The sequence below is a fragment of the Sporosarcina sp. FSL K6-5500 genome, assembly GCF_038005665.1.
Lineage (GTDB): Bacteria > Bacillota > Bacilli > Bacillales_A > Planococcaceae > Sporosarcina > Sporosarcina psychrophila.
The window spans coordinates 4181784-4297126 of sequence record NZ_JBBOTP010000001.1 but is presented as its reverse complement, the minus strand read 5'-3'; the positions used below and the strand labels follow the sequence as shown (position 1 = coordinate 4297126).

115 protein-coding genes and 4 pseudogenes (2 of these 119 cut by a window edge) are annotated in these 115343 nt (G+C 39.6%); 99 read left to right on the top strand and 20 right to left on the bottom strand.

Annotation, left to right across the window (positions count from 1 at the left end):
* Positions 1-56, top strand: partial view of an aminomethyl-transferring glycine dehydrogenase subunit GcvPA gene (gcvPA, locus tag MKX62_RS20545; protein ID WP_187045005.1) — the 3' portion only. The gene continues 1291 nt to the left of window position 1, outside the view; only the last 56 of its 1347 coding nucleotides appear in the window; the start codon falls outside the window, past its left edge; the stop codon is at positions 54-56.
* On the top strand, positions 49-1509 hold the full coding sequence (gcvPB, locus tag MKX62_RS20540) for an aminomethyl-transferring glycine dehydrogenase subunit GcvPB (protein WP_067209940.1): 1461 nt from the start codon (positions 49-51) through the stop codon (positions 1507-1509). Before gcvPA ends, gcvPB begins: the two co-directional genes overlap by 8 nt.
* Positions 1510-2447: 938 nt before the next feature.
* Here gcvPB and MKX62_RS20535 read toward each other — a convergent pair.
* Entirely contained in the window at positions 2448-2765 is a 318-nt protein-coding gene (locus tag MKX62_RS20535; RefSeq protein ID WP_187047903.1) for a rhodanese-like domain-containing protein, read from the bottom strand.
* A 290-nt stretch (positions 2766-3055) separates the two neighbouring features.
* Positions 3056-3502 carry a hypothetical protein gene (locus MKX62_RS20530; RefSeq protein WP_197485316.1) on the bottom strand — a complete coding sequence of 149 codons (447 nt, stop codon included), beginning with the start codon at positions 3500-3502 and terminating at the stop codon, positions 3056-3058.
* A 121-nt stretch (positions 3503-3623) separates the two neighbouring features.
* Between MKX62_RS20530 and MKX62_RS20525 the strand changes: the two genes are divergently transcribed.
* From MKX62_RS20525 to MKX62_RS20510, 4 genes are all read left to right on the top strand, one after another.
* Entirely contained in the window at positions 3624-4016 is a 393-nt protein-coding gene (locus MKX62_RS20525; RefSeq protein WP_340742611.1) for a pyridoxamine 5'-phosphate oxidase family protein, read from the top strand.
* Positions 4017-4477: 461 nt separating this feature from the next.
* Positions 4478-5545: an ABC transporter permease gene (locus MKX62_RS20520; RefSeq protein ID WP_340742179.1), complete on the top strand. Its 1068-nt coding sequence runs from the start codon at positions 4478-4480 to the stop codon at positions 5543-5545.
* A gap of 3 nt (positions 5546-5548) precedes the next feature.
* On the top strand, positions 5549-6229 hold the full coding sequence (locus tag MKX62_RS20515; protein ID WP_067209928.1) for an ABC transporter ATP-binding protein: 681 nt from the start codon (positions 5549-5551) through the stop codon (positions 6227-6229).
* Between the two features lie 54 nt (positions 6230-6283).
* On the top strand, positions 6284-7120 hold the full coding sequence (locus MKX62_RS20510; protein WP_067209926.1) for a lipoate--protein ligase family protein: 837 nt from the start codon (positions 6284-6286) through the stop codon (positions 7118-7120).
* 54 nt (positions 7121-7174) lie between these two features.
* On the opposite strand, the gene MKX62_RS20505 is transcribed toward MKX62_RS20510, so the two are convergent.
* Positions 7175-8155 (bottom strand): DUF1385 domain-containing protein, encoded by a 981-nt coding sequence (locus tag MKX62_RS20505; protein WP_340742178.1) that lies wholly within the window; start codon positions 8153-8155, stop codon positions 7175-7177.
* A 129-nt stretch (positions 8156-8284) separates the two neighbouring features.
* On the opposite strand from MKX62_RS20505, the gene MKX62_RS20500 reads away from it, so the two are divergent.
* The 26 genes from MKX62_RS20500 to MKX62_RS20375 all read left to right on the top strand — a co-directional run bounded on the left by MKX62_RS20500 (position 8285) and on the right by MKX62_RS20375 (position 31079).
* Entirely contained in the window at positions 8285-8713 is a 429-nt protein-coding gene (locus MKX62_RS20500; RefSeq protein WP_067209921.1) for a hypothetical protein, read from the top strand.
* A 62-nt stretch (positions 8714-8775) separates the two neighbouring features.
* Positions 8776-9216 (top strand): type II 3-dehydroquinate dehydratase, encoded by a 441-nt coding sequence (aroQ, locus tag MKX62_RS20495; RefSeq protein WP_067209918.1) that lies wholly within the window; start codon positions 8776-8778, stop codon positions 9214-9216.
* Positions 9170-10279, top strand: coding sequence for a M24 family metallopeptidase (locus MKX62_RS20490; RefSeq protein WP_304626826.1), 1110 nt, complete (start codon positions 9170-9172; stop codon positions 10277-10279). Before aroQ ends, MKX62_RS20490 begins: the two co-directional genes overlap by 47 nt.
* 25 nt (positions 10280-10304) lie before the next feature.
* Positions 10305-10862, top strand: a complete 558-nt coding sequence (efp, locus tag MKX62_RS20485) for an elongation factor P (protein WP_067209913.1) — start codon at positions 10305-10307, stop codon at positions 10860-10862.
* Between the two features lie 134 nt (positions 10863-10996).
* Positions 10997-11206: a SpoIIIAC/SpoIIIAD family protein gene (locus MKX62_RS20480; RefSeq protein WP_067209912.1), complete on the top strand. Its 210-nt coding sequence runs from the start codon at positions 10997-10999 to the stop codon at positions 11204-11206.
* Positions 11185-11583: a SpoIIIAC/SpoIIIAD family protein gene (locus MKX62_RS20475; RefSeq protein ID WP_156476044.1), complete on the top strand. Its 399-nt coding sequence runs from the start codon at positions 11185-11187 to the stop codon at positions 11581-11583. The genes MKX62_RS20480 and MKX62_RS20475 overlap by 22 nt, the downstream gene beginning before the upstream one ends.
* Positions 11584-11598: 15 nt before the next feature.
* Positions 11599-12498, top strand: coding sequence for a stage III sporulation protein AE (locus MKX62_RS20470; RefSeq protein ID WP_340742177.1), 900 nt, complete (start codon positions 11599-11601; stop codon positions 12496-12498).
* A gap of 8 nt (positions 12499-12506) precedes the next feature.
* Positions 12507-12674, top strand: coding sequence for a hypothetical protein (locus MKX62_RS20465; RefSeq protein ID WP_156476043.1), 168 nt, complete (start codon positions 12507-12509; stop codon positions 12672-12674).
* A 22-nt stretch (positions 12675-12696) separates the two neighbouring features.
* On the top strand, positions 12697-13167 hold the full coding sequence (locus MKX62_RS20460) for a hypothetical protein (protein WP_187044998.1): 471 nt from the start codon (positions 12697-12699) through the stop codon (positions 13165-13167).
* A complete protein-coding gene (locus MKX62_RS20455) occupies positions 13154-13699 on the top strand; it encodes a SpoIIIAH-like family protein (RefSeq protein ID WP_067209902.1) in 546 nt (181 codons plus the stop codon). The genes MKX62_RS20460 and MKX62_RS20455 overlap by 14 nt, the downstream gene beginning before the upstream one ends.
* Positions 13700-14088: 389 nt before the next feature.
* On the top strand, positions 14089-14598 hold the full coding sequence (gene accB, locus MKX62_RS20450; protein ID WP_340742176.1) for an acetyl-CoA carboxylase biotin carboxyl carrier protein: 510 nt from the start codon (positions 14089-14091) through the stop codon (positions 14596-14598).
* Positions 14599-14611: 13 nt separating this feature from the next.
* Positions 14612-15958 carry an acetyl-CoA carboxylase biotin carboxylase subunit gene (accC, locus tag MKX62_RS20445; RefSeq protein ID WP_340742175.1) on the top strand — a complete coding sequence of 449 codons (1347 nt, stop codon included), beginning with the start codon at positions 14612-14614 and terminating at the stop codon, positions 15956-15958.
* A gap of 17 nt (positions 15959-15975) precedes the next feature.
* Positions 15976-16377, top strand: a complete 402-nt coding sequence (locus tag MKX62_RS20440; protein ID WP_067209894.1) for an Asp23/Gls24 family envelope stress response protein — start codon at positions 15976-15978, stop codon at positions 16375-16377.
* A gap of 114 nt (positions 16378-16491) precedes the next feature.
* Complete coding sequence (gene nusB, locus MKX62_RS20435; protein ID WP_067209891.1) at positions 16492-16872, top strand: transcription antitermination factor NusB; 381 nt, start codon at positions 16492-16494, stop codon at positions 16870-16872.
* A 24-nt stretch (positions 16873-16896) separates the two neighbouring features.
* The gene (folD, locus tag MKX62_RS20430; RefSeq protein ID WP_067209889.1) at positions 16897-17772 is read left to right on the top strand and encodes a bifunctional methylenetetrahydrofolate dehydrogenase/methenyltetrahydrofolate cyclohydrolase FolD; all 876 of its coding nucleotides are present in this window, start codon (positions 16897-16899) and stop codon (positions 17770-17772) included.
* 72 nt (positions 17773-17844) lie between these two features.
* On the top strand, positions 17845-19200 hold the full coding sequence (xseA, locus tag MKX62_RS20425; protein WP_187044996.1) for an exodeoxyribonuclease VII large subunit: 1356 nt from the start codon (positions 17845-17847) through the stop codon (positions 19198-19200).
* Positions 19201-19443, top strand: coding sequence for an exodeoxyribonuclease VII small subunit (locus MKX62_RS20420; RefSeq protein ID WP_082786596.1), 243 nt, complete (start codon positions 19201-19203; stop codon positions 19441-19443).
* Positions 19436-20320: a polyprenyl synthetase family protein gene (locus tag MKX62_RS20415; RefSeq protein ID WP_187044995.1), complete on the top strand. Its 885-nt coding sequence runs from the start codon at positions 19436-19438 to the stop codon at positions 20318-20320. The genes MKX62_RS20420 and MKX62_RS20415 overlap by 8 nt, the downstream gene beginning before the upstream one ends.
* Positions 20321-20416: 96 nt before the next feature.
* Positions 20417-22318 (top strand): 1-deoxy-D-xylulose-5-phosphate synthase, encoded by a 1902-nt coding sequence (dxs, locus tag MKX62_RS20410; protein WP_067213960.1) that lies wholly within the window; start codon positions 20417-20419, stop codon positions 22316-22318.
* Positions 22315-23136 (top strand): TlyA family RNA methyltransferase, encoded by an 822-nt coding sequence (locus MKX62_RS20405; RefSeq protein ID WP_340742174.1) that lies wholly within the window; start codon positions 22315-22317, stop codon positions 23134-23136. Before dxs ends, MKX62_RS20405 begins: the two co-directional genes overlap by 4 nt.
* A 91-nt stretch (positions 23137-23227) precedes the next feature.
* Positions 23228-23677, top strand: coding sequence for a transcriptional regulator AhrC/ArgR (gene ahrC, locus MKX62_RS20400; protein ID WP_067209880.1), 450 nt, complete (start codon positions 23228-23230; stop codon positions 23675-23677).
* Positions 23678-23692: 15 nt separating this feature from the next.
* The gene (recN, locus tag MKX62_RS20395) at positions 23693-25390 is read left to right on the top strand and encodes a DNA repair protein RecN (RefSeq protein WP_067209878.1); all 1698 of its coding nucleotides are present in this window, start codon (positions 23693-23695) and stop codon (positions 25388-25390) included.
* A 163-nt stretch (positions 25391-25553) separates the two neighbouring features.
* Positions 25554-26522 (top strand): SpoIVB peptidase S55 domain-containing protein, encoded by a 969-nt coding sequence (locus tag MKX62_RS20390; RefSeq protein WP_067209875.1) that lies wholly within the window; start codon positions 25554-25556, stop codon positions 26520-26522.
* A gap of 253 nt (positions 26523-26775) precedes the next feature.
* A complete protein-coding gene (gene spo0A, locus MKX62_RS20385) occupies positions 26776-27567 on the top strand; it encodes a sporulation transcription factor Spo0A (protein WP_067209873.1) in 792 nt (263 codons plus the stop codon).
* A gap of 1249 nt (positions 27568-28816) precedes the next feature.
* Positions 28817-30379, top strand: coding sequence for a DUF342 domain-containing protein (locus MKX62_RS20380; RefSeq protein ID WP_187044994.1), 1563 nt, complete (start codon positions 28817-28819; stop codon positions 30377-30379).
* Positions 30372-31079 (top strand): glycerophosphodiester phosphodiesterase, encoded by a 708-nt coding sequence (locus MKX62_RS20375; RefSeq protein WP_187044993.1) that lies wholly within the window; start codon positions 30372-30374, stop codon positions 31077-31079. The genes MKX62_RS20380 and MKX62_RS20375 overlap by 8 nt, the downstream gene beginning before the upstream one ends.
* An 89-nt stretch (positions 31080-31168) precedes the next feature.
* On the opposite strand, the gene MKX62_RS20370 is transcribed toward MKX62_RS20375, so the two are convergent.
* Entirely contained in the window at positions 31169-31405 is a 237-nt protein-coding gene (locus tag MKX62_RS20370; protein ID WP_067209866.1) for a DUF2627 domain-containing protein, read from the bottom strand.
* A 127-nt stretch (positions 31406-31532) separates the two neighbouring features.
* On the opposite strand from MKX62_RS20370, the gene MKX62_RS20365 reads away from it, so the two are divergent.
* From MKX62_RS20365 to ltrA, 12 genes are all read left to right on the top strand, one after another.
* Positions 31533-33575 (top strand): sigma 54-interacting transcriptional regulator, encoded by a 2043-nt coding sequence (locus MKX62_RS20365; protein WP_338656477.1) that lies wholly within the window; start codon positions 31533-31535, stop codon positions 33573-33575.
* 28 nt (positions 33576-33603) lie between these two features.
* Positions 33604-34509 (top strand): phosphate butyryltransferase, encoded by a 906-nt coding sequence (gene yqiS / locus MKX62_RS20360; protein ID WP_338656478.1) that lies wholly within the window; start codon positions 33604-33606, stop codon positions 34507-34509.
* 212 nt (positions 34510-34721) lie between these two features.
* The gene (locus MKX62_RS20355; protein WP_067209859.1) at positions 34722-35816 is read left to right on the top strand and encodes a Leu/Phe/Val dehydrogenase; all 1095 of its coding nucleotides are present in this window, start codon (positions 34722-34724) and stop codon (positions 35814-35816) included.
* Positions 35817-35988: 172 nt separating this feature from the next.
* The gene (buk, locus tag MKX62_RS20350; protein WP_067209854.1) at positions 35989-37089 is read left to right on the top strand and encodes a butyrate kinase; all 1101 of its coding nucleotides are present in this window, start codon (positions 35989-35991) and stop codon (positions 37087-37089) included.
* Positions 37090-37117: 28 nt separating this feature from the next.
* On the top strand, positions 37118-38545 hold the full coding sequence (gene lpdA / locus MKX62_RS20345; RefSeq protein WP_187044989.1) for a dihydrolipoyl dehydrogenase: 1428 nt from the start codon (positions 37118-37120) through the stop codon (positions 38543-38545).
* Positions 38546-38605: 60 nt separating this feature from the next.
* On the top strand, positions 38606-39613 hold the full coding sequence (locus tag MKX62_RS20340) for a thiamine pyrophosphate-dependent dehydrogenase E1 component subunit alpha (protein WP_067209849.1): 1008 nt from the start codon (positions 38606-38608) through the stop codon (positions 39611-39613).
* Positions 39613-40596, top strand: coding sequence for an alpha-ketoacid dehydrogenase subunit beta (locus tag MKX62_RS20335; RefSeq protein WP_067209847.1), 984 nt, complete (start codon positions 39613-39615; stop codon positions 40594-40596). The genes MKX62_RS20340 and MKX62_RS20335 overlap by 1 nt, the downstream gene beginning before the upstream one ends.
* Positions 40597-40616: 20 nt before the next feature.
* Positions 40617-41933: a dihydrolipoamide acetyltransferase family protein gene (locus tag MKX62_RS20330; protein ID WP_187044988.1), complete on the top strand. Its 1317-nt coding sequence runs from the start codon at positions 40617-40619 to the stop codon at positions 41931-41933.
* A 121-nt stretch (positions 41934-42054) separates the two neighbouring features.
* Entirely contained in the window at positions 42055-43737 is a 1683-nt protein-coding gene (locus MKX62_RS20325) for a methylmalonyl-CoA mutase family protein (RefSeq protein ID WP_187044987.1), read from the top strand.
* Positions 43724-45883 carry a methylmalonyl-CoA mutase gene (gene scpA, locus MKX62_RS20320; RefSeq protein ID WP_340742173.1) on the top strand — a complete coding sequence of 720 codons (2160 nt, stop codon included), beginning with the start codon at positions 43724-43726 and terminating at the stop codon, positions 45881-45883. Before MKX62_RS20325 ends, scpA begins: the two co-directional genes overlap by 14 nt.
* Before the next feature lie 41 nt (positions 45884-45924).
* Positions 45925-46959, top strand: a complete 1035-nt coding sequence (gene meaB, locus MKX62_RS20315) for a methylmalonyl Co-A mutase-associated GTPase MeaB (RefSeq protein WP_187047902.1) — start codon at positions 45925-45927, stop codon at positions 46957-46959.
* 718 nt (positions 46960-47677) lie between these two features.
* Positions 47678-48940, top strand: a complete 1263-nt coding sequence (ltrA, locus tag MKX62_RS20310; RefSeq protein ID WP_340741359.1) for a group II intron reverse transcriptase/maturase — start codon at positions 47678-47680, stop codon at positions 48938-48940.
* 154 nt (positions 48941-49094) lie between these two features.
* On the opposite strand, the gene MKX62_RS20305 is transcribed toward ltrA, so the two are convergent.
* Positions 49095-50186 (bottom strand): PfkB family carbohydrate kinase, encoded by a 1092-nt coding sequence (locus tag MKX62_RS20305; protein ID WP_340742172.1) that lies wholly within the window; start codon positions 50184-50186, stop codon positions 49095-49097.
* Between the two features lie 284 nt (positions 50187-50470).
* Between MKX62_RS20305 and MKX62_RS20300 the strand changes: the two genes are divergently transcribed.
* The 4 genes from MKX62_RS20300 (at position 50471) to MKX62_RS20285 (ending at position 55159) form a co-directional block, all read left to right on the top strand.
* Positions 50471-51343 (top strand): EamA family transporter, encoded by an 873-nt coding sequence (locus tag MKX62_RS20300; protein WP_187047901.1) that lies wholly within the window; start codon positions 50471-50473, stop codon positions 51341-51343.
* Between the two features lie 506 nt (positions 51344-51849).
* Positions 51850-52914 carry a carbohydrate kinase family protein gene (locus MKX62_RS20295; RefSeq protein ID WP_340742171.1) on the top strand — a complete coding sequence of 355 codons (1065 nt, stop codon included), beginning with the start codon at positions 51850-51852 and terminating at the stop codon, positions 52912-52914.
* A gap of 1 nt (position 52915) precedes the next feature.
* Entirely contained in the window at positions 52916-53839 is a 924-nt protein-coding gene (locus MKX62_RS20290; RefSeq protein WP_340742170.1) for a pseudouridine-5'-phosphate glycosidase, read from the top strand.
* Between the two features lie 138 nt (positions 53840-53977).
* A complete protein-coding gene (locus MKX62_RS20285) occupies positions 53978-55159 on the top strand; it encodes a NupC/NupG family nucleoside CNT transporter (RefSeq protein WP_187044982.1) in 1182 nt (393 codons plus the stop codon).
* Between the two features lie 297 nt (positions 55160-55456).
* Here the strand turns inward: MKX62_RS20285 and MKX62_RS20280 are convergent, their stop codons facing one another.
* Entirely contained in the window at positions 55457-56287 is an 831-nt protein-coding gene (locus MKX62_RS20280) for a phytoene/squalene synthase family protein (RefSeq protein ID WP_338656491.1), read from the bottom strand.
* A 516-nt stretch (positions 56288-56803) separates the two neighbouring features.
* On the opposite strand from MKX62_RS20280, the gene MKX62_RS20275 reads away from it, so the two are divergent.
* From MKX62_RS20275 to MKX62_RS20265, 3 genes are read left to right on the top strand one after another with little or no spacing between them, the layout of a single operon-like run.
* Positions 56804-56992, top strand: coding sequence for a hypothetical protein (locus MKX62_RS20275; protein ID WP_338656961.1), 189 nt, complete (start codon positions 56804-56806; stop codon positions 56990-56992).
* Positions 56932-57114, top strand: a complete 183-nt coding sequence (locus MKX62_RS20270; protein WP_338656492.1) for a GNAT family N-acetyltransferase — start codon at positions 56932-56934, stop codon at positions 57112-57114. The genes MKX62_RS20275 and MKX62_RS20270 overlap by 61 nt, the downstream gene beginning before the upstream one ends.
* Positions 57115-57147: 33 nt before the next feature.
* Positions 57148-57288, top strand: coding sequence for a hypothetical protein (locus tag MKX62_RS20265; protein WP_338656493.1), 141 nt, complete (start codon positions 57148-57150; stop codon positions 57286-57288).
* Positions 57289-57751: 463 nt separating this feature from the next.
* On the opposite strand, the gene MKX62_RS20260 is transcribed toward MKX62_RS20265, so the two are convergent.
* Positions 57752-58915 (bottom strand): zf-HC2 domain-containing protein, encoded by a 1164-nt coding sequence (locus tag MKX62_RS20260; RefSeq protein ID WP_187044979.1) that lies wholly within the window; start codon positions 58913-58915, stop codon positions 57752-57754.
* The gene (locus tag MKX62_RS20255; RefSeq protein ID WP_187044978.1) at positions 58905-59447 is read right to left on the bottom strand and encodes an RNA polymerase sigma factor; all 543 of its coding nucleotides are present in this window, start codon (positions 59445-59447) and stop codon (positions 58905-58907) included. The genes MKX62_RS20260 and MKX62_RS20255 overlap by 11 nt, the downstream gene beginning before the upstream one ends.
* 483 nt (positions 59448-59930) lie before the next feature.
* Here MKX62_RS20255 and MKX62_RS20250 point away from each other — a divergent pair, with 483 nt between their 5' ends.
* The 3 genes from MKX62_RS20250 (at position 59931) to MKX62_RS20240 (ending at position 62484) form a co-directional block, all read left to right on the top strand.
* Positions 59931-60263 (top strand): hypothetical protein, encoded by a 333-nt coding sequence (locus MKX62_RS20250; protein WP_340742169.1) that lies wholly within the window; start codon positions 59931-59933, stop codon positions 60261-60263.
* Positions 60264-60642: 379 nt separating this feature from the next.
* Positions 60643-61416, top strand: coding sequence for an SDR family oxidoreductase (locus MKX62_RS20245; protein ID WP_187044976.1), 774 nt, complete (start codon positions 60643-60645; stop codon positions 61414-61416).
* Positions 61417-61710: 294 nt separating this feature from the next.
* On the top strand, positions 61711-62484 hold the full coding sequence (locus MKX62_RS20240) for a GNAT family N-acetyltransferase (RefSeq protein WP_338656496.1): 774 nt from the start codon (positions 61711-61713) through the stop codon (positions 62482-62484).
* Between the two features lie 418 nt (positions 62485-62902).
* Here MKX62_RS20240 and MKX62_RS20235 read toward each other — a convergent pair.
* A pseudogene (locus MKX62_RS20235) lies at positions 62903-63465 on the bottom strand (ATP-binding domain-containing protein); the annotation flags it as partial.
* Between the two features lie 166 nt (positions 63466-63631).
* On the opposite strand from MKX62_RS20235, the gene MKX62_RS20230 reads away from it, so the two are divergent.
* The 5 genes from MKX62_RS20230 (at position 63632) to MKX62_RS20210 (ending at position 70331) form a co-directional block, all read left to right on the top strand.
* Positions 63632-64189, top strand: coding sequence for a cysteine hydrolase family protein (locus tag MKX62_RS20230; protein ID WP_340742168.1), 558 nt, complete (start codon positions 63632-63634; stop codon positions 64187-64189).
* A gap of 388 nt (positions 64190-64577) precedes the next feature.
* Entirely contained in the window at positions 64578-64994 is a 417-nt protein-coding gene (locus tag MKX62_RS20225) for a VOC family protein (RefSeq protein WP_338656498.1), read from the top strand.
* Between the two features lie 1387 nt (positions 64995-66381).
* Positions 66382-68613 (top strand): YcdB/YcdC domain-containing protein, encoded by a 2232-nt coding sequence (locus MKX62_RS20220; protein ID WP_338656499.1) that lies wholly within the window; start codon positions 66382-66384, stop codon positions 68611-68613.
* Positions 68614-68893: 280 nt separating this feature from the next.
* Complete coding sequence (locus MKX62_RS20215; protein ID WP_067209777.1) at positions 68894-69835, top strand: thymidylate synthase; 942 nt, start codon at positions 68894-68896, stop codon at positions 69833-69835.
* Positions 69836-69851: 16 nt separating this feature from the next.
* A complete protein-coding gene (locus tag MKX62_RS20210) occupies positions 69852-70331 on the top strand; it encodes a dihydrofolate reductase (protein WP_187044971.1) in 480 nt (159 codons plus the stop codon).
* Between the two features lie 57 nt (positions 70332-70388).
* On the opposite strand, the gene trhA is transcribed toward MKX62_RS20210, so the two are convergent.
* A complete protein-coding gene (gene trhA, locus MKX62_RS20205; protein ID WP_338656500.1) occupies positions 70389-71024 on the bottom strand; it encodes a PAQR family membrane homeostasis protein TrhA in 636 nt (211 codons plus the stop codon).
* Between the two features lie 73 nt (positions 71025-71097).
* On the opposite strand from trhA, the gene MKX62_RS20200 reads away from it, so the two are divergent.
* The 13 genes from MKX62_RS20200 (at position 71098) to MKX62_RS20140 (ending at position 82900) form a co-directional block, all read left to right on the top strand.
* Positions 71098-71937 carry a DegV family protein gene (locus tag MKX62_RS20200; RefSeq protein WP_340742167.1) on the top strand — a complete coding sequence of 280 codons (840 nt, stop codon included), beginning with the start codon at positions 71098-71100 and terminating at the stop codon, positions 71935-71937.
* 38 nt (positions 71938-71975) lie between these two features.
* Positions 71976-72791 carry a GDSL-type esterase/lipase family protein gene (locus MKX62_RS20195; RefSeq protein ID WP_067209766.1) on the top strand — a complete coding sequence of 272 codons (816 nt, stop codon included), beginning with the start codon at positions 71976-71978 and terminating at the stop codon, positions 72789-72791.
* An 11-nt stretch (positions 72792-72802) separates the two neighbouring features.
* Complete coding sequence (locus tag MKX62_RS20190) at positions 72803-73378, top strand: YpmS family protein (protein WP_067209763.1); 576 nt, start codon at positions 72803-72805, stop codon at positions 73376-73378.
* Positions 73379-73390: 12 nt separating this feature from the next.
* The gene (msrA, locus tag MKX62_RS20185; RefSeq protein ID WP_067209761.1) at positions 73391-73921 is read left to right on the top strand and encodes a peptide-methionine (S)-S-oxide reductase MsrA; all 531 of its coding nucleotides are present in this window, start codon (positions 73391-73393) and stop codon (positions 73919-73921) included.
* On the top strand, positions 73918-74337 hold the full coding sequence (gene msrB, locus MKX62_RS20180; protein WP_067209758.1) for a peptide-methionine (R)-S-oxide reductase MsrB: 420 nt from the start codon (positions 73918-73920) through the stop codon (positions 74335-74337). Before msrA ends, msrB begins: the two co-directional genes overlap by 4 nt.
* Before the next feature lie 30 nt (positions 74338-74367).
* A complete protein-coding gene (locus MKX62_RS20175) occupies positions 74368-74589 on the top strand; it encodes a YozE family protein (RefSeq protein WP_067213957.1) in 222 nt (73 codons plus the stop codon).
* Positions 74590-74670: 81 nt separating this feature from the next.
* Positions 74671-75375: a purine-nucleoside phosphorylase gene (gene deoD, locus MKX62_RS20170; protein ID WP_067213956.1), complete on the top strand. Its 705-nt coding sequence runs from the start codon at positions 74671-74673 to the stop codon at positions 75373-75375.
* Positions 75376-75569: 194 nt separating this feature from the next.
* Positions 75570-77069 carry a lmo1851 family serine protease gene (locus tag MKX62_RS20165; RefSeq protein WP_067209755.1) on the top strand — a complete coding sequence of 500 codons (1500 nt, stop codon included), beginning with the start codon at positions 75570-75572 and terminating at the stop codon, positions 77067-77069.
* A 246-nt stretch (positions 77070-77315) separates the two neighbouring features.
* Positions 77316-78239 carry a CobW family GTP-binding protein gene (locus MKX62_RS20160; protein ID WP_067209754.1) on the top strand — a complete coding sequence of 308 codons (924 nt, stop codon included), beginning with the start codon at positions 77316-77318 and terminating at the stop codon, positions 78237-78239.
* Positions 78240-78385: 146 nt separating this feature from the next.
* On the top strand, positions 78386-79210 hold the full coding sequence (locus tag MKX62_RS20155) for a CAP domain-containing protein (protein WP_340742166.1): 825 nt from the start codon (positions 78386-78388) through the stop codon (positions 79208-79210).
* Between the two features lie 176 nt (positions 79211-79386).
* The gene (locus tag MKX62_RS20150; protein WP_340742165.1) at positions 79387-80817 is read left to right on the top strand and encodes a spore germination protein; all 1431 of its coding nucleotides are present in this window, start codon (positions 79387-79389) and stop codon (positions 80815-80817) included.
* Positions 80814-81833 carry a GerAB/ArcD/ProY family transporter gene (locus MKX62_RS20145; RefSeq protein WP_340742164.1) on the top strand — a complete coding sequence of 340 codons (1020 nt, stop codon included), beginning with the start codon at positions 80814-80816 and terminating at the stop codon, positions 81831-81833. Before MKX62_RS20150 ends, MKX62_RS20145 begins: the two co-directional genes overlap by 4 nt.
* Entirely contained in the window at positions 81830-82900 is a 1071-nt protein-coding gene (locus tag MKX62_RS20140; RefSeq protein WP_340742163.1) for a Ger(x)C family spore germination protein, read from the top strand. Before MKX62_RS20145 ends, MKX62_RS20140 begins: the two co-directional genes overlap by 4 nt.
* Before the next feature lie 40 nt (positions 82901-82940).
* Here MKX62_RS20140 and MKX62_RS20135 read toward each other — a convergent pair whose 3' ends face one another.
* On the bottom strand, positions 82941-84287 hold the full coding sequence (locus tag MKX62_RS20135; RefSeq protein WP_067209744.1) for an MATE family efflux transporter: 1347 nt from the start codon (positions 84285-84287) through the stop codon (positions 82941-82943).
* A 118-nt stretch (positions 84288-84405) separates the two neighbouring features.
* Here MKX62_RS20135 and MKX62_RS20130 point away from each other — a divergent pair, with 118 nt between their 5' ends.
* The 6 genes from MKX62_RS20130 to MKX62_RS20105 all read left to right on the top strand — a co-directional run bounded on the left by MKX62_RS20130 (position 84406) and on the right by MKX62_RS20105 (position 93205).
* Positions 84406-85482: an undecaprenyldiphospho-muramoylpentapeptide beta-N-acetylglucosaminyltransferase gene (locus tag MKX62_RS20130; protein WP_187044959.1), complete on the top strand. Its 1077-nt coding sequence runs from the start codon at positions 84406-84408 to the stop codon at positions 85480-85482.
* A gap of 201 nt (positions 85483-85683) precedes the next feature.
* Positions 85684-88494 carry a 2-oxoglutarate dehydrogenase E1 component gene (locus MKX62_RS20125; protein WP_187044958.1) on the top strand — a complete coding sequence of 937 codons (2811 nt, stop codon included), beginning with the start codon at positions 85684-85686 and terminating at the stop codon, positions 88492-88494.
* A gap of 83 nt (positions 88495-88577) precedes the next feature.
* Positions 88578-89798 carry a 2-oxoglutarate dehydrogenase complex dihydrolipoyllysine-residue succinyltransferase gene (gene odhB, locus MKX62_RS20120; protein ID WP_338656511.1) on the top strand — a complete coding sequence of 407 codons (1221 nt, stop codon included), beginning with the start codon at positions 88578-88580 and terminating at the stop codon, positions 89796-89798.
* A gap of 107 nt (positions 89799-89905) precedes the next feature.
* Positions 89906-90103, top strand: coding sequence for a DUF6501 family protein (locus MKX62_RS20115; RefSeq protein WP_338656512.1), 198 nt, complete (start codon positions 89906-89908; stop codon positions 90101-90103).
* 320 nt (positions 90104-90423) lie between these two features.
* Complete coding sequence (locus MKX62_RS20110; protein WP_338656513.1) at positions 90424-91287, top strand: ATP-binding protein; 864 nt, start codon at positions 90424-90426, stop codon at positions 91285-91287.
* Between the two features lie 10 nt (positions 91288-91297).
* Complete coding sequence (locus MKX62_RS20105) at positions 91298-93205, top strand: hypothetical protein (RefSeq protein WP_340742162.1); 1908 nt, start codon at positions 91298-91300, stop codon at positions 93203-93205.
* Between the two features lie 51 nt (positions 93206-93256).
* Here MKX62_RS20105 and MKX62_RS20100 read toward each other — a convergent pair whose 3' ends face one another.
* Entirely contained in the window at positions 93257-94441 is a 1185-nt protein-coding gene (locus tag MKX62_RS20100; protein ID WP_067209725.1) for a toxic anion resistance protein, read from the bottom strand.
* Positions 94428-95090, bottom strand: coding sequence for a 5-bromo-4-chloroindolyl phosphate hydrolysis family protein (locus MKX62_RS20095; RefSeq protein ID WP_340742161.1), 663 nt, complete (start codon positions 95088-95090; stop codon positions 94428-94430). Before MKX62_RS20095 ends, MKX62_RS20100 begins: the two co-directional genes overlap by 14 nt.
* 201 nt (positions 95091-95291) lie before the next feature.
* Here MKX62_RS20095 and MKX62_RS20090 point away from each other — a divergent pair, with 201 nt between their 5' ends.
* Positions 95292-95588 (top strand): DUF1033 family protein, encoded by a 297-nt coding sequence (locus MKX62_RS20090; protein ID WP_067209719.1) that lies wholly within the window; start codon positions 95292-95294, stop codon positions 95586-95588.
* 130 nt (positions 95589-95718) lie between these two features.
* On the opposite strand, the gene MKX62_RS20085 is transcribed toward MKX62_RS20090, so the two are convergent.
* The 3 genes from MKX62_RS20085 to MKX62_RS20075 all read right to left on the bottom strand — a co-directional run bounded on the left by MKX62_RS20085 (position 95719) and on the right by MKX62_RS20075 (position 99623).
* Positions 95719-96387, bottom strand: coding sequence for a hypothetical protein (locus MKX62_RS20085; RefSeq protein ID WP_338656517.1), 669 nt, complete (start codon positions 96385-96387; stop codon positions 95719-95721).
* Between the two features lie 132 nt (positions 96388-96519).
* Positions 96520-98136: an ABC-F family ATP-binding cassette domain-containing protein gene (locus MKX62_RS20080; RefSeq protein WP_187044951.1), complete on the bottom strand. Its 1617-nt coding sequence runs from the start codon at positions 98134-98136 to the stop codon at positions 96520-96522.
* A gap of 1316 nt (positions 98137-99452) precedes the next feature.
* Complete coding sequence (locus MKX62_RS20075) at positions 99453-99623, bottom strand: hypothetical protein (RefSeq protein WP_338656519.1); 171 nt, start codon at positions 99621-99623, stop codon at positions 99453-99455.
* A 553-nt stretch (positions 99624-100176) separates the two neighbouring features.
* On the opposite strand from MKX62_RS20075, the pseudogene MKX62_RS20070 reads away from it, so the two are divergent.
* The 8 genes and pseudogenes from MKX62_RS20070 to MKX62_RS20035 all read left to right on the top strand — a co-directional run.
* A pseudogene (locus MKX62_RS20070) lies at positions 100177-100659 on the top strand (DinB family protein).
* Between the two features lie 218 nt (positions 100660-100877).
* Positions 100878-101318, top strand: coding sequence for an NUDIX hydrolase (locus MKX62_RS20065; protein WP_187044901.1), 441 nt, complete (start codon positions 100878-100880; stop codon positions 101316-101318).
* A gap of 203 nt (positions 101319-101521) precedes the next feature.
* On the top strand, positions 101522-101743 hold the full coding sequence (locus MKX62_RS20060) for a transcriptional regulator (RefSeq protein WP_067209684.1): 222 nt from the start codon (positions 101522-101524) through the stop codon (positions 101741-101743).
* On the top strand, positions 101743-102117 hold the full coding sequence (locus MKX62_RS20055) for a hypothetical protein (protein ID WP_067209682.1): 375 nt from the start codon (positions 101743-101745) through the stop codon (positions 102115-102117). The genes MKX62_RS20060 and MKX62_RS20055 overlap by 1 nt, the downstream gene beginning before the upstream one ends.
* A gap of 5 nt (positions 102118-102122) precedes the next feature.
* Positions 102123-102386, top strand: coding sequence for a YolD-like family protein (locus tag MKX62_RS20050; RefSeq protein WP_067209680.1), 264 nt, complete (start codon positions 102123-102125; stop codon positions 102384-102386).
* A 1-nt stretch (position 102387) separates the two neighbouring features.
* Positions 102388-102534 carry a hypothetical protein gene (locus tag MKX62_RS20045; protein WP_340742160.1) on the top strand — a complete coding sequence of 49 codons (147 nt, stop codon included), beginning with the start codon at positions 102388-102390 and terminating at the stop codon, positions 102532-102534.
* A gap of 307 nt (positions 102535-102841) precedes the next feature.
* On the top strand, positions 102842-103198 hold the full coding sequence (locus MKX62_RS20040; RefSeq protein ID WP_338656527.1) for a hypothetical protein: 357 nt from the start codon (positions 102842-102844) through the stop codon (positions 103196-103198).
* 814 nt (positions 103199-104012) lie between these two features.
* A pseudogene (locus MKX62_RS20035) lies at positions 104013-104171 on the top strand (RusA family crossover junction endodeoxyribonuclease); the annotation flags it as partial.
* A gap of 291 nt (positions 104172-104462) precedes the next feature.
* Here MKX62_RS20035 and MKX62_RS20030 read toward each other — a convergent pair.
* The gene (locus tag MKX62_RS20030) at positions 104463-104951 is read right to left on the bottom strand and encodes a GNAT family N-acetyltransferase (protein ID WP_338656530.1); all 489 of its coding nucleotides are present in this window, start codon (positions 104949-104951) and stop codon (positions 104463-104465) included.
* Between the two features lie 100 nt (positions 104952-105051).
* Between MKX62_RS20030 and MKX62_RS20025 the strand changes: the two genes are divergently transcribed.
* From MKX62_RS20025 to MKX62_RS20015, 3 genes are all read left to right on the top strand, one after another.
* A complete protein-coding gene (locus MKX62_RS20025; RefSeq protein WP_338656532.1) occupies positions 105052-105411 on the top strand; it encodes a hypothetical protein in 360 nt (119 codons plus the stop codon).
* Positions 105412-106051: 640 nt separating this feature from the next.
* Positions 106052-106183 carry a DUF6877 family protein gene (locus tag MKX62_RS20020; protein WP_338656534.1) on the top strand — a complete coding sequence of 44 codons (132 nt, stop codon included), beginning with the start codon at positions 106052-106054 and terminating at the stop codon, positions 106181-106183.
* 37 nt (positions 106184-106220) lie between these two features.
* Positions 106221-106370 carry a hypothetical protein gene (locus tag MKX62_RS20015; protein WP_338656536.1) on the top strand — a complete coding sequence of 50 codons (150 nt, stop codon included), beginning with the start codon at positions 106221-106223 and terminating at the stop codon, positions 106368-106370.
* A gap of 144 nt (positions 106371-106514) precedes the next feature.
* On the opposite strand, the gene MKX62_RS20010 is transcribed toward MKX62_RS20015, so the two are convergent.
* Positions 106515-106691 (bottom strand): hypothetical protein, encoded by a 177-nt coding sequence (locus tag MKX62_RS20010; RefSeq protein WP_156476032.1) that lies wholly within the window; start codon positions 106689-106691, stop codon positions 106515-106517.
* 104 nt (positions 106692-106795) lie between these two features.
* On the opposite strand from MKX62_RS20010, the gene MKX62_RS20005 reads away from it, so the two are divergent.
* From MKX62_RS20005 to MKX62_RS19975, 7 genes and pseudogenes are all read left to right on the top strand, one after another.
* Complete coding sequence (locus MKX62_RS20005; RefSeq protein WP_338656538.1) at positions 106796-106990, top strand: hypothetical protein; 195 nt, start codon at positions 106796-106798, stop codon at positions 106988-106990.
* Between the two features lie 9 nt (positions 106991-106999).
* Positions 107000-107221, top strand: coding sequence for an IDEAL domain-containing protein (locus MKX62_RS20000; RefSeq protein WP_338656540.1), 222 nt, complete (start codon positions 107000-107002; stop codon positions 107219-107221).
* Between the two features lie 738 nt (positions 107222-107959).
* Entirely contained in the window at positions 107960-108826 is an 867-nt protein-coding gene (locus MKX62_RS19995; protein ID WP_067209672.1) for a GNAT family N-acetyltransferase, read from the top strand.
* 449 nt (positions 108827-109275) lie between these two features.
* A pseudogene (locus MKX62_RS19990) lies at positions 109276-109542 on the top strand (holin).
* An 89-nt stretch (positions 109543-109631) separates the two neighbouring features.
* Positions 109632-110120, top strand: coding sequence for a glycoside hydrolase family 73 protein (locus MKX62_RS19985; RefSeq protein WP_338656543.1), 489 nt, complete (start codon positions 109632-109634; stop codon positions 110118-110120).
* Between the two features lie 112 nt (positions 110121-110232).
* The gene (locus MKX62_RS19980; protein ID WP_067209666.1) at positions 110233-110568 is read left to right on the top strand and encodes an N-acetylmuramoyl-L-alanine amidase; all 336 of its coding nucleotides are present in this window, start codon (positions 110233-110235) and stop codon (positions 110566-110568) included.
* Between the two features lie 56 nt (positions 110569-110624).
* Positions 110625-110750 (top strand): hypothetical protein, encoded by a 126-nt coding sequence (locus MKX62_RS19975; RefSeq protein WP_257722477.1) that lies wholly within the window; start codon positions 110625-110627, stop codon positions 110748-110750.
* Positions 110751-111044: 294 nt separating this feature from the next.
* Here the strand turns inward: MKX62_RS19975 and MKX62_RS19970 are convergent, their stop codons facing one another.
* On the bottom strand, positions 111045-111803 hold the full coding sequence (locus MKX62_RS19970; RefSeq protein ID WP_067213955.1) for an NAD-dependent epimerase/dehydratase family protein: 759 nt from the start codon (positions 111801-111803) through the stop codon (positions 111045-111047).
* Between the two features lie 145 nt (positions 111804-111948).
* Between MKX62_RS19970 and MKX62_RS19965 the strand changes: the two genes are divergently transcribed.
* Complete coding sequence (locus tag MKX62_RS19965; RefSeq protein WP_340742159.1) at positions 111949-112824, top strand: LysR family transcriptional regulator; 876 nt, start codon at positions 111949-111951, stop codon at positions 112822-112824.
* A 615-nt stretch (positions 112825-113439) separates the two neighbouring features.
* Entirely contained in the window at positions 113440-114624 is a 1185-nt protein-coding gene (locus MKX62_RS19960) for an IS256 family transposase (protein WP_340741403.1), read from the top strand.
* Positions 114625-114746: 122 nt separating this feature from the next.
* Here the strand turns inward: MKX62_RS19960 and MKX62_RS19955 are convergent, their stop codons facing one another.
* Positions 114747-115343, bottom strand: partial view of a YczE/YyaS/YitT family protein gene (locus tag MKX62_RS19955; RefSeq protein ID WP_067209661.1) — the 3' portion only. The gene runs 33 nt beyond the window's last position; the window shows 597 of its 630 coding nt (coding positions 34-630); the start codon falls outside the window, past its right edge; the stop codon is at positions 114747-114749.

The window sequence follows — 115343 nt, the reverse complement described above, 5'->3', positions numbered from 1 at the left end:
GTACGAAAGAAGAAATCGATGCACTTGTGCAGGAAATGGAGGCCCTTCATGCATAAAGATAACCAGGCGTTAATTTTCGAACTTACTAGAGAAGGACGGATAGGTTATAGTCTTCCTGAACTTGATGTCCCTGAACTTGACCTTTCCAATCTATTACCAAAGGGATTTGTACGCGAGGAAGCTGCTGAACTTCCGGAAGTTTCTGAACTTGACATTATGCGTCATTACACTGCACTTTCCAATCGTAACCATGGTATCGATTCAGGATTTTATCCACTTGGATCATGTACGATGAAATATAATCCGAAAATCAACGAATCCGTTGCACGTTATCCTGGATTCGCGAATATTCATCCATTGCAAGAAGAGTCGACTGTTCAAGGTGCACTAGAGGTTTTATATGACCTGCAAGAGCATCTTGTAGAAATTACAGGAATGGATGAAGTGACACTTCAGCCGGCGGCAGGGGCGCACGGCGAGTGGACAGCATTGATGATGATTCGGGCTTTCCATGAAGCTAACGGCGACTTCAAACGTACAAAAGTACTTGTTCCCGATTCTGCACACGGTACAAACCCGGCATCAGCTACAGTTGCTGGTTTCGACACGATTACAGTCAAATCAGGTGAAGACGGACTTGTAGATCTTGAGGACCTGAAACGACATGTAGGGGATGACACGGCGGCGCTTATGCTGACGAATCCGAATACACTTGGTCTTTTTGAAGAAGAAATTCTTGAAATGGCTGAGATCGTTCATGCTGCTGGCGGAAAACTTTATTATGACGGCGCAAACTTGAATGCGGTTATGTCTAAAGCACGCCCTGGCGATATGGGCTTCGATGCTGTTCACTTAAACTTGCACAAAACATTCACAGGACCACATGGTGGCGGTGGACCAGGTTCAGGTCCGGTTGGCGTGAAGAAGGATCTTATTCCATTCCTGCCGAAACCAGTCCTTGTGAAAAAAGATGAAGTTTACACATTTGAATACAATTTACCACAATCGATTGGTCGTGTTAAACCGTTCTACGGTAACTTCGGTATCTATCTGCGTGCATACACGTATATTCGTTCAATGGGGCCAGATGGCCTGAAAGCTGTTACGGAATATGCCGTATTGAATGCGAACTACATGATGCGCAGATTGGAGCCACATTTCGATTTGCCATATAACCGTCATTGTAAACATGAATTTGTTCTGTCGGGTCGCCGTCAGAAGAAACTGGGCGTGCGTACGCTGGATATGGCGAAGCGACTGCTTGACTTTGGCTATCACCCGCCTACAATTTACTTCCCACTTAACGTTGAGGAAGGCATGATGATTGAGCCTACAGAAACAGAATCGAAAGAAACACTCGATGCATTCTGTGATGCACTTATTCAAATTGCGAAAGAAGTGGAAGAAAACCCGGAAATCGTACAAAACGCACCGCATACAACTGTTATCAATCGTCTTGATGAAACGAAAGCGGCACGTTTCCCTGTACTTCGTTATACAAAAGCATAAGTTTGTAATTAGTCGCTAGTGAAAAAGCAAAGCATGCAGAGAAAGTAATTTATTTCTCTGCATGCTTTTTTGTCATTTTTAGGAGTAACTTTGAATGGAGAAGGATATGATCACATTGGAACAATTTTTGTTTGAATTCTCTTTATATCCCGAGGGTAATGCTGAATTGGTACTGTAATAATTAGTGGAGGTTAGGAAACGTAGCTTGGTTCGTTAGGAAAAAGAGAAATCAATTATAAATCCATTGGTTTCTCTTTTTGTCCGATCATATTCAATTCGCATTATGGAAGTGATTTTACTTTTCTTTACTACATATAATTAAAGAAAAGGAGTGGGGAAGATAAAACAGTCAAAAAGGACTTTATTTGTACTGTGTATTGTAGGCGTTTTTCTAGTAGTTTACGGATCAGCCATCGTCTTACGACTTCTATTAGGGAATTTTTTATTAGATGGTGGACTAACCAATCTGAATTACTTATTACTTACTCTTTTATGTGTGGTACCATTTCTATTATATTTATTGATCAGCAAGAATTATTGTGAAAAAGTTACGGAAGTAATTTTGATAAGCGGGCTCTTCTTTTTGATTTTTTTTGTTTACTCTAACTTTATGCTTGTGTTTTCTATGACTGAACAATCACAGGCGATTGCAGTCAGATTATTGATGATTTATCCCGCGTTAGCATTAATATTAGTAGTTGTTTTACATTTTACTCAAGGTAGAAATGCAGGAAGTAAGAATTTATTTGAACGTTAATGTGATCTCTTTTTAACTTTGGGAATCTTGTTCACAATTATAGCTTTCTTCGAAATCAGAGCAAGAAACTCTAAACAAAAAGATGATATTTCGTTCGAATACGAACGGAATATCATCTTTTTAAATTCCAATAAACTTACACACTTACGAACGTTTTCCAATGAAGGAAGAAGTTTCTGTTTTATTTACTTTTCACTTTACCTGTCCATTGACGGAAACCGCCTTGCAGGTGAAACAGTTGTTGATAGTCTTTTTTCTTTAAGAATAATGCTCCACGTGCACTTTTTCCGCCATTTTGATCGTACAAATAAACGGGCTTGTCTGAACGGATCTCTTTAAACCGTTGACGGAACTGAGAATAAGGGATATTGCGCGCACCTAAAATATGACCGGCATCATAATCTTTTGCCTCACGTACATCAATCAGTTGTGCTTTCCGATACCCTTCGATAAATTGCTCCTGCGTCAAGTTTGTAACGGCTTTACGCAGACGTAGCATCGTCACAACGAAATAAATGATTACGATGAGAGCGACGGCTCCTAAAAATATATAATTCAAAACAACTTTCCCCTTTCTCTCTACCTTTTCATTATAAAGATTGAACAGCACTTGTTCAATGGGCAAGCTCTTTTTTGATGTCGGTTAAAAAGCCATTATGATCAAAAGTTTGAACTTTTACTGGTTAATCCCTCCTTTTATAATTCGGATTTCGGTCATGTGGTGTTATCGCAGGAAGTAAAAGTGGCAAGATACTTTTTCACTAGAAGAGAGCGGAGTGAGTAAGGTACTTAGTTGTCCTTCGACTTAGCTAGTAAATAACCTAATATATAACCATAAATAATATGCCCAGCCATCCAGTATGAAAAAGAAGGAAAACTCCTGAAGTCTGGTGTTTTGTCTGAAAAGGTTGTTGTAGGAAAAAGGGCGATACCGATAATGAGGCAGACAGTAGTAGCCGTAACTATGATTTGCTTTCGGGAAGATATTTTTAGGTGAACAAACAACAGATACAAACAAATTGCTAAAGCGATTGAGACGAGTAGGTGAAAACCTACTTCAATTAGTTCTGGAAAAGCGAACGTGTTGATATAAGGAATATAATCGACGTTTAATAACAGTGTGTAAACTGTTAAGTGAGTAATTAGTTCAACGCCTTTCAAAAATGTTGCTAAAACTAAACCGGAGAGTAATCCGTATAAAATAGCATTTTTCAATCCTGTCTTTGTTAAAATCATGCCATCATTCCTTTTAAATTTTTCCATGTACACAAACTGTGTTTAGCTTCTTAATTAGTGAGGCAAACTACAATAATGTTGAAAAAAGGGAGTAGATCATTATGAATGCAAAAAAACAGCGCTGAAAATCCTAAAAGAAAGCTTCGTGGGTACGATGGCGACTATTCAACAGAATAAGCCCCATACAAGATACATGACGTTTTTCAGTGATGAATTTATACTATACACCGCAACATCGAAAAAAACGCAGAAAGTGGATGAACTTGAAAATAATCCATATACGCACATATTAATCGGCTACGATGGTAAAGGTATTGGAGATGACTATCTAGAAATTGAAGGGACTGTCACTATTTCAGACGATGAAAGCTTTAAAGAGAAGGTTTGGAATAAGCATATGGCATCATGGTTTAGTGGTCCAGAAGATCCGAATCTCATCATTTTGAAAGTTTTACCCGATTCAATACGCTTAATGAATAACAATGGTGAAGAACCGCAAATGATTGAATTATGAATAGCGGGTGTCGGCTAAACAAGCCGGTGCCTTATTTTTGATCAATAGGATTGCCAAAAAAATTCTTAGTTGCATAGTCGATTGCACTCGTGCCGATAAGGTGAATATCGGTGCGCTCATTTTTTAGGGCTAATTTTTCGTGTATTTATAATAGATTGGAATCCTTTTTAAAGGAAATAGTTGTTTACGCTCTGACTATTCAAAGGGGAAAAGGTTACGGGATAGGGTTTAAATCTGCAATATGCATATAGAAACAGTATTATGGAAGAAGTGTTACTGTCCGAACAAGCTAAATTACGACTATCGATGCTGTCGGTTAATCCGTATACATATCCTAAATAGAGAAACAAGTTAGACTAGATTAGTCTTCCTCATAGGATATAGAACTTGTAAAATTGTATGAAACGAAGTGTAAGCCGATTTATGGTATATTACTATATAAAAAGAATGGATGTGAGTCAATGTTTTTAGCTTGGAATGAAATTAAAAAGAATAAATTGCGATTTACATTAATCATAGGAATATTAATGCTCGTTTCATATTTAGTATTCTTTCTATCAGGTCTCGCAAATGGCTTGGAAAATATGAATCGAGAATCCGTCGACAAATGGGAAGCGACATCAATCATTTTGACTGAGGAATCAGACAGAAGTATGAATCAATCATCTCTTAAACTGGCTGATGTGGATAATATCGATACAAAGGAAATTGCTGTAATTGGTCAAATAAATGCTATCGCAGGAAATGGAGATCAGAAGAGCAACGTCTCTATTTTTGGGATAAATAAAGATGAATTCATAATGCCAAAGGTTACGGAAGGAGAAGTATTTGCAGGCAGTAACGAAGTGGTCGCGAGTGATGCATTAAAGGAAGACGGATTTAAAGTAGGCGATGAATTGCAACTATCTTCCTCCGATGAAGTTTTAACAATTGTCGGATTCACAGACAAAGCGCGATTTAATGCAGCTCCAGTACTTTATAGTGACCTTACCACTTTCCAACGGGTCAAGTTTGGAGAAGCGGCTGAGGCGAATAAGGAAAGCATAAATGGAATTGTTGTCCGAACTGGGGATACTTCAGGTCTCATTCGGGATGATTCACTCGAAGCTATTGAGATTGAAACTTTCATACGGAGTTTACCTGGTTATACAGAACAGAATTTGACGTTGAATTTCATGATCTATTTCTTGTTTGTTATTTCGGCGGTCATCGTAGCAATTTTCTTGTACGTATTGACAGTCCAGAAGATAAGTATGTTTGGTGTTATGAAAGCACAAGGCATCTCGAATAGGTATCTGTCTCGCTCAGTCGTTGCACAGACATTCCTATTGTCGGCAATTGGTGTAGCCATAGGTTTTGGATTCGCGTTAATTACGGGAGCATTTTTACCAAGTGCGGTGCCTGTTGCATTTGACCTTGTAAGTATGCTCATCTATGGACTGATTCTGATTGCCGTTGCGATATTGGGCGCATTGTTCTCGGTCCTTACAATTGTGCGAATCGATCCATTGAAAGCGATAGGAGGATAAATGATGGCAGTTTTAGAATTAATTCAAGTGAAAAAAACATTTGGCAGCGGTCATAAACAAGTTGAAGCAATGAAGGCAACTGACTTCATTGCAGAAAGAGGAGAACTTATCGCAATTATCGGTCCTTCAGGTTCGGGCAAAAGCACATTCCTTACGATTGTGGGCGGGCTTCTTACGCCTACTTCAGGAGATGTAATAATTAACGATAAGAATCTTGCGGATTTAAATGAAAAGGAACGGTCAAAAATTCGGCTGAAGGAAATTGGATTCATTTTACAGGCGTCTAATCTTGTCCCATTCCTAACTGTCGCAAATCAATTAAAACTGTTGGATCAAGTGAAAAAAGACAATATGACAAAAAAACAACTCGAAGAACTCTATGAAGACTTGGGAATTGGTGACTTGCGTTCTAAATATCCAGCTGATTTGTCCGGTGGTGAACGTCAGCGAGTGGCAATTGCCAAAGCACTTTATAGTAATCCATCTATTATTTTAGCTGATGAACCAACGGCTTCCCTAGACTCAGATCGTGCCTATGAAGTGATGGAACTGTTGAAAAATGAAACTAAGAATAAGAACACTACGACTATTGTGGTCACGCATGATACACGTTTAGTTGGCTATTGTGACAAGGTATATAACATGACGGATGGTGTTTTGATCTTAGATGATGAAAATAGATAGCTTAAGTGTTGAAGGGAATGTTAAAATGATAGTCGTTGTGAAGGGGGAATTCGGATGGGGAAAAAGGTTTGGCACTTCATTAATTCAGGGAAATGCCGCGCTTCGTTCAACATGGCGCTCGACGAAGCATTGCTGGAATGGCATAGTAAAGGGGAAATTGGTCCAGTGCTTCGATTTTATGAATGGGAGCCGGCGACACTGTCGATTGGTTATTTTCAAAGTGTTGAAAAAGAAATAAATTTGGATGAAGTGAAAAAACATGGGCTTGGTTTCGTCAGGCGACCTACTGGAGGAAGAGGCGTTCTCCATGAACATGAACTTACATACAGCGTAATTGTCAGTGAAAGTTATCCGAATATGCCTGAAACGGTTACGGAAGCATACCGCGTTATTTCGGGTGGTGTGCTTGAAGGGTTCCGTAATCTTGGGCTGGATGCAACATTTTCAGTGCCCCAAACGGCGCAACAGAGCGATGATTTAAAAAAACCAAAAAGCGCCGTGTGTTTTGATGCGCCTAGTTGGTATGAACTTGTTGTTGAAGGAAAGAAAGTGGCTGGCAGTGCGCAGACGAGACAGAAAGGTGTCATTTTGCAGCACGGTGCGATACTTCTAAGTCTGGATGTTGATAAGCTCGTTTCCCTTTTTACATTCAAGTCAGAAGTGCAGCGTGAACAAATGCGTACAAGCTTGCCTGAGAAAGCGGTAGCGATCGATAGATTGGTTGACCGTCCAGTGACGGTTAGCGAATGTGCGGACGCGTTTTCAAAAGGATTTGAATTAGCGCTCGATATGGAACTGGAACCTATGGAATTAACAGAGCAACAGCTCCAATATGTCTTCGAAATTGAACGTACTAAATATGCAAATGACGACTGGACATTTAAGAAATAATACCTAATTAAATGAAAAAGCGGAAGTAGCCATAATTGGCAGCTTCCGCTTTTCTTAAGTTACAGGAACAGTTTCTGTTTCTGTTTCAGAATCGCTCTTCGTTACAACTTCCATAGCCACAGCGCCATGCTCTTCAATCTCTAACAATCTTTCGAATGAAGCAATTGCAACTTCTACTTGCTTGTCGTCCGGATCTTTTGTCGTCAATAACTGAAGCCACAATCCAGGATAACCTAAATATTTCAGTACTGGAACGTTACGAAGTGAGTTTGTTAATTGTAAAACCTCGAAAGAAATACCAAGCACAACCGGAATAAGAAGAATCCGGTTCACAATGCGTAACCAAAATGGGTCGGTCGGCACGAGGAAGTAGACAAACATCCCAACAATTACAGTGAATAGCATGAAACTACTGCCGCAACGGAAATGAAGTCTTGACTGTGCCTGAACATTTTCGACTGTCATGGGCAAATTGTTTTCATAAGCGTTGATTACTTTATGCTCAGCCCCGTGATATTGGAATACCCGTTTAATAAGGGGAGTCATCGAGATGAGGGAAACATACGTCAGTAACAAAATAAGTTTGAACAAACTTTCAAGTAAAATTTGGGCAGTTTTCCCTGGAGCAACAAACTGCAATGCTTGTGCAAGAAAAACTGGGATAAGTGTGAAAACAAATTTCCCGAAAAGCAGAGATAATACTCCGACCGCAGCGACACCAAGAACCATCGCTAATTTTGAAGTCTCTTCTTCCTTTTCTATTTCTTCTCCCGGCATTACATCGTACCGTTCGCTCGAAAATGTTAAATGCCGCGATCCGACGCCAGCGGATTCGATTAATGCAACTATCCCCCGAACAAATGGGATTTTTTTCAGTTTCATCCGGACACTATTCTTTTCTTTAGGCAGATGGAAGTAATCGATTGTATCGTCCTTCCGTCTAATTGCCGCCACAGTATGATTTTTACCGCCAAACATTACCCCTTCGACAAGTGCTTGTCCCCCGTAAGCGGGAGGTTGTTGTTCTTTTCCCATACATTTACCCACGCTTTCTTTTATATCAACTAAATCCTATAATTCATTATACTAAAAAACAGCCATACACTCCACAATGATGTTTAAAATGTTCTGAACCTCCCGACACTTTGTATAGGAGGGATTTTCATGATTAATAAAACATTAATATGGACCGCGCTAATTGGCGCCATTTTCACTACAATAGCACTAAAATTTTTGCAGTCATTTAATTTTATAAGCTGGTCGCCTGTTGGCTGGGCAAAAAAGTGGCAGTTGTTCGCTTCGGCACATTTCACAATCAAATGGGCTTTGCTTTTTGTAGCGCTAGTATTGTTATATATTATTGTTTATTTTGCGGTTTCATTCACAACGTCAATTCCTCCATCTATTACTGCCTTAATCATCGGAATTATCGTTGTTTTTGCAGTCGAATGGACGATTGGCTCACCGAAAACGCCTTTAGAAGCTATAAAATCCATATCACTCCCATATTTTGCCGTTATGGCTATAGTTTTCAGGTTTATTACTGGTACGGCCGTTTTTATGAAGAAACTTTCGGATGAAAGTGTAAAATGAGTTGCTACAAAAGAACGATATGATAAAATGGGATAGACAACGGTGAGGGGAATGGTGTGGCGATGAAGTTACTAATTCTGAACGGACCCAATCTTAACAGGCTCGGAAAGAGAGAGCCGGGTATTTATGGCGCAGAAACATTGGAAGACGTTGAACGTAAATTAGACAAAGTGGCTTTGTTACATGGTGTTGAACTATCATTCTTCCAATCTAACTGGGAGGGTGCTTTAATCGACCGAATCCATGAAGCAGAAGACGCTGGCTTGGATGGTATTGTCTTCAATCCAGGTGCGTTTACGCATTATAGTATCGCTCTGCGTGATGCTGTCGCGTCTGTTGATGTACCTGTCATCGAAATCCATATTTCGAACATACATAGCCGTGAACCGTTCAGAGAGACATCCGTTATTGCGCCAGTCTGTATCGGCCAGTTAGCTGGATTCGGCACGGACGGATATGAACTCGCCTTCCACGCTTTCCTTCTCCGGGGAAAAGGGGTATGAAACTGTGAAATTGACAAAACTACGTGAACTGTTAACAGAAAATGGCATTGATGCACTACTCGTTACGAACTCGTACAACCGTCGTTATATGACTGGCTTCACGGGGACAGCAGGACTTGCTCTTATCTCGTCTGACGATGCAGTGTTCATTACAGATTTCCGTTATACTGAACAGGCGGAACGAGAAATCAATGGCTTCCGCATCGTTCAGCATACGACTACCATCATTGAAGAAGTGGCCGAGCAAGCGAAAAACATGAAGCTTCGGACAATCGGTTTTGAAAAAGATGATATGTCATTTGGTCTTTACGAACTATATAATGGAAAAGTCGAAGCGGAGCTAAAACCTGTTTCGGGACTCGTCGAAAAACTGCGTATGGTGAAAACAGAAGATGAGCTAGCTATTTTGAAAAAAGCAGCTAAAATTGCAGATGATGCATTCACGCATATTTGTACATTTATCAAGCCGGGCGTGACGGAATTAGAAGTCTCAAATGAACTTGAGTTTGCGATGCGTAAACAAGGGGCAACTTCATCTTCCTTCTCAATTATCGTGGCATCTGGTTTACGCGGAGCACTTCCACACGGAGTTGCAACGGACAAAGTAATCGAATCAGGAGATCTTGTTACGCTCGATTTCGGCGCATTGTATGAAGGGTATATTTCTGACATTACGCGTACTGTCGCTGTCGGTGAACCTTCTGATAAACTGAAAGAGATTTACGCAGTGACTCTTGCAGCACAAGAACTTGCTTTAAAAGAGATTAAACCGGGTATGACAGGAATAGAAGCGGATGCAATTGCACGCGATTACATCAAATCTAAAGGCTACGGTGAAGCATTTGGTCATTCAACGGGACATGGTATCGGTCTTGAAGTACACGAAGGACCGGCATTATCTTTCCGTTCTGGAACGGTACTTGAGCCAAATATGGTTGTCACAGTTGAGCCAGGTATCTATCTGCCTGGAATCGGCGGTGTCCGTATCGAGGACGATATCATTATGACGCAAAATGGTAACGAACGTTTAACACATTCAACAAAAGAACTACTTATCTTATAATCTATTATCAATTGGAGGAATCATCTTGATTTCAGTAAACGACTTTAAAACAGGATTAACAATCGAATTTGACGGGGATATTTGGCGCGTAATGGATTTCCAACACGTTAAACCAGGTAAAGGCGCGGCGTTCGTTCGTTCGAAACTGCGCAACTTACGTTCAGGCAACGTCAATGAAAAAACGTTCCGTGCTGGAGAAAAAGTTGCGAAAGCACAAATTGATAACCGCCGCATGCAATATTTGTATGCAAATGGAGACGAGCATGTCTTTATGGATAACGAATCGTACGAACAAATTGAACTTCCAGAGAAGCAGATTGAAGACGAATTGAAGTTCCTAAAAGAAAATATGGAAGTTCATGTTATCTTGTTTAAAGATGAAGTACTTGGTGTTGAACTACCTGTAACAGTTGTTCTTGAAGTTGCAGAAACTGAGCCGGGTATTAAAGGCGATACAGCGAGCGGTGGTTCTAAACCAGCTAAAATGGAAACTGGCGTTGTTGTACAAGTGCCATTCTTCGTTAACATCGGAGATAAACTTATCATCAACACAGTGGAATCTGAATACGTTTCTCGCGCATAAGGAAGAATCGTTCTTTTTGCCAGTTTACTTTATGAAACTCAAAAAACACCTTGCATTCCAAATCGGATGCAAGGTGTTTTTTTGCATATGACAGTTCCCCTGCACATAGGATAGTGCAATGGGGGGAATACCGGATGGAACTAAATGATTTGCTACGCGTTGCCGGTATCGGATTAGTCATCGGTTTTCTGCATATCTTTTTCGAACAAACTGGCAGGAAAGAGTTTTCCTTTTTTCTTTTTTTCATCGCTTATATCTATATCACTGCTGAAATGCTCCGCTTCCTGAAGATTTTTTTCACTGAAATCACGGAGTTTTTCCAGTGGTTGTCGATGTCAGTCTGATGTTAACCTTAATTCAGTTAATTGTTGTCTTCCTTATTCTCCTCCTCATTTCATTTACTGTACCTAAATTGCAGCCAATTTTGTATGCATCTATTTTTTTCTATTTTCTCTTCCACCTGCTTAATACAATCGTCTTTCCGTTCGGGAAATATTTTGTCGCTTTGTTTGAACCATTACCAGATCCATTTGCGAAATTATTAATCGGCAGTGCCATTCTGTTTTATGTCTCTGAGCTCATCGCAAAACATATCGAAGAGGCAGGATACGGCTCACTTGCCGCAGTAGCTCATTTCGCTGTAAAAATTGTCATACTGACTTTGTGGATGCAGCAGACGTCCGCATTAATCGAAATCCTTTCAAAACTCATTACAAAATGAACAGGCGGGGCATCCATGATTTCTTTTATAGAATCGATACTCGGAACCGTATTGTCAAGCTTTGTCATTATCATCATTGCAACTTTTATGGCATTGTTGGTAGATTTTTTGTTCCCATCGTTTGCAAAATGGACGAGGATGATTTTGATATTTATTGTTGTAACGGTTGTATTGCAACCCGCATTTGAACATCTAACTCTCATTCGTGATATTGCAAACTCGATATCGATGATGTTCATTTCTATTTATCCGATATTGACTGCCAGCATGGTTGCTGCGGGTGGAGCATTCAGTATGCTGAACTTTCAGCCTGCAATGCTGTTATTTGCAAATGGTGCAATTGTCCTCACGGAGAAAGTACTAATACCACTTTTAACAGCTGCACTTATCTTAGATCTTGTATCTAGGATACTACCGGCCGTTCCGTTTACTAAAATGGCAGATTTAATTCGGACGACCCTTCTGGGAACGGTTTCGGCCGTCGTTGCAGCTTACTCCATTTTTATAACCGTGGGGGGCACGATGACTTGGGCGCTCACTGGGCTAGCGAGCGAACCTATTAAAGAGCTGATACGTCAAAACGTCCCCCTTATTGGTTCATTTATGACCGAAAGCTTGGGAACGATGGGTCGCTATTCGTCGGGGGCGAGTGTTTTCGCTGGAGGTTGGCTTATATCGGCAATTTGGACTGTTGCACTCATTCCATCGTTTAAAACACTCCTTACCGCGTTTTTCTACAGATGGACCGCAGCACTCATTGAACCATTTGCGAATGAAGATATCACTGGAATTTTGGACGATATTGGTAGAACGTTATTTGTGTTATGTGCTGTTTCTTTTTTAATAGCTTTTGCGTTTATCTATACTGCACTTTTTTCAATAATCCTTGTGAAGTTGATTACTACGATGAAATGAGGCGTGGAATGGAGTCTTTTTTAATAGGTGTTCTTCTTATCACCCTTTTGGCTTCAACAATTCTGTTGTTATTTCCAAATGAAACAGAAGAAAATTTCCTGCCAATTGTTAAACTCGCTATGGGCATTTGGATGATTCAATCATTCTTCAAGATTTTTGGTCATAGCCTTCTATGAAACTGCATAAAATGATTCATTGATGACAGGTCGTACAAGCGGCACAATGAGTGGAAATGGTGATAATATGCACAAACCAACAAGGAAAACCCATACGATCCTCCTCGGGACGATTGTTCTCCTGGTCATCATTTTCATCAATTCTAGTCTTGGGGTCATCGGGGGGGAGAAGGGAAAGAGGGAGGAGAGCGGGGAATTTGCAGCACTACAAGAGGCGCTGATGAAAATTGAAGGGATCGGGGAAATTTCGTTATATTTCCATTATGAAAATAGGGAGTCTACTAATCAGCTAACCGATTACTTTTCAACGTCCACTGCATCGGCTAAAAAGGGAAGTGAGCTACAAGGCGTTCTTGTCGTTGCGGAAGGTGCGGAAGACTTCAAAATTCAAAACGAACTATCGAAGATCCTGTCAACCGTCCTCCAGCTGCCCGAACATCGAATTGTCATCGCTAAAATGAATAATAGGGGGAACACTAATGAGAACGAATAAAAGAACAGTATGGTTTTTAACATTGCTCAGTCTAGTTGCAGTCATTTCCATCTATTACATCAAGGAAAAATCACCAATGCCGTTCGATGGGATCAACATTTTTAAAGACTCAGAAAGCGCTGTACAACTGGTCGAAAATTCGAATGATGCAGAAAAAACACAACCAGTCTTCGCAGAAGCAGTTGTGTTCGAAGAAATGCGAATGCAGATCCGTGATGAACGAAGCAAAATTGGGGAGCAATTGTTGTCTAAAATATTAACGTCTGATACAGCCGAAGAAAAAAACAAGGTGTACGAAGAGATGGGTCAGCTGACTAAACGCGAATCGGCTGAGGCGCTAATGGAATTACAAATTAAAGCAATGGGATATCCTGAAGCATTTGTCTACAATGAAGACGGTGCAGTAAAAATTACTGTCCTTTCCAACGAAGGCCATTCATCTAAAATGGCGGAAGAGATTACTCATTACGTCATGACGAGCTGGAAAGACGCAAAAGCAGTGAATATTACTTTTACTGGTGACATGGAATGAATATGGAAAATGAAGGCCCTAAATAGGGTCTTTTTTTTATTATATAGGAGATAATAAAATATCATACTGTCTAGAAGTTGTAACGTAGAGATTTTACGTCTAGACTCCAGCGCCTATCCCTTGGCCCACACGACGTGGGTCATGCAGCTATTGCAACAGGATGTCGCGGAATTAAACTGCCTTCCTCTGTCACTTTAGGCCATTGCCTACAGACCTTCCGGCTGAGACTGAACTTCATCCCTCCTACATATCTGGGCTAAACATACGCATATGCTTTTGTTCTTTAACAGCAAACTTTAATGTAAATAACCATTATCTATTTCAATATGGGACGAAAACAGCTAAAATAGTTAAAGAACATAATTATAATGGAGTCAGGAGAATCGATCATGCTAAAAATTCAAGAAATCCGTGAAATTATTAAACTAATTGATCAATCTTCAATTGAAAAATTCACTTATGAATCAGATGGTGCAAAACTCGTATTAAAAAAAGGTAGTGCGCCACAAGCTGCAGTAGCTACAACAGTTGTCGAACAAGAACAATCTGTTCAACAGGGAGTGTCTGCTGAGCAAGTTCAGAGAACAGAAGAAGTAATTGCTCCTCAACAGGTAACACCAGTTGTACCCGTTGTTGAAGTACAAGTGGAAGATCCATCGCTGCACAAAATTACATCACCGATGGTTGGAACATTCTATTCAGCATCGTCCCCTGATGTACCAGCTTATGTACAAAAAGGTGATAGCGTGAAATCGGAAGCTATCGTGTGCATCGTAGAAGCAATGAAGCTATTCAATGAAATTGAAGCGGAAGTTTCAGGGGAAATCGTTGAGATTCTCGTAAAAGACGGTCAGCTCGTTGAATACGGACAACCTCTCTTCCTTGTAAGAGCTAATTAAGGAGGAATGAAAAATGAAGAAGGTTTTAATAGCTAATCGCGGTGAAATTGCCGTACGTATTATCAGGGCTTGTAAAGAACTTGGTATGAAAACAGTCGCGGTTTATTCAGAAGCTGATCAGGAAGCTCTTCATGTCGAATTAGCAGATGAAGCTTATTGCGTCGGTCCAAAATTATCTAAAGACAGCTACCTAAATTTTTCAAATATCATCAGTGTTGCAAAACTAACTGGTTGCGATGGAATTCATCCGGGATATGGTTTCCTAGCGGAAAATGCGAGTTTCGCCGAACTATGTGAAGAGGTTAACATTGAATTTATTGGACCTACTGCGGACAATATTTCACGGATGGGTACGAAAGACGTAGCACGTGAAACAATGCGAGAAGCAGGTGTTCCAATTGTTCCAGGTTCTACTGGAATCGTTGCTGATGAACAAGATGGTCTCCGAATCGCTGAAGAAATCGGTTTCCCAGTTATCATCAAAGCTACAGCAGGCGGCGGCGGTAAAGGAATTCGTGTTGCAAGGGATGCTGAAGAGTTAATCAATGGGATCAAAATCACTCAAAAAGAGGCTGCTGCTGCATTCGGCAATCCTGGCGTCTACATTGAGAAGTTTATTGAAGTGTTCCGCCATATCGAAGTTCAAATACTTGCTGATAAATATGGTAATACAATTCATTTAGGAGAACGTGATTGTTCGATTCAGCGCAGAATGCAAAAGCTTGTTGAAGAAGGGCCATCTCCGGCTCTGACACCTGAACTGAGATTAGCAGTAGGCGACGCGGCGGTCAAAGCGGCAGAAGCTGTCAATTACGAGGGTGCTGGAACAGTTGAATTCATTTTCGATCATATCAATCAAAAATTCTACTTCATGGAAATGAATACGCGAATCCAAGTAGAACACACGATTACAGAGATGATTACAGGAATTGATTTGGTTCAACAGCAACTGAAAATTGCGTCAGGTGAAAAACTTGCCTATCGCCAAGAAGATATTAAAATCAATGGTTGGTCAATCGAATGCCGCATCAACGCAGAAAATCCGTCGAAAAACTTTATGCCTTCACCGGGGAAAGTAACTATGTACATGCCTCCAGGCGGCTTTGGTGTTCGGGTAGATTCTGCCATGTATACGGGCTATTCAATCCCGCCGTTTTACGATTCGATGGTTGCGAAACTAATTGTTCATGCAGATACAAGGGAAGAAGCGGTAGCTAAGATGAAACGTGCACTTGATGAATTTATCATTGAGGGTGTCGAAACAACTATCCCGTTCCACTTGAAGCTTATGGATAATGAAGTCTTCAAATCAGGAGATTTCGATACGAAATTTCTTGAAAGATACACGATTATGAACTGAAAGGGAGGGGACTTGGAATGACTGATAAAACAATTCCAACATTCGTCGGGATGGCTCCGGCGGGGGATGGTGAGCTCGGACGTGTCCAGCTTGCTCCCGAAGTTCTTGAAGTGATTATCGGAATTGCGACGACGGAAGTAAAAGGCGTCGCGAATACAAGAGGAAACTTTGCCACTGGAGTTGCGGAAAAGTTCGGTAAAGTGAACCATGGGAAAGGGGTCAAAACGGAATGGTCTGAAGAGGGTCTGACGATTGACGTATATTGCGTTGTCGAATACGGCTATTCTGTACCTGCCATTGCCGTGGATATCCAAAAGCAAATTCGTCATGCAATTTTCCACATGACTTCCCTTGAAACGAAAGAAGTCAATGTCCATATTACAGGGATCCAGTTTGAGGCTGGAGCGGAAACGGAATGATCTGAAAAGCATCGTCCAGCCGGATGATGCTTTTCAACTTGTCTTACTGTATCCGGCAACCTGTTTATGCTATGATAATGCCCTAGAGATATGGTAGTGGAGGAGAATAAGAAGATGAAACGAAGAGAAGCACGTGAAAAAGCAGTACAAACCCTTTTTCAACTTGATAATACAGAATTGAGTGTAGATGAAGCAATTAACTACATTGTTGAAGAACCAGCAAATCGTTTTTATGAACAGCTTGTACGGGGAACTGTGCAAAATAAAGAAGCAATAGATGAGGTCCTCACAGGAAAACTGGAACACTGGTCATTGGACCGACTTCCGAAAATTGAGCGGACTGTTTTGAGAATCGCAGTTTATGAATTGCTGTTCAATGAGGAAGTACCACATAGAGTAGTCTTGAATGAGGCAATCGAGCTATGTAAAATATTCGGCGATGAAAAATCAGGCCGTTTTGTGAACGGTGTACTATCCAAGTTTGAAGAAAAATAATTGAAACCATTTGGAGGTATCATGATGACTGGAAAACTGATTGATGGAAAAGTAATCGGGCAAGAGATCAGAGACGAAATCAAGGAAAGAGTAACTGCTTTGAAAGAGCACGGTTGTCAGCCGGGGCTTGCGGTCGTTCTGGTTGGTGAGAATCAGGCTTCCCGTACATATGTTAGGAACAAGCAGAAATCAAGTTCGGAAGTGGGCATGAAATCGGAACTGATTGAACTTCCAGTCACAGTATCCGAAAAGGAGTTACTCGATCATGTCACACGGCTGAATAATGATGATTCAATTCATGGTATTCTGGTTCAGCTTCCGTTACCCGACCATATTGACGAAAACCTAGTCATCAGTGCAATTGACCCGACAAAAGATGTAGATGGATTCCATCCTGAAAATGTTGGGAAAATGATTATTGGTCAAAAAGCATTTCTATCATGCACGCCATACGGTATCATCAAACTCCTCGAACGAACAGATACTGAAATCAGCGGTAAGCATGCTGTTATCGTTGGACGCAGTAACATTGTCGGAAAACCGATGGGTCAATTGCTTTTACAGCGCGATGCGACAGTCACATACTGTCATTCTAAAACCAAGGATTTAGCTTCATTTACGAAACAGGCTGATATTCTCATTGTCGCAATAGGCAAGACAAAGTTCATCACAGATGAGCACATTAAAGAAGGTGCTGTCGTTATAGATGTTGGTATGAACCGCGATGAAAATGGTAAATTATGCGGAGACGTCGATTTCGAATCGGCAAAAACGAAAGCTTCAGCTATTACACCGGTTCCAGGTGGGGTAGGTCCGATGACAATTACGATGTTACTGAAAAACACACTTCATAGTGCAGAACAGGCTTCTGCAGAGGGAAGATGTTCACAACAACTATAAAAAACCGGACGGACGCTGTTTTTCATTGAAAAGACAGCGTTTCTATACGTCAAGAAACGGGAGGCGGGACTGTTGGCCGGACACCCACACTTGTCTGTACAAGCATTAACGAAATACATTAAACGGAAGTTCGATGCAGATCCCCATTTACGTAATGTATTTGTTAAAGGGGAACTGTCGAACGTTAAAAGTCATCCGAGCGGACATATATACTTCACCTTGAAAGATGAAAAAAGTAGGATCCAGTCAGCGATGTTCCGTTCTAGCGCATCAAGTCTTAAATTCAAGCCTGAAAATGGCATGAACGTACTGATTACAGGCGATGTAACAGTTTTTGAAACGAGCGGAAACTATCAATTATATGTCCAATCAATGCAACCTGATGGTATCGGTGCGCTTTATCTCGCGTTTGAACAATTGAAAGAGAGTCTGGGGAAAGAAGGATTGTTCGATGCGCGTTGGAAAAGACCGCTACCTTTGTTTCCAACTAAAATCGGTGTAGTTACGGCGCAATCAGGTGCCGCAATTCAAGATATCTGTTCAACAATTGAAAGACGTTATCCACTTGCAGAAATCATTTTGTTTCCTGCGATTGTTCAGGGACCGCAAGCAGCACCTTCCATTGTCAAATCAATTGAACAGGCAGATACATATGGTTCCATCGATGTTCTCATCGTTGGACGCGGCGGGGGTTCTATAGAAGACCTGTGGGCGTTCAATGAAGAGTCGGTAGCACGAGCAATCTTTTCTTGCCGACTTCCGGTTATCAGCGCTGTCGGGCATGAAACCGACACGACAATTGCCGATTTTGTCTCGGACAGAAGGGCACCTACTCCGACAGCTGCAGCTGAAATGGCCGTTCCTGCACGTGACGAGTTGTTTGAAAGGCTATTGGACCGGAAACGTGCTATTTATAATTCACTTTCCAATCAGATAAAAAATGAACGCAAACATCTTATAAGCTTACAAACATCCTATCCACTTCAATTTCCCGAGCGTCTTTATCGTCCGTTCACTGATAGATTGATTGGACTTGAGGGCAGACTCTTACGAAGCGGACAAGATATTACAGGCCACCGGCTATCCCAATACCAAAGGTTAAATAGTATGCTGTCCACTTTCTCACCTGAACAGCGAATCAAAGAAGGTCACAAGAATATAGTGGCACTCACGGAACGTTTGACTAGGGGAGTTCATCAAGACGTTCGCATACAAAGTGATCGTTTCCATGCATCTGTTCGTATGCTAAAGGCACTTAACCCACTTACTATTATGGAGCGCGGCTATTCGATTGTTTATCAGAACAACGAAGTTGCTAATTCTACCAAATCGCTTGAGGTTGGTGGAAACATTCAAATACGCTTGCAAGATGGAACCGTAGAAGCGATGGTCCAAAAGATTACATTGCATGAAGGGGAGGAAATTTAATTGGGAAAAGAGCCAATCCGCTTTGAAGAAGCGATGCTTAACTTAGAGGAAGTTGTCCAAAAGCTTGAAACAGGCGACGTACCACTTGAGGATGCAATTACACTTTACAAAAAAGGGATGGAACTATCCGCTTATTGCCACGGGAAATTACAGGATGCTGAAAAACAGCTCATTTCCATTATCGACAAAGATGGCAATAAGGCAGAATTTGATCCGGCGAAAGGTTCTGAGTCGAATGCATAAGGAATTACAACAATTTATCACAAAAAAATTACCTATTATCGATGCCAAATTGAATAGCTTGCTTGCGGCTACGAATGTATCTGAAACATTGAAATCCTCGATGGCCTATTCAATCAATGCCGGTGGAAAAAGGATCCGACCTCTCCTCGTTCTAGCCACGCTCGAAGATCTTGGCGTGGAATCTAAAGATGCTTTGACGGTAGCTTGTGCTGCTGAATTGCTGCACACGTATTCCCTCATTCACGATGATTTGCCATGTATGGATGATGATAATTTTAGGCGCGGTAAACCGACGAACCATATCGTGTATGGGGAAGGGGTTGCTGTACTTGCAGGAGATGCTCTACAGACGCTGGCATTTGGAAGTTTAACTCACTTATCAGATACATCCGCACAAGACACTATTCGAATCATCCGTTTACTATCGGACGCTTCTGGAGCGACAGGAATGGTCGGCGGACAAATGCTTGATATTGAAGGCGAGACAAAAAGCGTGTCTTTATCGGAGCTTGAAACAATACATGTAAATAAAACAGGGGCTTTATTGTCATTTTGTATTGGTGCTGGTGCCATATTAGCCGGTTTAGATGAAGAAAAGTCTGCAAAGTTGAAAGACTTTGCTTACCATATTGGACTCGCATTTCAAATACAGGACGATATTTTAGATATCACGTCTACGACTGAAGAACTTGGAAAGACTGCAGGAAGCGATGCGTTAAGTGAGAAGTCCACGTACCCATCACTGCTTGGTCTAGAGGGTGCAATGGCACGTCTGGCAGAACATCACCAATCCGCAAGAGAATCTCTTGCTTTTTTGGAAGCGGAGCATCCGCTTCTAGGGTTATTCGCGGATTATATCGTCGAACGAGAGTCGTAAAGCGAACTAAATTGTTGTGCTGATCGTCCTTATTGATATAATGTATGCAGTTCAGAATTATCCGTGGCAATTAATATGTGAAGGTGTGTGATAATGATGGAACTCACAGAAATTACTAATCCATCTTTTATTAAAAAACTCAATAGGGATCAGATGGTGGAATTAGCAGAAGAAATTCGGAAATTTCTTATTGGAAAGTTATCAGTTACTGGTGGTCATATAGGGCCTAATCTTGGAGTAGTTGAATTGACAATTGCTTTGCATCGTCATTTTGATAGTCCTGATGATAAAATCATTTGGGATGTCGGCCACCAGGCATATGTCCATAAAATTTTAACAGGTCGTGCTGGTGATTTCGATACGCTTAGGCAATTCAAAGGCTTATGCGGATTCCCCAAAATGATTGAAAGCGATCATGACGTCTGGGAAACAGGTCACAGTTCTACCTCTCTTTCGGCGGCTATGGGAATGGCGGCTGCACGAGATGTCAAGGGAGATTCGAACTATGTAATACCGGTCATCGGAGACGGTGCGCTAACAGGTGGTATGGCACTTGAAGCACTTAATCATATCGGTCATGCAAAAACCAACATGATTGTCATTTTGAATGACAATGAGATGTCAATTGCTCCAAATGTCGGTGCGCTTCATGCAGTCCTTGGAAAGTTAAGAACTGCCGGTAAATATAATAGTGCAAAAGATGAACTTGAATATATATTGAAAAAAATTCCGGCGGTTGGCGGTAAACTTGCTGCTGCTGCGGAGCGTGTGAAAGATAGTTTGAAATATCTTCTCGTTTCGGGTGTCTTTTTCGAAGAACTTGGCTTCACATATCTTGGACCAATCGACGGGCATGATTTCAATGATCTTGAACGCAATATTCAATACGCCAAGAAAATGGATGGACCTGTCTTGCTTCATGTTATTACGAAAAAAGGCAAGGGATATAGCCCGGCCGAAGACGATAAAATCGGTACATGGCATGGCACAGGACCTTATAAAATCGAGACAGGTGATTTCGTCAAATCTTCTTCAGTGGCACCTTCATGGAGTGGACTTGTTGCAGGTACGGTTCAAAAACTTGCTCGAGTTGATAGACGTATCGTCGCAATAACGCCGGCAATGCCTGTCGGTTCGAAATTAGAATCATTTGCAGCGGAATTCCCGGATCGATTCTTTGATGTCGGTATTGCTGAACAGCATGCAACGACGATGGCAGCAGGTCTTGCGACGCAAGGGATGAAACCGTTCTTAGCAATTTATTCGACATTTATGCAACGAGCTTACGATCAGATGCTACATGATATCTCTAGACAAAACCTAAACGTCTTTATCGGTATTGACCGTGCTGGGCTGGTTGGCGCAGACGGTGAAACGCATCAGGGCGTCTTCGATATTGCATTCTTAAGGCATATGCCGAATCTGGTTATTATGATGCCGAAAGATGAAAACGAAGGTCAGCATATGGTGAAAACGGCTATAGATTATGATGAAGGACCTATAGTAATGCGTTATCCAAGAGGAAATGGACTCGGTGTAACTATGGATGAAACATTACGTCCAATCCCGATTGGCTCATGGGAAGTACTACGTGAAGGCCATGATGGCGTCATCTTGACATTTGGAACAACAATTCCGATGGCATTGGAAGCCGCCAACATATTATTTGCTAAAGGGATTCATGTAAAAGTCATAAATGCAAGATTCATCAAGCCACTTGATACGGCAATGTTAGATACAATTTTTGCAACAGGAATGCCGATTATAACAGTTGAAGAGGCGGTTCTCGCTGGCGGTTTCGGCAGTGCTGTACTTGAATATGCACATGACACACTTCAGAACGTTGCCCCAATTAGACGGATGGGCATTCCAGATCAGTTCATTGAACATGGGAATGTTGACGAACTACTTGCAGAAATCGGTATGACTGCAGGTCATCTAGTTGAGAATATGGAATCATTTATTAAAATGCAAGCAGTGGAAAGGGAACAAGTATGACAAATCGTATACCGAAAGAGCGGGTAGATGTCCTTCTGGTCGCGCGTGGTCTCTTTGAAACAAGGGAACAAGCAAAGCGCTCCATTATGGCGGGCATCATCTTTACCGCTGAAACAAGGCTCGATAAACCAGGCGAAAAAATTTTTGCGGATGCACCTCTTGTAGTCAAAGGTTCGAAACTGAAGTATGTCAGTCGGGGTGGCCTGAAGCTCGAAAAAGCGCTTGAGCAGTTTGATGCTGACGTTAACGGCAAAATTGTGTTGGATATCGGGTCGTCAACGGGCGGTTTCACAGATTGTGCCCTTCAAAATGGCGCGTCACATTGCTACGCGCTTGATGTTGGGTACAATCAGCTGGCATGGAAAATACGTCAGGATCCGCGCGTAACTGTAATGGAAAGAACAAACTTTAGACACGCTACACCAGAACTTTTCACCGAGGGCATACCTCAATTTGCAACAATAGACGTATCCTTCATCTCATTGACGCTTATCCTACCTGCTTTAAAACGCATTCTTGCAGACGGTGGCGACGTCATGGTCCTTGTAAAGCCTCAATTTGAGGCTGGAAAAGGAAAAGTAGGGAAAAAAGGTGTTGTCCGGGAAAAATCCATTCATCTTGAAGTTTTAAGAAAAATCGCTGATGCATCTATACAAGAAGGTTTCAGTCTTCGCGGAATTTCATATTCTCCTGTCACTGGCGGGGAAGGGAATATTGAGTTTCTATTCCACCTGACTTCGGAAGATCATGCTTTGACATCATTTGACGATGGTTCATTCGACAATCTTGTCGAAGAAGCGTACAAGGAACTGCAATAGCACGCATTAATTTGCGTGCTATTCTTGTTGGATGAAATAATGGGTGGTACAGTATGAAGTAAGATATTATTATGGTATGGGAGTGATTAGTATGAATAAAGGGCATAGGCAAATTCGTATTCGTGATATTATCTCGAATTTTGAAATAGAAACACAAGATCAGCTCGTAGATAGCCTAAAAGCAGCGGGAGTGGACGTAACACAAGCGACCGTTTCACGTGATATAAAAGAAATGCATCTTATTAAGGTCCCTTTGTCTGATGGTAGCTATAAATACAGTTTGCCACCCGTACATAAGTACAATACAGAACAAAAACTTCACCGAATGCTAACTGATGCATTTGTCAGTATTGATGCAGCAGGTCATTTTATTGTTTTGAAAACGCTTCCTGGCAATGCACAAGCTGTCGGTTCTTTAATGGATCATCTCGGATGGGATGAAATTCTTGGAACGATTTGTGGCGATGATACGAGTTTGATTATTTGTCGTGATGAATCACTGACAGGAGTAGTGAAAGAAAAACTGTTGGCGATGCTCTGAAAGAGGTGAAAGCAATTGTTACGTGAAATCTCCATAAAAAACTTTGCAATCATTGAAAACCTTGAAATAACATTTGATGAAGGCCTAACCGTATTAACTGGAGAAACAGGCGCGGGAAAATCTATTATTATCGATGCTGTCCAACTACTTGCGGGTGGAAGAGGATCACAGGAATTTATCCGTCATGGAGCAACAAAAGCCGAACTGGAAGGGCTTTTCACTATTGAAGAAGAATCGCATCCTATTATTGCACAATTAGCTGAATTTGGTATTGATGCACAGGATGGCGTCGTTATATTGCGGCGCGATTTGAATTCAAATGGGAAAACGGTTTGCCGTGTCAATGGAAAGCTTGTGACGATCGCAATTTTGAGAGAAATTGGTTCACAGTTGATTGACATACATGGTCAACACGAAAATCAGGAATTAATGCATGAAAGAAGTCATATTCATTTACTCGATCATTTTGCGGGTGAAAAACTAGAGCATGCCTATGAAAACTATTTCGAGCTGTATGAAAGCTATCGAAAACTGAAACGGAAGCTTGAGAAGGCAGACGATAATGAGCAACAAGTTGCACAACGTATCGATTTGTATTCATTCCAGCTAAAAGAGATTAATGCAGCTGGACTCGTTATTGGTGAAGAGGACCAACTCGAAGCAGAAAAACAAAAGCTTCAAAACTTCAATCGCTTATTTGAGCGATTGAATACCGCATATGTGTCAATCAGTGGAGATACACATGCGCTTGACTGGGTCGGTTCTGCGATGAGTGATATGGAGGATGCAGCGTCGGTCGATAAAAGCTTGAAACTGCATGCTGAAACGATTGCAACAAGTTTCTATGCCTTACAAGATACTGCACACGAGCTCAAAAGTATACTTGATGATATGGAATTTGATCCTGCAAGACTCGAAGTAGTTGAAGAGCGCCTAGCACTCCACATCTCCTTGAAAAGGAAGTATGGCAAAACGATTGAAGACATTCTTTTGTATCGTGATAAAATCACAGAGGAACTTGAAAACTTAGTAAGTAGGGATGAACGTCTTTTTGCCGAGCAGGAAAAACTTGCGCAACTTCTCCAAGATCTTGAAATCGAAGCAGAAGAGTTATCAATTATCCGCCAAAATTCGTCTATCCAATTAGAAAATGCAATTATGGAACAACTGGAGCAACTTCATATGGGAAAAGCTTCTTTTAAAGTGGAAATTACTCGAAAAGCAGCAGGTACTTTCGATTCAAATGGATATGACGATGTGAACTTCTTGATCTCGACAAACGTTGGGGAACCGTTGAAACCACTTGTAAAAGTAGCGTCGGGCGGTGAAATTTCCCGTATAATGTTAGCGATAAAGACAATATTCTCTAAACATCAAGGAGTTACTTCACTTATTTTTGACGAAGTGGATACGGGTGTAAGCGGAAGAGTTGCACAAGCAATTGCGGAAAAAATAGCAATAATTGCAACAGATTCTCAGGTGCTTTGTATTTCTCATTTACCGCAAGTCGCCGCAATGGCGGATCACCATTACCTCATTAAAAAAAATGTAATAAGTGATAGGACGATGACGGAAATTCATGATGTCATCGAATCAGACAGGACTGAAGAATTGTCCAGGATGTTGTCTGGAGCTGAAACTACGCCATTAACATTAAAGCATGCGGAAGAGTTGTTGAAATTGGCCGCAGAACGTAAGAAATCGTTTAGATAATCACTTAACGTGCATACTACATTATGCACGTTTTTTTATTTTTTTACTCATCGGTTACAAAATGCAATGAAATTAATGTACGTTCCACTTTTGCTTTATTTACCCTTTCATAACATTCCCCTGAACGGACATACCAACAGTATCTTATTAAGGGAGGTGAAATATGGGATGGAGTAGACAGTTTAAGTTGGCCGTTTCGTTTTCTGTGCTTTTACTTGTCATGCCATTCACTACAAATGCAGCATTTGCTAAAGATGGAACGCTGATACCGATGGGACAATCGATTGGTATTAAAATGGATTTGTCGGGAGTCTACATCACAAATGATGTCATGATCAGTAAAGATAACTGGTTGAAGGCAGGTGATCTAATCGGACAATTAGACGATGTAGCAGTCAGTACCCTTCATGAGTACGAAAAAGTATCATCCTCAATGCGAGACAAAAAAGAAATCGTATTGCACGTCATCAGAAACGAGGAAAGCAGTCAAATCCTAGCAGATGGCGAAGCGATGAAACGTCTCCTTCCATTCCTGAAAGATCGAACAGAAGGGACAGGTACCTTGACGTATGTCGATCCGGACAAAGGGACATACGGAGCGCTCGGTCATCAGATCATCGACAGTGCACTGAAATCACCACCTTCGTTTAAAACAGGAGCGATTTATCTTTCAGAAATCGATCAAATTAAAAAAAGCGTGCCCGGAATTCCAGGTTATAAAATTTCAACGATTGTCGATGATGATGATTTTTTAGGGACGATTCGAATAAACGGTCTTTATGGCATCTTCGGGTCGTGGAACAGCGACTATAAGGAAGTGTTAACCGAACCTTTAACGATTATGCAGCCAGCAGAAGTAAAAGAAGGCGCTGCTGAAATTTACACAACGATTAAAGGGACAAAAGTTGAATCCTTTTCAATTCGAATTATAGAAGTAGAACAAGACCAGTTCCATTTCGTTTTAACAGATCCCGAATTGCTCAAAGCAACCGGAGGAATTTTACAAGGGATGAGTGGAAGTCCCGTTATCCAAAACGGGCAATTTGCAGGCGCGGTAACGCATATGTTTGTCGATGATCCTAAAAAAGGTGCAGCCCTATTTTTGGAGAAAATGCGTAGCGGGGAAAACTAATAAAAGGGCCAACTCGTATAATGAGTTGGCCCTTTTGTCCTGTCGTGTTAAGCTTAGCGAGAACGATTCGACAAACGTTGAGAAAAGAATAGAATTAGTCGAAGTTTAGGGAAACCATATGTCAGAAGTTTCATTTTTGCTAAATAAAAGAGGGTTACTCCACTATTCGTCGAAATTTCCCTTGTGTAGTTAAGAGAATGTTGCTAATGTTTAGGGAAAGAAGTCGTCATAAACGTACAAGGGGGAAATGGGAATGGATAAACTGAAAGTCGCGATTGCTGACGATAACAAGGAACTAGTGAGGACTATGATGACATATTTTGAAAGACATCCTGAAATCGAAGTCATTTGGACGGCGCATAACGGAAAAGTATGTCTGTCGATGTTGGAAGAAAAAAAGCCAGATGTCTTATTACTTGATATCATCATGCCACATCTTGATGGAATTGCGGTTTTGGAAACGTTGAGTGGAAATGCACAAACTGCCGATGTTCATATAATTATGTTGACGGCATTTGGGCAGGAAGATGTTATGACACAAGCGGCGAGTCTGGGAGCTTCCTATTTCATGCTTAAACCGTTTGAATTCGACCGACTTGCAAACCAGATATTCCAAGTAGCAGGAACAAGAAAACCGATAGTTCCGATAGCCCAAGCTAGCGGAGAGTATGCGCCAGGAACAGTAAGCCAAAAAGTGCTAGATACTACAATTACAGCAATTATTAAAGAGATTGGTGTACCCGCTCATATTAAAGGCTATGCGTTCATTCGTGAAGCGATTCAAATGGTTTATACGGACGTCGATTTGCTTGGTTCAGTGACGAAAGTACTTTATCCGGAGATCGCAAAAAAATACAATACGACAGCATCCCGTGTAGAGCGTGCAATTCGCCACGCAATCGAAGTCGCATGGAACCGTGGAAATTACGATGTCATTTCCAAAATGTTTGGCTACACTGTGCACCATTTGAAAAGCAAACCCACGAATTCTGAGTTCATCGCGATGATCGCAGATAAAATTCGTCTTGAGCATATGGCGAGCTAATCGTTGCTATGAAAGCGTTTTATGTTATTTGAAACAGTGAATTGGCACTTTTATTATTATTAAACCGGTCATCATTCCTATGAAATTTACGTAATCTTTGCAACAAATTACCGAACCGTACGTGCCCGTAGTGTAGCACATATTTCTGCGGAATCGAAAATTGACCTATCGGCGTAAATGCGGACAGGTCGATTTTTACGTTTACAGGCATTACGACGCTGTTCTGACGACTCTAAACGGTTTTCGATACTTGCGGTTGATAGCTATCATGAACTGCCGTGACATCGAGTCACCTGGCTCCAGGATTCTTAAAGGTAGGAAAAGGTAAACGATCCAGTAAAGGGCGAAAACTTCTAACCGAGATGATTTTTCGTGAATTAGTGGAAGCAGTCGGAAAGAGGTTTGTGTTCCAAGTGTAAGAGATTGGCAAAAACAACGTATTCTGGCGTGCTAGAACTTGGACAAAGTAACAGGTCCTTTGTACAGGGACATATCAATAGTGAGGATATAACAGTTCAATTATAAGGCAGCTTAATAGAATAATCGGATATAGTGATGTTATAGATTACAAAAATGTTATATAAAGATATATTAAGAAGTAATCACCAAGGCTTGCTAGTTATTTGTGACAAAGACCCTCATTATAACTTAGAGCAAGTTGAATAAATAAAAAAAGAAAACCACTTTTTACATTGAGCTAATTCTAGGGGCAAACCATTCCTTAGAAAAAGTAGAAATTGACACATTGACCTCAATTTCTACTTTAACGAAAGTGATAGAAAAAATGAAACTCATAATATAAGTACATTTGGGCTAACTAAATGTTTAAAAATAAGAATTGAATCTCTGTTTTTATATGGACTGAAAAAATAGTGGAAAAACAACCTATTTACTTTGGTACTAAATTATAAACAGAGAAGAGCCATAGGAGAAGATATAACAACTCATGAGAAATTATCCCATAGGTGGGTTCCTATTTGCTTAATCGAGTGATAAACTAAGGTTGAAAATGACGATGCACCTGCATTCATAAATTAATATATCGTTGTCAGTGAGAGCATGAAAAGCCTATTAATTCCAACTTGAGCATATGGCTAGCTGATTGAAAAACACCTAGTTATGGTAATAGCTACGCCTACTCTCCGAATCTATTTTCGTGTGGTAGGCTTTTTTAAACTAGAGATTAATTAATCTGACAAATAGGTTGAGGATGTTATATAATGGATAAGAGGGAAAGGATGAAGCGGCAGTGTTAGTTCAAAATGAGTTTTTCGATCTTTTAGTACAAGAGGAAAAAGTGATCTTGCGCACTAAGAAGAATGGTTTTCCACTTAAATCATTCGATTCAATTACGCGTGAACATCCACGATTAAAAATCAGTTCATTCCCGATATTAAGGAAAGCGCTTACTGAACTAGAGGCAGAACATATAATAGGCAATTGGATTCCAACTATAGAAATAGCTATTGCTGCTGATAAAATGATTGCTCAACTTTACATAAACGTGTCAACCAAGGAATTTGAAGAAAATAGACAATCAATCCTAAATCAGGCTGATAAAGTGCTTGATGATGCCGGAGTGATTTACGGCAGAACAACTTTGCAAGATGAGCCGTTTAAACCGGGTGAATCGATTATCGCAGCTGTAGGGAGAAAGCCACAAAAAGGTAAAGATGCAGTCGTATCATATATAGAAATACCTGAAAGAAGGCCGATGATCCGTGAAGACGGTTCTGCTGATTATTTTGAAATGAATTTCGTTACGCCTATCAAGCAAGGTGATTGGCTTGGCGAGAAAACATCGGCACAAGAGGGCATTGATGGTAAGGATGTTTTAGGTAACGATCTTCCTGCACGGCGAGGGGATGATGTGAAACTTTACTTTGACAGGAAATCAGTGACTGATGAACAAGAAGCGGACAAAGTAGTTCTGAGGGCGTCACACGGTGGGGCTTTGGAAAGCATTGACGGTATCATTAGTGTAGGGAAGCAGTTAATTGTCAGCGGGGATGTAGGACCTGAAACTGGCTCGATTAAATTTGACGGATCAGTTGTTGTATTAGGAACAGTCATTGCAGGATTTTCAGTAAATGCGACTGGAGATATTTCTGTAGAAGGTAATGAAGGTATCATAAATGCGAAGGAGATACAGTCATCTGAGGGAGACATCTACATAAAAGGTGGGATTTTCGGCGGTGGATTGACGATTGTCGAAGCGCGAGGTAATATTTTTGTTAAACACGCGAACAATTGCAAACTGTATGGAAAAGAAGTACATGTCGGTTTATATTTACTCGGCGCAGAAGTTATCGCAGAATCTGTATTTATTGATAAAAACAAAGGTAAAATTATTGGCGGGAAAATTGAGGCACTTTATAAAATTGAATGTGCATTTGCGGGTAACAGTCATGAACGGAAGACAATCCTTAGTGCAAAAGGGATTGACAAGGAAGTAATGTATATGGAAATTCAAGAAATGGCTAAAAGTTTGAAAGAACGCCAAGGAATCATCGAAAAGCTTGAGCAACACGCTCTCCCATTTAGGAATAGTGGAAGTCTTCTGAAGGGGCCACAGGCAGAAGCCTTTGAAAAAATGTTGGAAACGATTGAATCGAATAGAGATGCCATAGTTGAACTAGATAAAGAAATTCAACTTGGGTTGCGTAAAATTAAGCAAGCAGTTCCCGCTCAAATTGAAGTGACAAGAGAAGCTTATCCAGGTACAATCATTCAAATTGGATTGAAATCGTCTACGCTTCATGTAGGTGCAAAAGGCATTTTTGAAATCGTAGATGGCGTCCTAAATGTCTAATCCTACAGTTTTTGCACATCGAGGCGCTTCTGGCATCTGCTTTGAAAATACAATGAAAGCATTTGAGAAGGCTGTCGATCAAGGTGCTGGCGGCATCGAGCTAGATGTCCAATTGACAGAAGATGGAGTGCCGTTTGTCATCCACGATCCAGGATTATCTAGGCTTGCTGGCATTCGGAAAATGATTTCATCCATGACAAGTACAGAGCTCATGAGAATTCGAGTTGGAAGAAGATATAGACGTTTATTCTGTGGTCATAGCATTCCGACATTGATAGAAGCGGTGTCATTTTGCGAAATGCATGATTTAGCACTTAATGTTGAATTGAAAGAAACGGTTTCGGATCGCCCTGAATTGATCAAAATGATTGTTGATATTGTTTCTGTTATGGGCAATGTTCATATTTCCTCATTTGATTATCGCTTACTTGAAGTGGTCAAAGAGGAAAGCGAACGAATGGAAACAGCCTTTCTTATTGGAAAGAAAAGCGTAGATTGGACTAATCTTAAACAGTATTCATGTGCAGATGGATTCCATTTTCACAAACGGTTGTTGAAAGAGCCCTTTTTGACCAATCTCCTTCAAACCGGGAAAAAGATTCGGGTTTATGGAATGACTGGAACAGAACCAATCACTCTTAATCCGCCTCCTTATATAGATGGCTGGATAACGGATTATCCAAATCGATTCAATAAATAAGCAAAAGGACCAAGACTGTTCAGTCTTGGTCCTTTTGCAATTCGCTCAAATAGATTGTAGACGATTGCTCTTAGTTACGATATACACTGTTACTTTTGTTTAAACCGTTCTTGCACGCGTCCTTTTCGTCGATCGCGACGTAATAAAAAGCCCGCAAAAAACCATAGACCTCCCGCGAACAATAATAAGCCTACAACGAATTGAAGCCAAATGAACGGAAATGGGTTAAATAATACGCCAAATATCGAATCTCGCATTAATTTTATACCGCCGGCCGCAAAAAGTCCGGGGATTAGCAAGACCATAAATGCTGCTAGACGTGCCATATACGACAACTCCTTACCGAATCTAATTTTACCTACTCTAATTTGATTGTCAAGAACAGCGCTTTCATGTATGATGAAATTGTAATTGCAAAAGATTGCATGGTTCAAAAAAGGAGAATGAACATCCTTGCAAAACGTTCTCATTGTCGGGGCGGGGACAGGCGGATCGATAATACTGGACCTTCTCCAAAATTTAGAATTCATGAATGTAAACGCAATCATTGATACTGATGAACATGCACCGGGAATAATACGTGCAAAAAAACAGGGCATCGCATATGGGATGGATTGGACAAGTTACCTGACCGACGATTTGCATATTATTTTCGATGTGACCGGTGACAAGTCTGTATTCGCTGAGCTATTAAAAGCGAGGCCTGCCCATACCGTACTTATACCTGGTTCCGTCGCAAATCTCCTTGTAAGGCTGCTTGAGGAGAACGATACATACATTAAGCGCATTCATATAGAAATGCATAAGCAGCGAATGATCTTTGATTCAATTGAAGAGGGCATGGTTGGAATCGACGAAGAAGGAACTGTTGATTTCTTCAATAAAAGTGCCTCTAAGATGATTGGTTTCCCAATTGAAGAGGCTTTTGGTCGGATGATTACGGATGTAATTCCGACGACAGAGCTTCCAAGGGTATTCGATTCAGGCGTGGCGGAATTGAATGAGGAACAGATTCTTGGAAATGGCTTGAAAATAGTTACTTCTCGTTATCCACTCTTTGATTCCGCCGGGAAAAAAGTCGGTGCATTCGCGGTGTTTAAAGATATTACGGAAGTAGTTGCGCTAGCGGAGGAAATCACAGATTTGAAAAAAGTGAAGACAATGCTGGAAGCAATCATACATTCGAGTGACGATGCCATCTCAGTCGTTGATGATAAGGGGAATGGTATCCTTGTCAATCCAGCCTATACACGGATTACGGGCCTTACTGAAGATGAAATAATAGGTAAGCCCGCGAATGCGGACATCAACGAAGGTGAAAGTATTCATATGAGAGTACTTAAGTCGAGAAAGCCGGTTCGTGGCGTCAATATGCGTATAGGTGAAAATAACAGGGAAGTAATTGTCAATGTTGCACCAATCATTGTCGATCACCAAGTGAAGGGTAGTGTTGGTGTCATTCATGACATCACTGAAATGCGCAACTTGATGAAAGAACTTGACCAGGCACGGACAATTATTAGGAAACTTGAATCAACCTATACATTCGATGATATCTTCGGCGGTTCGTCTGATATTGAAATTTCAATCGAGCAGGCCAAGTTAGCTGCCAAATCTGACATTCCAGTCCTTCTTCGAGGAGAAGCGGGAACTGGGAAAGAATTGTTTGCGCATGCCATTCACAGTGGCTCCGAACGACGGTTTAATAAGTTTATCCGTGTGAATTGTTCGGCAATGCATTCATCTAAATTGGAAGCGGAGCTATTTGGACAAGAATCTGAGGTTTCTCAAAGTGGGAATGGTAGCACTCAAGGCCTTTTTCAAGAGTCTGCACAGGGAACGTTATTCCTTGACGAAGTGGCTGACTTGCCGCTTGTGGTTCAGGCGAGGCTGCTTAACTATTTAAAAAGCGGAACAATCTTCAAAAATGGGGGGACCTATCCCGTTCATTTGTCCGTTCGTGTCATTGCAGCGTCTACGAAAAACTTAGAAAAGGCAATGCACGAAGGAGCGTTTATTGAAGAACTTTATTATGTGTTAAACCGACTCTCAATCCAAATTGCGCCGCTACGATCTCGGAAAAAAGATATTCCATCCATTATTGGGCACCTACTAGTAAGGTTAAATCAGGAATTCGGGATGAATATTGAGAAAATTACCGATGAAGCGCAAGAGCGTCTTAAGCAATATGACTGGCCAGGAAATGTACGTGAACTTGAAAATGTACTTAGCCGCGCCATGATTTACATGGAGTCGGGAGATGCCGTTATCGAATTGATAGATGTGGTTAAATCCCTATCATCTAGGGAAAACAAGGAAGAGGAACAGATTCTTCCTGAAAAAAGCACACTTACTTCGATTATGGATGAATACGAAAAAACCATACTTGAAACGGCTCTCCGTGAAAATACTGGTAACAAATCATTAACAGCCAATAGGCTTGGTATTTCACTGCGCTCACTTTATTATAAACTTGAGAAATTCAGCCTCATTTAATCGTCATGTAGTCAAAGGAGGAGAGACAATGGTTACACTTGACTCACTCATCAGTCTGGCCGCATCGAAGAACGGTCCGGTTGTTGCTGTCGCATCTGCAGCAGATCGAGAAGTGCTTGAAGCGGTTAGTATTGCTAGTGAAAAAGGCATTGCTTCATTCATGCTTTTCGCTGATGAAAGTCGTATCAGCGAGATGATTCAAACAAATTTCCCTTGGTTACTAGATAATGAAAAAATTAGTATCCATCATGCTGAAGACGATAGCTACGCAGCTGCACTCTCAGTGAAAGCGGTTTCAAGTGGACAAGCACATGTCCTGATGAAAGGGAACTTAGCAACATCTACCATCCTTAAGGCGGTGTTGAATGGCGACTATGGTTTACGCACAGGGAAAATACTGTCGCATGTCGCAGCGTTCGAAGTTGCCGGTTATGACCGTTTACTTTTCGTGACGGACGCGGCAATGAACATCGCACCTGACCTAGAAGCAAAAGCACAAATCATTCGTAATGCAGTTGCTACTGCGCATGCGTGTGGTGTGCTTGAACCAATCGTCGCTCCCTTGGCTGCTGTCGAAACGGTGAATCCGGCAATGACACCAACGACAGATGCCGCGTCGCTAGTAGTAATGAATCGACGTGGTCAAATCACTGGTTGCATTGTTGACGGTCCACTTGCCCTTGATAATGCAGTATCAGAGAAGGCTGCTGCGCAAAAAGGAATTACAGGGGAAACAGCTGGTAAAGCCGATATTCTTGTCGTTCCGAATATCGAAGCAGGCAATATTCTCTACAAATCACTTATGTACTTCGCCAACGCGAAAGTCGGTGCGATTATCCAAGGCGCCAAAGCACCAATCGTCCTTACATCAAGGGCGGACAGTGCCGAAAGTAAACTTTACTCACTAGCACTAGCAATTCTTTCGATAAAGTAAAAAACAAAAGCGTAAGCGCCTGTTCAGAGGCGACAGACATAAGACGGGCTGGCGAAGCGGCGTTCTTTGCCGCACAGCTTGACCAACTTATGACCCGAGTCTCTAGGCGCTGGAGTCTAGACGTGAACACTCTATTGAATAAATTATCCACAGTACGAGATTTTTAGTTTCTTAAAAATAAAAATGAACGATACCCTTAGGAGGAATTTACAATGGAAATTTTCAAATATATGGAACATCAGGATTATGAACAACTTGTTATTTGTCAGGATAAAGCTTCAGGACTAAAAGCGATCATCGCTATTCATGATACGACACTCGGCCCGGCGCTTGGTGGAACACGTATGTGGACGTATGCAAGTGAAGAAGAAGCAATTGAAGACGCACTTCGCCTTGCGCGCGGTATGACTTACAAAAACGCGGCTGCTGGATTGAATCTTGGTGGCGGAAAAACAGTTATTATAGGGAATCCAAAAACAGACAAAAACGATGAAATGTTCCGTGCTTTCGGTCGTTATATTGAAGGATTGAACGGTCGTTATATCACTGCAGAAGATGTAGGAACAACTGAAGCGGATATGGACTTAATTAATCTTGAAACAGATTATGTTACAGGTACTTCTGCTGGAGCGGGTTCATCTGGTAATCCTTCGCCTGTTACTGCTTATGGTATTTATTACGGTATGAAGGCAGCAGCAAAAGAAGCATTTGGAGACGACTCGCTAGCGGGCAAAACAGTAGCGGTACAAGGTGTCGGAAACGTTGCTTATGCACTTTGTGAGTATTTGCACGAAGAAGGTGCAAAACTAATCATCACGGATATCAACGAAGAAGCAGTTCAGCGTGCAGTTGATGCATTCGGTGCAACAGCAGTCGGCATCAATGAAATTTACTCTCAAGAAGCAGATATCTTCGCACCATGTGCACTAGGTGCAATCATAAACGATGAGACGATTCCACAATTGAAAGCAAAAGTTATTGCAGGATCTGCTAACAATCAATTGAAAGAAACGCGTCACGGCGATTTAATCCATGAAATGGGTATTGTTTACGCACCTGACTACGTTATCAACTCGGGCGGCGTTATCAACGTTGCAGATGAGCTTGATGGTTATAACCGTGAACGTGCACTTAAACGCGTAGAAGGAATCTATGACGTAATCGGGAAAATTTTCGCAATCTCAAAACGTGATAATATCCCAACGTATGTTGCAGCTGACCGCATGGCGGAAGAGCGTATTGCACGTGTTGCTAATACAAGAAGCACTTTCCTACAAAACGAAAAAAGCGTACTTTCAAGACGCTAATAAAGAAAAGCGAAAGCGACCTGTTTAGACGCGACAGGCATAAGATAGACCGGCGAAACGACGTTCTTTGTCGTGCACAGGAGGGATGCAATTCAATCCCTCCCAGATAGCTTATGACCCGAGCGTCTAGTCGCAGTAGCTAGACATAAAGAAAAGAAAAGGCTGCATTGATATGGAAGGAGGACCTATTGTGCATGAGAATCACCATAGGATCCTAGTTATTAACCCAGGATCTACATCAACAAAAATAGGTGTCTTTGAAGGCGAAAGTCAACTGATGGAAAGTACGTTGAGGCATAGTTCAGAAGAAATTGCACAGTACCCTTCCATCATCGATCAATACAGTTTTCGTAAAGAGGCAATCCTTGAGTCACTTGAAAAAGAAGGCATTAACATCACTACACTAGCTGCCATTTGCGGTCGGGGCGGGCTTCTCCGTCCGATCGAAGGTGGTACTTACCCTGTTAACGAAGCGATGATACAAGACTTGAAAACAGGTTATTCAGGTCAACATGCATCGAACCTCGGGGGCATAATTGCGCATGAAATCGCAACCAGCCTAAACCTTCCCGCTTTCATCGTCGACCCCGTCGTCGTCGATGAACTTGCACCAATCGCGCGAATTTCTGGATTTTCGGCCATTAATCGAAAATCCATATTCCATGCGCTGAACCAAAAAGCGGTTGCAAGACGCTACGCAAAACAAGTCGGTAAAAAATACGACACACTCCGGTTGATTATCACCCATATGGGCGGGGGTATAACTGTCGGTGTACATGAATTCGGCAAAGTAATTGATGTAAACAATGGACTTCACGGAGATGGACCATTCAGCCCTGAACGTGCGGGAACCGTACCTGCGGGGGATCTCATCGAACTATGTTTTTCTGGAGAGTACTTCCGTCACGAAGTAATGAAAAAACTTGTTGGTCAAGGTGGTCTCGTTGGCTATCTCGGAACGAACGATGCAGTTCGCGTTGAACAACGAATTGAAGATGGTGATGAAAAAGCAAAACTAGTTTACGAGGCAATGGCCTACCAAGTTGCTAAGGAAATTGGTAGTGCGGCTGCTGTCCTTCACGGCCAAGTGGATGCGATTATCCTTACGGGTGGCCTTGCTTACGGCAAAGGATTTGTGAAGGATATTACATCCAGAATCGACTGGATAGCGGATATAGTTGTGTATGCTGGAGAAGATGAACTACAAGCACTTGCAGAAGGCGCACTCCGCGTTCTAACTGGTGAAGAAATAGCTAAAATCTACCCGTCTTGACGGGTCGTTGTGAGGGAGGCCATCTATAATGGCGAGGGAATATGATGTAGTTATTTTAGGAGGCGGAACGGGTGGCTATGTCGCTGCGATTCGCGCCGCTCAATTGGGACTGAAAACAGCACTTGTTGAAAAAGGGAAACTAGGCGGCACATGCTTGCACAAAGGGTGTATCCCGAGTAAAGCATTGTTAAAAAGTGCTGAAGTATTCGATACGGCAAAAAATCAGGCTGCAGAGTTTGGGGTAAATACAAAAGACGTATCACTGGATTTCAGTCGTGTACAAGCACGAAAAGACGGTATCGTTAAACAGCTACATGCTGGCGTGACTGCCCTAATGAAAAAAGGGAAAATCGACGTATTTGATGGACTTGGCAGAATGCTTGGACCATCAATCTTTTCGCCAATGCCGGGTACTATTTCGGTTGAAATGAACAATGGTGACGAAAACGAAATGCTCATCTTGAAAAACCTGATTATCGCAACAGGATCTAGACCACGTACATTACCCGGTTTGGAAATTGATGAAAATCAAGTCATGTCTTCTGATGGGGCGCTTTCTATGGAAGCACTTCCTAAGTCGATTATCATCGTTGGTGGTGGAGTCATCGGTATAGAATGGGCTTCTATGCTCAATGATTTCGGTGTCGAAGTCACTGTTCTCGAATATGCAGATCGAATTATTCCGACTGAAGACGATGACATCTCGAAAGAAATGAAAAAGCTATTGACGAAAAAAGGAATCACATTTGTGACAAGTGCGAAAGTTCTCCCAGAAACCCTCGTTAAAAAAGAAGGAACTGTCACAATTTCTGCGGAAATGAATGGCGAAACGACGGCGTTCACAGCTGAAAAAATGCTTGTTTCTGTCGGTCGTCAAGCAAATGTCGAAGGAATTGGTCTGGACAATACGGAAATTGAAATCATCAATGGTTATATTAAAACAAGACCAACATTTCAAACAAAAGAACATCATATTTATGCAATTGGTGATGTTATTGGCGGGCTGCAACTAGCGCATGTTGCTTCTCACGAAGGAATTGCGGCTGTTGAACATATTGCAGGTCTAAAAAATGAAGCGATTGATTATACAAAAATATCGCGTTGCATTTATTCTAGTCCCGAAGCGTCAAGCGTCGGCATAACAGAGAAGCAAGCGAAAGAACAGGGCTTTGATGTCAAAGTCGGGAAATTCCCGTTTATGGCCATCGGAAAAGCACTTGTCAATGGAAATTCGGATGGTTTTGTAAAAATCATTGCCGATAAAAAGACAGACGATATTCTAGGTGTTCATATGATAGGTGCACACGTGACTGATTTGATATCCGAAGCAGGACTCGCGATGGTGCTCGATGCGACGCCGTGGGAAGTGGCAAGCACGATTCATCCACATCCATCGCTTTCTGAAGTAATGGGCGAAGCCGCTTTAGCCGTAGATGGCAAAGCAATTCATATGTAAAAAAGAGTCTCAATTAGTCTAAGACACAAGACTGCGAACCATAGAAGGGGGATTTTAGAAATGGCAAAAACGCGTCATGAAGAACTAGGTTTAACAAATGAAGATGCACTGCAAATTTTTGAAACGATGTTAATGGCTCGTCGTATTGATGAACGTATGTGGCTCCTTAACCGTGCAGGAAAGATTCCATTCGTTATTTCATGTCAGGGGCAGGAAGCAGCACAAGTTGGAGCAGCTTTCGCTCTTGATAAAGATAAAGACTGGATTGCACCATACTATCGGGATATGGGCGTTGTTCTACATTTTGGAATGACTCCGCAAGATTTGATGCTGTCCGCATTCGCAAAAGCAGAAGATCCGAACTCAGGTGGTCGTCAAATGCCTGGTCACTTCGGTCAGCGCAAAAATCGTATTTTGACAGGATCATCTCCTGTTACGACGCAACTACCGCACGCAGTTGGGGTAGCTCTTGCGGCGAAGATGAAGAAGGAAGATTTCATTACTTTCGTTACACTTGGGGAAGGTTCATCTAACCAAGGAGATTTCCACGAAGGCATGAACTTTGCAGGTGTCCATAAATTACCGACTGTTATCATGGTTGAAAATAATAAATATGCAATTTCAGTTCCTGTTGAAAAACAACTTGGCTGTGTTAATGTTTCCGACCGTGCAATCGGTTACGGAATGCCGGGTGTTACAGTTGATGGAACAGACCCACTTGAAGTATACAAAGTGGTCAAAGAAGCAGCAGATCGTGCACGACGTGGAGAAGGTCCAAGTCTTGTAGAGACAATCTGTTACCGATTGACGGCTCACTCATCAGATGATGATCAACGCCAATACCGTGATGCAGAAGAGCTTGAAAATGAAAAGAAACTTGACCCGATTCCAATGTTCGCAGCTTATTTGAAAGAAGTAGGCGCACTAACTGATGAACTTGAAAAAGAAATGGAAGAACGCATCATGAAAGAAGTGAACGAAGCGACCGATTATGCGGAAAGCGCTGCGTACGCTGAACCTGAATCTGCGATGCTCCATGTGTATGCTGAAGATGGGGGGAACGAATAATGGCTGTTATGTCTTATATCGATGCAATCACACTTGCAATGAAAGAAGAAATGGAACGAGACGACCGCGTTTTCGTTCTCGGAGAAGACGTTGGACGTAAAGGTGGAGTCTTTAAGGCTACGGCAGGTCTTTACGATCAATTCGGAGAATACCGCGCACTTGATACACCGCTTGCGGAATCTGCAATTGCAGGTGTCGGAATTGGTGCAGCAATGTACGGGTTACGTCCAATTGCTGAAATGCAGTTTGCTGATTTCATAATGCCGGCTGTGAACCAAATTGTTTCGGAAGCAGCAAAAATACGTTACCGTTCGAATAACGACTGGTCTTGTCCAATTGTTATTCGTGCACCATTCGGAGGCGGTATCCACGGGGCGCTGTATCACTCGCAGTCTGTCGAATCGATGTTCGCAAGCACACCGGGATTAAAAATCGTTATACCGTCAACGCCATATGATGCAAAAGGGCTTCTTAAAGCGGCAATCCGCGATGAAGATCCAGTATTATTCTTTGAACATAAACGCGCTTATCGTTTAATTAAAGGCGAAGTGCCTTTAGATGACTACGTATTGCCAATTGGCAAAGCAGATGTTAAACGTGAGGGCGATGATATTACAATCATCACTTACGGACTATGTGTCCATTTTGCATTGCAAGCCGCTGAACGTCTTGCAGAAGATGGAATTTCTACTCATATCCTTGACCTTCGGACTGTCTATCCACTTGACCAAGAAGCAATCATTGAAGCAGCTTCGAAAACAGGGAAAGTCCTCTTAGTTACTGAAGATAATAAAGAAGGAAGCATTATGGGAGAAGTTGCAGCAATAATTGCTGAAAACTGCCTGTTTGAACTTGATGCGCCAATTAAACGTCTTGCTGGACCAGATATTCCAGCGATGCCATATGCACCGACAATGGAGAAATTCTTCATGGTCAATCCAGACAAAGTAGAGAAGGCAGCGCGTGAACTCGCAGAATTTTAATCGGGAAGGAGGTCAATCAATTGGCTATTGAAAATATTTTAATGCCCCAACTCGGTGAAAGTGTGACAGAAGGCACAATCGAGAAATGGCTTGTCAAACCGGGGGATACAGTTAACAAATATGATTCACTTGCAGAAGTTAATACAGACAAAGTAACAGCAGAAGTACCTTCTTCATTTACAGGTGTCATCAAGGAATTGATCGCACAGGAGGGAGAGACGCTTGCAGTTGGAGCGCTTGTTTGTACGATTGAAACTGAAGGTGGAGGAGCTGCGGAAGTCGCAGTAGAAGCGGTACCAGCTAAGGCAGAACCTGCAAACGAAATGCCTGCTGCAGGTTCTCAAAAACCGGCTTCATCTTTGAATCGTGAAAAAGGAACGGCAGCAGGACGCTATTCTCCTGCAGTACTTCGTCTATCACAGGATAACGGCATTGATTTGTCACTTGTGGAAGGTTCAGGGAAAGAAGGACGCATCACGCGTAAAGATTTGCTTGCTATAATCGAGAGTGGCAACATTCCGACAGCAGCAGTAACTACTGAAGCGCCTGTTGTAGAAACGGCAGCTCCAACGTCGGTTACACAGGCGGCACCTGCACCGAAAGCAGCGGAGCCAGCCAATGTACCTGTTGCAGTAGGCGATATCGAAATCCCTGTTACAGGCGTGCGTCGTGCCATTGCTAGCAATATGCTGCGCTCAAAACACGAAGCTCCACACGCATGGATGATGATTGAAGTCGATGTTACGAGTCTTGTTCAATACCGCGATTCCTTGAAAAATGATTTCAAAAAGAAGGAAGGCTTCAACCTGACATACTTCGCATTCTTCGTGAAAGCAGTATCTCAAGCATTGAAAGAATTCCCTATGATGAACTCAATGTGGGCCGGCGACAAAATCATTCAGAAAAAAGATATCAATATTTCCATCGCAGTGGCGACGGAAGATTCCCTTTACGTTCCAGTCATCAATAATGCTGATGAAAAAACAATCAAAGGCATTGGACGTGATATTCAGGAGCTTGCAGGTAAAGTGCGTTCAGGTAAACTGAAATCATCCGAAATGCAAGGTGGTACATTCACAGTGAATAATACCGGCTCATTCGGTTCTGTTCAGTCAATGGGTATCATCAACCACCCGCAAGCAGCAATACTACAAGTCGAATCAATCGTTAAACGTCCTGTTGTGATGGACGGCGGCATGATCGGTGTGCGTGATATGGTGAACTTATGTCTATCACTCGATCACCGCGTTCTTGACGGTCTTGTTTGCGGACAATTCCTCGCACGAGTGAAAGCGATACTCGAAAACGTAACTGCAGAAAATACATCCATTTACTGATCAAAATTGTAAACCCCAGTGCCGTAAAATATAGCGCTGGGGTTTATTTTATCTTTCAACAAAAGCGTTACTCGGGTAAACTAGTAATAGATTGATTATTTTGAGGAGGGAAGCGCAAAATATGACCATACATAACATGCAAACAACAACATTCGATAAAGCGGGATTTGAACAATGGAAAGAAGTCGCTGTCCAGTCATTGAAAGGAAAGCCTTTCGATTCGCTTATCACGAAAACGATTGAAGGGATTGACCTTCAGCCATTATATACGCAGGAAAGTCTTGCGAAACGTGCACAGCTAATTCGTGCGGCAAAAAAAGAGACAGGCTGGATTGTTGCACAGCAACCATATGCTACGGATGGACAAAAGTTCGTCGCTGACCTGAAAAGTTCGATTGAACGTGGCAATGAAGCGATTGTTTACGATGGGGCAAAAACACTTCACTGGGAAGAGTCTTCTCTCGCTGAAATCGCCCAACTTATGAAGCAATATCCGATTTTCATTACAAATATGAAGCATGATAACTCATTTCTGAAAGCGTTTTCCCTTGTCCCAGAAATGGATCGTTCCTCCGTTAACGGGGCAATTTCGGTCTCTGGTTGGACTCTTCCAGCAGGATACACAAACGTCCGGACAGCTAGCGCGGATATGTGGGTTGCACATCACAAAGGCGCGGATGCAGTGACTGAACTTGCATTAGTCCTCGCATATGCAGCGGATCAAGCTTCAAAAGTGGACAATTTTAGTGATTTTGCCGATGACTTTTTTGTTCGATTTGCAGTTGATACGCATTTCTTTATGGAAATTTCAAAGTTCCGTGCGTTTCGTGTTCTTTGGCAAGCATTCAGTTCTGCGTATGGGGTAGCTGAAGCTCCATATGTACCAATCATTGCAATAACATCGTTGCGTTCTTACTCAAAACTAGATCCGTATGTCAACGTCTTGCGTGCAGGCAATGAAACATTCGCCGCAGTTCTTGGCGGCGCTGACGTTATTACAGTTCACCCACACAATATTATTACTGGACCGACAAGCAGTTCTGTACGTATGGCACGAAATATCCAACTTGTTATTAAAGAAGAAACTCATTCCGATAAAGTAATTGATCCTGCAGGCGGTTCTTATTTCATGGAAACCTTGACGTCTGAACTTGTTGATAAATCATGGACACTCTTTTTGGAAATACAGTCTACAGGCGGCTATGATGCATTCATTGCCAGTGACAAGTTCGGGAAATTACTTGAGCAACGTAGGGGCGATGTTTCGAAAGGGAAACAGTCGTTGATTGGTACAAATGTTTACGCTGAATTGACGGATACGAACTTTACTGATTGGGATGGCATTCAATTTGAAGGACGTCTTGCAGAACCTTTCGAAAAACTAGCTGCACTGCAAAAAGATAGTGCGACGCGAATTGCATTGCTGACGTTCGGCGAGTTAAAAGATTTCAAACCACGTGCAGATTTTGTCGGCGGCTTTTTAGCGACAGGTGGTATGCGCGCTGAATGGGGTCCAACATTCGATAATGCACAACAAGCTGTTACATGGCTTGCGGATGACAAGCCGGATTATGCAATTGTTTGTGCAACATCCAGCCTAACTGAAACGATAATGGAACAATTGCTGGCAGGACGCCCAGAAGGACTTGTCTTGGATGTGGCAGGAAAGTACGATTCTGCACTGTCAGAAACATGGCTTAATGCCGGTCTAAATGGCTTCATCTATGCGGGTCAAGATAAAGTAGGAAAACTAATAGCTATCAACGACAAATTGGAAGGGGCTGCGTCTGATGAACAAGCCTGATTTCAACAAAGTAGACTTGCGGCAGATTGCTAGCAGTTCGGCAAAAACAGTAACCCAGTCAGGGCAACTTTTTAGAACAAATGAAGGTATCGATGTTAAAACGCTCTATACCGGTAAAGACACGGAGAACCTATCCCATTTGCCTGATTTACCTGGCATCGCACCAAATACTAGGGGTCCCTATCCGACAATGTTCGTTTCTAGACCGTGGACAGTCCGTCAATACGCCGGATTCTCAACTGCTGAGGAAAGCAATGCCTTTTACCGCCGAAATTTGGCAATGGGGCAAAAAGGATTATCTGTCGCATTCGACCTTGCGACTCACCGCGGCTATGACTCTGATCATCCACGTGTGACTGGGGATGTCGGAAAAGCAGGCGTTGCTATTGATTCGGTAGAGGATATGAAAATCCTATTTGATGGTATTCCGCTCGATCAGATGTCAGTATCTATGACAATGAACGGCGCGGTATTGCCAATTATGGCGTTTTATATCGTTGCGGCTGAAGAACAGGGAGTGTCACCTGAAAAACTTGCTGGTACCATCCAAAATGATATATTGAAGGAGTATATGGTGAGAAATACGTATATTTTCCCGCCAGAAATGTCGATGAAAATCATTGCGGATATTTTTGATTACACATCCACTAAAATGCCGAAATTTAACTCGATTTCAATTTCTGGCTATCATATGCAAGAAGCGGGCGCAACGGCGGATATCGAGCTTGCCTATACACTTGCGGATGGTCTTGAATATGTCAGGACAGGTTTGAAAGCAGGCATTGATATCGATTCATTCGCACCTAGACTATCGTTTTTCTGGGCGGTAGGCATGAATTACTTCATGGAAGTTGCCAAAATGCGCGCGGCACGGAAAATGTGGGCGCAAATGATGCAGACGTTTGAACCGAAAAATCCAAAGTCACTTGCGCTACGTACACATTCACAAACGTCAGGCTGGAGTTTGACGGAACAAGATCCGTTCAACAATATAACGCGAACATTAATAGAAGCAAATGCTGCAGCGATGGGGCATACACAGTCACTCCATACCAATGCGCTTGACGAAGCAATTGCATTGCCGACAGATTTCTCAGCACGGATTGCTCGGAATACGCAATTGTTCCTGCAAGAAGAGACGATGATGACCAAAGTGATTGATCCATGGGGCGGCTCATACTATGTTGAAAAATTGACAGATGAGTTGATGGATAAAGCTTGGGAATTAATCACAGAAATCGAGGAACTCGGCGGAATGGCGAAAGCGATTGAAACCGGCCTTCCCAAAATGAAAATCGAAGAAGCGGCCGCAAAACGTCAGGCTCAAATCGACTCCCGTGCAGAATCAATTATCGGTGTAAATAAATACCGTTTAGATACTGAAGATCCAATCGATATTTTGGACATTGACAATACGCTAGTACGCCAGAAACAAATCGATCGTATCAATCAGATGAAAGCAGACAGAGACGAAGCGAAAGTAACGACTATCCTAGCCGAGTTGACTGAAATTGCACGTAGTGGCGACGGTAATCTTTTAGCATGTGCCGTTAATGCAGCACGTGCACGCGCAACCATCGGTGAAATATCAGATGCGATTGAAAGTGTATCAGGTAGACATAAGGCGGTGATTCGTTCGGTGAGTGGCGTTTACAGTTCGAATTTCTCGAACACAGAAGAAATTGACGAAGTAAAAATGATGGCAGAAGATTTCCTTGGAAATGAAGGGCGTCGTCCACGTATCCTTATCGCAAAAATGGGACAAGACGGTCATGACCGCGGTGCAAAAGTAATCGCTTCCTCATTTGCAGATCTTGGTTTTGATGTAGACATCGGGCCATTATTTCAAACGCCAGAAGAAACGGCACTACAAGCCGCTGAAAATGATGTCCACGTCATCGGTGTAAGTTCACTTGCTGCGGGTCATAAAACGCTTGTTCCGACACTACGTGAAGAGCTTGCCAAAATTGGTCGAGAAGATATTCTTATTGTCGTCGGTGGGGTTATACCTGCGCAAGATTATGCATTCCTACGTGAAAATGGTGCTGCGGCAATTTTCGGTCCAGGAACCGTCATTCCGGTTGCAGCGCAAAAAGTCATTGAAGAAATCTATCGTAGGCTTGGCTATGAGGAAGTGGCGGATTGAAAGACAACAACCGTTTAACTGATGACAGTGCATTGAATGTGATGGGTGGGATTACTTCCTCACATGATGGCATGGCAGCAACGGCGCGGAAACGTTTTGTGAAAAAGGGCCGCGAAATCCCGGTTGAAGAGTTGTCGGAAAAGATATCAAATGGCTCCCGGCTTCATCTTGCAAAAGGGATTACGCTTCTCGAAAGTATTATTCTAGATGATAAAGTTGCCGGGCAGCAGCTGTTGCTCAATTTGCTTCCTAAAACGGGCAATAGCATCCGGATTGGCATCACCGGAGTTCCAGGTGCAGGGAAAAGCACGTTTATTGAAGCATTCGGCTTAATGCTAGCTAATGCAGGCCACAAAGTTGCCGTGCTTGCTATAGATCCAAGCTCAACTGTAACAGGCGGTAGTATCCTTGGTGATAAAACGCGGATGGAAGAACTTGCAAGGCATCCGAACGCGTTCATTCGCCCCTCACCGTCTGCAGGTACACTTGGTGGTGTTCACAAAAAATCGCGCGAGACGATGTTACTTTGTGAAGCGGCAGGTTATGACGTTATTTTAATAGAAACGGTCGGAGTCGGGCAAAGTGAAACGGTTGTCCGTGGAATGGTCGATTATTTCATGCTGCTGGTACTAACTGGTGCCGGAGATGAACTGCAAGGGATGAAAAAAGGGATTATGGAACTGGCAGACGGGGTTGTTGTTCACAAAGCTGACGGTGATAATTTAAGGTTGGCGAAAAAGACAGTACGGGAATACCGTCAGCTTCTTCACTTCCTCCAGCCTGCATCACCCGGTTGGACTTCGACTGCACTTCCTGTTTCATCAATTAAAAATACAGGTCTTGAAGAGGTTTGGGAAATGATAGTATCATTTAAAGAGACAATGGATGATAGCGGATTCTGGGAAGGGCGCAGGCAATCACAGACGAAAGATTGGTTCCGTTCCATGATTAATGATCGACTTATCGATAGTTTTTTTGCACAACCTGGGAAGAAAGAGGAAGTCATAAAACTCGAGAAGGGGCTACTTGAGGGAAATCTTACTGTGACGGGCGCAGTCGATCGTTTGTTTGGATAAAGCTCCAAGATATAAGAAGGCCGTTTAATGGCATGAGATATTTTTGCTGTTCAAGTGGATGTCAAATAAAACGAATAAACGAACACGATACTATCCTATAAATAAACTACAATTGTATAATAATAAAATAAAGATCAGACATTTACACAAATGTCTGATCTTTTTTGGTGCGCCCAGCATGGGTGTAGTCTATAGGGTGCAAGTCCCGAACTGTGAAGGCAGAAGTAACAGTTAGCTTAACGCAAGGGTGTCCATGGTGACGTGGAATCTGAAGGAAGCGAGCAGCAAACCTCCGGTCTGAGGAACACGAACTTCATATAAGGCTATGTACGATTGGGTGAGTTTGCCAAACAAAACAAAGCCCTTTCTGCCGAAGGTCGTATGTAGTAAATGAAGCAGATAGGTGGAGGGAAAGACTACGTTCTTACCTGGGGAGGTCTGATTGATACGCCAAGTACACTTGGTAACCTACTCAGTGATGGGTAGCTGAACAATCAGAAGTCAGCAGAAGCCATAGTACCATTCGAACTCGAGAAGAATGGGAAGGGCTGAACAATTAAGAGAGAACAACATCTTGGCATTCAGTAACCTGCGAAGAACACAGATAACCGATAAGGCATGCTTGAAGGAGGAAGTGGTGAATCCCACGGGGGACTTCGAGATGGTGGAGCAGAGCTGGTATAAGAAGAAGCGTTGTTCACGGAAAGAGGCGTAACCAATGTTGATGGAACGAATACTGTCGCGTGAAAATCTGCTTTCTGCCCTGAAACGGGTGGAACGCAATAAAGGGAGCCATGGTGTAGATGAAATGCCCGTACAAAACCTACGAAAGCACATCTTGGAACACTGGGAATCCATGAAAATGGAACTTCTTGAGGGTACTTATAAGCCGCAACCTGTCCGCAGGGTCGAAATCCCGAAACCTGACGGTGGCGTGCGGTTATTAGGTATCCCTACCGTGACGGATCGTCTCATTCAGCAAGCCGTTGCCCAAGTATTATCTACTTTGTATGATCCAACGTTTTCCGACCATAGCTATGGTTTTCGACCAAAGCGAAGCGCCTACGGCGCAATAAGGAAAGCGAAAGGATATATACAGGAAGGTAATCGGTGGGTAATCGATATAGACTTGGAGAAGTTCTTCGACAAAGTGAACCATGATAGGTTAATGGGAACACTTTCGAAACGAATCGAAGACAAACGTCTGCTTAAGCTAATCCGTGACTATTTGAAATCAGGAATCATGATAAATGGTATCGTGACAACCAGTGAGGAAGGTACGCCGCAAGGTGGCCCACTCAGTCCATTACTTTCCAATATTGTCCTTGATGAACTAGACCAAGAATTGGAGGAAAGAGGACATAAATTTGTCCGATACGCTGATGACTGTAACATCTATGTGAAAACACAGAGAGCAGGTAATAGGGTCATGAGTTCTGTCACTTCATTTATTGAAGGGAAACTTAAGTTGAAAGTGAATCTGGGTAAATCTGCAGTTGACCGTCCATGGAAGAGGAAATTTCTCGGATTCAGTTTCACCAATGGTAAAGAACCGAAGGTTCGCATCGCCAAAGAAAGTGTGAAACGGATGAAGAATAAAATTCGCGAAATCACTTCAAGGAAGAAACCTTATCCCATGGAATATCGGATAAAGAAACTCAATCAATATCTGATGGGTTGGTGTGGCTATTTCGCATTGGCAGATACGCCAAGCGTGTTCATTAAATTCGATTCTTGGATTAAAAGAAGACTCCGGATGTGTATGTGGAAGAACTGGAAAAAGCCAAGTACGAAGGTGAGGAAACTCATTGGATTAGGTGCGCCGAAAGATAAGGCATACGAATGGGGTAACTCACGTAAAAGTTACTGGAGAATTTCTAAAAGTCCCGTATTACATAGAACCCTCGGAAACTCCTACTGGAGTTCCCAAGGGCTCAAAAGTCTACTGTCACGTTACGAAACTTTGCGTTATCAATCTTAATTGAACCGCCGTATACCGAACGGTACGTACGGTGGTGTGAGAGGTCGGGAGTTAATCACTCCCTCCTACTCGATTATATAAATGAATGGTTTGCGTTTATTCATGCACTTCATACTAAAGTTTCGCTTCACGGTGAAAGTAGAACAATGTATTATCACATAAATCCCTCAACTATTTCATGAATTTTTTCGGGTTTTAAAAGTGTAGAGACAGATTCCTCAGTTTGCTGGGTAAGTGCAGAACCTGCAAGCCCCAATTGACAAGCCCGCAATAGTGATTCTTCGTTCATAAGCCCATATATTGCGCATGAAGAAAATGCATCACTAGCCCCTGTGACATCTACAACTTCAGTTTTGAAAGGGGATAAATGCCCAGATTCTTGTGGTGAAGAATAATAAACTCCATTATCATTAAGCGTGATAATAACTTTTTGTACGCCGCGTAGTCTAATCTTTTCACAGACAGTTTGGCAATCCTCAAACGAAGTAATTTTCAACTCAGCAAGTATTTCTGCTTCTTCTTGATTGAGGAGCAATAGTTCTACTCCTTCAAGTTGAAAAGGAAGTTTTTGCGCCTTGGCTGAAGATATAGGATCAATGTACAAGGGAATATTTTCATCCCTGCAACGTTTAATTAAATAACTTATGCAATCCTTAGAAATATTAGTATCCAAAAAAACGGCTTGTGAGGCCACTATATAGGACCATTTCTCTTCGATCATAGAAATCGTTATTTTTTCGTAGATGTTCATATCGGCCATAGAGACAATCATTTCACCATTAACATCCAATAAAGTGGTATAAGTACCTGTTCGTTCTGTCTGCAATACCCATACTTGACTGACATCTACTCCTTGGCTTTTCGTTTCCCTCAGTATCCAGTTACCTTCCTTGTCGTCTCCCACAGAAGTCATAAGAGAAGTGTTATACCCAAGCCGACTTAAATTTTCGGCAAAGTTTCGTGCCACACCACCACAAACTTCAGTTGTTTCAACGGGATTGGATGAATACAAATGCACTTTTTGATTCGATCGCGCTTTCCGGTCTGTGTTTGCTCCACCGATACACACGATGGAAGATTCCTCTTGGAGAATATAAGCACGCCCTTTGATTTCACCGCGTTTTGTCAGTGTAGCAATATAGTTAGCAACCGCTGAACGTGATAAACCGACTTTATTTGATAGTTCTTGCTGTGAAATAAAAGGGTTTATTCTAATATGATGTAATATTTGATGTTCTTTAGACATTAAAATAACCTCGCTTTTAGTTAGACAATAGTTTACAATGTAAACTATTGTCTGTAATGCTGATTTGAAATAAGGGAAAGTAATTCATGGGTGTTGAGAATCTCGTTCATAACCTGAAAATTACGCATTAAGTATAAAAAGATCCTTTATTTAGGAATTGGTACGCTTGTCCAAATCCATTATAAAGGAAACCTGATACGACAATCATACATCAATCTTATCGTTTGGTAAATGCACTACATCCATATATATACAAAACAATTGGAGGAAATAATACAATGAAAATGTGGTTATACCCTTTGTTAGTAGTTTTAGCAGCTAGTAGTTATGGTTTAGTGTCAACTATCATTAAACTTGCAATACAAGGTGGTTTTTCGGTCTCAGAAGCAATTACAAGCCAATTTTTTATAGGGTTTTGTATAGCGGTATGTATTTTTCTTCTAACAAATAGAGAAAAAATAAGCTTTAAAGGGATTAAAATTCTTATTTTAGCAGGAGTATTAACAGGATTGACGAATATTTTTTATGGTCGCTCTTTAATCTATTTACCTGCTTCTTTAGCGGTGGTACTTCTGTTTCAATTTACGTGGATAGGTATGTTGATTTCTTGTATAGCAAAACGGCAACTCCCAAGTCGAATCGAGTTTATTTCGTTAATCGTTTTGTTTGCAGGAACTATACCAGCTGCAGGTTTGATTGATGTAGATTTATCTCAAATACCTATTCAAGGTTGGTTATGGGGTTTAACTGCAGCTCTTTGTTTTTCTTTATTTTTATTTGTTAATAGCAAGCCAATTAAGAGTATGAATACATCTAACCGATTACTATTGGTTTCCTTTTTTGCTTTTATGACAACAGCTACTTTTCAGTCTCCAGAAATCATTTGGAATGGAACACTGTTTGGTGAGGGACTCTGGGTATATGGTTTGGCATTAGGATTGTTCGGTATGATCATACCGGTTTATTTATTTACCATCGCAGTTCCTAAAGTAGGATTGGGTATGTCGTCAATATTGAGTGCTTTTGAATTGCCGATTGCGGTGTTGGTTTCAGTTATATTATTAAGTGAAATCGTTACTCCACTACAAATAGTAGGTATAGTAATCATCATTATGGGTATCATTTTACCAACAGTCTTAAAAAAGGATAAATTGTAGATTGAAAAAAATTTAAAGCATTTTAAACATAATCGTAAATAGACAAGTCCTCATCCAATTTGATAAAAAGGGTGGGGTATTTTTTTTAGAGTAGATTTTCAGATGGGTTATTTTAGTTATATATATTCGATTACTGGTTCTGAATCACGAATAATTACAAGTTCTATTGTTGAGGTTATCGCTTAACAGAGAAGATGTATTGGAATGAGTCTTTTTTATTTTAAAAGATAAGGATAAGTTTTTCTAATTGGATCAGTGTTTAGACACTTGGCGTTAGCTATGTGGCAAAGAGAGTTATGTTGCTGGATCGGCTTTTGTCTGTAACGTCTAGCGGGAGCATTACTCTTTTCTCATCTTGTTGAGACAATAGTGGAAATAGAGCAATTTATTGTTGACAATTTATAAAAAAGTCGTATACTAAACATATGTTTACAATATAAACTTTTGTTTCAAGGGTGAGGGGGTGTGAAAAAATCGCTAATGAAAATGAGGATTTAATTTTAGGTATGATTAAAGAAAGACCACTTATTTCTCAACACGAATTGTCGGAACTAACAGGTTTACCAAACTCTTCAATTGCTGAAATTATTTCCGGGCTAATCAAGAATGAGCATATTTCCGGGAATGCTTATGTTTTAAATGAGAACTCACCTATTATTTGTATAGGTGGAGCTAATGTAGATAGAAAACTCTATGCAAAGTTTGAGATATCTAATGGAACGTCTAATCCAGTAAAATCTTCTCGAACGATTGGAGGAGTAGCAAGGAATATTGCTGAAAATCTAGGTAGACTGGGTGAGCAAGTTGTATTAATCTCAGCAAGTGGTAACGATTTAGAATGGAAAGAGATTTATGATATGTCTTCTCCATTTATGAATTTAGAGCATGTTACTCAATTTGAAAATGCATCAACAGGTTCCTATACCGCGGTATTGGATAAGAACGGTGATTTATCAATTGCATTAGCAGATATGGATATTTTCGAAGAAATTACTCCTGAATTATTGGAAAAAGACAGCAATATTCTTAAATGCGCTAAATGTATTGTAGTTGATTTGAATTGTCCGGTTGAAACGGTTGAATTTCTTTGTTCTTTCGCAACTGGGCATACTATTCCACTAGTTATCATTCCTGTTTCGTCTCCAAAAATGAATCGACTTCCCAAAACACTGGATGCGGTTAGTTGGCTCATCGTAAATAAAGATGAAACAGAAACTTTTATGAATATAAAAATTAATGATGATAAAGATTGGGAAAAATCAGTTGAGAGATGGTTAGAATTAGGAGTTAAAAATGTTATTGTAACTAACGGATCAAAAGGTGTGCTTACAGGTAGTGAAAATGGCGAGATTCGTTATTTCCCAGCTATCGAAGAACCAGTAGTTGTGGATGTTACAGGTGCGGGGGATTCATTTTGTTCGGGAGTTATTTATTCCTGGTTACAAAAGAAAGACTTTGATTACATTATTAAGTCCGGTTTGGTCAATGCCCAAAAAACAATTTTGTCAAAGCATACAGTTAGACAAGAATTATCCCAAAAACAATTTAAACTAGATATGGAGGAAATTTAAAATGAAAAAGTATATTGAATTATCAAAAGAGGTACAACAGGCAAAAGAGGATGGGAAAGCAATTGTGGCATTAGAGTCTACAATTATTTCTCACGGGATGCCTTATCCCCAAAACGTAAAAATGGCTCGAGAGGTTGAACAAATTGTTCGCGATAACGGGGCTGTTCCAGCAACAATTGCTATTATTGATGGGAAAATCAAAATCGGTTTAACAGATGAAGAGTTGGAGTTATTCGGTAAAAGTTCAGATGTTGCTAAAGTGTCAAGACGCGACTTACCACAAATTATTGCTACAAAAAAACTAGGTGCAACAACTGTGGCAACTACAATGATTTGTGCTGAATTAGTGGACATCAAAATCTTTGTAACAGGCGGTATTGGTGGCGTTCATAAAGGTGCAGAAACTACAATGGATGTTTCAGCTGACCTTGAAGAATTAGCTCAGACGGACGTAGCGGTAATTTGTGCAGGAGCTAAATCAATCCTAGATCTAGCGCTTACGATGGAATACCTTGAAACAAAAGGGGTTCCTGTGCTTGGCTATGAAACGGAGTGTCTACCAGCATTCTATACAAGAAATAGTGAATTTAAATTAAACTTCTCTACGGATTCAATTGATGTAATTGCTGATGTATTGAAAACTAAATGGGAATTAAATCTTAAAGGTGGGGTAGTAATTGCTAACCCAATCCCTGAAGAATTTGCTATGGATGAAGACTATATCAATGGAATTATTGACCAAGCAATCAAAGAAGCAGAAGAAAATAATATTATTGGTAAAGATACTACACCGTTCTTACTTGGTAAAATTAAAGAATTAACAGATGGTAAAAGCCTTGATGTAAATATTGAATTAGTAAAACACAATGCTAAAGTAGGAGCTCAAATTGCAGTTAATTTAAACAGCAAAACAAACGAACAATAAAACTATTACTTAAGATAAGCTGATCTTTACTACTATAAATTCACTCATCTAGTTCCTTTTCGTATTTTTACAAAAATATGAAAAGGAACTAGTATTATCAATTAATTGAAAGCGCTAACATAAAAGGGGATGATTTACATGAAATTTCTATTCTTAATAACAGGGATATTACTTGTTTTTTTTATTGCGTTTATATTTAGTAATGATAGAAAAAAGATAAAATATAAACGTATTCTGATTATGTTAGCTGTACAAATCGTTGTAGTTTATTTCATGATGAATACTAGTATAGGTCTAATTGCTATTACCAGTGTTGGTAAGTTTTTTGAGAAACTGTTAGCTATTGCTGATACAGGAATTCAATTTGTATTTGGTGGTATCGTGAATGAAGGTGAAATATCTTTTATATTTGTAGCGTTATTACCTCTAGTATTCTTATCGGTCCTAATAGGTATACTAAACTATATCAAATTATTACCTTACATTATCAAATATCTAGGTTTATTTTTAAGTAAAATAACTGGAATGGGTAAACTTGAAAGCTATTTTGCAGTATCTACTGCAATACTTGGACAACCAGAAGTATTTTTGACAATTATTAGACAAATACCTCATTTATCTTCAAAAAGACTTTATACAATTTGTACTTCCGCGATGAGTGCAGTAAGTATGGCAATGGTTGGAGCTTATATGACGATGTTAGAGCCGAAATATGTTGTAACTGCTGTTGTTTTAAATATTTTTAGTGCACTCATAATTGCAAATATTATTAATCCGTATGATTTAGAAAGTGATGATGAATTAATTCAAGTGGATGAAGATGAGAGAGTTCCTTTCTTCCAAATGGTTGGAGATAGCGTAATGGATGGTTTTAAACTCGTAGTTACCGTTGCTGCTATGCTATTAGGGTTTATTGCTTTGATGGAATTAATTAATGTGATTTTTCTCGGCGTATTTCAAGTCTCATTCCAAACAGTTATTGGTTATATCTTTGCACCAATCGCTTTCTTGATGGGTGTGCCATGGGCAGAAGCTGTACAAGCGGGTGGAATTATGGCTACAAAACTTGTTACTAATGAATTTGTTGCAATGTTGAGTTTTGGTGAAATTTCTTCAAATCTTTCTGATAAAACAGTGGCAATTGTATCGGTTTATTTGGTTAGTTTTGCAAACTTTGGAACTGTTGGTATTGTTGCTGGCTCAATCAAATCAATTAGTGAAAAACAAGGTCATTATGTTTCGAAATTTGCTTTAAAACTGTTATTAGGTGCAACACTAGCCTCTGTAATTTCGGCTACTATCATTGGTATTGTTATGTGATTATATAAAAGGGAATATGTGTGCATTGATGGATTCCTATGGTTTTAAAATTCGTCAACTATTGTCATTTCCAAATAGACAGAAGAAAGGGAGGAAGAATTCAGCTGTATAATGTGGTTGATTTCTTTTTTTATAATTCTGCTCTTTGCTTTTAAAAGAGGGGGGATTTAGTATTTAGATTAATGCTTACACAAAAAGCATAAGTGGCCTAATGGCTAATCAAAAAGACGACTGCGCATTCAAAATTCGAATGTACAGTCGTCTTTTTTCGAAAGTCATTAAAAACACTGAAACAATCTAAACGTGTTTTTGATCATTAATAATCTCGTCCACAGTGGATTCTACTTCTGTACGTGACATTTTTTCTTTACCATTTTTTAATGTTTTTAAAGTGCTTTTTGCTAAGGCAAGTGGAATTTTACAGAATAACAAAATATTTTTTGTGTCAATCGATTCTATATATTCATCTGCTTTATTCAAATTCGCTGTTGCATAGGCAAACATATCGTTTCTATCCCAACCATCGGGTATAAAACGGACGCCGCGATCAGCATCTTCATCTTGATTGCGTAGCATATTGACAGCTTGCAAGCCTCGGCCATAGCCAATCGCTAAGTCTCGATCCGTTATCGTACCGTCATACAACTCCCATATATCAGATAACATAATGCCAACTAAGCCAGCTACATAATATGTATACTCATCTAAATCTTCTTTCGTTTTTACAACCCAGTCTTTTTCTACCCAACGGGCCATACCATCGGCCATAATACTTGTTGACTCTTTAACCTTGTCAATAATACTTTCCGGGCATACGGAAAGCCAATCACCCAGTCTTAACGTAACCTCTGGTAAAAGATTCTCGTAGGGCTTTAAGAGTTGTTGATAGGCTACGTGATCAAAATCTGTCTGTAAAAGTTTACTAGTAGAACGCAACAAGTGCTGCTTAGTTTCAGCTTCTAAGTCCTCGTGATCTTCAATTTCATCAATCGCACGCATACATAAATAGGCAGAGCCGACCGTCTTTCTTAATGTCGGATTGAGCAGCTTAATTGGAATATAAAAGGTTCTACTTGTTAGCTTTAGTACATGCATAGCTTCTTTTTGTAATTTAGCTTCATTACTCATTGAGATTATCCCCCTTCAACCTATGGCAGTGTTAGTAGATTAATTAGCATGTTTACGCTTTTTGTTGACTTGTCATTATAACTTTGAACGCAGGCTCAATAACTGAAACTCAAGGTACCTAGAGTGTTAACTAGTTAGATGCAAAAATCTGATTTTCAAGGGAACGTTAAATAACAATCCTAGAACTTCCCAAATATACCCCTATTTCTAGGAGCAGCTGAAAATAATAGTTATACTTTCATTTAATCATAATTAGGTGAAAAACGGAAGTCACTAAAGTCACTAAAGCCACTTAATATGAGATAATGGGTGAAAAAGTATTGTGTTGTAGTGATTAATTTAAAAACGTGGCAAACTGTTGCGAGAATATAATATTTAAAAAAGAGGTGTGATTGTTGATAACAGAATTATATGAAGTACATTAAGCAGTAAGTGACCTAGATTAGAGAAATAAAAACTTCAGATGCAGAAAATTTTGTCTATCTTACTCGGCAAGTCGAGGGAAGTACTGAATATATGCTCTGGGAAGTAGGAGAAAGAAATATTCAACCCGAACAACAACGAAAAATTATAGAGGGTATAGAGGAAAACGAGACCTCTACTATATTTGTTGCTGAAACTGACAATGTGTTAGTGGGGTACTTATGGCTGTTGGCGGTAATGCAAGAAGAAGAAAACATTCTTCCTATATTGTTATTGGAATAGTAGAGGATTATAGGGGACAAGGAAGGGGAAGAAAGTTATTTAAAGAGTTGGAACAATGGGCATCTAACCATAATATACATCGTTTAGAACTGGCAAGGGAGTCAAAGAAATATTTTAGATAAATATGGTGAAATGCGATTTAAAGGGGGGAGAAGATGAAAAAAGAAAAAAGTCAAGAAGGTTTTTTAAAAAACATACTAAATGAGATTCAAAATTCAATCTTATTTGAATTAATTTGGAGTATTTTATTATTTATACCGAGAATGATAATTCGATTAATCAAGAATATTTATTGACTTATTGTTATGTTCTTATTGAGTAATGTAGTTAACTACTTTCCTGAATCGGTGTTATGTCAATCTGTTGTGTATGGCGTATACAAACCCGTTTAGCAACATAATGTTTTCGATTTATGAAATTGGGGGACATGCCTTAAAGAAATACTTCATCCTTTTATTGCTCATTGATACGGGCTACATGATTTGGAAAAATTAGAAACTATATAGCTCATGGCAATATAAGTGAACCTATTGATAAAAAGTCGGACTAGATATCATGATTTCGGACTGGCTGTACTTCACAATAGTACTTGACTCAATTGGGATACCATATAATAAAACTATTAATATTCTTTGCGCTAGAAATTTTGCTATTGATGATTAAAGATTATTATCAATTTTAAAATGCTGAACAACTAAAATTTTTTTCATCACTAAAAAGACTCTCACTACAATTATTTACTAAGTGAGAGTCTTGTAATCAGTCTAATTCTAATACGATCGGTTCAAGTTGTTTTTTTATCTCTACAGTAACCGGCACTAATTTGAATGTACTTGGAATTTGTTCGTAACCGTCAAATTGTAGTTTATAAACGGTACGATTATTAATAAAATCTACATTTGCTCGGTCAGAAGCAATTAATCGATCGTTAATGACCATTTCCCAACTACTTGCACGAACTTCTGGCTCACCTTCCGTAGAAATTTGTAAATGTAATATGTCTTGTTTGATTTCTAATGCATCGATTATATATGTTTCATTTTCAAATTGAAATGGCTGTAACTGTGCTGCATTCACTTCCGTCTCATATAAATCGAAAACATCCGCTTTCATTTCAAGCACCTCGAATGTCGCTGGCTTTGTATGTCTCGGAACAGAAGTCGTATAAATCATTTCCCCTAATACATCTGTACCTCTACCACTACTACTATGAATATTGATCATAGGTCGTTCGCCTTCTGGTAAATACTTTGTTCGTATAATTAATTGTCCTGCTTCATTTCTAATCGCAAATTCAATTTTTGATCTCATTTTACCGAAAAAGGCGTAATGCGTATCGAGTAGCAATGGGTCAGCACTCACTTTATATTGATATCGAGTTCGAATTTCCTTGTATAAATTATCATAATATTGCTGGTATTTATCCTTAAATTTGACTCGAAAATGAATATCAATGTTATCTCCATTTTCTACAACTTCATTAATCGAAACATCCAAAAATGGCTCATTTAAGTTAGGAACTTGTTCGGCTGCTGAAAGGTCTTTCTGCTCACGACTGTTAGCTTCAGCTAATTGAGTTGGCTCGTCAATCTGCTGTGCTACTTCATTCGGTGTACGATTTAAAGAATAAAGTGCGAAGCTTAACACAATAACTGCTGCACCGATTACACTAATTTTTAATGTATGCCAAGATTTTTTACGCTTTGTATTTGTTTGAATACGTTGCATAATGAAATCAGCTTGACTATGTGTCATCATTGGCTTATTGAGCTGTGCAAATAAAGATTTTTGTTCATTTACTAATTGCTCATATTCACTCTGACAATTTTTACAGTATTGCAAATGAGCTTCCATTTTTTGTTGCTCACTATCTTCTAAAAAACCTTCTATATAATCTTCCAACAAGTTCGAATTACATTTCATAATAATAACCTCCCTTTGTCGTTCCGATTGACCTTAGTTTTCTTTTACTACGGTGCAGTTTGTTACGAACGTCATTTAAAGAAATTTGTAGCACTTGCCCGATTTCATCGTAGCTAAGCCCATTCACATATTTTAATAACAATACGGAATGTTCAGTTTCATCTAACTGCTGAAGAAGATGCTCTAATTGCTCATTTGTTTCACGTAATAACAATATTTTTTCCGGATAACGACTATCCGTTACTTCGATATTGATTGGTGTCGTTTGATACTTATGCTTTCGTAAATGATCAAAACAATTATTGACCACAATTCGATAGAGCCATGCATTAAATGACCCTATATTTTCATACTTATGTAGGTTATAGTACACCTTAATAAAAATATCCTGAACGATATCTTCTGCGACAGTACGATTTCGGACAATTCGTATAACAGTGTTAAATACTTTCTGTTCATAATGTTTGATAACGTGTGCAAAGTAATGATCTTCTCCGTGCTTTACTCGTGCAATCACTTCATCCATCTCCATCCGATTCACCTCCTTACTACTATAACGAACAAATCTTTATTTCCTCTCAAGATAATTTTAATTTTTTCTATTTAAGAGAAACTTATTTACTGTTTTATTGAATAAAAAAACAATATTTTTCTCTATTTTTAATATTTGATAATTTTTTTGGGAAATTTGTTCTTTTCTAAACAACTCGGGATTCTAACTTTCAGAATTTTTAACCTCCGTTTTATAGACACACGAAAAGCCCGCTCAGATTAGCGTTTTGTGGGCTTGAATTGTTGTCATTTTTCCCCGTAGTTATAAAAAATTTAAATAATAAGTCAATTTAATATTCGAAATTATTTATTTAGGATTAAATAGGCGGTACAGCTCGCCCGTATAACGAACAAATCTAGTGAAGGAGCTACAAGTGTGAGCTATGGTTAAATAATTTATTCATGGTATTATATTTACAGTAATAGAATGTAACAATTCAGAAAAATATTGGGAGGTTTATTTATGAAAAGAAAATCAGTTCTTATTCTTGGTTTTGTAGGAGTTCTCGCACTATCAATTGGTTTTATGAAAGACTTGCAAGGTACAAAGGTATTTGCACAAAATGAACAACCAAGAGTAGAAGATGGACAAACAGACACTAATAGCCAAGATCAATACAAAGTAATAACAAGAGAGGAACAAGAAATTAGAGGAAGTATGTTAGCTGAAGGAAAAGAAGTTTCCACAGTTATAACAGCGAAAGAGCAAGAAATAGTCGAAAATATGTCAGCTCAACAAGGGTTTATTCCACAAGCAAATGGAACGGGTTTCTATTTTGAAAAAGAGAAAAAATAAGTTTACTTGTTAAACTCCCATGAAAATAAAAAAAAAGCTCTTATTATTGATAATAGCGCATAAGAAAAAAACTCAGATAAAGTTTTTTTGAAAAAAGACTGAGCCTTGAGAAGGATAATATTGAACTGAAAGGTAAATCAAGAATCAGCTCCATTCTTCAGAGAATAAAGGCTGGGCAGTAACCAGAGTAGGATTAATCTCCCATAAGTGCTACCCGTATTGGGTGCGACAGTCTATGTGATGCACCGGAGTCTCCAGTACCCATTCTGCATATATATTCATCCTTTTAGGTGTAGCGCTGATTTTGCACTACATGTATGGCTAACGGGCAATCGTAGAGATGTATTTAAATTTAATATTGTAATGGAGGAATGTTTTAATGAACCAAATAATAGGGGGAATTGCTATTGTTACAGGTGTAAGCCGCCTAAAAGGGATTGGTGCGGCTATTTGTAAAGAGTTAGCTGAAGCGGGCTATCATATATTTTTTACCTATTGGACAGAATATGATAAAAAAATGCCTTGGAGTATTGATTTAAATGAGCCAATGATATTAAAAGAAGAATTAATAAAAAAAGGTGTTAAGGTATCAAGTATGGAGTTGGATTTAACTCAATATGATGCTCCTGAACAACTTTTAAGTAGAGTTTCTGAACAACTTGGTTATCCCGATATCTTGATCAATAACGCAGCATATTCAACTAATAACGATTTTTCTAATATAACTGGCGAAGAATTAGATAAACATTATATGGTAAATGTTCGTGCGACGACACTATTAAGTAGTAAATTTGCCCAAAATTTTGATAAGAAATGTGGTGGAAGGATAGTCAATATTACTTCAGGTCAATTTCAAGGACCGATGCCTGGTGAATTAGCATATGCAACAACAAAGGGAGCCGTCGATGCTTTAACTATCACATTGTCGGCCGAACTAGCCCCTTTGGGAATAACGGTCAATGCAATAAATCCAGGTCCAACTGATACAGGGTGGATGACAGAGGAAATAAAAAGTGAATTAAAACCGATGTTCCCTTTTGGTAGAATTGGTGAACCGAAAGATGTAGCAAAAATGATTAAATTTCTAGTGAGCGACGAAGCAGATTGGATTACAGGTCAGATTATACACTCGGAAGGAGGATTTAAAAGATAATTAAACTAAAAGCTTTGATTCTAGAACCATATTACTGTATTTAATTTCAATGTATATCTAATTAAGAACTATTAATTGGTGCTTTATTGGTAGATCATTGAGTTGCAATGCTACTCTTTTTTCTTGTTCAACTAAAGATCGAGTTTATTTTAATAAGTTATTACTTTTTCATTTTAATCTTAATCTTTATCTGAAAAATGTGGTGAATGTTAGAGAGGATTCACATTAAATAAATAATTAATGATATCATTGTCGTAAAGATTGAATATTTTCTATATAGAGAGAAGGAATTGAATGATTTATGAATTAAGTAATGATTTGAGAAAAAAGCTAATCCCAATGTTCGATGGTATGGATAGCACTATTATTCTTTCATGTCTTCAAGGGCATATGGGAACCGCGTTGGTTGACGATCTTGAAAATCCTACAGTTGCTCAAGTAACAGTGGGGATTTTTGTTTTTTTTGCTGGAAATCCTAATACAAAGATAGCGGAAGAACTTCTATATAATCTGTCGGAGTATAGTCTTGCTATTGTTAATACTGAAGAATGGAAAAATCGTATCGAAACAATACATAAAGGTTCAATAGAGAAGTTTCAACGGTATAAATTTAACAAAAACCCAGAACACCTTGATAAAACCCACATACAGAAATTATTAACTCCATTACCAGAGGGATATGAACTGAAAAAAATAGATGCGACGATAGCAAAAGAACCATCTTTGCATGAGCTATCAGAAGACTTTATAACTCAGTTTAATTCGATAGATGATTTTATAGAACGAGGTGTAGGTTTTGCTATTTTGAAGGAGGGACAAGTGGTATGTGGAGCAACATCATTTAGCATTTATGATGATGGAATTGAGATTGAAATTGCTACACATCCACAACATAGGAGAAAAGGCTTGGCAATAATAACAGCCTCTGCGTTGATATTAGACTGTCTAGAGAGAGGAATATATCCAAGTTGGGATGGAGCCAATAATGAATCTGTTAAATTAGCTGAAAAACTTGGATACATTTTTAAAGAGTCATATGATACGTACTTTATTGATTATATAAAGTAACCCCGATCTTTTTTTATATGGATTTTAAAACCAGAAAATTTAAAGATCCAATTTAGTCCATGGGCTCAATACCATTGTGCAGGATAATACTTAAACTAACTAGTGCGTTTCTACAATAAGTAGAGGCGTACTTTTATAGTTGTAGAAGGAGATAAGGTTAGTTCCGTTAAAATATAGTAAACCTAATATGGACCCACTAATAGGAAGGAAAGATTCACAGTGAATATTGAGTACACGCGATATCGAGTGAAACAAGGTAAAACAGAAAATGTAAATGAGTGATTAGCTTTTTTGAACGAACATCTTGAAGATGTACAGGTTACCCTTGAAGACGAGAAAATGTACATTTTTAAATTCGGCAATTAAGTTGTGGGGCTGTTAATTGCCCAAAGTGTTTATCGTTAAAATTACGACTAATTCAAGCTTGGATAAAATTTTCTTGCAAAACGTTTCGCAAGAATGGGCTCGGTTTACCTACACTGTATAGCTGTAAAAAATGCATAGCCCTGGTGCAGGCTGTGTAAAAAACTCTACGCAGGGTCTCATCACCATATACTAGCTCAGATGCGTCATAAATGATGACAGCGTCGAATTCGATACCTTTGGATAAATACGACGGTATGACAATAACTCCTTTTTCATATTCAATGGAGCCGTTCTTCAAGAGCATAATTTCATTAATGTTAGACAGGGCTTCATATGCACTTTAACTATCCTTAGCTGATTTGCATATTATGGCAATACTATTATAGCCAAGATCTCGTAAATCCACGACTTTTGATGCGATGTTGCGGTGGAGTTCTGTGTGATCGAGCAATTGTGTCAGCGCGGGTAGCTCGCCGTCGCGTTCGAAAGGGATAATCCGTTAGGTACCAGTCTGCGTGTAAATTCGATAATTTGTTTTGTGGATTGGTAGCTGCGTGTGATGTTAATCACTTCCGTTTCAATCTGTCCGTATAAGCTCATAAGTGTGTGAAAATCATCCATTTATCATTAAAAGAAATTGTGCTAAAATTAAATCATCTAAGGATTTTGAAAGCTAATTCAAGAGTAGATATTATGACTAATAACAAAAAAATACTAAGAGGTATACGTCTAAATAAATTTATTTTATTGCGTTACCTGACACTTGAAAGGGGAAAAACATTTGAATCAAGCAGTGTTAATTATTGATGCTCAACAAGAATTAATTGATGGGAATCAAGTAGAAAGTGCAGTTTTTAATAAAGAGCAACTTATTAGGAATATAAATGTTCTGATCGAAAAAGCATGGGAATCTGATGTTCCAGTTGTCTTTGTTAGGGATTTAGATGTTGCTGAAGGTAAAGGTAAAGGGTTTCAAGTTCACGATGAAATTAATGTGCCTACTGATACAAAGTTTTTCGATAAGACTGCAACTAACTCCTTCTATGGGACAGGACTTCTCAATCATTTAAGATTGCAAGAGGTTGAACATATTGTTATTATGGGTTGTAAAACACAACACTGTATAGATAGTGCAGTCAGAACAGCAACTATTAATGGTTTTGATGTTACATTAGTTGGTGATGCCCATTCAACAACAGACAGTGGTTTTTTTAGTGCAGAACAAATAATAAAGCACCATAATGAAACACTTCATGGTCATTACAATGTTGAACACTTTTCAATTGTGAGAAATGCAAAGGAAGACTTGTTTCATCCAAGTCATGATTCATATAGATAATTTAAGAGTGCAATACGGAAATGTTTGCTAGTAATTGAAAATATTGAGATTAATATCCCGATTCCTTGGCATAGTAACTAAGGAATCGGGATGTTTTAATGAAAATGAGTTTGAAACAAATTGTAACTTCTAAGTGAATTCAACTAAGTATGTGAATTGGTGCACTTAAACTAATGAGTGCATTACTCGGACAATTATACTGTATCTTTACTTCTTCCAGTAAAGATACAGTATAATTAAATGTGGGATTAGAAGGGGATTTCAATTTATATTAAAACTAGTGCCCAAATAATTATAATAGAAATTTATTAAACTTGGATGATAATAAATTCAACTTAAATAGAATAAGTCTTTATTAAGGATAATAATATTGAACGGAGGAAGTAAATTGGAATATGTTTTAGATCATGTTGGAATAGCTGTTAGAAGTATTGATGATGCTCTTCCCTTTTATCTTAAAGTGTTAAATGGATTAGTAGAGGACCGTTATACAAGTGATACACCTGGCGTTGAAGTGCACGTTGCTGTTGTCAGAACTAATGATAAAGTAATTGAATTACTCGCACCAACCAACAAGAACTCTCCAATGGCTAGGTTTATAAAGCAACGGGGAAAAGGAGTGCATCATATTGCATATCGAGTTGACGATTTGGACAAAGCAATACTCGAGGCAAGTGAAAATGGAGTTCGTTTTCTAGAGGACACATTACGTACTAATGCACGTGGAAGAAGACTCATTTATATTAATCCCGCCTCAACTGATGGAACATTAATTGAACTTTGTAGCTATTCTACGAAAACTTAATTAGTAGAAACAATATCTAATGATTTGTATGTTCCATCTAAAGTGATGGATATTTGGTGGACGAGGAGTATATTTTTGTTAAACAAATAGTATTAGTCGCGGGATTATAGATAGCCACCTAAAATTCCTTCTATTGATGAGCAGATCTTATTTCATAAATATTATTTACACAGAAGTAGGACTATTCAAGATGTGAAATCATGGCTTTTAATCCTGATCAAAGACATTCAAGAATTTTGAGACAAAGGAGATGTAAAATGGACCTATGGATTATAATTTAACAAAGTTATGTATTTATTTCTATTTTTATAATCATAATGCTTCTAAGCTTATTAATAATAGGTTCCATTTGGAAAAAACGTGTCAACATCCCTAAATCGTTAGCTACACTAACAATAATAATTTTCGGATTATTAATAATCTTTTCGTTATTTTCATTGATTTTTATAATTTCTTTTGGATATAATTCTTAATAAAAAATACTCCAGCAGCTCCCATAACGGATGTGATGTCTACTATTACACGCATGTAGCATTTAAGCTTAAAAGGTCGATTGCTTATCAGGGAAGTCGATCTTTCTGATTTGGTTATCTTGTACTCAAGCATCTTTTTCAATTGGTGCAAACATACTTAATATTTATTACCTAATCTACTGTTTCATAGTCTGGCCTTCTAGCACAACCTCGAAAAATCATTACAAGAATGATTCAACTTTCTGATGTCAATCCCCTTTAAGCATTCAAAACCAGTTCCACTAACAGTTCAATAATGATCTTGAACAGTTACATAAGAGTAGTACTTGTAGAAAATTAATTACAATACCTTCTAATAAATAGTCTCTTATCGCCTTTAGATTTATTGGTAAATCTCAGATGTTTTTTTTGATTTTTGACGAGAATAGTATATGAACAATCACGTCCCGCAGCCAACCGATCATATAACGCCGGGACCGATCATACCTCGCAGCCAACCGATCATATAACACTGGGACCAATCATACCCCGTAGCCAACCGATCATATAACATCCAGGACCAATCATATCCCGCAACTAAGAATAAGAAGTACACTATTGCATACCTGGGTCATTCTAATTGTCAAATAGGTGGGAAAAATAGGTATATTATATTAGTAGCAATCATAAAATAAATTTAATTGTTTAAAATCAACAATAGAAATGGAGGATTGAATAATTTTAATACAAGCTGTGCGCAAAGGGGGGAATTGTTCAGATATTATTTTAATAATGGTTAATTACTCCTGAAACTTCGGTACTGTTTAAAGAAGTGTAGGGATATTTTAATAAAGAGTAAATGAAATGCGGAATTAATTAACAATTAATGGAGTTAGATGTACGATTTAGGGACTACTGATATTAGGAGGGTTATATTGGTTAATTTAAAGAAAATTGGTATTGTATTAAGCTCTTCTGCTTTATCTTTTGGAATGTTTGCGTCTGTTGCCGGTGCTTCAACCACAGTGAGTGGGCAGCCTGGAAAAGTACAAATTCAAGTTGCTTTAACAGAAACAGTTTTCACAAAAGACGATTTAATAAAGAGGTTTAATGAGTTTTTTCCTAATCGGTTTGACTTCTTAACGAAAAGTGATTTTCAAATGGGTGGCAGTCACTTTTATCCTAATGACGATAAGTTACGTTATGATTTAGTGTTCACTAAAACAATTAATGGTAAGCAGTTATATGGTAGTGTTGTATTTGTTGGAGAGGAATTAGAAATTGAGCAATTTTACTATCAACCGTCTAATGAAGCAGAAGCGTTATTTCCCGCAAAGACCTCAAAGGAAGAGGCTAGAAAAATAGCAGTTGATTTTGTTGGGAAATTTATTGATGGAGAGAATTATCAATTAGAAACAGATCCCTTCAACTACTTTCCACAACAAATATTAACAGAACCAATTCGGTACTCATTCTCATTTTCTCGTACTAAAAATCAAATATCCATTTCTGATCAAAGAATAGAAGTATCTGTTCTTGGAAATGGTGAAGTCGTTAATTTTTACAGAGATTCTAAGAAGTTGGACTCATCAACTTATGATGATATAAAACAAATAAAAGATAAAAATGAAACTTTAGAGAAAGTAAAAGGAAATCTTTCAGTCGATTTGCAATATCAAATTAATCATGATTATCAAACGGGTGATCGCAGTGTTCAACTTGTTTACCAACCAACAACAAAGTTGCGTGGAGTTCATGCTTCTTCAGGTAAGTGGTTAACTGCAAACGGGTACTCAGCAGATTTACCTGAGGAGACAAAGATTGTAAAGGTTATAGCTAACCCACTACCGCCAAAACAAGATGGAATGACTTTAGAGGGTGCAAAGAAAATTGCAGAGCAATTCCTTAAAATTAATTCTGAAAAGGTTAAATTAAGTATTCAATCTATCGATGAGATAGAAAACTATAATGGACAGGCAGTAATTAGTATTCAGTACATGTATAATTATGAGAATGGCGGACACGGAACAAGTATGGAAATAAGTAAAAATACCGGAGAAATTATTCAATATAATGATATAACAAGCCAGATTTTAGAGCAAATTGGAGAGAAACCTAATAAAAAGGACTCTCTTTCTAGTAAGGAAGCCCTTGCGCAAGCAGTAAAATATGTGAAAGAATGGGCTCCTTCCTCTCTGCACAACTATGCTATGCCTGTAGAAGAACCCTATTTTGAAGAGAGACTAGGTGCCTATCAATTCAATTTCCCTAGAATTAAGAATGGCATTGTTGTGATAGGTGATCAAATTAATGTTGGCATAGCAGCTGATGGCTCCTTAAATAGCATTAATGTCAATTATCAAGAAGTTGAACAATGGCCAACGATTAATAAAGTGATTTCTGAGGAAGAAGCAATAGTTCTATTGAAAAAGGCACTTAGTCTAAAACTTACCTATATGAAACAAGAGAAAAGTGAAGACGAAAATCATTATGATTTAGTATATTTACCTGTATTTAACGAAAATCCGTTTAGTTATTTAAATGCCAACACGGGAGAATGGAATAGTCTGTTTGGTGAGAAAAATTCATCTGTTATTTCACATCCTTGGGCAGAAGAGGAACTTAATTATCTTATCAATGCTAAAGTCTTAGAGATAAAAGATAGTAAAGACTTTAATGGGGATGCCTCAGTATCAAAAGGAGAAGCACTAAAAGTCATCATGAATTCACTCACTTATATTTATTACGGTGGTTATTATTCTGAAAAAGAAAACAAAAACCAAACTTTTGAGAATATAGACCCGAAACATCCGTTATATCAATCGATTGAACGGGCAGTTGAAATGGGCATTATTAAGCCGGATAGTCAAAGTTTTTCACTTGATTCTCCAATCAAAAGGGATGAATTAGCAGCTTGGTATATACGCGTTCTAGGACTTGAACAAGCAGCTAAAGATAATAGTATTTATAAACTTAGTTTTGCTGATGCAAATAAAGTCCAAACAGAATACATTGGTCATGTTGCCTTGGCGAACTCATTAGGGTTGTTAAAGACAGAACAAAACCAATTTAATCCTGATAGAGAAGCGACATACGCAGAATTGGCAGTTTCAATTATTCGTCTTGCTCACAAAATGACTGAAAAAGGCAGAGGCTTGGGTTATTAAAATATAGCCATCTAGGCATCCCAATGTGATTTTTTAAAACCCCTTTACCATTGGAGTTCTCAAATGGTAAAGGGGTTTAGTTTGTGCTAGAAGTTTACTTGAGTAAATATTCATATAAGTGTAATGAACAATGGGGTAATCCAAGAGTCTTCTCGTTATCAATGACGAAAAACACAGTTCTGACATGGTTATTTAGAATAACCACGCCAGCGCTGTGTTTTTTATTATGATAGCTAGATCTTATTTGATATACTGAACACTAGCGCAAGGAGGCTTTTTAATGAAACAGTATTTAGAATTATGTAAACACGTTCTTGAAACAGGTGAAAAAAAAGAAGATCGCACAGGGACAGGGACAATCAGTGTCTTTGGTTATCAGATGCGCTTCGATTTAAATGAAGGATTTCCCCTTATGACAACGAAAAAAACGGCTTTCCGTCTTATTTCATCTGAATTGTTATGGTTCTTAAAAGGCGATACGAATGTCAAAACGCTTATTGAAGATCGAAATCCTATCTGGGATGAATGGGCTTTTGAACAATGGGTGACAAGTTCCGAATATAGTGGTCCAGATATGAGAGACTTCGGACGTCGCGCTGCAAAAGAACCAGAATTTGCGGCTGTCTATAAAGTTGAAATGGATGCATTCAAAAAACGCGTAGTGGAAGATGAAGAATTTGCTGCGACATACGCAGATCTTGGACCGGTATATGGTAAACAGTGGCGATCATGGTCAAATGGAGAACAATCGATTGATCAAATTGCCAATTTAATTGAAGGCATCAAAAACAATCCCGATTCCCGCAGGCATATTGTTACTGCATGGAACCCTTCTGAAGTCGAAGATATGGCTTTACCACCGTGTCATGCGTTGTTCCAATTTTATGTAGCAGATGGAAAGCTATCATGCCAGCTTTACCAGCGAAGTGCGGACATCTTCCTTGGCGTACCATTTAATATTGCATCCTATGCACTTCTGGTTCATTTGATTGCACATGAATGCGAACTTGGTGTTGGCGAATTCGTCCATACATTGGGGGATGCTCATATTTACGCGAATCATGTCAATCAAGTGAATGAGCAATTGACTCGGGAACCGAGAACTCTTCCGACATTAAAATTGAATATTGAAGGCAAATCGATTTTTGAATTAGAAACGCAAGACATCGAACTTGAAAATTATGAACCACATCCAAAAATCAAAGCACCAATTGCTGTCTAAAGAAAGGTGGATTTCCATGATTTCACTACTTGTAGCCCATGATCCGAACCGGGTCATTGGTATGAACAACGATTTGCCTTGGCATATTCCAGAGGACCTTGCTTACTTTAAAAAGATGTCTATGGGAAAAGCGATGGTAATGGGACGTAAAACGTTTGAGTCAATCGGTAGACCTTTACCTGGGCGGCTTAGCATTATCGTTACACGAAATGAAGCATATACAGCTGAGGGTGCTGTTGTCGTACACAATCTAAATGATGCGATTGCAAGAGCAGAAGAGTATGCAGATGAAGTGATGATTATCGGTGGTGCGGAAATATTCCATGCGGCACTAGTAATAGCGGATCGCCTCTACATTACGTATATTCAAAAACAATACGAAGGGGATACTTTTTTCCCTTCATATGGCCCTGAATGGAAACTCATATCGTCTTCGCAAGAACACATTACAGAAGATGAAATTCCGTATTCATTTCTCATGTACGAAAAGGAATAACTAAAGCGGATGCGACTAGAGGTTTTGCACTGGAGTCAAGACAAATAAAAAACGTCCTCATGTATATAAGAGGACGCAGAAATACATTGAGGCACTGCCCGCAATAACAAACACATGCCAAATTGCATGGTTGTACGGGATCTTTCTCCACGCATAGAAAATCGAACCAAACGTATACAATAGACCGCCTATAACGAGTAGCGCGAAACCAGCGAGTGTTAAATGGGTGTATAATGGTTTGATGGCTATTAGTATAAGCCAGCCCATAACAATGTAAAAGATAAGCGAAACAAATTCAAAACGATGAATGAAAAAAACTTTGAATAGAATACCTGCAATGGCCAGACCCCAGACGATACTGAGCAGTGTCCAGCCTAGAACTCCTTTTACAGTGACAAGGAGAAACGGCGTATAGGTTCCTGCAATCAGAATATAGATGGCTGAGTGATCCAGTATGGAAAACAAGTGTTTGAATTTTATTGGCATGCTATGCAACAGTGTGCTCATAAGGAATAAGAGAAGCATAGAAAAACCGAAAATGGTGTAGCTGACCACATGCATCGCTGTGCCATGCCGAACAGCGTCAAGTACTAAAAACACAAGGGCGGGTATACTGAGAAGTAGTGCGATACCGTGAGTGATCGCATTCCACAACTCTTCTCGTCCATTTTTAAAATCAAATGCAACAGTCATGATTTTAACCTCCTTACCTTTTACTATACTAAAATTTATTGAGAACTGCTACTAATCGAGGGGAGTGCGCATTATGAAAAAAGTCCATATCGTCACGGATTCAACTGCCGATTTAAAAGAAGAGGACATTCTAAAATATGGCCTACATGTTGTTCCACTAACCATCCAAATTGATGGCAAAACGTATATCGATGGTGTAGATATACAACCCGAAGAATTTCTAACTATGATGAGAAGTTCTGAGGAATTGCCTAAAAGCTCCCAACCGGCAGCAGGTGTTTTCAAGGAGTTATATGACAAGCTGGGTGAGGATGGCAGTGAAATCATCTCCATACATATGACTGGTGGCATGAGTGGTACTGTGAAATCTGCACAGGCAGCCGCTGAAATGACGGATTCCAAAGTTACTGTCATTGATTCGATGTTCATCTCACATGCGTTGATGTTTCAGGTAATGGAAGCGGCGAAATTGGCCGAGCAAGGAAAGTCAGTTACTGAGATCGTTGAACGGTTGAACTCAATCCGTAATAATACAACGCTTTTCGTTGTTGTCGATTCACTTGATAATCTGGTGAAAGGCGGCCGTATCGGAAAAGGGAAAGCAATGATTGGTTCCTTGTTGAATATAAAACCGATTGCGACTTTGCAGGATGGCGTCTATACACCCGTCGCAAAAGCACGCAGTCACAAACAAGTTGTAGCCCATCTATTCAAAGTTTTCAAAGAAGAGACTGCTGGCAAGATTATTCGAGGAGTCGGCATTTCACACGCCAATGGTTTGAAAATGGGTGAACCATTGAAGAAAATGATACAAGACTCGGGCATAAAAGATGTGAAACTTACATTTACTGCTCCAATCATCAGTACGCATACTGGTGAGGGAGCGATAGGTTTTATGTATTACGCAGATTAATAAATGATTCTTTATTGAAGAAAAGGGGAACTCTACGTATGAGAAGAGTATTTCTGATTGTGGTCGCCTTCTCATTATTTTTGTCCGGCTGTCAACAAACGCTAATCGAAAAAACAGGTGCATTTTCTGATCGACAAGAGATTGCATTTACTGAGTGGGCAATCCCAGGGTACTTCATTCCTAAAAATATCCATGTGATTGGTTTAGGTGATTCACTGACCCAGGGTGTCGGGGATGAGCTGAAAAAAGAAGGTTATTTTGGCCGAGTAACTAACAAGATGGATGAATGGAAAGGGGTTAAGGATGTCGATGCGGCCAATTTGGCAAAGCGGGGTCGAAGAAGTGACCAGCTCATTGACAAACTGTTAGACCCTGAAGTTCAATCTTCTGTGAAAACGGCAGATTTAATCTTTTTAACAATTGGTGGAAACGATATTATGAAAGTCGTTAAGTCCAATCTATTCAATTTGCAGACGGAACCATTTTACGTTGAACTCGGTAAGTTTGAAAACAGGCTCGATGAATTATTTAGTATTATCCGAGACTTGAATGGCGATGCGATCATTATTGTAGCAGGTCTTTATAATCCGTTTTCAATTGTGACGGATGAAACAAATGAATTTGAAGATATTATTGCTGACTGGAATGAAGCGATTGAAGTTCGTGCCATGATGGACGGAAGGTCATGCTTTGTACCAGTTGTGGACTTGTTTGATTCAAATACAGACATGGTGTACCACACCGATTTCTTTCATCCGAATGCAAAGGGCTATGACTCAATGGCGGAACGTTACCTTGAAAAGCTGAAAGAATGTGGCTTGCAAAAACTATCGGACGGGGAATTGGAAATGTAGGAGCTGATCGCATGAATCGATGGAAAATTAGTTTTTTTGTACTTGCAGGACTTATTGCGGCAGCATTTGCAGCTGTTATAGTACTTATTGGATCTTCCGCCGAGTCGGTTCCGCTTCCTGAAATGAAAGTTTCGAATCAAGCGGACCATGTTTTAACAGTGAGGGCGACAAAAGAAGATTTTGAAGGTATTGCAAACACATTTATACGAAAAGCAGTAAAAGGTGAGCCGCTTCCGGTTACGATGAAAGTTGAAGATGATGTGGTCTTGTTTTCAGAAATGACGGTGTTTTCCTATACATTGCCGGTTATTATGCATTTTGACCCAATTGTTAGAGAAGACGGTAATCTAATATTAAAACAATCGTCGATGGAAATCGGACAATTGAACATCCCGCCTGCGACTGTTTTAAAAGTACTAAGGGATTCTGTGAAGCTTCCCCCTTGGATGATTGTTCGTCCTAAGGAGGAAGAACTGTTCATCGATCTCTCTGCAATCCCGTTATCAGGTGATTTACAAGTAAAAGCAAAAACATTTAACTTGGCGGATGATGAGATTATCTTGGAAATTATAATTCCAAAAGAATAGGGAGGTTTTAAAATGGCGAAAGCATTGGCCACATTTGCAGGAGGTTGTTTTTGGTGTATGGTGAAACCGTTTGACCGATATGAAGGTGTCCATTCAGTCATTTCTGGCTATACGGGCGGCGATGTCGAAAATCCGTCTTATGAACTGGTTTGTACGAATGCGACCGGTCATCGTGAAGCAATTCAAATTACTTTTGAGGATGAAGTTATTTCTTATCGCGAACTGATTGACATCTTTTGGAGACAGATTGACCCAACTGATTCGGGTGGACAGTTTTTTGACCGGGGTGAATCCTATCAGACAGCCATTTTTTATCATACACCTGAACAACTACAACTCGCTGAGCAAACAAAGGCTGAACTAGATGCTTCTGGGAAGTTTGACAAACCCATCGCAACGGATATTATACCTGCGAAGCCATTTTACGCGGCTGAAGAAGGACATCAAGATTATTACATGAAAAACCCGACACATTATAATAGATATGCAACTGGCTCTGGCCGTGAACGATTCAAATCTGACAACTGGGGTGAAGAATCATGACAGAAGAATTGAAGAAGAAATTAACCGAAATACAGTACCACGTCACACAGGAAAATGGGACTGAACCACCGTTTCGAAATGAATTCGACAGCCATTATGAAGATGGGATTTATGTCGATATCGTTTCAGGAAAACCACTTTTTAGTTCAAAAGATAAATATGATGCTGGTTGTGGATGGCCAAGCTTTACGAAACCGATTGAATCAATGGAAGTAATAGAAAAAACAGACATAACCCACGGCATGAAACGAGTAGAAGTGCGCAGTAAAACCGCGGATTCACATCTCGGTCATGTATTTCCGGATGGACCGGGTGAAGACGGATTGCGTTATTGCATCAATTCAGCTGCACTCCGCTTTGTATCCATTGACAACCTTGAAAAAGAAGGCTTCGGAGAGTACTCGAAACTATTTTAATTGATTGAAGCTGAGAAGGGAGATGAACGGATGGATCGGTCCTTTTATCGATTCGCCCTATCCTTCCGTGGTGGGGCGATGGATGATTTAAAATCAACGTTTGCGGAATATATGTTTAAGGATTCGAGTTTTCCAAAAGAAGAAAAATCTTTTGACCCATTATCGCGATATATCGAAGAAAAGGCGGATGCTAAAATGCCATCCGTCGTTTTCGATGAATTGTTTCTATTATATGAAGAGAGATTTTTATAAGTTGCACCTGCATCTTCTTTGCATAATGGATTAGTTGAATGTATGATTAAAAAAGAAAATTTGAAAGCGAGGCTATTTAGTATGAGTATACATATCAATGCAAAAAAAGGTGACATCGCGGATACGATTTTACTTCCAGGCGACCCGCTTCGTGCAAAATACATTGCCGAAACATTTCTGGAAGATGTAACACTATATAACGAAGTCCGGAATATGTTCGGCTATACGGGAACATACAAAGGAAAACGAATTTCTGTTCAAGGGACAGGTATGGGTGTTCCATCCATTTCTATTTATGTAACGGAATTGATGCAAGAATACGACGTGCAAAAACTAATCCGTGTCGGAACTTGTGGTGCGATTCAGAAAGACGTTCATGTACGTGACGTTATTCTCGCACAAAGTGCTTCGACCGATTCTAAAATGAACGAAATCATATTCAATGGTATCAGCTATGCACCGACTGCAAACTTCGATCTTCTTTTGAAATCGTATAATGCTGGGCTTAAAAAGGGGCTTGATTTGAAGGTCGGAAATGTATTTACAGAAGACGTTTTCTATAATGAATATGCACAACATGAAAAATGGGCTCAGTATGGCGTCCTAGCTGTTGAAATGGAAGCTGCAGCTTTGTATACACTTGCTGCGAAATTTGGCCGCCAAGCACTGGCAATTCTTACTGTGAGCGATCACCTCTTAACAGGTGAGGCGACATCATCAGAAGAGCGCCAAACAACATTCAACGACATGATTGAAGTGGCGCTCGAAGCAGCAATTCAGGAATAATCGTGAAGTAGGACCGCCCACTATACAGCGGTCCTTTTTTAGCAGGTAAGAAAGTATTAGTTTTTTGACTTAGAATAGTATCTAGCTCCAGGCGCTAGCCGCTCGGAGGTCCATAGGATGTTGGGCCACTAAGCCATTACTGCTGGATAAGATTGAATTGAATTTTGTATTAATAGTAGAGAGTGGGGAATGGGATGGAAGAGAATAATGGCCACGGACAAGAAATTGAACCAAATAGTCAACCGCCGGCAAACCGATATATAAAATTAAAACCGTTCTCTTTTGTCATGCTTGTATTCGGACTTGTACTGGCCACTGCCGCCATAACGTTTTTCGTGTTAACAACAGGTGATGATAAAGTTGTCGAAGTTGTGAGTCCACAAAAGCAATCGCTAAAGGACCGAAAAGAATTTGAAAAGTTATATAATGCCTATGATGAAATGAAAGGGAATTACTTCGAAGATATCGATGAAACAGCTGTCATCGATGGTGCCATCAATGGGATGATTGATGCACTAGGAGATCCGTATTCCGATTATTTAAATCAGAAGGAAGCTCGACAATTAAACGAGAGTATTTCGTCAAGTTTCGAAGGAATTGGTGCTGAAATTCAAGAGAAAAACGGATACATCAACGTTGTTTCTCCAATCAAAAATTCACCCGCAGAACGTGCAGGGATATTACCGAACGATACCATCATTGCGGTCGATGGTGAAAGTATACAGGGAATGTCATCATCAGAAGCGGTTCTTCTAATTAGAGGAGAAAAAGGGACAACTGTCACTTTAAGCATTAAACGTGGAGAAGCAGTTGAGCCAGTAGACGTAAAAATCAAACGTGACGTTATACCGATTGAAACAGTCTATGCTGAAATGCTTGACGATGGAATTGCACATATTCACCTCACAAGCTTCTCGGAAGGAACATACGATGAGTTGCTTGTTGCCCTTGATGAGATGGAAGCTAAAGGAATGAAAGGGTTAGTTGTCGATGTACGCCAAAATCCAGGCGGTAGACTCGACATAGCCATCAAAATATCCGATCTGTTTTTGGAAAATGGAAAGAACATTTTCCAGTATAAAGAAAAAGGTATACAACCAGAAATTTTTACAGCCTCTGGAAAAAGAAAAATAGGAGTTCCGGTTACGCTCGTCATCGATGACGGTAGTGCCTCGGCATCAGAAATACTGGCAGGTGCGTTAAAAGAATCTGCCAATGTGCCACTTATTGGTGTGAAAACATTCGGTAAAGGAACAGTTCAATCACCTAAAAATCTTCCTGACGGCTCGAATTTAAAACTAACTACAGCAAAATGGCTGACGCCTGATGGCAATTGGGTTCATAAAGAAGGAATTAAGCCCGATATTGAAGTGCCGTATCCATCTTATGCAATGCTTCCGTTTCTTGATCCAACAATAGAAATGAAAGTGGGCATGCTTTCACCTTCCATTAAATCAGCGGAAGAAATGCTTAAAGCCGTTGGGTATGAACCAGGTGAAATTGATGGCATGTTTGATGAAAAAACAACTCAGGCTGTCAAAAAGCTGCAAAAAGATTTAGCGCTGGACACGAACGGTATTCTCTTAGGAGAAACAACTTACGGTCTGATGGAAAAACTTCGGACGAAAATTCAAGAAGACGATCCACAGCTTATGAAAGCAAAAGAAGTTCTGCTTGAAAAAGTAGGGAAATAACTAAAAAGCGTCCAGTCCTAATCCGGCCGGACGCTTTTTTAAATGTCTATATAAGCTGAACGAAGGGTTTTTCATGGGGAGCCCAGCCCTAAGATAGTGCTAATCTAGCTAGTTTTAGGGCGAGAGACACCCCCTCGCGCTGAAGCGGATTCTAGGGAATTCTTTATTTCAACCCATCTAGTCCATCGTGTTCTAATCCGATAGGATGCTATGACTTTTTCTAATAAAATGAAAAGAGGCGTACATATGATTGATGTTTACTTATTTAGTGGTTTTCTAGGAAGCGGTAAAACGTCACTGTTACTTCATACAATTGCACAATTGAAAGAACAAGGAAAAAAACCGGCTGTATTAATGAATGAATTTGGAGCATTGCCTTTCGATTCAAATACTGTAGAAGGGGGAGCTGAAGTTCCGCTTAAAGAACTGCTAGATGGATGTATCTGTTGTACAGGTTCAGAGAAAACAGAGGCACAGCTTCAGGGACTGCTTGAAGAAAACGATGATATCGATGTCATCTTAATAGAAACAACGGGTGCTGCACACCCCGTGGAAGCACTAGACGCTATTTACTCACCTTTATTCGCAGACCGGCTTAACATAAAAGGAATTGTAACGGTTGCCGATTCGAAGCGTTGGCTGGAACGCGATAAGCTATCTCCGCAAGTACGCGCTTTATTCATGGAGCAAATTCGGCATGCTCATTTACTACTGGCGAATAAAGTCGATCTTCTAACTGAAGAGGAAGTAGCGAAAGTAACATTTGAACTATCGAGTTTCAATGAATCTGCTCCAATTATACAAACGGTGGGCGCAAAAGTTGCATTCTCCTTCATTGAGAAAACCTTAAGTTCATCGAAAAAAGGGACTGATAAGCAAATCATATCAGGAAAAGGCTTACCGCTTTCTTCAAAACTCCTTACATTCACTGAGAGTGTTACGAAAGAAGATTTCGAGAATTGGGTGAAATCCCTTCCTGATACAGTTTATCGGATGAAAGGTTATGTACCTATTAGCGGTTATAAAAATCCGTTTTTATTTCAATATGCGTATGGGATGGTCAACTGGCTCCCCGAATATGTCAAGATGGAAGCCCGTATTGTAATCATCGGGGAAGGGATCGAAACGTTGAATTATAAGGCCGTCAACCCCTTTTTAGATGAAAATTAAAGATAGTTGACCAGACTTATCCATTTCCATAGAATATGAGGTCCTTTGCTAGGGTATTTATTTAAGAACTGGATGAACTGGAAAAGAAACCCGATATTCTAAATCTCCCACGCGTTATGATAGATTGCGAAGGGAGGAGTAATGAGATGAAAAAATCGATTGCAGTACTCATGCTCGGTTCGGCGCTCTTACTGCCGAACAACAATAATGTAGAAGCTTCACAATTGGACAACAATGTACAGGTGCAAAAAGCACAACAGTACATTCAAAGTTACATAGGGGGGGACAAACAACCCGATATGTATAAAGTATTGCTTGAAAAAAATATAAATTTTGAGCAACTTTACAGTTTAGCGAAGTCTTATACAAAAAATATAGTGGTTGTTGACAAACATGTAAATAAGCCAGTTACAGTCAACCCAATCAAGAAACCGGTGAATAAGCCAGTTACAGTCAAGCCGGTAGAAAAACCAGCTACGACTAAGCCAGTACCGACACCAAAACCGGAAGCAACTCCACCGGTTAAGCCAGCACCGGAAAAACCTGCGGAAGTAGCACCAGTTAAACCTGCTGAAACAACATCAGATGCATCTGTTTCTGCGATTGAAAAAGCAGTACTTGACCTTACAAATGTTGAAAGACAAAAAGCAGGTCTTCAACCGTTACAAACAGATGCGAAGTTGATGAACTCTGCACGACAAAAATCAACAGATATGGCTTCAAAAGGATACTTTTCACATACAAGCCCGACATACGGCTCACCGTTTGATCAAATGAAGTCTAATGGTATAACGTATAAATCGGCAGCGGAAAATATTGCTATGGGGCAACGTACGGCTGAGGAAGTTGTAAAAGGATGGATGGAATCGCCAGGACATAGACAAAATATCTTAACGCCTGGATTCACACACATCGGCATCGGCTATGACAAAAACGGCAACTACTGGACACAACAGTTCATTCAAAAATAAGAGAAGTTAAAAGCTATCCTCCAGACTGATACTAATTCGGTTTGGAAGATAGCTTTTTTTCTGCTATTTTTTCGTGTACATACTGTCTTAAACCGTCGTACTTATAAACGGATTTCTCCAAGTAAATGTTTAAAAGTTTTCTGGCATGCTCAAACTCTTCTTAGGAGGTGAGCATGATGGGGGACATTGTATCGACTGACAGTTTGATTTTATACATAAAAAAGGTATTTCATAATTCTTCCGATTTATATGTTGAAGAAATGGAGTGGCAGAATGGTCCAGCTGTCATTTGTTATTTCACTACAATGACTGAAGGGGCAGAAGTGAACCGACAGCTTGAACTAATCAGGAAAAGGGCAGCGGACGGACTTGCCGATTGGGGAAAAACTGCAATCTCGTCTGTTCATGCTTTTTCCGTTTCTATGCTTACCCATAGTATTAGTTCAGGTTTCGTAGCCGTTATTTTTCCTGAAACAAATTTGTTATTGCAAATCATGATGCCGAAGTTTACTGTTCGCAGCCCTAACGAACCGGAAAATGAACATGTTATCCGCGGTCCGCACGAAGGGTTCGTCGAGGGATTTGATGCAAATATGTCCTTGATTCGCAAACGGCTTGCGATTCCAGATCTCGTCGTCCATTCACTGAGGATCGGGAATGATACTCAAACCCTTGTTAATTATATATATATTGACTCAATAGCGGATGAAAATGTCGTTGCCGATGTGAAAAGACGATTGGAGAACATTAAGTCGGATAAAGTTATTAGTACAGGTCAAATAGAGGATTACTTAGAAGATTCCGTTTGGTCGCCGTTTCCACAATTTCTCAATACGGAACGACCTGATCGTGTTGTTGCAAATTTGCTGGAAGGGAAAATAGCGATTTTTTCGAACAATTCTCCAACCGCACTGATAGCACCGGTCAATTTTTTTTCCTTTTATGAGTCTCCAGATGATTATAATGCACGTGTTCTAGTGGGTTCATTTTATCGGATTCTTCGCATATTAAGTTTTGTGACGGCCATTTTTTTACCTGCATTTTATATAGCTGTCATCGGTTTTCATTCTGAAATCATTCCACTGGAATTAGGTAAACAAGTGAAGCTGGCGGTGAATGCAATTCCGTATCGACCTATTTATGAAGCGCTCATTTTAGAATTGTTTATCGAGCTCATTCGGGAGTCAGCTATCCGTCTCCCCACCCCAATTGGGCAAACGATAGGGATTGTCGGTGGTCTGGTTATTGGTAATGCAATTGTTGATGCTGGTCTCGTATCGAATTTCATGGTAATCGTCGTGGCGATGACAGCCATTTCGAGTTTTGTCATTCCCTCTTGGGAAATGAATATGACAATCCGAATTATTCGTTTTCCATTTATGCTTGCCGCTTCGCTGTTTGGCTTCTTCGGCATAGCAATTGGTACACTTGTGCTTTTCATCCATCTGATGAATGTATCATCATTGAAACAGCCCTATTTTACGCCTATCGTTCCTTTTGATCCGTCGAAATTTAAAGATGCTTTCTTCAGGTCACCATATGTTCGTCTTAAAAAACAACAGAAAACGTTTACGCATGGTGCAAATAAAGAAGGTGGTGGACGTTGACGTTTAAATTGTCAAGAACCCAGTTTTTTTTATTTCTGTTTGTTATACAAACAGGCACTGTTTTTCTATCCTTTCAAACGCCATTCATCAATGTAACAGGGCGTGATGCATGGATTATTTTCATCGGAGTAGGCATTTTTCATTATGTTTTGTTGTTGTTATATGAAAGGAATTATATATTCTTCACGCCAGGTCCGATTGTATCTTGGCTATATAAAGGCTATTGGCTCCTTATTATCGTCTCCTTCATTGCTTATATTGATTATACGCTTGCGGTATGGGCATTCCCTGAAACACCCCAGATTGTCGTCATTTCAATCATGGTAGGCGTATCGTTGTATGCAAACTTAAGTCGTTCCGAAACCGTCATTAATCTAACAGTCATCCTCGTCCCACTGATACCGATCTTTTACTTTGTCTTGTTACTCGCATGGCCAGAATTCGTATGGACGAATTTATTCCCTGTAGCTAAAATAGATGGTTCAGATTTGTTAAAAGGGATTCTCGCTTCGCAGTTTACATTCATTGGTATTGAACTGTTTTTATTTTTTAGGAAGCATGTAGATAGCACACAAAAAATTAAAGGCTTACCACTGTTCATATATCAAATGCTATGGATGTTCTTTTTTTTCAGTACGGTCTTGATAACCCTTCTCTATTTCCCACTAAAGGAAATAGAAAGGATTCCTGAGCCAATCATGTATATTTTGAAATCGCAAACTTTCTCGTTTGTAGAACGGCTTGATTTATTTTTCATTTATATGTGGATGATGTGGAGTATCATCACGATATCCCTTTTTGCCTTTACTACAATGTACGTGCATCAGCTACATGCGAAAGGTCACCGGAAAAGAAATACGATTATTTTTCATATCCTGCTCGTCATATTACCGCTGTTCTTAAATTCGAAAGAACGTGTTGATATGATTCAAAATTCACTCGTCTATTTCCATTTGTTTTTCATAATTGTTGTTCCAACTATAGTCATACTCGTGAACAGGAGGAAAAGGAAATGAAGAGATTACTAATCCTATTGGTCTGTTCATTGTTATTAAGCGGCTGCTGGGATGAAAAACATTATAAGGATGTAACCAATGTATCTCTTTTTGGGGTTGAAGGTCAGCCGGGGAAGATCAAGGCGCAATTTGCGTTTCCGATATTTGAAGATGGGTCTATAAGTTATACAACAATCACAGGAAGTGGTGCCACTGTTCTTGACGCGAAAAACGACACGAATACGACGGAAGGGCTCGATATAGCTGAACTTCAAGTGTTGCTTATAACGGAGGAATCAGCCAAATCTGACTTATATAAGTATATCGATGCGTTATACAGAGCTCCACGCAATCGACTTAGCGCTCATTTGGCAATTGTCGAAGGGGAACTGGCTCCCTATTTTGAACAGCACGAGAATCTAGGGAATGATATTTCAATGTATTACTCAGAGCTGATTGATACTGCGGTCCGATATACATTGGTCCCTAAAGTGGATATTCAACAAGTATGTAGACTACTTTTTGAAAAAGATATATCTCTGGCACTTCCCTATATTAAAATTGGGAAAGAAAGCGGTATACCCGAAATTGCCGGTACTGCGTTGTTTAATAAAAGGGAATATACTGGAGAAAATTTAGATAAAGAGGAATCGGTCCTTTTCAATTTGTTAAGAAATAAACAGGGCAAATATACACGGCTTTCTTATATGTGGAAAAGTGGTAAGGCAGAGAGTCCACTTACAGTTGAGGTGATAAGAATTAATAAGGACTGGGAAATTTCAGATAACAAGATCGATGCGACCTATGAATTAAAAATTTCCGTTGAGGAATTTCCGCATGACAGTCTAGATGAAAAGAAAACAATAAAGGAAGTTGAGGATTTCTTATCAAAGGAATTAACAAAGGATTTTACTAAAGTGATTAAAAAACTACAAGCAGCTAACAGTGATGCTATAGGGTTCGGCCGACCAGTCCGTGCATTCCATCCCGCACTTTGGGAAAAAGGGGATTGGAATGACACATTTTCCGAACTGCCCATTAGTGTCAAGGTGAAAACTGAGATTTTAAGAACCGGTATATTAAATTAGTGAAAACCCGCAATGCATACTGCATTACGGGTTTTAGTGTTTATATAAATTTCTTTTTTTGAATATAGATTAACCGTACAGTCAGTGTAATCGCGCCAACTGTCAATCCGGCAATAAGGCCAACCCAGTAGCCATATGGTCCGAGTTCAGTAAACGTTGCCATCATATAACCAATGGGTAAACCAAGGACCCAATAGGAGACAATCGCCATGACGAATGTCATATTGACGTCCTTATAGCCTCGTAAGGCGCCTTGGACCGGAGCCTGAATTGCATCAGATAATTGGAACAGTGCAGCGTAGATGAAGAACTGAGTTGCCAATCCGATAATCTGTCCGTCTGTTGTATAAAGCGAAGCAATTGGCGCCCTGAAAACGAGAAGAATAGCAATTGACACAAAGCTAAACGCAACGGCAAGCCCGACACCAAGATAACTGTACTGTTTAGCATCGCGCATCTGTCCTGCACCGACGGCCTGACCGACAAGTATTGTCGCCCCCATCGAAATGCTTAGCGGCAACATATACAACAACGAAGTGAAGTTAAGCGCAATCTGGTGTGCGGAAATTACAGCCGTTGAATAGTTACTCATCATCAGTGTGACGGCGGAAAAGATACTTGTCTCTACAAAAATTGAAATCCCGATTGGCACACCAATGAATAAAATCACTTTCCATTTTTTAAATGAAATCTTTTCCCATCCTTTGAAAAGTGCGTATTCCTTAAAGGGCTTATGCTTCCACGCGACAGAACAAGCAATGAAGAATACGAGCCAATACGTTATACCGGATGCATATCCGGCCCCAGCTCCGCCAAGTTCAGGAAAGCCCCAATTCCCGTAAATAAGCAAATAGTTTATGAAGATGTTAATAGGGGCAGACAATAAAATGATGAACATCGAAACGCGTGTCGCTCCAAGCGCATCAAAAAATGAGCGTAGCACTGTGTAGGCAAAGAGGGGAAATAGGCCGAAACTCATTCCTGTCAAATAGTCCGCTGCTACAATGCGTACTTCAGCCTCGAGCGGCATTGCTTCTAGTATAGGTGCAACTGCGAATAGAATAATGGCAAAGACGATTGCAGCCAGTGCGACCGATACGTAAAGGCCTTGTTGAACGGAAGGTCGGACTTCCGCGTGGAGGCGTGCTCCGATGTATTGAGCGATGATCGGTGTAAGCCCCATTAAAATTCCAGCAAGCCCTGTATAAACGGGTACCCAGAAAGAAGATCCAATAGTAACTCCGGCAAGATGGTATGTATCATATCGCCCTGTCATAAGAATATCGAAGAACGTCATCATATACAGAGCGACTTGTGTAACGAGGATTGGCAAGACGATTGTTGCCAATCTGAACGGCTTTTTCTTCAGTGGAACTGCAGTTTCCAAATTAATCACCCTTTATTCTTCAATTAAACATCATTATATCATGACTCCTTTGCTATAATGGCAATGAGGTAAAGTTAAGTTACAATATATTTCTTAATATAGAAGAGGTGAATGGCCCATGAAACGGCCGGTTATATTATTGACAGGGGGCGGCACGGCAGGACACGTGTCCGTGAATGAAGCGCTTATCCCTGTGTTTAGCGAAAAAGGGTATGAAATTCATTACATTGGGTCGCATCGAGGGATTGAAAAAGAACTGATTGGCGATGGTTATCCTGAAGTTGTCTATCATCCCATTCAAAGTGGTAAACTGCGGCGCTATTTCTCTATGAAAAACTTTACAGATCCGTTCCGTGTTGGTGCGGGGGTTCTACAAGCGTTAGCGGTTATTAGGAAAGTCAAACCAGAAATAATTTTCTCCAAAGGCGGTTTCGTATCAGTGCCTGTCGTCTTGGCGGCGAAAATGGCGAAAGTACCTGTTGTCATTCACGAATCTGACGTAACGCCAGGACTTGCGAATAAAATGGCTTTACCTTTTTCAAATCATATTTTTACAGTGTTCGAACAAACCCTAAATTATGTACCCGCTGGCAAAGCGACTTGCTCCGGTGCAATCATCAGACCCGAGTTGTTCAATGGCACTCGGGAAGAAGGCTTGCGCATTGCCGGCCTGTCAGGTGAGAAACCTGTCCAAATTATAATGGGCGGAAGTCAGGGTTCCTCAATACTCAACGATGCTGTTCGAAAAGATTTACCTGCCATTTTGCATGATTTCGATATTATTCATCTTTGCGGGAAAGGGAATCTAGATGAAACGCTTGAAGGTACACCCGGCTATACACAATTTGAATACGTAACAGAAGGGTTACCACATTTATTAGCGGCGTCTGATTTTGCGGTTTCTAGAGCTGGATCAAATGCAATCTTTGAATTACTGGCATTACGTAAACCGATGCTGCTTATTCCACTTTCTGCTGCAAAAAGCAGAGGGGATCAGATTTTGAATGCCAATCATTTTAAATCGCTCGGACTCGCACATGTATTGAAAGAGGAAGATGTGGAGCTACGCCCACTATCCGAAGAATTCGCATCTTTTGTAGATGAGAAAGACAGTTTGATCGGGAATATGAAGAAAGTAGCAACACCCAAAATACCGGAAGAAATGGTTGAAATGATCCTGTCACACCGAAAATAGCTGGAAGAGACTATTCTCAGTTTTTCGGTGGGTTAATGAATGGTTGCAAGTAATGAGAATCCAGTGTATTCTTGTTGACGGTAATAAAGTTAAAGAGTTAACGCTAAACCCTTTAAGTTAAAGTGTTTGCGTGTTAAAATTAACGAGGATAAAAAAATATAAACACAATATGCCTTTTGGCAAATGTGGAGGTCATTTTACATGTCGAACAATGCTGACGCTCATCGTTCCCCCTATGCTGCTTTTTCGGGTCCGAACCTTGGGTATATAATGGAAATGTACGAACTGTTCAAAACGTCACCTGAATCTATAGATGCTGAACTTGCCGAGATGTTCAGCCGTTTTGGTGCGCCTACAATGAGCAACACAGAGCAAGACAAAGCGGTCGGGGCAGTAGCTCCTGGCGATTTCGGTAAAGTATTCTCCGCCTATCAGTTGCAAACAGCCATCCGTACATACGGACATCTTGCAGCAGATATCTATCCGCTTAGCGATCGTCCAAAAGATTCAACACGTCTTGAACTTTCCACTTATGGACTTACAGAAAGTGATTTACAAGCAATGCCAGCATCTCTTTTCTTTAAAAATGTTCCTGCAAGTGTAGAAGATGGGCTTGAAGCAGTGAATTATTTGAAGTCATTATATACAGGTAAAATCGCCTATGAGTTCGATCATGTTATTGACGAAGAAGAAAGAAACTGGATTCAATCTAAAATCGAAAACGGGAATGTTTCCGCTACACTATCTGTAGATGAGAAAAAAGCACTTCTCGAACGATTGACGAAAATTGAAGGGTTTGAAAAATTCATCCACCGGACTTTCGTCGGAGCGAAACGGTTCTCTATTGAAGGTCTTGATACATTAGTTGTCTTCCTTGACGAACTTGTTCGTCTTTCTGAAGAACAAAAAATGAAAAAAGTATTGATTGGGATGGCCCACCGTGGTCGCCTAAACGTACTTACACATATTTTAAATAAACCTTACGAAACAATGTTTGCACAATTTGCGGGTGTTCCTGAAGAACCATTCCTTCCAACAGATGGTTCACTTGAAACTACACGCGGTTGGTTCGGCGATGTGAAATACCATATGGGTGCCTTATACAAGGGGCAATCGGGCATGCAGCGTTTCCTTGCGTATAACCCATCCCATTTGGAAGTCGTCAATCCTGTTGTTACAGGACAAACAAGGGCTGCACAGGAAAATACGGATAACCCGGGTATTCCTGTACTAGAAACAGATGCTGCTTACGCAGTACTTATCCACGGGGATGCAGCATTCCCAGGACAAGGAATTGTGCCAGAATCATTCAACTATAGCCGTGTTCGTGGATTCAAAACAGGCGGTTCTATTCATGTCATCGCGAATAACATGATTGGATTCACAACTGAATATTACGATTCTAGATCAACACATTATTCTTCAGACCCTGCAAAAGGCTATGAAGTTCCAGTATTACACGTCAATGCGGATAGCCCTGAATCAGTTATCGCAGCTGCATCATTCGCATTCGAATACCGTCAAAAGTTCAGCAAGGATATTCTGATTGATCTTCTTGGCTATCGTCGTTATGGACACAATGAAATGGATGAACCTCTTGTGACGAATCCGGTTATGTACCATTCAATCCATGAACATCCAACAGTTCGTGCACTGTACGGATCTGAACTTGCATCTGAGAACATCTTGACAGAAGAAGATGTAACGAAACTGGACGCTTCAGTTTTTGCAACGATGCAAGCAGCATACGACAAAGTAAAAGAACATACTTCAGAAAAAACATTGATTTCAAACGCTACGCCTGAAGAAGTACTTGCAGGGTATCCAAGAGATCTTGAAACTGGCACGGACGAAGCTAATCTTCGCCGCATCAATGAAGAGTTACTCATTTATCCTGAAAACTTCAATGTATTTGGGAAGCTTGGAAAAATCCTGAAACGCCGTGAAGATCCGTTCAACGGAAAAGGGAAAATCGATTGGGCACATGCCGAAACACTAGCATTCGGTGCAATCCTTCAAGACGGTAATCCAATCCGTATGACAGGTCAGGACGTTCAACGTGGTACATTTGCGCACCGCCACGTAGTCCTTCACGATGAAAAAACAGGTGACGAACTTGTTCCACTTCACCATATTAGCGGTTCGAAAGCATCATTCGTCGCATATAACAGTCCATTGACAGAAGCTGCAATTGTCGGTTATGAATTTGGCTATAACTTAGAAGACCAAAAAGTATTATCAATTTGGGAAGCGCAATATGGAGACTTTTCGAATATGGCACAAGTAATGTTCGATCAGTTCGTCTCTTCAAGCTATTCTAAATGGGGTCAGCAATCCGGACTCGTCTTGCTATTACCGCATGCGTATGAAGGGCAAGGACCTGAACACTCAAGCGCAAGACTGGAACGCTATCTGCAACTTTGTGCGGAAAATAACTGGACGGTCGCTAACCTTTCTAGCGCGGCGAACTATTTCCATATACTTCGCAGACAAGCAAAAATGCTTGGTGATAAATCGATGCGTCCACTTGTTATTGTGTCACCCAAATCACTTCTTCGTCACCCGCTTGTCGGTGCTGATGTCAACGATTTGACAGAGGGCCACTTCCAAACGGTGCTAGAACAACCTGGAACAGGCAAGAATACTGATAAAGTTGAGAAAATCCTATTTGCAAGCGGTAAAGTGGCGATTGATCTTGCTGAACGTGTGAAAGATGGCAAAGGCTTCGATCATTTGCATATCGTTCGTGTGGAACAGCTCTACCCGTTCCCAGCTGATAAAATTAGTGATATCATTTCTCGTTATCCAAACGCCAAAGAACTTGTTTGGGTACAAGAAGAACCGAAAAATATGGGGTCATGGCATTTTGCAAATTCTTATATCCGTGAAGTTGCGGATGGTAAGAAAGTATCCTATGTTGGACGAATTCATCGTTCAAGCCCTTCAGAAGGTGACGGCGAATCTCACAAGATCGAACAAAACCGCATCTTAGATGAGGCATTGAAGAAGTAAGCCTTATTTAGTTTAATTTAATCAACATATGAAATATTGATTGTTAACACCGTACTAACGGTAGACTCGAGGAGGAATTTATTGTGGCAGAGATCATAGTACCAGAACTTGCAGAATCGATTACAGAAGGAACGGTTGCACAGTGGTTGAAACAACCAGGTGAAAGCGTTGAGAAAGGTGAATTCATCGTTGAACTTGAAACAGACAAAGTAAACGTTGAAATCATTTCAGAAGAAGCAGGAATTGTCCAAGAACATCTAGCAGCAGAAGGCGATACAGTCCAAGTCGGCCAAGTTATCGCAATTGTTGGTTCTGGTTCAGGCGCACCGGCTGCAACTCCATCTGCACCAGCAGCGGAAGCAGTTCAAAAAGTGGAAGCAGCACCAGTTGCTCCAGCAGCTACTGAAGATGCAAGCGGATCAGACCGTACAATCGCAAGCCCAGCAGCACGTAAACTAGCTCGTGAAAAAGGCATCGACCTTGCAGCGGTATCACCAGTGGACCCAATGGGACGCGTTCGTGTTCAAGATGTTGAAGCACACGGTACTGCACCTAAAGCACAACCAGCAGCTGCCGCACCAAAAGCAGCTGCAGTAGTAGAGGACGGACGTGTAACTCGCGAGAAAATGACACGTCGTCGCCAAACAATTGCAAAACGACTTCTTGAAGTTAAACAATCAACAGCAATGCTTACAACATTCAACGAAATCGACATGACAAACGTTATGGCACTTCGTTCACGTAAGAAAGACCAATTCTTCGAGCAAAATGATGTTCGTCTAGGATTTATGTCATTCTTCACGAAAGCAGTTGTTGCTGCACTTAAGAAATATCCTTATGTTAACGCAGAAATCGATGGCGATGAAATCATTCTTAAAAACTTCTACGATATTGGGGTCGCTATATCAACAGATGGCGGACTAGTTGTACCAAACGTAGTTGACGCTGATCGTAAAAACTTTGCAGAAATCGAAGGAACTATCGTAGAACTTGCGAAAAAAGCACGAGACAACAAATTGACAATCGCAGATATGACAGGCGGTTCATTCACAATTACAAACGGTGGTGTTTTCGGATCACTTATGTCAACACCAATTATGAATGGTGCTCAAGTAGGAATCCTTGGCATGCATACAATCCAAAAGCGTCCAGTAGCTATTGGTGATAATGTTGAAATCCGTCCAATGATGTATGTGGCTCTTTCTTATGACCACCGTGTTATCGATGGTAAAGATTCAGTTGGCTTCTTGAAAATGGTAAAAGAATTGATTGAAAATCCGGAAGATCTACTTCTAGGTTCTTAATAAGAAAAGCGCTCGAAATCTAGACAAAAAATAGTTAGGTAATCGGCCCGTTATTGTTAGCGGGTCGATTTTTCCTTATACACTCCATAGAAAAGGCGTGATTAACAATGACATTCAAAGATTGGATGACTGCACCTGCAATCCGTACTGTCGTCTGTAAGCATGCAGACGCTGAAAAGTATGTAGTGAACAATGTTCTGACACCAGGTAAAGAGTATGCAGTGAAAAACGAAACAGATGAATTCATTTTCATTCTCGATAATTCCGGTAAAGTCGGAGGCTATTATAAAACGTATTTTGAATAAACAAAGGCACAGGGCGCCGTTATAAAGGTACGCAGCCATTGCCACGTCCTGTGGCAATAGGCTACGTGACCTACATCCTGTAGGCCCGTGACAGGCATGACGAGGAACGGCGACGCGGCGTTTTTGCCCGGGAAGGATGCAGTTCAATCCTTCCTAGCTGGGCTGAATTATGATCCGAGCATTTGGCGCCCGGAGTCTAGACGTGAAATCTCCATGTTAGAATTTATTCACAATACAAGATTTTACTGTTTTCTAGACGTGAACTTAAAGCCCGCTACCCACTTGTTGGTGTGCGGGCTTTTTTATAAGGAGGTAAGGTTATGAACTCGCTAGTAGAAAAAGAACAGCAGCTTCGTTCAACGAAAACGCATGACACCGCAGCAGTACGATTAATACAAGAAGGTGGTTACGTTTCCCCAAGTCCCCATTTATGGGATGACGTCCTTATCAGTATTGTATTGAAAAAACCAGTGTTATTGAAAGGGCCTTCTGGTTCTGGAAAAACGAAGTTAGCCCAAACAATTTCACATTATTTCAATCAGCCAATGCAAAGCATAAACTGTTCGGTTGATTTGGATGCTGAAGCATTGCTTGGTTTCAAAACGATAATTAGCAAAGACGGAGAGACTATTATTGAATTTGTAGAAGGTCCCGTAGTACAAGCTATGAAAAAAGGACATATTTTATATATTGATGAAATCAACATGGCCAGACCTGAAACGTTACCCATCCTTCATAGTGTTTTGGACCATCGTCGTATGCTGACAAATCCGTTTACAGGTGAAGTCATTTATGCGCATGAAGACTTTACGGTCATTTCAGCCATAAACGAAGGATATGTTGGAACATCTCCAATGAATGAAGCATTGAAAAACCGTTTTGTATCGTTCACGGTTCCGTACCTGACTGGAGAACAATTAGAATTAGTTATGAAGGATACGTGTCCATTTGCCACAAAACAGCTTGTTGAGACATTCCTTCATATCAGTAACGATTTGAAGAAACAAGTAATGAACGGATTATTATCCGATGAGGCAGCATCCGTGAGAAGTCTGCTAGACGCTATGGCACTTGCAGAACATATCCCTGTAAAACGTGCAGTCCAGTATGCCATCGCTGAGAAGCTAGATGATACAATTGAACGTAGACTAGTCATGGAATTAGTTGATACTTGGGTGAAATGAGGCGATTGCTATGGTGAAGATGAATCGATTCATTCAATTTAATGATGAAACGGTCGATGCCAAGACGCTTTTATTGTATGAACGATTAGGGCGCGCATTAGCAGATGCACCATTCATTGAATTAACGGAACGAAAGCTTCTTGAATTCCGACCTCAAGAAGGTATTATCTCGATGAGTGTTTTTTGGCGTCATCGAACAGACGAAGTGCTCCACGCTGGCCGTCTGTCTGATATCTATTTGTTAACATCAGGTTATTGGAAGCATTTTAGTGTTAAGTCATGGATTAAATTTAGCCGGTCAATTAGCTTATATCCACTCCGGAAATTCACATCTGAATTATTATTGATGTTGGAAGAGTTTCGTTTAATTGATGTAATTACGAAGGAAAGACCTGGAACCGCAAGTGCATTCGAAGTTAGAAGGGAAGCCTACGTTTACCTCCACCGCAATGCACAGTCTTCGAATATGCAGAAAAATCAACTTGCGGATGCAATGATGAATCAGTTATTCATATCTCTCCATGAAGGCTTATTTGCAGAAACGTCCATCGACTGGGATGCTCATTCCATCGACTATGATCTCATTCAATCCGTTCTGCAACACGCATACGATTCAAAAAGTACAGAGGACAATACATTTATTGCGGATAGAATTACAGGGATTGTAGAAAGGTCAATTGACAAGGATCTTGTCAAACAGTATTATTCAGCGGGGGATTCCATTACAGAAGAAAATACTGTATTTCATTATCATAAAGGGATGTCTGACGCCGAAGAAGGCGAGGAAGGTCCAAAAGAGACAATCGAAGAAGTGTTTAGATCCTGGCATCGTGAAAGCGAGAGTGAATCAGGCGTCCACCTTGAATTTGAACTTGAACACGGACGCTCTGGGAAGAGTGATGCCAACGATGCAACGCCAGGCCATGAAGATGCTGAGGTCGAAGAGACGGGCTCAGGTGATTCAGAGGGGAATGACAGCGATCGTTGGACGGATGACACCAGTGATAAGACAGACAAACGCGATCGAAAGATGAAAGCGGGTAAGATGTTTGGAAAAGAGCATGTGAACGTCGTGTATGAGGAACAACGGATAGAAGTCATAGACGAGGTTGAAAATCGTCAACTATTGACCGTTTGGCGAGAAGAGCAAAAGCCGTATGTTCGTTCCTTCGTCGAGGAGATGAAGAAACGAATCGATTTGAAACAGGATTCAAAACGTGAGCGCCTTATGAAGGGACGACTGTCTACGAAATTAACGACAATGGTTGTGGATGAACGACCGAAACCATTTTATAGGAAGAGTGCACCATCTGTTAATCTAGATGCGGTATTCGGTCTACTAGTTGATGGTTCAGCTTCGATGCTCGACAAATTAGACGAAACAAAACAGGCTGTACTATTGTTTCATGATGTACTCCGTCAACTTGGTATATTTCATGAAATTTCGTCCTATTATGAGGATGCAAACAACGCTACGAAAGAAGTGCAACCGAATGTATTTGAGCTTATGCATACGTTTACAGATCGCAATAAGGATAACGGTTTATCGATATTGTCGTTTGATGCTAATGAAGACAACCGTGACGGATTCGCGATTAGATGGATGGCCGATCAGCTTGCTATGAGGCAGGAGAAGCACAAGTTTTTGCTAGTCTTCTCAGACGGGGAGCCATCGGCATTTGGTTATGATCGGAACGGTATCCTAGATACAGCAGAAGCGGTAATGGAAACTGAAAAAAAAGGTATTTCCATCATTCATCTATTCCTTTCAACTGAAGAACCGACTGTTGACCAAAAAGCACTTTTTTCAATGATGTTTGGCAATAAAACCGCATCATCCAACTCGGTCGATAGTTTCACAGATCAGACATTGCGGATACTTAGAAAATTACTCGCGATTGTAATAAGAAATACGTGAACCGCGAGTAAACTCCTAGAAAATATACAAGGTGAAAACACAAAACCGCCCTTAGAGAGGACGGTTTTGTGTTTTTTCATGAACAGCAAGAAGGCGCTGTTTCAGCTCATCTTCCATTCGTCCGATTTCTATTTCAGCAGCTTTACGTTTTGCACGACCATCTGCTTGGATAATAAGTGTCTCTTCAATAGTTTGAATCAAGTTTTCTTGCGTCTTTTTCAGCGTATCAATTTCGATGATGCCGCGTTCATTCTCTTTAGCTGTTTCAATTGAATTGATTTTCAGCATTTCCGAGTTTTTCAACAGCAAGTCATTTGTCGTTTTCGTAACAAGTTTTTGAGATTCTACAGCTTTCATTTGTCGGTTTAACGTTAAGGCAATTGCTATCTGATTTTTCCATAGGGGAATGGATGTCATAATGGATGACTGGATTTTTTCTGCAAGTGTTTGGTTTGTCTGTTGAATCATCCTGATTTGAGGTGCACTCTGAATGGTGATTTGTCGTGATAACTGCAAATCGTAAAGGCGTTTTTCCAACCTGTCAAGGAATTGTGCCATGTCATTCACTTCCTGGAATGCCATTTGATCATTCGATAGCTCAGCTTTTTTGCGCATTTCAGGGATGATTTCATTGGCGAGTTCATCCTGTTTTAATTCAGCTGCGGCTATGTAGATATTTAACGCTTGGAAATAGGTTTTATTTTGATCATACAAATTATCAAGCATTCTAACATCCTCTAAAAGGCCACGTTTCGAATGCTCAAGTTGAACACCAATCCGGTCGATTTGAGTACTAAGTTTCTGATATTTCGTCATCATTTCTTGAACAGATCGAGTTGCTTTATTAAACAATCTGCTTAGACCCGACTTCTTCTTGTCTGATAAATCGTCAGGGTCTATTTCAGAAAGTTTACCCATCAAGTCTTTCAATACATCTCCAACAGGTCCAATATCTTTGCCTTGAACATGATCGAGCATTTGAGTGGAGAACCTTGAAAGCTCGCTTTGAGCATTTGCGCCGTACGTAATAATTGCTTCATAGTTACCGACAGGAATTTGTTGTGCAAGGACTTTTGCCTTCTCCCTCTCTTCAGGAGATAGACGGTCAATCAGTTTAACGCTTGTTTCAGCCTCTTTCTTTTCTGTTTGCATTTCCTTAGGAAGAAGGGGTTCTTGAAAATCAAAAGGACTATCAAGTAAATCATCAATTGTTTTTATAGGATTATTTTCGGTCATTATGTGGATCTCCTTTCATTTCAAGAAGCGGCTTTTTATTATTCATGGATACATCAACAAAGTCAATTTCCATTTGGAGCTGGTCGATATCAGACGCTAAAACGCTTCGTAGGTCTTGCTCCAATTGCTTGTTAACATCCCCAAGCGTTTCACGCGTATTTTGTAATGCGATGCGAAGTTCTTTATCTTTCAATGGTTGGTTGACAAGCAACGCATATTTCGAAGTCAATTCGACTGCGGAATCAAGATGGGCATAGAAAAACTTCTCTACGTCGTAAAACTTTTTAGGGTTTGATCGGACGAGGCCAAGAATCCTTCTAGATAGGCTATTCATTTCATGAAGTTGCCTAAATGCCTGGATTGACCTAACTTGTCCATAAAGACCATTCAGTCGTTTGATTTTCATTTTCGCACCAGTAATCTGACCTTTTATATGACTGTATTCAGAACGGGACATCCCGAGTTTTTTTAAGTTGGATGAAAGTTGAATCTGCTTCAGGGTAAACGTTCCGCCAAAGTAGATCGCTACCAAAAGGCCAGTAGCCGCAAAAATATTCATACCTGCACCCATAACAAAGAAGAGCCAGGATCCAAAACTGATTGGTGCTGTTATAAAATGTCTTATAAAAAGTTGTTTAACTTCTTTCATGATATATTCATACCTCCTTTGACCCTATACTGTATACGTTTCAAAACGAATAAAGTTTCATGTCAGTAGTTCAATTATACCCGATAAATGCAATCTACACCTACCATTTGAATTCAAAAGGGAAGCAATTAATTGGACATCAGGAGGGAGTTTGTTAAAATGAAGGACATTCAACTAAGAGTTACATAGGAGGTTTAGGAAATGTATGAAGTGATTTATATGAAAGCAGATTATGAGCCATGGTGGATGTTTGAGGAGTGGGAAGAAACAATCCGTTCACGCCATTCATTCGATGATAGAGTACTTGCTGAGGTACACTTTAAAAAATTGACTAGTGAATTACGAGAAAAGCATAAACGTGAGGCTATGAAAAAAGACTGTTTTTTTGCCTTTTGGTCTGAAGACGAAATAAATTTCTGTGAAGGCTGTGATGAAGATCTCCAACTGTATCATGGTGTTATCTTAATGAAGGACGGGATGCCCAATGCTTTCTGCTAAAAAAACATTGGAAATAAATACGGATTCGCATCTTCCAAAAGGTAATCGTTAGTTTCGGTACCTTTTGGAAGATGTGAATTTATTCTGCGATGTAAAGAAGCGTCCTAACGAGGGACGCTTCTTTACATCGCTATTTGTCGACTGTCTTCAACGTGGAGGTAACAACGAATTCACCGTCATCCGTCTGCATGATAGATTCCCGTTTGACTTCACCAAACCCTTCAACGAAATACTTACGGTTGACGAAGTCATCCGTCTTCATTTCGATGACGAAAGCATGATCAAACTTCTTATACGGTGTATCGACAGTTGTATCTATTTCAACAATCGTCCACGTATCAAATGTTGTTCCTTTTTTTATGGGTTTTTTAAGATAAACACCAGTTGGATCCATTGCATCCAGTTCTGCCAGGGTGGGGAAGTCTTTGACTAATTCGACAGTCTGTTCGTCTAAGATGCTTATTTTGTCAGGTTCGATTTTATAAATATGGCGAACCAGGGAGCCGCCATTATTCTCATGGACGACAACATAATTTTCAAATGGTCGTGCGACTTCAACATCAAGTTCTGCAAATTCATTTCCTTCACCTAGATAATGCGCCTTTGAACCATCCGGTAGAAAAAGATCAGTTAAAGAAATTTCACCATCGCTCTCACTTTCGCTTTCTTTGACGATACCTTCACCAATTGTGCCATTGGTTGACCCCGAATTATCAAGGGCAGTCGGTTGTTTTTTCGAACACCCTGAAAAGACAAGGACCGCTACTAACAGAAAAATGAAAAGATTTATTTTCCTCATGAAAACACTCCTTTCTATTGGTTATACCCATTTCGACGGATATCATACGCAAGTGTAGGAATTGCAATCGGAAATCCAACATCATTTAGCAATAAAAAGAGCCGTTTCCCAATCAAGGGAAACGGCTTAAAATTATTTCTTTTTATTTTGTTTTTCTTGTTGTTCTTTCCACTCTAGGTACTCATCATAGTTCATCAATTTATCGAAGATTGTACCATCATCATGGATTTCAATGATTCTGTTCGCAACCGTCTGGATGAATTGTTGGTCATGTGATGTGAAGATCATTGCACCTTTGAATGCAATCAGTCCGTTGTTAAGCGCTTGAATTGATTCAAGATCCAAGTGGTTCATCGGTTCATCCAGAAGAAGAACGTTCGAACTTGTCAGCATCATTTTTGAAAGCATACAGCGAACTTTTTCCCCACCGGATAAAACGGATGGTTTCTTGTTCACTTCATCACCTGAAAACAGCATACGGCCAAGGAATCCGCGTAGGAATGTCTCGGTTTGGTCGTCAGGTGAATATTGACGTAACCATTCAACAAGTGAACTTTCCGAACCTTGGAAGTATTTACTGTTATCGATAGGAAGGTATGCATGTGTTGTCGTAACTCCCCATTTGATAGCTCCTGAATCAGGCTCAGACTCTCCGGCAAGCAGTTGAAGGAGCGCTGTTTTTGCAAGAGGATCTCCAAGAAGAATGACTTTGTCTTCTTTGTCAATTGTAAATGAAGCATCTTTAAGCATTACTCTGCCATCCTGTGTTTTGTTAACTTCTTGGATACTTAGAACATCATTTCCAATTTCACGGCCCATTTGGAAGTTGACGAAAGGATAACGTCTTGAAGATGGTTTAATATCATCCAATTCGATTTTTTCCAACGTTTTCTTACGTGAAGTAGCTTGTTTAGATTTCGAAGCATTGGCACTAAAGCGGGCAACGAATGCTTGAAGCTCTTTAATTTTTTCTTCTTTTTTCTTATTTTGGTCTTGTGACATTCTTAGTGCAAGTTGGCTTGACTCGTACCAGAAATCATAGTTACCCGGATAAATCTGGATTTTAGAAAAGTCGACATCCGCAATTTGCGTACAAACTTTGTTTAAGAAGTGACGGTCATGGGAAACAACAATAAGCGTGTTTTCGAAGTTCATAAGGAATTCTTCGAGCCATTGGATTGCTTTCAGATCAAGTGAGTTTGTAGGCTCATCCAGAAGAAGAACGTCAGGCTTACCAAACAAAGCTTGTGCAAGAAGCACTTTCACTTTATCAGAACCGTTTAGTTCAGACATCTTCAATTGGTGATATTCATCTGCGAGACCAAGTCCTTGTAAAAGGATTGCTGCTTCAGATTCAGCTTCCCAACCGTTCAAGTCGCCAAATTCACCTTCAAGTTCAGCTGCGCGCATGCCGTCCTCATCTGAGAATTCCTCTTTTGCATAGATGGCGTTTTTCTCCATCATAATGTCATATAAACGTTTGTGGCCCATAATGACTGTATCAAGTACGACACTTTCCTCGTATTCGAAATGGTTCTGTTTCAAAATAGCAAGACGTTCGTCTTTGTTCATAATTACATTTCCAGATTGTGGTTCTAGTTCACCTGACAAAATTTTAAGGAATGTCGATTTTCCCGCACCGTTTGCACCAATTAGACCATAACAATGGCCCGGATTAAACTGTATATTCACATCTTCAAATAGCTTGCGGTCGCCGAATTGAAGACTTACATTACTGACTGCTATCATTCAAAATCCTCCTAAATTCACAATGCTCCCATTATAGCACGAAATAATTCATAGTAGCAACAATGCTTATGCCTCAAGGCTTATGAGGGGTTAAAATAAAAACAACCTCCAAATATTCCACCAATTTAAAAAGTGAATGCATCACTGGAGGATTTCGCTAATTTGACTTCGAGGTTTTTTGATGAGTGGGTATATAAACTTAAAATCATCAAAGAAGTATTTCTTAGTCGTTCTGTAATAGTTTGTAGTGGAATGCCTTTACTCAACATAATTTTTTCTTGGGGATGTCTTAAACTGTGTGAGAAATAGATTTCATTCCTGATTCTTAAGGTTGAGTTTAATTGGATTTGAAACAGATCTTTCGCTGTTGGGAGTTTTGAGTCTTTCTGAGGTAAGTACATAATCAGTTTCCAGACTTCTTTCCAAAAAAATGCGCAAAGTCTTATTCCGCCAAAATCTGTATATCTTCAATTGATTTAGCAGAAGATCGTCGACAAAGTTTGTTAATTTGCTATTTGGTTTATGAACTCCATGGTAATACGGGTTCGCTTGATTGTGATGGTCTTTTTTTCGAAATCTATTTTATTCCATTGAAATCCAGCACAACAGGCCTTTATCAGCTTTAGTAGGTCAAAGTGAATATGGAGTTTACACCAAATCAACTGTAGGGCGTTTAGAATCGACGGGAAATGACGTTGTACTACATCTTAGCAGTCTAGTGAAACTTTGAAAGTGAGTGGTCATAGTGGATAACGACTGATAATGGAAACAGGAAATTATTAAATTACAGAATGAAATTAAAAAATTACGCAATGAGTTCGCGACTTACAAAGTGGATCAAATTAGAGAACTTTTCTCTGGAAAAGGACTAACTTATGAAAATATTACAGAAGGCGATATTTGTGTGTTGGTTATCCTTACTCAACAAACACGTTAAGCAAGCTAATAAAGCTGGCACAATGTCTATAAACACCATGAGAGTGAGCCAAAAGATTAACAGTAAATACAACGGTAACGGAATGCTGCTTATTTTTGAATAGTGATTACTTCACTCAATGAGAAGCGATCAGCTTGAATCCAGATGGCTTTATAGGTTTTGCAGGTTGGGCAGATGATGGTGCCATTAACAAATGCATTTGCGGAATGGGTAGAATCAATAGCTAGTTAATTCGTACTCCTAACAAAAAGACCACTGATTAAAAATAATCAGCAGTCTTTATCACAGTCACCTTGTGATATAGCGACAGTATTGGCGAATCACCCGGTCAATAAACATCCAAGATTAACGCTAAGTAACTAAGCACTTTTTAAGCTACTTATTGTAACTTTTCAGAAACAGTCCAATGTTTGGAAGGAATTACGTTTTGATTCAGTTGCTGCATTAACAAATCCGCTGTGTAAAAATCAGCAAAGGTTTTGTCTGACTGGGTACTGGAGTCCTTTAAGAACTCTGTTTCACCATCATTGTTTCGTATGATTACAAACATGAGTCACCTCCAATTTATGGCATGAACAATGACTTGTTCTAAAAGAATTGTCTCATCAAATAATATTTTCGTATACATTATCGGAGAATTGTTACCATTTTGTTACCGAATTGTAATCAATTATCCATTTATTTGCAGGTGAGTAATACCGTAAAGAGAGAAGGAGAATTACTGATACTCACTTCGAACATAAAAACGAAGGAAATTTCCGAATCACAGTATAAATGGAGATATCCGCTTTATATATCGACGGCAATAGAGAAGAACTAAAAGAAACTTTACCAGATGCTTAATATTAAACTCAAAGATGCGGATGTATTGGGGTTAGCGGTTAAATATACTGTGACTGTAAATAAGTAAGAGTGTGATATAATTAAAGTATGAAGGACATCTAATACGCCTAGAAAAAGCGGCCTATCCATTATGGACGGGTCGCCTTTTATTTGACCAAAAGAGGGTTTCCTATTAATAGAATAGAATAATAAAATTAAAGAATTAAGGAACAGGATTTTGTTCTTAATGATAAATCATTTTATAGCAGGAGGGTGGAAATATGTTTCATTCCAAAGATGTTTTGTTTGACCAATTGTTAGCAAATGCTAATGATCCTAGCTGGTATGTGCCATTTTCGGATTCTGTGGAAAACTTGTCCGAGGTACAAGCATTCTGAAAGCCAAATGAAGATAGTAATAGCATTGCTGAAATTGTTTGGCATCTTTTATATTGGAATCAAACATGGCAAACGAGGTACCAAAAGTCTAATGTCAATGCTGTTCCAGCCATAGAAAATAATAATGAAATCTTTGTAATTCCTGAGGGTTACGCATTTATCGAATTGAAAAAACAACTTTTAGAGGTACTGTTGCATTGGCAAGAATTATTAACTGAAGATAAAGGTGAAAGTAAAGTTAATGGTTTTTCTGAACCTGTGAAGTGGTGGGGGATACTCGCAAATATTACAACCCATAACGCATATCATATTGGTCAAATCATTTATATTCGTAAGTTGCAAAAAAGCTGGGGAATAGATGAATAATTAAGTAAGTCCAAAATAGCGGTCCTCCACAGATTAGATTGTGGATGGGCCGCTTTTTTTATTTGTCGAAGTAAAGAGGTATTCATATGAATATAGACGAATAAAGAAACAGAACATTGTTCTTATTCAACTAACGAAACAGGTTAGTTGAACAAGCACCTAAGCAATGTCTTGAATTATAGAAATACACTTAAGGGTTATTTTAAAGGGGAGATATTGTGTTTATAGTTAATGTAGAGGGTGCAATTTACAAAAATAAAAAATGGTTGTTAATAAGACGAAGCGAGAAAGAAGAACACGCTGGAGGTTCATTGTCTCTTGTTGGGGGAAAGGTAGAAAAAGAAGGTACCTCATCAGACATTTTAGAAAAGACACTAATAAGAGAAATTGCTGAAGAAGTGGGTATAGAGGTTTCGAATCTTCGATATGTAAATAGCTCATCATTCGTTACTGATTCAGGAATAAATGTGGTTGACATTGTTTTTCTTTGTGACCACGAATCAGGCGAAGCATTTGCTAAGAGTCCTGATGAAGTTGACGACGTTATTTGGATGACTACCCAGCAAATTCTGAATAACTCTAATTTACCTATTTATTTAAAGGGAAATATTAAACTTGCTGAAAAACTGGTAAACAATAATACAGTAGTTATTTCGTAGTAAGTAAATTTTGAGAGACTCACTTGTTCAACTAACAGATGTTTAGTTGAACAAGCGGAGATCGTCTATTGACGGTCTTTTTTATTTGCCCAAATATCTAAGATGTATCGTATCAAAGGTTAATTGGTAATATTTATAATTTCCGTTATCCAGTTGCAATAAGAACTATTGTTCTATATACTAACGGAAAAGGGGGAACGAGTGTGCGTAACCAATTAGTGAGGTCGATGGAATACAGTGAACACCTAGATATGATGTACTTGGCTGCGGACGGTTCAATTAGCAAAAGAAGAATCAACGTACTGCAGTTTGGTGAGGTATCATTCCGTGCATACTGTTTTCTGCGTAAATTCAAACGTATTTTTACAATTGATAACGTTTTAGCACTTGTTCCCATCGTACATAAAGAAAGAATGGTGATCTAATGCCGTTAATCCCAACCGAAGCATTACCGTATTTCGAGAACATGATTTATTTGCCAATGATAATAAGTATCTTGGAAAGAGACCGAGAAGTGATTGAAATAAGCTCATTCAAATTGAAAGGGCCTTATATCAATATCATTGAAAATACATTAAAGAATGTACGAGCAGAATTGAAAGAAACAAATAATTATGCACGAAGCAAAAATATGAAGTTGATTAAAAAGGGGAAAGATGGTTCGTTCACTGAGTATGCATTTATCCATAACGGCTATGAAGACAAAAGACGCTACATGAACATACGACTGCGTAACAGGACGGAAGAATTGATAAATGTGTACTTCGCTAAGTCAGAAAGCCCAAATCTGAAAGGATGATGAAAATGACAGCAATTCCAAAACCACCAAAATCAAAGGTTGTGGCAAGTCCAAAACTAACAGAGACTGATTTTCTTGAGATAGGCGAGAGAATCGGGGAATCAAAAGAATTCGACGTAGAGGTTGAAATCACAATTTATGCCCAAAAGCGGTTCGAGTCAGTTACAGGGATGGTTACAGAAATCGATGGCCAACAAGGCAAATTGTCGCTACAAGTGGGCTACGAAAACATAAAAATCAACATGAATAATATAGTGAGCGTGAAATGAGATGCTAGAAAACATTCGGGATAGAGGAGACGTTAAATGGACTGCGATGATGCTATCAGAGCACGTCGCAGAGTTGCATAGATGGCAAAATGAAGATAACTACGAAGGTCGTCCTGAGCTTGATGATTATGATTTACAAGCTATCTAGTACGAAATAGAAGTTGCTCAAAAAAGGGAATGACAAGTACACATAAGGTTGTGGGATAAAGGGAAAGTCGTGTTTTACATGGGGACCATTAGAGAAGTAAATGTCGAGTCGATGTGGATTACGGTTGATAGTCCTTTTGGGAGGGACCGTATGCCGGTGGAGGATATTATATGTGTCCAATGCGCAGAGTAATGCATAAAATCCCTAACCTGTCTTGGATGGGGACTTTTACTTGTTGTTAATTGTCTAAATATTATAAAAGTACTTAATTCCCATCTTTCGAATAGTGACAATAGGAGGGGTGTATATGATAAAAGATAATGAAATTGTAATCCCGGAAGAACTGAAAGCGAATATGATAATCCTTAGTACCGTAATGAGTCCGACGAAAGAAGATATCGGCATTTTGATTATGGGCGAAAATATGGAACCTAAACAATATACGAATGGGCTATCAGTAATAAGGCTATATCTATTGAACAAAAGAAACTTCAAATACTATATAGAAATGGAGCTAGAGGCATTTGCTTTTAATGACCTTGAATCCGCATACGAATTTTTAACGAATCTACCGAATATGTCTGCATTAGAATTAATACTCATGATGAATAATCCGGATTTTAATTTTGATGACGGTGTAAATAGTAATCGCGTTTTGCATTAAAACTGAGGAATAGAAGAGAACATAAAACAGCCACCAACTCTATTGAGAAGGTGGCTGTTGTCATGTTATGAGTTGTGTGCCTGTCCGCTTTTAATGTGTCCCCTAAATGTCCCCCAACCACACGAATTCAAAAGATTTCCTACGACTTGCCTTTAATGGCGTGATATAGCCGATTAGTTAACTGGATACTGATACTATCATGTTTGTATGTTTGTGGAACGTATGTACGAAACGACTGATTAGTCTAGCACGAAATAATTCATAGTAGCAACAATGCTTATGCCTCAAGGCTTATGAGGTGGTTAAATAAAAACGACCTCAAAATATTCCACCAATTTAAAAAGTGAATGCATTACTGTAGGATTTCGCTAATTTGACTTCGAGGTTTTATTTATGAGTGGTTATATATACTTAAAATCATCAAAGAAGTATTTCTTAGTCGTTCTGCCATAGTCTGTAGTGGAATACCTTTCCTCAACCCAATTATTGCATTGGGATGTCTAAAACTGTGTGAGAAATAGATTTCATTCCTGATTCTTGGGATTGCGTTTAATTGGATTTGAAATAGCTTTTTCACTAACGGGAGTTCCGAATCTTTCTGATGTCAGTATGTAATCTGTTTTCATCCATCGTTTCCCATAAGTGAGCATGATCTTTTTACACCATATTCTATACATCTTCAATAGATTTAAAAGGGAATCGTCGACAAAAATTGTTCGATTGCTATTTTTCGTTTTGCTTTACGTACTCCGTGGTAATCACGGCCTAAGGCGCTTCAAACGAAGCCGAAGCAGGTTCTTATCAAGTCGGGTGATTGCGACCGACGACGAAACCGGATGTCGACAATTATGTGAAGGCAATCAAGGACGGCCTTACAAAAGTCATTTGGCAGGATGACAGTCAAGTGGTGAATCTGACGGTTCAGAATTATTACAGTTTGTCACCAAAAGTTGTTGTTTGTATCAAATACTGACTTGAAATGAGGGAGGGCAATGAACGGTGTTTGGCGATTGTTGTTTCGGTGTGAGGACGGTTATAAGGTTTGGACATATGAGCCTCTGCTGCAGCGGGAATTGTACGACAAGAGGCAAGAAGGTTGGAAGTTGTGGAAGTGAAATGGGGGGGATGACAGTTATTCCATTTTGGGAAGGAGTTGTACTCGTAGTTATGGGTGTGGGCGGTTGAGTAAGTGAAAGTAGACACACTATGTGAAGCAATAGAAATAAAAAAGAACGGTTTATTAGTTACCGTTCTTTAATAAAGCTTAGACTTTGAATGTTTGGATTATACAAGGTTCATCATCAATTAATTGATTTTTTTCTTCATAATCAATTTTAAAATCTTTATATACTTTTCTCCAAAAGGATACAGCGGGAAGGTTATTAACAAGTTCAATAACAAAGTATTTTCCTTTTTTATTTTCAAATAACTCTTCTACTGCCTGTATTCCAAAACCCTTACCTTTGTACTTATTTAGAATAAAGATGTCATTAATGCCGAAATCATTTTCTTTTTTTAAAAATGGCCTTTCTAAAAGAAGAATAAATCCTATAATGTTGCCATCAAATTTGATGAAGTAAGGAGAAATGCCATCATTTGTCCAAAATGAGTTTAGATCCTCGTAATTAAAAAATCCATTTTCATCAATAGTAATGTTAGCTGTGAACTTGGACAGATCATGAAGATAAAAGGAATATAAGTTGCGTAAAATTATTTTTTCATTTTCAAAAATTTCCTGAAGAGAAACAGACATATAAAGACCTCCTTAGCATTTCTTTCAACTATATCTTAAATGTAATTAATTTAGAAATATTCTACTATAAAGCACAATACAACCAAAAGGAGCTGAGAAAATGACTTCAGAACAAGCTAGAGAACTTTTCTCCGAAAAAGGACTAACTTATGAAAATATTACAGAAAGCGATATTGGTGTTTTGTTCACCTTCCTTAACAAGCACGTTAAGGAAGCCAATAAGGCAGGCATAATGTCCACAAACACTATGAGAATGAGTCGAAAAATAAAAAGCAAGTACAATACAACCGGAAATGTAAAGGAATGTTATTTATTCTTGAATAGTCATTACTTCACTCAACGAGAAGCAATCAGCTTTAATTCAGACGGCTTTATAGGATTTGCAGGTTGGGCGGACAGTGGTAACAAACCACCTTTAATGAGTGCGTTTGTGAAATGGGTAGATACGATAGCAAGTTAGTACACAGCGTGTCACAGAATGCGCAAATAAAAAAGTCGATTAAATTTAATCAGCTTTCTGTTTCTTGATTTTTATTATTTGATATAAATCATGTAAAATCGTTGCCGACAATACTAGGATTACAAATACTCTAGAAAATGTGGTATTTAAGTCGTTGGATAATAATACTGCCATTAATACAAGCAAGAAGATAATATTTAGAACTTTGTTAGTTATTTCTGATTTAAACATGGTAGAACACCAACTTTCAATAATTAAGCATATCCAGAATACGCATTTAAAATCAATAAGTTTCAAATATTTTAATAATAAATGAGTCATAATTCGACAATGACAAGCAACAATAGTGCATTTCAGTAATTATTTTTTTAACTCTAATATGCTATCAAGATAATTGAATATACAATCAGCGTAAAAGAAAGACAGGTAATAAAAGTGTTTATTGAAGTATTATCATCCCCTTTTTTAATCTTTTTAGCTATTGCAACGCAGTTGGAAATGAAAACGAAACATAAAATTGGTGAGAAAAAGACTCCTACGTTTTCGAAAATAATTAGCACGCGGATCATCCTTTCTTAAGATATTTCATTGTCTCATGAAAGTATTTTGATTAATAGTGAATTAAAGGAAGTGAACCCAAGTGACCGCATATCAAGAAATAATCAAGCTTTTACCCCAGTTACTGTTCGAGGTACTGAAAGATATTGAACGACGTACTGGTGACTGGATGTGGAGCGGTGGCAATGAAGATGATCCTTATATTCATCAGTAGTTGCGATATGCGAAGAGATTTGTGAAGGAGTGACGACATGGTGCAGCAACTTACTATTTTTGATGCGGTGCCAACAATAGCGTTTGAGCTTGGGGACATGGTTGAAGTCGTCGTCAATGTGGAGGAGAAAGATGTTGAGGATTATTCCTATCTCAAATTGTATGGGGGAAGAAGGGAAGAATTGTGAGGTTTTTACCTAAACGGCAGTATGAGGTTTTGTTTGCTAAGTCTAATCAGGTTAGGATATTTCGGCATGGTGAATTGAGGAGGAGTGAAATGACAGTAAGGACGTTCACTGTCGTGTATCGTCCCATTCGTAAGTATACAATCATTACTCAATGTCGGTTTTTTCTCTATTCATTTCTTTTATACGATCATCAATCGGATCAATCGTATGTATCGTATGTTTAAATCGCTTACTTTGATGGAGGACGATAAAAATAAAAATGAACTGTAAAATCAAGGTAGCAATACAAATGCAAATCCACATCCAAGTCGTTGCTGTCATTTGATAGTCTCCTTTCTTGCTGTAAGTTTACTACAAAAATATGGGCTAGTCAGTTACGGGTTGGTGACAGTTAGGCAGGATGAATTGAAGAGGAGTGAGTAGGGATGAACAATGATTATGAACGTGAAAAGATTAAAAGATTGATAGAGAGCTTTTCTCTCGCTGTGTATACGAATGCTTTAGGGGAAATGGGGAAACTAAACTCTCCTAAACTCACGGCTGAACTGTCCGAAGAATCCAAGATGTCCCGTGAATATTTGGAGCATCATCCGAGTATTGAAACGGGTATCACGGAGTAGGACATGCTGTTGTTGCAGATTGATATGGCGCTTGATGCGGGGGATATGGAGTTGTTTATGCAGCTTACGAACGAATTGAAAATGGGGTGGCGAGTAATGGTATTTCCATACATGGTGCCAGTATACGGATTACTTGTTAAAGTGTACACACCTGAGTTTGATAGTTTGCCTGAGCAGTATCAGATTCCGGTTGCTGAGTATTTGGTGGGGCATGTTGAGAAAGAAAAGTGAATGAAGGATTCCCTTCCTCTCTTGTAGAATGATGAAAAGAAGGAGGGAATACTCATGACAAATGAAGATAGAAATAAACTATCGGATATACTGTTACAAAGTCTTTATGATTATCATTTCGCTAATAATTGATGAAGCTATAAATTACAAGCAATGATAAATGTAGACGTAAATAGCAAGCTAACCATTGAATACCTTATCGAAAAGGAATATGCCATAGATAGTGGGAAAGGGCCAGATAATCTAGTTTAAACAATAACAACGCAATGTATGGACAATATAAAAGTAAGCGATAAATGGCGCCCGCCTGTCTTTCGGGGGGCGCAGCATTTTTACTATAGCCTATTCCAAGTGATTTCATACTTCCGACCTGTTGTTTTTCCCTAACTCGACCTGTTAGAAGGAGGCGCACCGATGCCTGAAGGTTAGATTAGCTATGGGAATAGTCAGATCCTTATACGTTATTATAATAAACGAGAAGAAGTAAATGCAGTGCTCCTAGAGATATCTCCAGTCAATGAAGATTGCTTAACTTCATTTTAAAAGTAGCCTTATTGTTAAAGCTTTTTTATGGTTAAATAGGTTTTGGCAGCGGGATAGCTAAAGTGTTAGTTGAAGGAGCTAAACAAGGCTTTAGATCTGAATAAATTTGTAGGCTAGACAGATTATCAAGGGGAATATTAAGAAAATATTTATCATAAGGTGTTTCGTATTTTATTAAAAAAGTGAGGGTAAGCCATGAACATTTCGTATAAATTGATGTCTTCATTAAGTTTTAAAGAAGCGCATATCCTATTTAATCGTGGATTTGAAGGTTATTTAGTGCCGATGAATTTAACTTTTGATACATTCGTAAGTCGTTTTGGTAATGATGGATTATCTGCGGCATTATCCATCGTTGCATATGATGGAACAGATCCAATCGGCTTTGTGCTCCAAGGAATTAGAGAAGTGAATGGTCAAAAGATTTCTTGGAATGGTGGAACAGGTATTAATCGAGAATACAGGGGGAGGAAATTGGGTTATTCCTTGATGGAGGAAGCGGAAAAAATCATAAAGGAACTTAATGTTTCTATAGCAACTTTAGAGGCGCTTTCTGAAAATAAGGCTGCTATATCTTTATATGAAAAGTGTGGTTACAAAGTAGAGGACGATTTACTCTTTTTACGTGCAAATGAAATTTTAGATAGTAAGTTACCGGATCTAGACGATTATGAAATAATAAGAATTCCGGCTACCCAATCTATTGGATCAGATTTATTTTCAACTATCGTCCCTTGGCAAACGGATGCTAGTAACACGTCAAAACTAGGTGGAGAAGCTGTGATGATATCAAAGAATGGAGAGGTGCAGGCAGCTTGTCTTATTCGGAAAAAACGTGTGTTTGGCAATAAAACGGAAAGCATTACTTTATTTCAGGTGAAGGAAAATGGGAATGAAGATGCTCTAAACAAACTCCTTGCTTACGCATTAGAATATGACCAATCTGTCAATCGTACAACTTATAACTTCTTAAAAGGAAATGGTTGTGTAGTTTCATCTTTACTGGCAAGTGGTTTTGAAAATACTCCAGTATCACAAGTTTTTATGACGAAAAGTTTCTGAAATATCCGGTCGATCACCCGAAAGAGCGTATGGACTGGTTGCTTTTTAGTTTTGCGGTCACATATAAAAAACAAGTAACTGTATGCATTAAGCGATTAACAAGAACGTCCATATCGGGCGTTCTATTTCTTTATCCAAAATTAAGGAGTGATTGAATGGATATCGGAAGGCACGCCTATTTTACAAAATCAAGAACAACGTATAACTATTCTTGAGACAACAGTTTCCGGGCTATCTCACAAAATGGATAGCGTGAAAACCGCAGTGGAAACAGAGGGAGCCGAACAAAAAGCATTACTCAATAGACTAATCGACCATCATCTCGACACAAATAAAATTAAGTTGTCACAGTTTTGAAAAATGGCACTTAATTTATCGGTAGCATCCGGAACTATTGGTGTCATCATTTATGCTGCTACACAGTTTTTTAATTAAAAGGAGGAAAAATAATTACAGACGTATTAATTTTCGCAACAATTCTAGCACCAATCATTTTGGCGGCACTCCAACTGATTAAAATAACTGCACCAATAAAATAGAATTTCGTTCCGCTCATCGCATTCGTGGTGGGCATTTTTATTGGATTTGCAGCATCTCTGTTTACGGATTTGGATTTAGTCTTGCGATTGTGGGTAGGAGGACTAGCGGGATTATCAGCAACTGGACTATTTGAGTTGCGGAATAAAAATGAAGGCTACACAAAGGATGAGGGCTAATGTCATTCATTGACACCCTCACACCATATGCAATAAAACACGGGAGGGCTCATGGAGTCCTTCCTTCTTTAATTATCGCCTAGGGCATTTTGGAATCAGCATTCGGGACATCTGAATTGGCCAAGAACGCAAACAACCATTTTGGAATAAAAAAAGGCAGTGACTGGACTGGTCCCGTTTACGAAAAACGAACCGACGAGACGCCATATCGTGTAACCGCAGAATTCAGGAAGTATCCAGCCCTAGATGGATGTGTTATTGATTTATGCGGTAAATACGTTAACGGAACTGGATGGGAGTCTCACAACCGATACGCAGCAGTTTTAAATCAAACAGATTATATGAAGGCAACAGCTGCAGTTAAAGACGCCGGTTATGCAACAGATGTTAACTACCCTGAAAAGCTTAATAAATTGATTGAGCGATATGAGCTAACTAAATACGACAAGGAGGATGGTAACTTGGTCAAAATCGCACTAGACTCCGGACATGGTATCAATACTGCGGGCAAACTCACACCTGATGGTGAACGTGAATGGTCATTTAATAACAAAGTGTTATTGGCATGTTCAGTCTGACTGAATAAATACCAGGACGTTCAGATCCTCAGACTGGATGGCCCGACTGGAAACACAGATGTATCCCTTGCGACGCGTACCAATAAGGCAAATGCTTGGGGAGCAGATGCGCTTGTATCTTATTCATCACAATGCTTTTGATGGTAAGTGGGGCAGTCACGGAGGTGTTGAACCACTTGTTCAAGAGACTACCGTAAGTAAAGCATCGAAAGAAATCGCGGCAATTATTCAGCCACGCATTGTACAAGCAATGGGCCTACGTAATAGAGGAGTAAAAACCGACAACCTTCACATGTTGAGAGAATCAAGCATGCCCGCTATCTTAACGGAAGGTGGCTTCATGGACTCGACAACAGACATCGGCGCATTAAGAAGTGATGCGAAACTGAAAGCGCAAGGTGAGGCTATCGCGGATGGTCTAGCTGTGTACTTCAGTACTTCAAGTTGAAACTAAAAATAACGGCGACACCCACGCCTACACCACCAAAAGAGGAGGATGAGGAATTGAAATTTTCAAGCCCGGCATTAAAATTTGAAACAGAAACATCTCTAGCGAGTAAAGCGCATCGTCAAATCATCGTAGCTGCAGCTGTGGAGGCGGGGCTCATGCATCGTGGGCTGACAAGTTAGCGAATGGCACGCTAACAGACGCGGATGTATTGGGGTTAGCGGTTAAATATACTGTTGCGGTAAATAAGTAAGAACAAAGTAAAAAGCGGCTCCTCTACAGATTAGATTGTGGAAGAGCCGCTATATTTTTTCTTTTCTAGAGTCAATACCAAGAATTCACTAAAATTTGATTCAAACCCAAAAAGGTTTAAATGGATTTTTGACACAATATGTCGTGGTTTTTCAAGATGTTTTCGCGGGGTATGACCTTTTTGAAGGACAATCAAAATTTAACCTTTTCCTTATTTGGACATTCTATTTATCAAATAACTTAACCCCGCTTAGTTCAAATGCATCCGCACTTGGGTTGTACCCAACTAATTTTTTCGTTTCTTCAATATCAAGCCGTTTAAACCTATTGTCCGAAATGCCGTGTAAAATCGAAAAGGGTGGTAAGTTCTTTGCAGTCATTGACTTCAAAAGAAGGTCAATAAAATCTTCAGGGCTTAGGTAAGCACTCATATCTCGGGCTGAGAGAGGTTTTCCATTTGGGTTATAATCATCATACGCTCCAATGCGGATAGCAATGCTTTGCAAATCTTCTGCATAAGCAAAATATGAAGCAACCGCCTCTACAAAACACTTACTGACTCCGTACATATTTTTAGGTCTAATAGGTGAATTAGTATTCACTTGGTAATCCAGTGGATAGCTTTCGATTGTTTGGGCGCTAGAAGCAACTATCACTTTGGATACGTTATTATCTTTAGAGGCCCTAAAAATATTATATGTCCCCTTTATATTATTTTCTAATAATGAGCCATAAAAATCAGCTTCTGGTGAAGGATCACCAGCTAAGTGTATAACTAAATCCATCCCTTTGATAGCCTCTTGACAAGCTGCTAAATCAGATACATTTAAATAAATTATCTCATGACTCGCATCTTTGAAAACCTCTAAAGCAGATAAGTTAATATCTGCTAATCTTAACTGGTAGTTTCTCTGTCTACCTAAAATGTTTACGACATCTTGACCAATCCTACCTGCCGCACCTGTTATTAATACTCTTTGCATCATATCTCATCCTCTCACCACTAAATTATCTATCAAAACAATTTGTAAAATAAAGCATGAACTTAGTATAAGTAGAGGGTTGTAATTAATAAAGCGAAAAATTATAATGAACCTCATGAATAAAATTCATGAGGAGGTAGCGTTAATGAGCTTAGTTAAGTATGAAATTTTTAACAAGGTAGCAGAGCTAAATAGTTTTACCAAAACTGCAGAAGCTTTGGGAGTTACTCAATCTGCTGTTAGCCATGCTATAACCAGTTTGGAAAAAGAGTTTTCTCTCCCTTTATTTATTCGTAATCACTCAACAATTACGTTGACAAAAAATGCGGAAGGACTATTAATTGTTATTCAAAAAATTCTATATTACAACAACATGTTGAGACAAGAAGTGGACGCCATCAATGGTCTAAACAAAGGAACAGTAAGGGTGGGGGTTTTTACTAGTATCTCAACAAATTGGATTCCAAGTATTGTTAAAGAAATGGAAGATGATTATCCTAATATAGAAATAGAACTATTGGAAGGCAACTATACAGAGATTAAGCAATGGTTACAAAGTGGGAAATTAGATTGTGGGTTTATTAATAATGAAACATATTTAGAGTCGTTTGAAATCGCGCAATTGAAGAGAGACCGCCTCTTATGTGTTGTATCAGACCAATCTCCATTAAGTAAGGAAAGAAAAATATCTATTCAACAAATCGAAAGTGTCCCTTTTATTATGCCAATTTATCAATGCTATCATGATATACAAAAAATCTTTGAGGAGAACAAAGTAACTCCTAATATTAGATTCGAAAATATGAATGAGAATTCGGTATTTTCGATGGTAGAGAATAATCTGGGGATTAGTATTATGCCAGAAATGATTATCCCGAAATCTATCGATTCTATAAAGGCTATTCCACTTGAAATAGATAGCTATCGAACGATTGGATTAGCAGTAAGAAAACCGCCCTCACCAGCAACTAAAAAATTTTCTGAAGTTACTAGAAGATGGGTACTATCTAAATATACTTAAAATACAAATTACAATATCACCTATAATTAATTCTTGTTCAGTAGTACTAATAATTTGAGTGAAATGTTATTCTAGAATGTGGTTTGATTATGAATTAAGTGGAAAGTTGTTAACCAACCAGTGAGGCAATTTATATCTATTTCTCTAACCTGTTGTTTTTGAACAAACGAAAACAATTTTTGAAACAAAGGAGATCGTCTATTGGCGGTCTTTTTTGATTGTCCAGTTATCTGAGGAAAGGTTAATTAAGACTAAAGAAAAAGCGGAACCTCCACAGACTTAATTGTGGTAGGCCGCTTTTTTTATTTGCCAAGACACAGTCATCTATTCTTGGTTTACATACATAATTCACTTATCCCTACAAAAGTAAACGTGGAAAGATAAAATTGATTATTGAGAGCAAAGGGTGACTACTCATTTAATTAAGCGGATGCCTTTATTGTTTGTCGAATAAGAGGTATTCATATGAATATGGACGAATAAAAAACAATGCTCTGTTCTTATTGAATTAAGAGAGTGTAAAATATCTTGTGTAAATGAATAAATACAAAAAGGAAGACCTTTTCTTGGTAGAATTAAGTCACCACAACCAATCCTAGAAAAGAGGTCTTCCCTATGACTCAGTTTACAGCAGATATTGTCCAAGCACTAGTCCAAAAACAAGATATTACCGAAGTTTTTCGTTCGCATTTAGAAACAGCGGTAAATGCGCTGCTCGCCACGGAGCTGACGGCTTTTTTAGATTATGAAAAATACGACCGAATCGGTTTTAATTCAGGTAATTCACGTAATGGTTCATATGAAAGAACGCTACACACGGAATATGGTGACCTCCAAATCACAATTCCCCGTGATCGCAACGGCGAGTTTAAACAACAGACAGTCGCACCTTATAAGCGGTCAAATGATACACTTGAATCATTTGTCATTCACATGTTTCAAAAAGGCGTGACCATGTCGGAAATTGCCGATTTAATCGAAAAAATGTATGGCCATCATTACACACGTCAAACAATATCTAATATGACACAGGTAGTGGGTGAACAAGTAGAGGCCTTTACTAAAAGGAAACTCAGTGCGCGCTACGTCTGTGTTTATTTAGACGCAACCTATATTTCTGTTCGACGTGAAACGGTCTCTAAAGAGGCTGTTTATATAGCTGTGGGCATTCGTGAAGATGGATCAAAAGAAGTAATTGCTTACACAATCGCTCCAACAGAATCAGCATTTAATTGGAAAGAGCTCTTACTAGAAACAAAAGAGCGTGGCGTTGAAGAAGTCCTTCTATTCCTTTCAGACGGCTTAACAGGTATGGTTGACACGATTACAAGCGTATTTCCTAAAGCGCAATTCCAAACATGTTTAGTGCATGTGGCGCGCAATATTTCACATAAAGTACGTGTTGAAGACCGTGCTGAGATTTGTGATGACTTCAAAACGGTTTACCGAGCTGATAATCAGGAAGCTGGGCAAGTCGCGTTAGATAATTTCTGTGAAAAGTGGAAAAAATCATACCCAAAGGTGACAAAATCACTCGCTACAAATGACCATCTACTTACCTTCTACAGCTTTCCAAAGTCAATTTGGCGAAGCATATACTCAACGAATTTAATCGAGTCATTTAACAAGCAAATCAAGAAATATACAAAGCGCAAAGAGCAGTTTCCGAACGAAGAAGCACTCGAACGCTTCCTAGTCTCGCAGTTTGAAGAGTACAACCAACGTTTCTCCACACGATGCCATATCGGTTTCGATCAAGCACGCGCAGAGCTGGCTGAGATGTTTGAAGTGAAAGAATAAAAAGTGTGATGATCATTAAGAAGAGGTCCGATTGTCATTTACACATAAATATTGACACTCCCTGAATTAACGGAGCAGTTTAGTTCAACAAGAAAAATAAAAACCATTCTATAGTTAATGGTTTAATCTTTATCATAATTTAGTGATGTATTGGATTGTGTTAATATGTGGTCTAATACTTTTCTAGTAAATCTCATAAAGTAATTAAGTATTTGCCCCCCTAAACAAACAGTTAATAAAGTACCAACGCCAATTGGTCCATTAAAAATCAGTGCCATTATCAAGAATAAGAGGTAAATGAATGTTCTCGAAAAAAATATAGTTGTGCTGGTTAATTCTTGTATGATTAATGTTAATCGATCAACTGGAATCGGTGCGAAATTTGTGTGTAAATATGTTGCAGTTCCTATTCCAATCACAACTAAGCCTATTTCAAAGCAAACAATTTTGCTGTACCATAGTTCAGGCGTTATCAAATTGTGTAATAAAAAAAGCCACATATCAATACCAATACCCGTTATAAATGCCGTTAACAACCCCAAAAATTCTGGCCTTTTTCTTTTTAAAAAAGAATTAAAACATATCAATATTAAAGCTGTTATTACTTCCCAACTTCCCACAGTAAGCCCCACATTTACAGACAGCCCTACCAATAGTGCATCAAAAGGTGAAGTTCCAAGGTCTGATTGTATAGTGAAAGAAATACCTAGAGTTAATAT

Bases quoted from the DNA above. Each gene is read 5' to 3' on its own strand.
- gcvPB (WP_067209940.1), top strand. From the start codon at position 49: ATGCATAAAGATAACCAGGCGTTAATTTTCGAACTTACTAGAGAAGGA.
- MKX62_RS20535 (WP_187047903.1), bottom strand. From the start codon at position 2,765: ATGCTACGTCTGCGTAAAGCCGTTACAAACTTGACGCAGGAGCAATTT.
- MKX62_RS20530 (WP_197485316.1), bottom strand. From the start codon at position 3,502: ATGATTTTAACAAAGACAGGATTGAAAAATGCTATTTTATACGGATTA.
- MKX62_RS20520 (WP_340742179.1), top strand. From the start codon at position 4,478: ATGTTTTTAGCTTGGAATGAAATTAAAAAGAATAAATTGCGATTTACA.
- MKX62_RS20515 (WP_067209928.1), top strand. From the start codon at position 5,549: ATGGCAGTTTTAGAATTAATTCAAGTGAAAAAAACATTTGGCAGCGGT.
- MKX62_RS20510 (WP_067209926.1), top strand. From the start codon at position 6,284: ATGGGGAAAAAGGTTTGGCACTTCATTAATTCAGGGAAATGCCGCGCT.
- MKX62_RS20505 (WP_340742178.1), bottom strand. From the start codon at position 8,155: ATGGGAAAAGAACAACAACCTCCCGCTTACGGGGGACAAGCACTTGTC.
- MKX62_RS20500 (WP_067209921.1), top strand. From the start codon at position 8,285: ATGATTAATAAAACATTAATATGGACCGCGCTAATTGGCGCCATTTTC.
- aroQ (WP_067209918.1), top strand. From the start codon at position 8,776: ATGAAGTTACTAATTCTGAACGGACCCAATCTTAACAGGCTCGGAAAG.
- MKX62_RS20490 (WP_304626826.1), top strand. From the start codon at position 9,170: ATGAACTCGCCTTCCACGCTTTCCTTCTCCGGGGAAAAGGGGTATGAA.
- MKX62_RS20480 (WP_067209912.1), top strand. From the start codon at position 10,997: ATGGAACTAAATGATTTGCTACGCGTTGCCGGTATCGGATTAGTCATC.
- MKX62_RS20470 (WP_340742177.1), top strand. From the start codon at position 11,599: ATGATTTCTTTTATAGAATCGATACTCGGAACCGTATTGTCAAGCTTT.
- MKX62_RS20465 (WP_156476043.1), top strand. From the start codon at position 12,507: ATGGAGTCTTTTTTAATAGGTGTTCTTCTTATCACCCTTTTGGCTTCA.
- MKX62_RS20460 (WP_187044998.1), top strand. From the start codon at position 12,697: ATGACAGGTCGTACAAGCGGCACAATGAGTGGAAATGGTGATAATATG.
- MKX62_RS20455 (WP_067209902.1), top strand. From the start codon at position 13,154: ATGAGAACGAATAAAAGAACAGTATGGTTTTTAACATTGCTCAGTCTA.
- accB (WP_340742176.1), top strand. From the start codon at position 14,089: ATGCTAAAAATTCAAGAAATCCGTGAAATTATTAAACTAATTGATCAA.
- accC (WP_340742175.1), top strand. From the start codon at position 14,612: ATGAAGAAGGTTTTAATAGCTAATCGCGGTGAAATTGCCGTACGTATT.
- MKX62_RS20440 (WP_067209894.1), top strand. From the start codon at position 15,976: ATGACTGATAAAACAATTCCAACATTCGTCGGGATGGCTCCGGCGGGG.
- nusB (WP_067209891.1), top strand. From the start codon at position 16,492: ATGAAACGAAGAGAAGCACGTGAAAAAGCAGTACAAACCCTTTTTCAA.
- folD (WP_067209889.1), top strand. From the start codon at position 16,897: ATGACTGGAAAACTGATTGATGGAAAAGTAATCGGGCAAGAGATCAGA.
- MKX62_RS20415 (WP_187044995.1), top strand. From the start codon at position 19,436: ATGCATAAGGAATTACAACAATTTATCACAAAAAAATTACCTATTATC.
- dxs (WP_067213960.1), top strand. From the start codon at position 20,417: ATGGAACTCACAGAAATTACTAATCCATCTTTTATTAAAAAACTCAAT.
- MKX62_RS20405 (WP_340742174.1), top strand. From the start codon at position 22,315: ATGACAAATCGTATACCGAAAGAGCGGGTAGATGTCCTTCTGGTCGCG.
- ahrC (WP_067209880.1), top strand. From the start codon at position 23,228: ATGAATAAAGGGCATAGGCAAATTCGTATTCGTGATATTATCTCGAAT.
- MKX62_RS20390 (WP_067209875.1), top strand. From the start codon at position 25,554: ATGGGATGGAGTAGACAGTTTAAGTTGGCCGTTTCGTTTTCTGTGCTT.
- spo0A (WP_067209873.1), top strand. From the start codon at position 26,776: ATGGATAAACTGAAAGTCGCGATTGCTGACGATAACAAGGAACTAGTG.
- MKX62_RS20375 (WP_187044993.1), top strand. From the start codon at position 30,372: ATGTCTAATCCTACAGTTTTTGCACATCGAGGCGCTTCTGGCATCTGC.
- MKX62_RS20370 (WP_067209866.1), bottom strand. From the start codon at position 31,405: ATGGCACGTCTAGCAGCATTTATGGTCTTGCTAATCCCCGGACTTTTT.
- yqiS (WP_338656478.1), top strand. From the start codon at position 33,604: ATGGTTACACTTGACTCACTCATCAGTCTGGCCGCATCGAAGAACGGT.
- MKX62_RS20355 (WP_067209859.1), top strand. From the start codon at position 34,722: ATGGAAATTTTCAAATATATGGAACATCAGGATTATGAACAACTTGTT.
- buk (WP_067209854.1), top strand. From the start codon at position 35,989: ATGGAAGGAGGACCTATTGTGCATGAGAATCACCATAGGATCCTAGTT.
- lpdA (WP_187044989.1), top strand. From the start codon at position 37,118: ATGGCGAGGGAATATGATGTAGTTATTTTAGGAGGCGGAACGGGTGGC.
- MKX62_RS20340 (WP_067209849.1), top strand. From the start codon at position 38,606: ATGGCAAAAACGCGTCATGAAGAACTAGGTTTAACAAATGAAGATGCA.
- MKX62_RS20335 (WP_067209847.1), top strand. From the start codon at position 39,613: ATGGCTGTTATGTCTTATATCGATGCAATCACACTTGCAATGAAAGAA.
- MKX62_RS20325 (WP_187044987.1), top strand. From the start codon at position 42,055: ATGACCATACATAACATGCAAACAACAACATTCGATAAAGCGGGATTT.
- scpA (WP_340742173.1), top strand. From the start codon at position 43,724: ATGAACAAGCCTGATTTCAACAAAGTAGACTTGCGGCAGATTGCTAGC.
- meaB (WP_187047902.1), top strand. From the start codon at position 45,925: ATGGGTGGGATTACTTCCTCACATGATGGCATGGCAGCAACGGCGCGG.
- ltrA (WP_340741359.1), top strand. From the start codon at position 47,678: ATGTTGATGGAACGAATACTGTCGCGTGAAAATCTGCTTTCTGCCCTG.
- MKX62_RS20305 (WP_340742172.1), bottom strand. From the start codon at position 50,186: ATGTCTAAAGAACATCAAATATTACATCATATTAGAATAAACCCTTTT.
- MKX62_RS20300 (WP_187047901.1), top strand. From the start codon at position 50,471: ATGTGGTTATACCCTTTGTTAGTAGTTTTAGCAGCTAGTAGTTATGGT.
- MKX62_RS20295 (WP_340742171.1), top strand. From the start codon at position 51,850: ATGATTAAAGAAAGACCACTTATTTCTCAACACGAATTGTCGGAACTA.
- MKX62_RS20290 (WP_340742170.1), top strand. From the start codon at position 52,916: ATGAAAAAGTATATTGAATTATCAAAAGAGGTACAACAGGCAAAAGAG.
- MKX62_RS20285 (WP_187044982.1), top strand. From the start codon at position 53,978: ATGAAATTTCTATTCTTAATAACAGGGATATTACTTGTTTTTTTTATT.
- MKX62_RS20280 (WP_338656491.1), bottom strand. From the start codon at position 56,287: ATGAGTAATGAAGCTAAATTACAAAAAGAAGCTATGCATGTACTAAAG.
- MKX62_RS20275 (WP_338656961.1), top strand. From the start codon at position 56,804: ATGCTCTGGGAAGTAGGAGAAAGAAATATTCAACCCGAACAACAACGA.
- MKX62_RS20270 (WP_338656492.1), top strand. From the start codon at position 56,932: ATGGCTGTTGGCGGTAATGCAAGAAGAAGAAAACATTCTTCCTATATT.
- MKX62_RS20265 (WP_338656493.1), top strand. From the start codon at position 57,148: ATGAAAAAAGAAAAAAGTCAAGAAGGTTTTTTAAAAAACATACTAAAT.
- MKX62_RS20260 (WP_187044979.1), bottom strand. From the start codon at position 58,915: ATGAAATGTAATTCGAACTTGTTGGAAGATTATATAGAAGGTTTTTTA.
- MKX62_RS20255 (WP_187044978.1), bottom strand. From the start codon at position 59,447: ATGGAGATGGATGAAGTGATTGCACGAGTAAAGCACGGAGAAGATCAT.
- MKX62_RS20250 (WP_340742169.1), top strand. From the start codon at position 59,931: ATGAAAAGAAAATCAGTTCTTATTCTTGGTTTTGTAGGAGTTCTCGCA.
- MKX62_RS20245 (WP_187044976.1), top strand. From the start codon at position 60,643: ATGAACCAAATAATAGGGGGAATTGCTATTGTTACAGGTGTAAGCCGC.
- MKX62_RS20240 (WP_338656496.1), top strand. From the start codon at position 61,711: ATGATTTATGAATTAAGTAATGATTTGAGAAAAAAGCTAATCCCAATG.
- MKX62_RS20215 (WP_067209777.1), top strand. From the start codon at position 68,894: ATGAAACAGTATTTAGAATTATGTAAACACGTTCTTGAAACAGGTGAA.
- MKX62_RS20210 (WP_187044971.1), top strand. From the start codon at position 69,852: ATGATTTCACTACTTGTAGCCCATGATCCGAACCGGGTCATTGGTATG.
- trhA (WP_338656500.1), bottom strand. From the start codon at position 71,024: ATGACTGTTGCATTTGATTTTAAAAATGGACGAGAAGAGTTGTGGAAT.
- MKX62_RS20200 (WP_340742167.1), top strand. From the start codon at position 71,098: ATGAAAAAAGTCCATATCGTCACGGATTCAACTGCCGATTTAAAAGAA.
- MKX62_RS20195 (WP_067209766.1), top strand. From the start codon at position 71,976: ATGAGAAGAGTATTTCTGATTGTGGTCGCCTTCTCATTATTTTTGTCC.
- MKX62_RS20190 (WP_067209763.1), top strand. From the start codon at position 72,803: ATGAATCGATGGAAAATTAGTTTTTTTGTACTTGCAGGACTTATTGCG.
- msrA (WP_067209761.1), top strand. From the start codon at position 73,391: ATGGCGAAAGCATTGGCCACATTTGCAGGAGGTTGTTTTTGGTGTATG.
- msrB (WP_067209758.1), top strand. From the start codon at position 73,918: ATGACAGAAGAATTGAAGAAGAAATTAACCGAAATACAGTACCACGTC.
- MKX62_RS20175 (WP_067213957.1), top strand. From the start codon at position 74,368: ATGGATCGGTCCTTTTATCGATTCGCCCTATCCTTCCGTGGTGGGGCG.
- deoD (WP_067213956.1), top strand. From the start codon at position 74,671: ATGAGTATACATATCAATGCAAAAAAAGGTGACATCGCGGATACGATT.
- MKX62_RS20165 (WP_067209755.1), top strand. From the start codon at position 75,570: ATGGAAGAGAATAATGGCCACGGACAAGAAATTGAACCAAATAGTCAA.
- MKX62_RS20160 (WP_067209754.1), top strand. From the start codon at position 77,316: ATGATTGATGTTTACTTATTTAGTGGTTTTCTAGGAAGCGGTAAAACG.
- MKX62_RS20155 (WP_340742166.1), top strand. From the start codon at position 78,386: ATGAAAAAATCGATTGCAGTACTCATGCTCGGTTCGGCGCTCTTACTG.
- MKX62_RS20150 (WP_340742165.1), top strand. From the start codon at position 79,387: ATGGGGGACATTGTATCGACTGACAGTTTGATTTTATACATAAAAAAG.
- MKX62_RS20140 (WP_340742163.1), top strand. From the start codon at position 81,830: ATGAAGAGATTACTAATCCTATTGGTCTGTTCATTGTTATTAAGCGGC.
- MKX62_RS20130 (WP_187044959.1), top strand. From the start codon at position 84,406: ATGAAACGGCCGGTTATATTATTGACAGGGGGCGGCACGGCAGGACAC.
- MKX62_RS20125 (WP_187044958.1), top strand. From the start codon at position 85,684: ATGTCGAACAATGCTGACGCTCATCGTTCCCCCTATGCTGCTTTTTCG.
- MKX62_RS20115 (WP_338656512.1), top strand. From the start codon at position 89,906: ATGACATTCAAAGATTGGATGACTGCACCTGCAATCCGTACTGTCGTC.
- MKX62_RS20110 (WP_338656513.1), top strand. From the start codon at position 90,424: ATGAACTCGCTAGTAGAAAAAGAACAGCAGCTTCGTTCAACGAAAACG.
- MKX62_RS20105 (WP_340742162.1), top strand. From the start codon at position 91,298: ATGGTGAAGATGAATCGATTCATTCAATTTAATGATGAAACGGTCGAT.
- MKX62_RS20100 (WP_067209725.1), bottom strand. From the start codon at position 94,441: ATGACCGAAAATAATCCTATAAAAACAATTGATGATTTACTTGATAGT.
- MKX62_RS20095 (WP_340742161.1), bottom strand. From the start codon at position 95,090: ATGAAAGAAGTTAAACAACTTTTTATAAGACATTTTATAACAGCACCA.
- MKX62_RS20090 (WP_067209719.1), top strand. From the start codon at position 95,292: ATGTATGAAGTGATTTATATGAAAGCAGATTATGAGCCATGGTGGATG.
- MKX62_RS20085 (WP_338656517.1), bottom strand. From the start codon at position 96,387: ATGAGGAAAATAAATCTTTTCATTTTTCTGTTAGTAGCGGTCCTTGTC.
- MKX62_RS20080 (WP_187044951.1), bottom strand. From the start codon at position 98,136: ATGATAGCAGTCAGTAATGTAAGTCTTCAATTCGGCGACCGCAAGCTA.
- MKX62_RS20075 (WP_338656519.1), bottom strand. From the start codon at position 99,623: ATGTTTGTAATCATACGAAACAATGATGGTGAAACAGAGTTCTTAAAG.
- MKX62_RS20055 (WP_067209682.1), top strand. From the start codon at position 101,743: ATGCCGTTAATCCCAACCGAAGCATTACCGTATTTCGAGAACATGATT.
- MKX62_RS20050 (WP_067209680.1), top strand. From the start codon at position 102,123: ATGACAGCAATTCCAAAACCACCAAAATCAAAGGTTGTGGCAAGTCCA.
- MKX62_RS20045 (WP_340742160.1), top strand. From the start codon at position 102,388: ATGCTAGAAAACATTCGGGATAGAGGAGACGTTAAATGGACTGCGATG.
- MKX62_RS20040 (WP_338656527.1), top strand. From the start codon at position 102,842: ATGATAAAAGATAATGAAATTGTAATCCCGGAAGAACTGAAAGCGAAT.
- MKX62_RS20030 (WP_338656530.1), bottom strand. From the start codon at position 104,951: ATGTCTGTTTCTCTTCAGGAAATTTTTGAAAATGAAAAAATAATTTTA.
- MKX62_RS20025 (WP_338656532.1), top strand. From the start codon at position 105,052: ATGACTTCAGAACAAGCTAGAGAACTTTTCTCCGAAAAAGGACTAACT.
- MKX62_RS20015 (WP_338656536.1), top strand. From the start codon at position 106,221: ATGGTGCAGCAACTTACTATTTTTGATGCGGTGCCAACAATAGCGTTT.
- MKX62_RS20010 (WP_156476032.1), bottom strand. From the start codon at position 106,691: ATGACAGCAACGACTTGGATGTGGATTTGCATTTGTATTGCTACCTTG.
- MKX62_RS20005 (WP_338656538.1), top strand. From the start codon at position 106,796: ATGAACAATGATTATGAACGTGAAAAGATTAAAAGATTGATAGAGAGC.
- MKX62_RS19995 (WP_067209672.1), top strand. From the start codon at position 107,960: ATGAACATTTCGTATAAATTGATGTCTTCATTAAGTTTTAAAGAAGCG.
- MKX62_RS19970 (WP_067213955.1), bottom strand. From the start codon at position 111,803: ATGCAAAGAGTATTAATAACAGGTGCGGCAGGTAGGATTGGTCAAGAT.
- MKX62_RS19965 (WP_340742159.1), top strand. From the start codon at position 111,949: ATGAGCTTAGTTAAGTATGAAATTTTTAACAAGGTAGCAGAGCTAAAT.
- MKX62_RS19960 (WP_340741403.1), top strand. From the start codon at position 113,440: ATGACTCAGTTTACAGCAGATATTGTCCAAGCACTAGTCCAAAAACAA.